Source organism: Rothia aerolata (assembly GCF_014635585.1).
GTDB classification, from domain to species: Bacteria; Actinomycetota; Actinomycetes; order Actinomycetales; family Micrococcaceae; genus Rothia; species Rothia aerolata.
In genome coordinates this window covers 534,139-649,481 of record NZ_BMDC01000001.1, presented here as the reverse complement: position 1 = coordinate 649,481, position 115,343 = coordinate 534,139, and the positions used below count along the sequence as shown (strand labels likewise).

Genomic DNA, 115,343 nt, shown 5'->3' with positions numbered 1-115,343 from the left:
GGCGATTGACGGCGACGGTTGCTTCCAGATGACCAACCAGGAGCTTGCGACCTGCGTCCAGAACAATATTCCGATTAAGGTTGCTGTGATCAATAACTCCTCCCTGGGCATGGTGCGCCAGTGGCAGAACCTCTTCTACGACGGCCGCTACTCCAACACCCACCTGAACACCGGCCACGGCACCGCCCGCATTCCCGACTTTGTGAAGCTGGCTGAGGCCTACGGCTGCGCGGCTCTGCGGTGCGAGAGCGATGACGACGTCGACGCCACGATTCAGCGGGCGCTAGAGATTAACGACCGCCCCGTCGTCATTGACTTCACCGTGAGCCCCGACGCTCTGGTGTGGCCCATGGTTCCCGCCGGTGTTTCCAACGACATGATTCAGATTGCTAAGAATATGACCCCCGACTTTGGAAATGAGGAGTAGACCATGAGCCGCCATACACTCTCCGTTCTGGTTGAAGATAAGCCAGGCGTGCTCGCTCGAGTCTCCGGTCTCTTTGCCCGCCGCATGTTCAACATTGATTCTCTGGCGGTTGGCTCCACCGAAGTCCCCGGAATTTCCCGCATTACCGTGGTGGTGGATGCGGATGGAATCCTGCTGGAGCAGGTGACCAAACAGCTCAACAAGCTGGTACACGTTTTGAAGATTGTAGAGCTGGCGCCGGAGACCTCGGTGCAGCGCGATCACATGATGATTAAGGTCAAGGCCGATGCCCAGGCCCGGTTGCAGGTAACCCAGGCAGCTGACCTTTTCCGAGCTTCAATCGTTGATGTCTCTACCGAGTCAGTGGTGATTGAAGCTACCGGTTCCGCCGAGAAGCTTGAAGCGCTACTCGATGTGCTGGAGCCTTTCGGTATTCGCGAGATTGTGCGGGCGGGAACGCTCGGCCTCTCCCGCGGCCCGCGATCCATGAGCGAAAAAGCTCTACGACACTAAAACTTATACCCGGCTGTGACCGTCCCGACGGTTAGGCTGAGTATGGAAGACCACATATAAAAAGAGAAGACTCCCTCCACGGGAGCTTCCCTGACTGATCTACCAAGGAGATCTCACCTAAAATGGCAAAGATTTACTACAATGACGACGCCGACCTGTCAGTTCTGTCAGACTCAACCGTTGCAATCATCGGCTACGGTTCTCAGGGTCACGCTCACGCACTGAACCTGCGTGATTCGGGTGTGGACGTTGTTGTTGGTCTCTCCGAAGGCTCCAAGTCCCGCGCCAAGGCAGAAGCTCAGGGCCTGCGCGTTGCCACTGTTGCTGAGGCAGCTGCTGAGGCAGACATCATCATGATTCTGACTCCCGACCAGGTTCAGGCTGAGATCTACAAGAACGACATCGAGCCCAACCTTTCCGAGGGTAACTCCCTCTTCTTCGCCCACGGCTTCAACATCCGTTTCGGCTACATCCAGGCACCCACCGGCGTGGACGTCGCTATGGTTGCTCCCAAGGGCCCCGGCCACACCGTGCGCCGCGAGTTTGAGGCGGGCCGTGCGGTTCCCGCTCTGGTGGCGGTAGAGGTTGATGCCTCCGGTAAGGCACTGGACAAGGCACTGGCCTACGCTAAGGGTCTGGGTGCTACCCGGGCCGGTGTCATCGAAACCACCTTCACCGAAGAAACCGAATCCGACCTCTTCGGCGAGCAGGCAGTTCTCTGCGGCGGAACCTCCCAGCTGGTTCAGTATGGCTTCGAGGTGCTGACCGAGGCTGGCTACCAGCCCGAGATTGCCTACTTTGAGGTGTTGCACGAGCTCAAGCTCATTGTTGACCTGATGATTGAGGGCGGCATCGCCAAGCAGCGCTGGTCTATCTCTGACACCGCTGAGTACGGCGACTACGTCTCCGGCCCCCGCGTGATTTCCCCCGAGGTCAAGGAGAACATGAAGGCTGTTCTGGCTGATATTCAGGACGGCACCTTTGCAAAGCGCTTCATGGAAGACCAGGCAGCTGGCGCTCCCGAGTTCAAGAAGCTGCGCGAGAAGGGTGAATCCCACCCCATCGAGGCAACCGGCCGCGAGCTGCGCAAGCTCTTCGCCTGGAACAAGGCTGACGACGACTACACCGAGGGTACTGCAGCCCGCTAAGGTAGGTCGCTAAGTTCACCTAGCTTGAATTTCGGGGCGCTGGCTCACATGCCAGCGCCCCGATTTTCTTTAAAACGAGGGGTTATAGGACAAATCTGTGTCCCACCCCGGGCGTGCCACCCGCGATAGTGGCATGAAAGCGTGGCTTCTAGCATGTTGGATATTCCTCGAGAATAGGTAAGCGCACCGAGTCGCCGTTTCGGTTACATATCGCCGGTAACGAAACGGCGATATGCAACTGAAGCGGCGACTCAATGAAACAGGGGTAACTGCACGGGCTGCCATGATCGCCGAGTGGCCATTTTTATACCGTTTTTCGCAGTTTTTCGGTATAAAAGTGGCCTCTCGGGAAAGCTCGGTGGTGGTAAGGTACAGGTTTCTTCTTGTCAGGCTGACGTCGGTACACCTGTCTTCCCTGGGTACACATCTAGATGTGTACCCAGGGAAGACAGGTGTACTTTTGGCCTTTCAGCCGGGTTTTGCTTGTACTTCTGGCACCTCGGCGGGAATCTATGTGTACCGGGAGCTTGTTTCCGCAGGTAATCCAGGTATGCCCCATATCGCAGGTGCTGGAATTTTAGACGATAGAAGGTTGAGGCTAAGTTGTGGGTTTGGTTTCCTTGTGGTTGTTGGGGACACGCTTTTCTGCCTATACCCCTAAAAGAGACTCGCCCCTGTAATAGTCAAGAAAACTATCTCAGCATTCAAAGCGCAAGTAGAAACTTCTCTCACCCCATCTATAAGATTGGGGATAGGGCACACCGGCCGTAAGGGTGAACCGGTGTCTGCTTCATGGAGAAAAACGGTAGCCCCGTATTCAATGGGTGCGAGCCCGCTAAGCCGCCTGAACGGGTGAACGGCTTGGCGTTCTCAGCTCGCACAATCAAACATCATGGTAAGGAAAACCAGCGTGACTGAAAAACCCGTAGTACTGATCGCAGAAGAGCTCTCACCCGCAACGATTGAGGCGCTCGGCCCGGATTTCGAGATCAGGACGACCAACGGAGCAGACCGTTCTCAGCTTCTTCCGGCAATTGCAGATGTCGATGCCATTCTGGTGCGCTCGGCAACCCAGGTAGATGAAGAAGCTATCGCGGCGGCGAAAAAGCTGAAGGTGATTGCCCGTGCCGGTGTGGGACTGGACAACGTTGATATTAAGGCAGCGACCGCCGCTGGCGTGATGGTGGTCAATGCGCCGACCTCCAACGTGATTTCTGCGGCTGAACTGACCGTGGGCCACATTTTGGGTCTGGCCCGAAACATTGCCCCGGCCGATGCCTCCATGAAGGCGGGGGAGTGGAAACGCTCTAAGTACTCCGGTGTGGAGCTCTACGAAAAGACCGTCGGTATTATCGGTCTGGGCCGAATCGGTGGCCTGGTGGCAGAGCGTCTCAAGGCCTTTGGCACCGAGCTGATCGCCTACGACCCCTTCGTGACTTCTGCCCGCGCGTCGTCTCTGGGCGTTGAACTCGTAGAGCTGGACGAACTGATCGAGCGCGCCGACTTTATCACCATTCACATGCCCCGCACCCCCGAAACCATGGGCATGCTCAACGCTGATTCTTTCAAGAAGATGAAGAAGACCGCCTTTGTGGTCAACGTGGCCCGCGGTGGTCTGATCGATGAAGCAGATCTCAACGATGCCCTGCGCGCGGGCGAGATTGCCGGTGCCGCGGTAGACGTTTTCGTCAAGGAACCCGCCAAGAACGTGCCCTTCGTTGAACTGCCCAACGTGGTGACCACCCCCCACCTGGGTGCATCCACCGCCGAGGCCCAGGAGAAGGCGGGTATCTCCGTGGCGAAATCCGTGCGCCTGGCGCTTGAGGGCGATTTGGTTCCCGACGCCGTCAATATCGCCGGCGGCGCTATCGATAACGCGGTGCGCCCCGGCGTGCCCCTCGCCGAGAACCTCGGTCGAATTCTCACCGCCCTGGGTACCGGCGAAGCCTTCACCCGGGTGGAGGTTAAGATTGCCGGTGAGATTGCTAGCAAGGACGTCACTTCGCTGAAGCTCTCGGCGCTCAAGGGAGTCTTTACCGACGTGGTCTCTGAGAAGGTCTCCTACGTCAATGCCCCCATGATTGCCGAACAGCGCGGGGTAACCGTAGATTTGGTCACCACCGAGGAATCCGAATACTTCCGCAACGAGACCATTCTGACAGCCGCCCTGGCATCGGGTGGCACCCTGCAGGTGGCAGGTACCGTCACCGGCCCCAAGCTCACCCAGAAGCTCACCCGCGTTAACGGCTACGACCTGGAAACCCCCATTACCGACCACCTGCTGGTGCTTGAATACGAGGATCGCCCCGGCATGATTGCGGCGATGGGTACCCTGCTGGGCTCATCGTCTATCAACATTGCCGGTATGCAGGTCTCCCGCGAAGAGAAGTCCAACCGGGCGGTTTCGGTGCTGGCCCTGGATTCTGCTCCCACCCCCGAGGTGGTGGAGTCCATCAAGAAGATCGTCTCGGCCCACCGCGGTGCGATTGTAGATCTTTCTAACTAGGTTCTCTAAGGACGACGCGGGTCGGGTTTTCGCCGAAAGAAGGGCGGAAAACCCGGCCCGCGCCGTCATGACCGTAAAATTCCCCTCCCCACTGAATCCGCGATAAAGTAAGAGTCATGACTTCTACCCCGTACTACATCACCACCGCAATCGCTTACCCCAACGGCACCCCGCATATCGGCCACGCCTATGAGGCTATCGCCGCAGACGTGATGGCCCGCTTCAAACGACTCGACGGTTTCGATGTGCGTTTTATGACCGGTACCGATGAGCACGGGCAGAAGATGCAGACCACCGCGGCCAAACTGAATAAGACCGCCAAGGAACTAGCCGATGAGAACTCGGCCCGTTTCCGCGAGATGGATGAGATGCTGGGCGTCTCCTTCGACCGTTTTATTCGAACCACCGATGAAGACCACTACCCGGCGTCGCAGGCTATCTGGAAGAAGATGGAAGAGGCCGGCGATATCTACCTGGATAAGTACGCCGGCTGGTACTCAATCCGCGATGAGGCCTATTACGCCGAAGACGAGACCGAGCTGCGCGATGGTCAGCGCTACGCCATTTCCACCGGTACCGAGGTGGAGTGGACCGAGGAGGAATCCTATTTCTTCCGCCTTTCCAAGTACCAGGACCGCCTGCTGGAACTCTACGAGACCGAGGGCTTTATCTTCCCCGAGACTCGCCGCAATGAGATTGCCTCTTTTGTGCGCGGTGGCCTCAACGACCTCTCAATTTCCCGCACCACCTTTGACTGGGGTGTGCCCGTTCCCGGCAACGACAAGCACGTGATGTACGTGTGGGTAGACGCTCTGACCAACTACATCACCGGTCTGGGCTACCCCGATACCGACACCGAGCTTTTCCAGAAGTTCTGGCCCGCCGACCTGCACCTGATCGGTAAGGATATTTCTCGCTTCCACTCCATCTACTGGCCCGCCTTCCTCTGGTCGGCCGGCCTTGAGCTACCCAAGCGCGTGTTTGCCCACGGCTTCCTGCTGGTGGACGGCGAGAAGATGTCTAAGTCGGTGGGTAACGTGGTAGACCCCGCCGATTTGGTTAGCTCCTTCGGCCTTGACCCGCTGCGCTTCTTCCTGTTGCGCGAGGTCTCCTTCGGCCAAGACGGCTCCTACTCTGCCGAGGGCATTAAGAACCGCATCAACTCCGATTTGGCTAACGACCTGGGCAACCTGGCCCAGCGCTCGCTGTCGATGATCGCTAAGAACTGCGGGAGAGCGGTTCCCTACCACGGCGACTTTACTGCCGAAGACCAGAAGATGCTGGACGACGCCGCCGCCCTCTACGAGCCGGTGCGGGAGGACTTCGACCACCAGGCTTTCCATAAGGCTCTGGAACGAATCTGGCACGTGGTGGCCGATGCCAACCGCTACTTCACCGCCCAGGAACCCTGGAAGCTAAAGAGGACCGATGAAGAGCGCATGAAGACGGTACTCTACGTGACCGCCGAGGTCATCCGCCAGGTTGCCCTGCTAGTGCAGCCCGTCATGCCCACCTCTATGGCTAAGATGCTGGATTTACTGGGCGTAGCCGAAGACCAGCGTATGTTCGCAGACCGGAACAAGGCCCTTGAACCCGGCACCGAGCTGCCCAAGCCCGCCCCGGTCTTCCCCCGCTACGAGGAGCCCAAAGAAGCATAACTTTTCGTCATATGAGCATATTTACTCATCCGGTGGGCCAACCAGCTAGGCTATAGACATGCAGTACATCTCAACCCGTGATTCTTCTAAGACTCCGAATTCTTTTAGCGATATCTTGCTGGCTGGTTTGGCCCCCGATGGTGGCCTTTTTCTGCCCGTGGAGTACCCGCAACTTGACGATTCCACGCTGACCCGCTGGCGCGACGTCCTAAAAAATGAGGGCTACGCCGCGCTGGCGGCCGAGGTGCTACAGCTCTTTATTGACGACATTCCTGCCGAGGACTTGAAGGCGATTACTGCCCGCGCCTACACCTACCCCAAGTTCGATTCAGAAGAAATCGTTCCGGTTAGCCACCTGGAGGGCGAGCTCTTTTTGGGTCACCTCTCGCAAGGGCCCACCGCCGCTTTCAAAGACATGGCTATGCAGCTACTGGGTGAGCTCTTTGAGTATGAGCTGGCCCGCCGTGGTGACAGCCTAACCATTGTGGGTGCGACCTCGGGCGATACCGGATCATCTGCCGAGTACGCTATGCGGGGTCGCGAGAACATTCGGGTATTCATGCTGACCCCTGCTGGCCGCATGACCGAGTTCCAGCAGGCGCAGATGTTTGGCCTGGACGACCCCAACATTTTCAACATCGCCCTCGACGGTACTTTTGACGACTGCCAGGACGTCGTGAAGGCAATTTCCGCCGACGCCGACTTCAAGCGGGAGAACCGCATCGGCGCGGTGAACTCTATCAACTGGGCCCGATTGCTAGCCCAGGTGGTGTACTACGTAAACTGCTGGATTCGCACCACCGAAAGCAACGATGAAAAGGTTTCTTTCTGCGTTCCCACCGGCAACTTTGGCGACATCTGCGCCGGCCACATCGCCCGCCAGATGGGCCTGCCCATCGACCGCCTAATTGTTGCCACCAACGAGAACGACGTGCTAGACGAATTCTTCCGGACCGGCACCTACCGCGTGCGCTCATCTGAAGACACCTTCGTGACTTCCAGCCCCTCTATGGATATCTCCCGCGCCTCCAACTTCGAGCGCTTCATCTTCGATGCCCTGGGTCGCGATGCGCAGCGGGTCGCCGACCTCTTCGGCACCCAGGTGAAGGCGGGAGGCTTCGACCTGTCTGAGGACGACGCTTTCGAGACCCTGAGCCGCGACTTCGGCTTTGTTTCGGGAAAGTCCACCCACGCTGACCGCGTTGCGACAATCCGAGATATTCACGAGCGCCTGGGGGTTCTCATCGACCCCCACACCGCAGACGGTGTGAAGGTCGCCCAGGAGTGGACCGCCCAGACCGAAACCCCCATTATCTGCCTGGAAACCGCCCTGCCGGTCAAGTTCGCCGAAACCATCAATGAAGCGATTGGTCGGGACCCTGAGGTGGCAGAGCGGTTCAAAGACATCTTGGCAGCCGAGCGTACCGTGGCAGACCTACCCAACGATGCCGAGGCAGTCAAGCAGTTTATTCTGGACCACCCGGTAGAAAATTAGCTAAACAGAGCAGGACTAGCTTTTGCGATAGAGCTGCGAAAGCAAGACGTCATGAGTCAACTGGCATCGGGGCTGGCGTTTAAGGGAGGTTGACTCATGACGTCTTGCTGTAGCGGTGCCTTGCTTTCTTATTTAGCTAATCGCCAGCGCAGTCACCGGCGAGACCCGGGACGCCTTCTTGGCGGGGAGCAAGCTCGCCAGGTAGGCCAGCCCGGTGCCGAATACTGCAACTACCAGAAGGGCGAAGGGGTTGACCGCATAGACGATATCAATGCCGTCTACCGCCAAGACCTGCACGCCCAGCATGGCCAGACCGATACCGGCGGCGATTCCACAGATGACCGATACCGCTGCAATAAGGAGAGATTCCAGGGCCACCAACCGGGCCAGCTTCTTGGCTGAGAGGCCAATGGAGCGTAGCATGGCGTTTTCCCTGCGCCGCTGGAAGGCCGAGAGCGAGAGGGTATTGGCAACCCCGATCAGGGCGATAATGGTTGCCAGCGACAGCAGCCCCAGCATCACTCCCACGATGATTTTCATCACCTGCTCGTTGCGCAACTTGTCGTTGATTCCGCCAAAGATCTTGCTTTCGTCAGCACCGGTGGCTGAGGCGACCTCTTCGAGAACCGTCTGGGCCTCCACCGAGGTCAGCCCGGGCTCGGTGTTGACCATGGCGGAGTAACCGGTGGTCTGAGTATCGGCTGACTCAAGCAGGGGCTGGGCTGTGTTCTTGCTAATCAGCGGCGCATAGAAGCCGACCTCACTCACACGCGCTGTGGCCTCAACCCTGTGCTGACCGGCAGAAATCACCACTGTTTTTCCGTCCAGACTGGAATCGAAGGCGACGGGCAGCAGCACGGTGTTCTCAGTAAGCTCCTGGTCAAGCCCGGCGATAGTTTGGCTGATTTTCTCGGGGTCCACCGCAAAGACCTCGGGGCCCTGCCCCTGGTCTTCGGGGAAACCTTCGGTGATAACACCCGCCGGAGCAGCCAGGCTGGCAGAACTCACGTGGTCAATGCCTTCCAGCTCTTCTTCTTTCTGCTGAATCTGACTCCACTCGAGGTGCTGGCCCTTTTCTGATTCCTCCTCGAACACGGGGCTGTTCAAGGCAACGGGGTAGGCGGTTTCTGACATCTTGGCGTTGGAGGCCACGCCCGTGGAGTGGCCCATGAGCACGCCGCTAATCAGGGTGGCGCTGAGGAAGACGATGACGCCGGTGGAGGCGGTTCGCTGCATCGAGTTCACCGCCTGGTTTAGCGCCAGAGTCACGGTCGAACCCCGCGCGATTCTTTGAAGTACCTTCAGCAGAAGCCAGAGAAGAAGCGGGAAGAGCAGTAGGGCTCCAATGGCCAGCACGAAGGTGGCGATGAGAACCAGGAAGGGCCGGTCAGCTACGACAGCAAAAACGTAGAGACCCGCTCCCGCGACGAGTAGCAGAGCCCCCGCCGTCATGGTGGGGCGGGAGACTGCCGGCTCGGATTCTGCCCGCTGGGCGGTGGAGAGGGCGGAGAGGGGAGAGACCTTCATGGCCTTGACCGCCGGCACCAGGGAGCTGGCAACGGTGACTAGGATACCCACCCCAATTCCCACCAGTGCTGCAATCGGAGAAAAGCCAATCACGATTCCCCGGGGTACAAAGAGCTGAGCGAGCGCGGCAAGAATGAAGGCAAGCACCACGCCCACCAGCGAGGAGAAAAAGCCAAGAGCCAGGGCCTCTCTCAGGAGCATGGTGGTCAGCTGCCGCCTTTGGGCGCCCAAGGTGCGCAGCATAGCCAGCTCTGAGACCCGCAGAGTGGTCAGCACCCGGAAGGTATTGGCAATCACGAAGGTGGCAACTACTAAAGCGATACCGGCGAAGGTCAGCAGAACGTAGGTGAGCACGTCAAGACCCATCGAAAGCTGCTTGACGTAGAGATCAACCTGTTCGCTGGAGCTGACGATGACCGGCTGGGTGTCGGCGGATCCTGAGGAGAGCTTATCTTTGAGGTCCTCGGGAAAACCGGCGGCGGCGTCCTTGAGCTTTACGCTGACCTCTTCATAGTTGCTGAGCTCTGCCGAATTGTTCTGGGCTGCCGGGATGAGTGAATCGAGCACCTGGGGCTCAAAATAGAAGGTCATGGAGTCGGGCGAGAGGGTGGTGTCTACGCTGTAGACGGCGCTTACGGTAAAGGCCTGGTTCTCGGTGTCTGCGGCCTGGCCGGCGGGGCCCTCTACAGAGATAGAATCACCCAGACTAAGCCCCAGCTTATCTGCCATGGTGGAGGGAATGGCGACCTGGTTTTTATTCGTGGGCAGGGCACCCTCAAAGTCATAGGTAAAAGAATCGGGGGAGTCTGGCAGAGCTTCAGCCCGCATGGACTCTGAAGAGGAGGTCTTATCCGTTGTGAAGCCCAGGTAGGTGAGGGAGCGGGTTCCCACAATGTCAACCTCAGAAGAATTCTTGAGGGCATCCACCTGTTGCTGGGTGAGCGTAGCGGACTGGTCAGCCGAACCCTGTTGGGCGCTGAGCATCAGACCGCTTCCCGGGGCATTGACCACATAGTCTGCCCTGGAATAGAGGGGCTCTGAAGCTGCCCGGAAAGAGGCGGTAAGGGTCTGCGTCAGAAGAAAAACTGCCGCCAGAAAGAAGGCGGCAACGCCAATAGAAATGGAGGTCAGCACAAACTTTTTACGCTGGGAGGTCACGTGGGAGTGGGCAACAGTCTTGAGGGTACTGGTCTTCATCACTTACGCACCCGCCTTAGCTAGGGCCGCCAGAACAGTCTCGCGGCTGGGCCTACGAATTTCTTCGACTATTTGACCGTCTTTGAGCACCAGCACCCGGTCGGCATAGGCGGCCGCCACTGGATCGTGGGTGACCATGAGAACGGTCTGGCCCAGCTGGTCGCAGGCCTCCCGAATGAGTTTGAGCACCTCGGTGCCAGAAGCCGTATCGAGGTTACCGGTGGGCTCGTCCGCAAAAATCACCGAGGGCCGGGCCAGCAGTGCCCGGGCAATGGCAACGCGCTGCTGCTGGCCGCCGGAGAGCTCACTCGGCTTATGGTTCAGACGCTCGGCTAGCCCCAGTTTGCGCACCAAATCCTGGTACCAGCGCTCGTCCGCCTGCTTACCCGCAATACCCAGGGGCAGCAGAATATTCTGCTCGGCGGTCAGCGTTGGAATCAGGTTGAAGGCCTGAAAGATAAAGCCCACGTGGTCCCTACGAAAATCAGTGACCTCAGCATCGGCGAGTCCATGTAGCTCCACCCCGTCGATGCGGATGGAGGTTTCGGGGTGGTCATCTGCTGTATCGAGTGTTGCCAAAACGTGCATGAGGGTCGATTTGCCCGAACCCGAGGGGCCCATAATGGCGGTGAATTCCCCGGCAGAAAAATCAACGTTGATACCAGCCAGTGCAGTCACGGCTGCATCTCCGGCGCCGTATGTCTTATAAACCTTGTGTGCGGAAACCGCTGTCTTAGTGTTTGTCATGCTTTAAAGCCTAGAAATTCAGAGAAAAAGATACATCGTGCCGCGGACTGAACTGTTTGAGTCGGGGCATCATACGCGGGTATGAGCCCTAGGAAATAAGGCCCGATTCATAGCCCATTACCACCAGCTGAATCCGGTCGCGTGCCTGAAGTTTTTGCAGAATGTGCGAGACATGCGTTTTAACGGTGGGCTCCGAAAGAAAGAGCTCATCGCAAATTTCCCGGTTGCTCTTACCCGAGGCAACCAGCAGAAAAATTTCGTGCTCTCGAGTGGTGAGAGTCTTGATACGCTCAAGGAACTCCCCGGCAGGCTTTCTTTCCCGTACAGGTGCAGCCGCCCCCGCGGCGTCCTGCAGAAGATCCCCCTGCAGAATGGGCGCAACTTTCTGCAAAAGGCGTTTGGTGGCGGACGGCGCGATGACAGCGTCGCCCGCGCAGACGGTGCGGATGCCGCCCAAAAGATCCTCCGGCGGAGCATCCTTCAACAAGAAGCCTGAGGCACCTGCTTGAATAGCCGCGTAGACATAATCGTCGATGTCGTAGGTGGTGAGCATCAGGATTTTCGGTGCTCGGGCGCTCGCTAGAATCTGCCGAGCGGCTTCGAGGCCGTCCATCACCGGCATACGAACGTCCATAAGCACCAGATCGGGGTAGTCAGCTGAGTCTCGCCGAAGAAAGTCAAGGGCCGCAGCGCCGTTGTCTGCCTGGCCGCAAACCCGCATATCGGGCTGAGAATCAACGAGCATGGCAAGGCCGCCTCGCACCAGCGTTTGGTCATCGACAATCAAAACATTAATCACGGTTCACCTTAGTTCTCTGAATAGGGGAAGAAAGCTTTAACCTGAAAGCCACCGGTAAAAAGGGGAGCGGCAAGTAACTCACCGTGGTAGAGAGCAACCCGCTCCTGCATACCCTGCAACCCTTTTCCCGCTCCGGGCAGGGGAGAGGCTGCAATCTCCGGGGCTTCATTGACCACCTCCACGGTGAGGCCCTGCTTGTTAAAGACACAGCTGACCTCCGTGGCAGCACCCGCCGCGTGCTTGCGCACGTTGGTCAGGGCCTCCTGAACAACCCTGTAGGCCGCTAGCTGCACGCCGGAGGCCAGGCCCAGGGCAGGGCTCCCCTCCACGCCGGAAAACCTGACCTCCAACCCCGAGGCCCGGGCGAGCTCAACCAGCGCCGGAAGGTCAGCAAGCGTGGGCAAGGGGGTAAGCTCAGTCTCAGACGAGGAACGCAGGAGGCCCAAGACCCCTCTGGTCTGCGCGAGGGCATCGCGGGAGACCCCGCTGATCTGTTCCAGCGCATCAGCCGCCTGTGCGGGATCTTGCCCGGCGGCAAGCGCGTACCGAGCGCCGTCCGCCTGCATCACAATCACCGAGAGCGAGTGGGCCACAATGTCGTGCATTTCGCGGGCAATACGGGAGCGCTCGTCTACGGCGGCCAGAGTTCGCTCCTGCTCGCGTTCAAATTCTAAGCGCTCAGCCCGTTCGATGAGTTCCTGGTGGCGTAGCTTCTGCAGGCGGGAGGTGGTACCCCAGGTCCAGGTCAGGGCTGTGAAAACCATGCAGAGGGCTGAGTTGAGCATCCACAGCTGAACCATATTGGAACGGGTGTAGTCGGAAGTTCCCAGCATGAGCAGAGCAAAGCCCCGGCCCATGCCGAAGGCAAGGAGTAGCCCGGCGCCCAAGACCACCGTGCGCGGCAGTTTCTGAAAGTGTTTGCCCGCGTGGTAGGTGAAGAGCGGAAGCGCCCACCAGGTCGAGGGCAGGGGAAAGGGTAGCAGGGAACAGGCGATGGCCAGGAAAGACACCGTCAGGGCGGTCACCGGAGACCGGTGGCGGAGCAGAACCAGCACCGGCACCAGCAGGGTCAGCAGCAGAGTCCACAGAAGATAGGCAATACCTGCGGATTTCGCATACCCCATACCGAACGTGAAGGATCCCCAGGCGAGAAGTCCACAGAGTAATCCCGCCAGGGCAACAAGACCGTTGAGCCAGCGGTGCAGCAGGGGCAAATTTTTCTGTAGGGATTCCACACTCTCACTGTAGTGGTAAGACCGGGCGTGCTCTTTGATATTGGCGGCCTCGGGGCCGAGGTTCATACCGGGGGATGAGGCCTGCCCCGATAGTTCACTGTGGTTGATTTTGTGCAAACTCATCTGCACAGAATCAACCACAGTGAACGGGGTCAAAGCAGATGAAGCTGTGTTTCCCCGGCAGGGTCACAATATGAGACAAACCCCTGCCCATGCCCGCCGCTGTGAGACGGCGTACTATTTTAGAACTATGACTGAAACTCGTTCTATCAATCTCGCCGTGATTGCAGGCGACGGTATTGGCCCCGAAATTGTTTCTCAGGCAGAGCGTGTGCTTGACCGCGTAGCGGAACTCGATGGCTTCTCCATTGAAAAGACCCCCTACTCTCTGGGTGCTGCTCACTGGTTGGAAACCGGAGAGACCCTTTCAGAAGAGACCCTGGCAGCGCTCGCCCAGCACGATGCCATTCTTTTTGGCGCTGTGGGCGCTGATCCCCGGTCTGCCGAGGTTCCCTCCGGCCTGATTGAACGAGAAGTTCTGCTGAAGCTGCGCTTCGCCTTTGACCACTTTATTAACCTGCGCCCCTCCCGCCTCTTTCCCGGCGCTGTCTCACCGCTGAGTAACCCCGGCGATATTGACTTTGTGGTCGTGCGCGAAGGTACCGAGGGCCCCTACGCCGGCAATGGCGGTGTTCTGCGCAAGGGAACTCCTGCTGAAATCGCCACTGAAGTTTCCCTGAACACAGCCCACGGTATTGAGCGCCTGGTGCGCTATGCCTTTGAACTGGCCAACTCCCGCCAGCGCAAGAAGCTCACCCTGGTGCATAAGACCAATGTTTTGGTTAACGCCGGCCAGCTCTACTCCCGCTACTTCAATGAAATTGCCGCCGAGTACCCCGAGGTCGAAACCGACTACTGCCATATTGACGCGGCGACCATCTATCTGACCACCGACCCCTCCCGCTTTGACGTGATCGTTACCGATAACCTCTTTGGCGACATTCTTACCGACCAGGCAGGAGCGGTCACCGGAGGTATCGGTTATGCCGCCTGCGGCAACATCAACGCCTCCCGAGAGTTTCCCTCAATGTTCGAACCGGTTCACGGGTCAGCCCCCGATATCGCCGGTCAAAACGTAGCAAACCCCACCGCTACTATCCTGGCAGCAGCCATGCTTTTGCGTCACCTGGGTCGAGAAGATTCAGCGGCGCGCATTGAGAGGGCAGTAGAAAAAGACCTCGCTGCCCATCCCGGCGCAACCCGGTCTACCGATCAGGTAGCCAGCGATATCCTGGAACGACTGGGAGAGTAGCCCCGGCCACTTCACTTTGCGAGCTGTTTTGCCCGCCCTACGAGAATGGTTATAAAAGATTTATGTCTATAGAATTCACCGTTGAGCCGAACCAAAACCCTGCTAGCGACGCGCGGATTGAGGAAATTTTTGCTGACCCCGGGTTTGGCAACTATTTCACCGACCACATGGCAACTGTTGACTGGGAGGGCACCTACCACGACGGCGGTCAGTGGAAGAACGCCCGCATCACCGCTTACGGCCCCCTTTCGCTAGACCCTGCCGCTGCCGTCTTCCACTACGGCCAGGAGGTCTTTGAGGGTATCAAGGCCTACCGCCACTCCGACGGTTCTATCTGGGCTTTCCGCCCCGAGGTCAACGCAGTTCGCTTGCAGAACTCGGCTCGCCGTTTGGCTCTGCCCGAACTGCCCGAAGAGATTTTCCTTGAGTCAGTCAAGCAGCTGGTGTCCATCGACCAGAAATGGATTCCTACCGGCGAGGGCGAGTCACTGTATATTCGCCCCTTTATGATTGCTACCGAAGCCTACCTGGGTGTACGCCCCTCCCACCAGGTTAAATACATGGTGATTGCCTCTCCCGTGGGCAACTACTTTGGCACTCCCAAGCCGGTTGATATCTGGCTCTCCACCAACTACGCCCGCGCCGGTGTGGGCGGCACGGGTGCGGCCAAGTGCGGCGGTAACTACGCGGCATCTATGATTGCTCAGCTTGAGGGCGAAGAGCAGGGTTGCCAGCAGGTGATTTTCAAGGATCCCAACCGCGACGACGCTATTGAAGAGCTCGGCGGCATGAACGTTTTCTACGTTTTCGGCAAAGAAAACAAGGTTGTGACCCCCGAGCTGACCGGCACCATTCTCGAGGGTGTCACCCGCAAGTCCCTGCTCCAGCTGGCTGAAGACCGCGGCATGACGGTTGAGGAACGCAAGTTCACCCTGACCGAGTGGCGCGAGGGCGTGGCAAACGGCGACATTACCGAGGTCTTTGCCTGCGGTACCGCCGCCGTGGTGTCGCCGGTGGGCAAGCTCAAGGCAGCAGACTTTGAGATTCCCTCGGCCACCGGCGAAGAACCCGGTGAGATTTCCATGGCCCTGCGTGAAGAGCTGGTGGGAATCCAGACCGGCAAGATTGAAGACCGCCACGGCTGGCTGACCCGTTTGGCATAAAGCAGCCAGTTTCAGAGCCGGTGTTTCTGCCAGACTTCTTTAAAAGCCAGTCAGCAGAAACACCGGCTCCAAAGCTCACCCCTGGGCCAGTTGGTTCCTCGCTTCTCACGCGGTAGCCTAGAACCATGCGTATTGCTCGATTCACTGTTGAAGATCAACTGCACTTTGGCCTGGTCGAAGGCGGCGAGGGGGAGGAAACCCTCACCGTACTGGCTGGCGACCCTTTCTACATGGGTGTTCAGCCCACTGAAAAGACCTTTCAGCTTGAAGACGTTCGCCTTCTCTCACCGATTATTCCCCGCTCCAAGGTGATCGGTGTTGCCCGCAACTGGCACGATCACGCCAAGGAACTGGGCAACGAAACTCCCACCAGCCCCCAGTTCTTCCTCAAGCCCAACACCGCGGTAGTTGGCCCCAATGACCCGATTTCCCTGCCCGAGTGGTCTGAGGAAGTTTCTTTTGAGGGCGAGCTGGCGGTGGTCATCGGTCGTATTGCCAAGTCTGTGCCGGCAGAGCGGGTTCCCGAGATAATCTTCGGCTACACCGTGGGCAACGACCTCACCGCCCGCGATGCCCAGAAAACCGATTTGCAGTGGGCCCGCGCCAAGGGCTTTGACGGCTCCTGCCCGCTGGGCCCCTGGATTGAGACAGACCTCGACACCGATGACCTCTCAATCAAAACCTGGGTTGACGGCGATGTTAAGCAAGACGGCACCACCGCCGATATGATCTTCTCCGTGAGCGAGCTGGTCTCCACTATCTCAGAGGCTTTCACCCTGCTGCCCGGCGACGTGATTCTCACCGGCACCCCCGCCGGTGTGGGCCTGCTCGAAGACGGCAACGAAGTTGAAATCGAGATTGAGGGTATCGGCTCGCTGGTCAATACCGTACGCCGCTAAATAGTTTTCAGGACGGCGCCCACCCCGCTTTTGCCCGCGCGCCCACCTGCGCGTGGGGTAGCCTGGCCGCCGCGGCGTCGTCCTACCGCACCATTTCACACCAACGAGAGAAAGAGTAGAGACTTCTTCTCATGTCAGATTTGACTGTTAAGCTCAAAGACCCCAGCGAAACCCGCGTGCGCTTCTGCCCGTCGCCCACCGGCACCCCGCACGTGGGAATGATTCGAACCGCGCTCTTCAACTGGGCTTACGCTAAGCACACCGGGGGCAAGCTGGTTTTCCGTATTGAGGATACCGACGCTGCGCGTGACTCCGAGGAGTCCTTCAACCAGGTGCTGGATTCCCTGCACTGGCTGGGTATCTACTGGGACGAAGGCGTTGGCGTGGGCGGCCCCCACGAACCCTACCGCCAGTCCCAGCGCGGCGACATCTACCAGGATGTTATTCAGAAGCTGATCGAGGGCGGCTACGTCTACGAAGATTTTTCCACTCCCGCCGAGGTTGAGGAGCGCCACCGCGCCAAGGGTGAAGACCCCAAGCTGGGCTACGACAACTTTGATCGCGACCTGACCGAAGAGCAGAAGGCTACCTACCGCGCCGAGGGCCGCGAGCCCGTGCTGCGCCTGCGCATGCCCGATGAAGACATCACCTTCACCGACCTGGTGCGCGGCGAGATTACCTTCAAGGCGGGCTCAACCCCCGACTTCGTGGTGGTTCGCGCCAACGGCAAGCCCCTCTACACCCTGGTTAACCCCGTGGACGACGCGCTGATGGGCATTACCCACGTGCTGCGCGGTGAGGATCTGCTGTCGTCAACTCCCCGCCAGATTGCCCTCTACCGGGCACTGATTGAGGTGGGCGTTGCCAAGTTCATTCCCGAGTTCGGCCACCTGCCCTACGTGATGGGCCAGGGCAACAAGAAGCTCTCCAAGCGCGACCCCGAATCCAACCTCTTCCTGTTGCAGGAACAGGGCTTTATCAAGGAGGGCCTCGATAACTACCTGGCTCTGCTGGGGTGGTCGCTGTCTCACGACCAAGACATCTTCACCCTGGACGAAATGGTGGAGCACTTCGATATCAAGGATGTTCTGGCCAACCCCGCCCGCTTTGACGTGAAGAAGGCAGAGGCTATCAACGGCACCCATATTCGTATGCTGGCCGCCGATGACTTCCGCGATCGCCTGGTCTGGTACCTACAGCGCGCCGGTGTGGTTACCGGCGGCTCCTTTGAAGAACTTTCTGCCCGCGAGCAGGAGATTCTCACCGAAGCCGCACCGCTGGTACAGGAGCGCATGCAGCTGCTGGGGGAGGTTCCGGCTCTGCTGGGCTTCCTCTTCAAGTCTGATTCTGAAATTGAAATTGCGGACGACGCCCGCAAGCAGCTCAAGGAGTCAGCACCGGCTGTACTGCAGGCGGCTATCGACGCTCTTGAACCCCTTGACAACTTCACCGCCGAGCCCATTCAGGTAGCACTGCGCTCTGCCATTGTCGAGGGCCTGGAAATCAAGCCCCGCCTGGCCTTTGGGCCCATCCGCACCGCCGTCTCCGGCGCTAAGGTTTCGCCCCCGCTCTTTGAATCCATGGAGATTCTGGGCAAGGAATCTTCCCTGAAGCGTCTGCGGGCGCTACTGGCGGATTTGCAGGGTTAACGAGTTTTCGCTGAGAAGCCAATAAATGCGGGGGAGTGCCCCTGCTCGTTTCGGCGCAAGCCCCAGGGGGCTTGTACCGAAATCGAGCAGACGGAGCCCCCGCATTTTATTGTCTTCACCGCGGAAAGCTGGTTTGGGTTTGATCTTGCTTTCGCTCTCGCCCTTGCTCAGGCGATGTAGCGCAGACCTCACCCGGGAAAATTTGCACAGTGCCAGCCCTGCCTGGTAGAGTATTTACTCGTTGCACGGCGCAGACAACTGCGTTTTGACATTGGGATATGGTGTAATTGGCAACACTACGGTTTCTGGTACCGTCATTCTAGGTTCGAGTCCTGGTATCCCAGCGAGCATTTTGTTTTTCAAAATGTTTTTTGGCCCCATCGTATAGCGGCCTAGTACTCCGCCCTCTCACGGCGGCAACACCGGTTCAAATCCGGTTGGGGTCACAGGCTAAGGAGGCTCACCTGAACAGGGTGGGCCTCTTTTTTGTGCTCGGCTGGAAACTGCGCCTGGGTTATAGGCAGATAAGTGTGTCCCGCCCGGGCGGGTTACCCGCGATAGTGGTAGAAAAGCGCGTCTTCTAGCATGCTGGGCGGCTTTTAAGAATTGGTTTAGTGTACCGAGTCGCCGCTTCGGCAGCATATCGCCGCTTCAACGACAGACGCCGTTGCTGTACCGGCGATATGCAACTGAAGCGGGACTCGATGAAACAGGGTCAACTGCACGGGCTGCCGTGATCGCTGAGCGGCCATTTTTAGACCGTTTTTTGCTGGTTTTCGGTCTAAAAATGGCCTCTCGGGAAAGCTCGGTGGTTGTAAGGTACAAGTTTCTTCTGGCTGGGCTATCTAGGGTACAAGCAGAGTCCCTGAGTACAAGTATTGTCTTGTACCTGGGGACTTCACGTGTACCTTTGGCCTCTTCACGGGAACTTGCGTGTACCTTAGGTCTGCTAACAGGAATCTACGTGTACGAGGGCTTGTTTCAGCTCAAAATCTATGAATGCTCCATGCCCTATATCGAAGGTTCTGTATTTTGGGTGGTAGAGGGGTGAGGTTAGCTTCGTGTGGAAGCCGACTCCTTCACATGTCTGTGTTACAGAACACCGAAATTCAGTTTGCTTTCTCAATAAATCTGAATGTATAGTATTTATCTGTTGCACGGCGCAGACAACTGCGTTTTTGACATTGGGATATGGTGTAATTGGCAACACTACGGTTTCTGGTACCGTCATTCTAGGTTCGAGTCCTGGTATCCCAGCGAGCATTTTGTTTTTCAAAATGTTTTTGGCCCCATCGTATAGCGGCCTAGTACTCCGCCCTCTCACGGCGGCAACACCGGTTCAAATCCGGTTGGGGTCACAGGCTAAGGAGGCTCACCTGAATAGGGTGGGCCTCTTTTTTGTGTCTGTGGTGTAAAGGAGCCGGCTCTTCAAGATAAGGCTGTTTGTCTAGTGGTTTTGTGCACAGAAGCCGTCTCCTTAACGGTGGGGTAGGGTGGCTCGTAGCCCTGCCCGGAAGAGGCCGATCCGCCCCTGCTGGAATGTAGTGCAGAACACCCCCTCACGATTTGCGGGTCACTCAAAAGCTGTGTAATCTTATATCTGTTGTCGAGAGCGGATAGCTCAAAAGCTAGCTCTCAAAGACAGTAACGGCCCCATCGTATAGCGGCCTAGTACTCCGCCCTCTCACGGCGGCAACACCGGTTCAAATCCGGTTGGGGTCACAGAGGAAAAGAGGCTCACCTGAACAGGGTGGGCCTCTTTTTTGTGTCTGTGGTGTGAAGGAGTCGGCTCATCAACGGTTAAACGCAGGGTTATAGGCAGATAAGTGTATCCCGCCCGGGCGTGTCACCCGCGATAGTGGTAGAAAAGTGTATCCACTAACATGCTGGGCGTTTATCGAGAATAGGCCAGTGTACTGAGTCGCCGCTTCGGTGACATATCGCCGTTTTAGTTGCATTTCGCCGGTACGGTACCGGCGATTTGTCGTTGAAGCGGCGACTCAATGAAACAGGGGCAACTGCACGGGGTGCCATGATCGCCGAGTGGCCATTTTTAAACCGTTTTTCGCAGGTTTTCGGTACAAAAATGGCCACTCGAGGAAGCTCGATAGGTAAAGTACAAGTTCTTCTTGCCGGGCTGACGTTAGTACACCTGTGTTCCCTGGGTACACATCTAGATGTGTACCCAGGGAACACAGGTGTACCTTTGGCCTTTCAACCGAGCTTTGCGTGTACTTTAGGTTCTACCTACAGGAATCTAGGTGTACCGGGAGCTTGTTTCCGCGGATAAACGCACGCCCAGGGGTCGGGTATATCCTCAATCATCAGCAGGCTTGTGGAAGAATGGTTCTGTGGATGAAAAGACCAAAAACTTGCACCTGACCTCCGAGGAAATCTCCGGGGAGAGCTCAGAAGAAAACAGCACCGTGCAACGCCGGGGGAGCGTTGCTAGCCGAGGCACACAGTCAGCTCAGGTAGATGCTGAGCTGGCCGCGGTTCGCACTGCCCGCGCTAGCATCGACGAGGTAACTCTCCCTCTGGAAAACGCCGGGGTCGAAGAAGACCGAACCACCGTTTCCCGCACTATCACCCAGCTCGATGACTACATTCTGCCCAGGCTGGCTACCCTGGATGCTCCGCTGACCGTGGTGGTGGGTGGCTCAACCGGTGCCGGTAAATCAACCCTGGTTAACACTCTGCTGGGGGAGCCAATCACCCGATCCGGAGCGATTCGGCCCACCACCCGCCAGCCGGTGCTGATCCACCGCCCCGAAGATGCTGAGGCTCTCACGCCCCAGAGAATTCTGCCCCACCTGGAACGTATAGAGGCAAAGAATTCCACCGAGCTGGTCGGCGCTGACCACTCTGAGAGAGACCAGATTTTCACCGTGGCCACAGAGTCTATTCCCGCCGGAATTGCTCTCATCGATGCCCCCGATATTGATTCTGTGAGCGAAGATAATCGCAGGCTTGCCAAGCAGTTGCTCTCGGCGGCTGATTTGTGGCTCTTCGTGACCACCGCTAACCGCTATGCCGATGCTGTGCCCTGGGAGGTTCTGCACGAGGCAGCCAAGCGGGATATTACGGTTGCTGTGGTGCTCAACCGGGTGCCCGAGGGTGCCGAAGATGAAATCGAAGAGGATTTACGTCGCATGCTCACCGGTGCCGGAATCACCCCGGCCCATCTGCTGACGGTGACCGAGCAGGAGCGTGATGAGCGGGGAATGCTGCCCGCCGTAGCGCTAACTCCGCTGGTTTTCTGGTTGAGGGAGTTGGGCTCTAACGCCGACGAGCGATCCCGCATCGCGCGCCAGACCCTCGAGGGCGCCGTCCGGTCTGTAGCAGACCGTATGGAAACTATTACAGCCGCGCAGACCGCTCAGTTCGAGACCGCCCAGCGGCTACAGAACATCGTGCTCACCAGCTATACGCAGGCGCAGAAGAACATTATTGCCTCGACCCAGGACGGCGCTTTGTTGCGCGGCGAGGTGCTCTCGCGGTGGCAGGATTTTGTGGGAACCGGCGAGTTCTTCCGTAGTCTTGAAACCGGAATTGGCCGCATGCGCGACCGCGTGGCGGGCTTCTTCAAGGGCCAGCCTTCGCAAGCGGTAGAGGTGGAGCAGGCGCTGGAAGTCGGGCTCCACTCGGTGATTGTGGAGCAGGCGGCGCAGGCTGCTGAGACCTCCCAGCGGCAGTGGCTGGAGGAGAGGGCAGGACGAGTGCTCATCGGCAACCGCGATGTGGCGAGGGTCAGCGAGGACTTTCCTGCCCGTGTTGCCGAGGGGATTCGTGCCTGGCAGAACGACGTGATGGAGATGATTCGTGCCGAGGGCGCGGGCAAACGACAGCGGGCACGCTTTATGTCTCTGGGTGTCAATGCTGCGGCTGTGATTCTCATGGTGGTGGTCTTCTCAATGACCGGTGGATTGACCGGCATCGAGGTGGGCATTGCCGGTGGCTCGGGTGTGGTGGGCACCAAACTGCTTGAGGCGGTTTTTGGTGAGGACGCCGTGCGCCGTATGGCCCAGGGCGCCCGCGAGAACCTTGAAATCCGCGTGCACGAACTGCTGGACGAACACTCCGAGGTACTGACCGAGCGGCTCGATAGCATCAGCCTGGGCCCTGAACCGGCTCTCTTGCAGCGCAGCACAGAAGAAATGCGGGCGACCGCCCGGGGCCTGAAGGAGGCGAAATAGTGGGGCAGAACCAGCCGGTAGTCTCGGTGCTCTCGCACCGGATTGAACACCTAGAAGACGCTGTGAACCTGGGGCAGGGCCGGGTTGATCCCGAGGTTTTGGAGAGCGTTCAGCAGACCCTCGACCGTTCCGCCTCTCGTCGTCAGCTCTCTGCCGAGCACACCGTAATCGGTTTCTTTGGCGCAACGGGCTCGGGTAAGTCCTCCCTCTTCAACGCCGTCATCGGGCAGAAGGTGGCGAAGTCGGCGGCGCGTCGTCCTACCACCTCCACCGCCCAGGCGGCGGTCTGGGGCAGAGCCGGCAGCGAGGAACTGTTGGACTGGTTGCAGGTGGAGAACCGGGTTTTTCTGGATTCGGACGGCGAGCAGGCGGCAGAGGCCCTCAACCAGGCGCAGGTTCCGGTAGAGGGCGGAATGATAAACCGCATGAAGCATCTACTGGGCCGCGGCGAGACCGAAACCAAATCGGGCGGCCTTATTCTGCTGGATCTCCCCGACTTTGACTCGGTGGAGAAGTCTAACCGCGAGATTGTTAGCCGCATGGCGGGCTTTGTCGATGTGCTGGTGTGGGTTTTTGATCCGCAGAAATACGCCGATGCCGTGATTCACCACGATTTTATTGTTCCCCTGGCCCAGCACGGCGCGGTAACCATGGCGGTGCTCAACCAGGCAGACCGGCTGGATTCCCGCGAGGTACCCGCGGTGCTAGACTCCCTGCAGCGGCTGCTGGCTGAAGACGGGCTGACCGGCTCCCTGCTGGCGGCCCCCATGGCGGTGTCGGCTGTCACCGGCGAGGGCCTTGATCGGCTCAGGACGGCGCTGGGGCGGGTTGCGGTGGAGAAGTCGGCTGCGGTGGCGCGTATTGAAGCCGATGTGAACACGGCGGTAGATCGCCTGAGTGAGCACGACGGTGCCGGGCTGCCCGACGGTGTAACGGGAACCGGTGTTCGCCAGCTGGACCAGGGGCTGTATGCGGCCTCAGGTGCTGAGGCAATCTGCAAGGCAGCGGGGCAGACTTACCAGCTCCACGCCAGGCAGAACACCGGCTGGATTGCAACCCGCTGGTTGCTTAAGTTCCGCAAAGATCCGCTCAAGCGACTCAACCTGCACCGCAGTGATGAGGGCTCCGATATTACCCGCTCGTCTCTGCCTCCGATGTCCACGGGGCAGGTCTCGGCGGCGTCCTCGGCGATTCGCAGGTTCTCCAACGGCGTGGCAGAGGGGGTCTCTGCCCCCTGGAGCTATGCGATTCGCGATGCCGCCCGGTCACACGAGAGCGAACTGCCCGAAGCCCTTGAACGCGCCATTGCCTCGGTAGATTTTGCCGCCACCAAGAAACGCTGGTGGTGGGTGCTGCTGAATATTGTGCAGTGGCTGGCTATCGTGCTGGCCTTGGCCGGGCTACTGTGGCTGACCGGCCTGGCCCTGGCCCAATATTTCCAAATTCCCTTGCCGGAGGCGCCCCGAGTTGAGGGCTACCCTGTTCCGGTGCCCACTCTTCTGGTGGCAACGGGACTTTTGTTGGGGATAGTCACAGCGATTCTTGGTAAGATATGCGCTGTCGCAGGTCGCAAAATGTACCAGAAAAAGGTTTCCCGCCGAATCTTCGAACAGGTGCATGAGGCGGGGCAAGACTATGTGGTGGCACCGGTTGAAGAGGAAATTAACCGGCTCTACGCCTACCGTGATGCATTAGAAAATGCTCGTTGATCACTATAAATTCAGAGGGAAATTAGTTGACCAGTCCTATTCAGAAGCTAGACGGAATTTCTGTTAGACCGTACAGGGATTCTGATGAAAAGAACTGGGTCAACTGCCGTGTTCAAGCCTTTTTGGACTCTAGCTACCGCGACGACGTTCAGCAGTACCGTGAGGAATACGAGAATCCCTCAGTTCGTATAGTCGCCGTTCGCGACCAAGACCAGCAAATTCTGGGTTTCCTCGACGTTGAATACTGCTCTGAGCAGGGCCCTGAAACCGTTGAGAAACACGGTGTGCTCTGGCACCTGGGAGTTCTTCCCGACTACCGCAGACTCAAGCTGGCCCACACCATGTGGGAGGTCGCAAAGCTCGAGCTGAAAGCCGCTGGGGTCAGCCGTGTTCAGGCATGGACCCAGGACGATACCGCCGCTAACCTCTGGTACCTGCGGCAGGGCTGGAAGGTCACCAAATCGTATTTGAACGTCTATGTGCGCGGGCTGATGGGGGAGTTCCCCCTCAAAGACCTGCTCCCGGGCATCGACCGGGTGTGGAAGTACGGGCACATTCGCAACTTCAACTTTGAGGCACCCCTGGAATATCGGAGTGAGCTTGAGAAGCTCAGCTACCGCATGCACGAGGTGAGGGTCTACGAGATAGAGCTGTAGGCTTAGTTAGCTTCGCAGGGCCTCGGTGAGCTGGGCAGCCGCCTTGCAGACCACCTCGGCGTGCAGGCGGCCGGGTTGGCGGGTCAGTCGCTCAATGGGGCCCGAGATAGACACAGCTGCAATCACCTTGCCCGAGGGGCTGCGCACCGGTGCTGAAACCGAGGCGGTACCGCGCTCGCGTTCACCGACAGACTGAGCCCAGCCGCGGCGTCGTACCGCAGCCAGCATAGTGGCAGTGAAGCGGGCGTTGCGCAGACCCTCCACCAGACGCGAGTGATCTTCCCAGGCAGTGAGCACCTGGGCGGCTGAGCCGGCCTTCATGGAGAGCTGGGTGCCCACCGGAATGGTGTCGCGCAGACCAATCGGGCGTTCTGCTGAGGCAACGCAAACCCGCCAGTCACCCTGACGGCGGTAGACCTGGGAGCTCTCGCCGGTAATGTTGCGGAGCTGGTTGAGTACGTTTCCGGACGCCGCGATGAGGCGGTCTTCGCCGGCAGCTGAGGAGAGCTCGCCCAGGCGGGGCCCCAGCATGAAGCGACCCTGAATGTCGCGGGCAACTAGCCGGTGGTGGGTCAGCGCTACAGCCAGGCGGTGCACGGTGGGGCGAGCCAGCCCGGTGGCTTCAACGAGCTGGGAGAGGGAAGCGGGGCCGGCTTCAAGGCAGTCCAGAATATAGGCGGCCTTATCGAGCACTCCCACACCCGATGATGTTCTTTCGTTGTGTTCAACCATGGCTGACTCCGTGTCTCAAAGGAAAATGTGTATATACAAACCCTTAGTTTTATACAGTTGGGCGTGTATTTATTCACTGCTTAGTATAATTTTGCCATTCTCAATATATGATATGCAAGCCCATTTAATGGAAAGTTAGCGGAAATCTAGCCAAAATAGGGGGAGCATCACTGAATCAACGGAGGAAAACATGGCAGGCGAACACACTGCAACTCCGCGTACCCTGGCAGAAAAGGTCTGGGACGCCCACACTGTAGTTCCCGGCGAAGACGGCAAACCCGATCTTCTCTACATCGACCTTCACCTGGTGCACGAGGTGACTTCACCTCAGGCGTTCGAGGGTCTGCGGCTTGAGAATCGACCGCTGCGTCGTCTTGATTTGACCATCGCTACCGAAGACCATAACACCCCCACCGAGAACATTTTCTCAACCATTGCCGACATCACCTCGCGTACCCAGATCGAGGCTCTGCGCAAGAACGCTGAGGAGTTCGGTGTACGTATTCACTCTCTGGGCGATTCAGAGCAGGGTATTGTGCATGTGATGGGCCCGCAGCTGGGTCTGACCCAGCCCGGTATGACCGTGGTCTGCGGTGACTCCCACACCTCAACCCACGGTGCCTTCGGTGCGCTTGCCTTTGGTATCGGTACCTCTGAAGTTGAGCACGTGATGGCCACTCAGACCCTGCCGCTGGCCCCTTTTAAAACCATGGCCATTAACGTGGAGGGCACCCTGAAGCCCGGTGTGACCGCCAAAGACATTATTCTCGCCGTGATTGCTGAGATCGGCACCGGTGGCGGCCAGGGCTACGTGCTGGAATACCGCGGCTCGGCCATTCGCAACCTGTCGATGGAAGGTCGCATGACCATCTGCAACATGTCCATTGAGGCGGGTGCCCGTGCTGGCATGGTTGCCCCCGATGAGACCACCTTCGAGTACGTGAAGGGCCGCCCCCACGCGCCCAAAGGCGAACTGTGGGATCAGGCGGTGGAATACTGGAAGAGCCTGCCCACCGACGAGGGCGCTACCTTTGACCGCGAGGTCTTCATTAACGCCGATGAGCTAGAACCCTTCGTTACCTGGGGCACCAACCCCGGCCAGGGTGTGCCGCTGTCGCAGAACGTGCCCCACCCCGAGGACTTTGAAGATGAGAACTCCCAGGCTGCAGCTCGAAAAGCTCTGGAATACATGGATTTGACCGCGGGCACCCCGCTGAAGGAGATTCCGGTTGACGTGGTCTTCTTGGGTTCCTGCACCAACTCCCGCATTGAGGATCTTCGCGCTGCGGCAGAAATCGTCAAAGGAAAGAAGGTTGCGGATAATGTGCGCATGATGGTGGTGCCTGGCTCCGCCAAGGTGCGCGCCCAGGCTGAGGAAGAGGGCCTGGATCGGGTTTTCAAGGACTTCGGTGCAGACTGGCGCTTTGCCGGTTGCTCCATGTGCCTGGGTATGAACCCAGACCAGCTGGCACCGGGGGAGCGTTGCGCTTCAACCTCAAACCGAAACTTTGAGGGCCGCCAGGGCAAGGGCGGTCGCACCCACCTGGTATCGCCGCTGGTGGCAGCCGCAACCGCAATTCGCGGAACCCTGAGCTCGCCCGCTGACCTCTAAGACGTTGACCTTCACGTTTGATAAGGATTTTTGATGGAACCGATTACTCGACACACCGGCGTTGGCGTGCCCCTGCGAGCATCCAATGTTGATACAGACCAGATTATTCCCGCCGTCTACCTCAAGCGCATTACCAAGACCGGTTTTGACGATGCTCTCTTTGCCAGCTGGCGCAAAGACGAAAACTTTGTACTGAACCAGGAGCCCTATAAGAATGGCTCGGTTCTGGTTGCCGGCCCCGATTTTGGCACCGGCTCCTCCCGTGAGCACGCGGTCTGGGCCCTGAAAGATTACGGCTTCCGCGTGGTAATTTCTGCCCGCTTTGCCGATATTTTCCGCGGTAACTCCGGTAAGCAGGGCCTGGTAGCAGCCCAGGTAGACCAGGGTGATATCGAGCTGATTTGGAAGACCCTGGAAAACGAACCCGGCACAGAAATCACCGTTGATTTGGAGAGCAAGACCGTCACCTGCGGCGGATTGACCGTGCCCTTCGAGATTGACGACTATGTGCGCTGGCGCCTGATGGAGGGCCTTGACGACATTAGCTTGACTCTGCAACAGGAAGAGGCAATTACCGCCTTTGAGAAGACCCGCCCTGCCTGGTTGCCGCGAACCCAGGAACTCTAAATAAGCAAAAGATGGAGCACCCCGGCGATGCACCTGAGAATCGTTCTCTGGTGTGGCTGCCGGGGTGTTTTACGCCCATTCTGCGGTGGGTGCTGCGCGGGTGTAAGCTTAGTAAGACTTGATGAACTATTCTTAAACTAAATGTATGAAGCGTGCTTATTCTTTTAAGCTCGTTAGTTTGTACTGAGTAAGAACTTCTACCTTGGTTAGGGCACTGAGCGCGGCCAAGATGACTTTGACAGGATTGGAAACATATGACCAGCGCACTGCGAATCGAGGGCGGTAATCCGCTAAACGGTGAAGTGAAAGTACGCGGAGCTAAGAACCTTGTTCCCAAGGCAATGGTGGCGGCACTTTTGGGTTCTACCCCCTCAACCCTGCGCAATGTTCCTGAGATTAAAGACGTTCAGGTAGTTACCGATTTGGTAGAACTGCACGGAGTTTCGGTGACCAACAACACCGAAACCGGCGAGCTGACCATGGACCCTTCGCAGGTCTCTCTGGCCAATCACGCAGATATTGATGCTCACGCGGGCGATTCTCGTATTCCGATTCTGCTGTGCGGCCCCCTGTTGCACACCATCGGTGAGGCTTTCATTCCCGATTTGGGTGGCTGCCGCATTGGCGACCGTCCCATCAACTACCACCTGCGCGTGCTGGAGGAATTCGGTGCCAAGGTGGAGAAGCTACCCACCGGTATCTCCATGAAGGCACCTGCTGGTGGTCTCAAGGGTGCCAGCATTGAGCTCGAATATCCCTCGGTAGGAGCCACCGAGCAGGTTCTGCTGGCGGCTACCCGGGCAGAGGGTAAGACCGAATTGCGCGGTGCCGCGGTGGAGCCTGAAATCCTCGATTTGATTGCCATCTTGCAGAAGATGGGCGCTATCATCACCGTTGAGACCGACCGCCAGATCATTATCGAGGGTGTTCCTTCTCTCAAGGGCTACCAGCACAACGCTATGCCCGACCGCAACGAGTCGGCCTCCTGGGCTTCTGCTGCGCTGGCAACCGGTGGCGATATCTTTGTTCGCGGTGCCAACCAGAAGGATATGACCACCTTCTTGAACGTCTACCGCAAGATGGGCGGCGGCTTGGATATTCAGGACGACGGCATTCGCTTCTACCACCCCGGCGGCGAGCTGAACCCCCTCTTTGTAGAGACCAACGTTCACCCCGGTTTCATGACCGACTGGCAACAGCCCCTGGTGGTTGCGATGACCCAGGCAACCGGCGTTTCGGTGGTGCACGAGACCGTTTATGAAAACCGCTTTGGCTTTACCGATGCCCTGGTGCGCATGGGCGCAACCGTGCAGCTGCACCGCGACTGCCTGGGCCCCACCGTCTGCCGCTTCGGCCACAAGAACTTCCAGCACTCGGCAATCATTACCGGCAAGACCCCGCTTAAGGGTGCCGATATTCACGTGCCCGATCTGCGCGGCGGTTTCTCCCACGTGATTGCAGCCCTGTCTGCTGAAGGTACTTCAAACGTGACCGGCGTTTCGGTGATTTCCCGCGGCTACGAGCACTTTGTTGAGAAGCTCAATGCTCTGGGCGCACAGTTCGAGGCGATGGACTAAGCAGATGGTGAAGAAGCAGGCTCAACAACCCCTACCGGAACTCGAACCCACCGCAAGCGGAGATGCCCTCTATAAGATTTTGGGCCACTCCGCCCGCCTGGTCTACCATCTGGTGATGTCGCCCAAGATTGAGGGAAAGGAAAAACTTCCCCGCAAACAGGGCTACATTGTGGTGGCAAACCACTGCACTGAAGTTGATCCGATTACGGTTGCTTACCCTGTTTTCCTCACCGGCACCCTGCCGCGTTTTCTCGCCAAGGAGTCCCTCTTCCGGGCTCCGGGCCTGGGCTTTATTCTGCGCAAGCTGGCCCACATTCCGGTGGCCCGCGGCTCGGTAGATGCCCGTAAGTCGCTGGAGACCGCAAAGAACGTGGTCAACGCGGGCGGCGCCGTCATTATCTACCCCGAGGGAACCCTCACCAAAGACCCCGAGCTGTGGCCCATGCAGGGCCGCACCGGTGCCGCCCGGTTGGCGCTTGCCACCGGTGCGCCGGTCTATCCCATTGCTCACTGGGGCGACCATGACTTTCTGCCGCCCAAGGGCAAGCCCCGGTTCTTCCCTCGTAAGAAGGTGCGGGTTAAGGTGGGAGATGCCCTCGATCTTTCCTCGGTGGTTCAGCCCCGGGAAGATAGCCGGTACACCCGCTCTGAACTGGGCGCGGTTACCGACTACTTCATGGATTCTGTGACCGACCTGCTGGAAGATTTGCGCGGGGAGAAGGCACCGCAGGGTCGCTATAATCCCGCAACCGGCCAGCGCGAGATCTAGAAAGGTTTTCATCGTGGCTCACTCTGTAGAAAAAGTAGCTGTTCTCGGCGCCGGTAGCTGGGGAACCGCTTTCGCGAAGATGGTTGCCGATACCGCGAAGGAGTCAGCCAGCGGTGTAAGCACCGTTCTGTGGGGGCGCAACGAGCAGCGAATTGCCGACTGCGTTGCCACCGGCAGAAACGAAGCCTATTTTCCCGGTGTTGCCCTGCCCGAATCCCTGAAGTTCACCGCGGATTTGAAAGAGGCTCTGACCGGCGCCGATATTGTGGTGCTGGCCGTTCCCGCCCAGTCGCTGCGCACCCAGCTTGAGGTCGCAAAGCAGTGGATTGAGCCCCACGCGGTGATGGTTTCGCTGGCCAAGGGCCTGGAACAGGGGAGCGGTCTGCGCATGTCTGAGGTGATTGCCGAGGTTTTGCAGGACGGCGCCGCTTCGGCTTCTGCGGTTGAGCAGCGGATTTGCGTGCTGTCGGGGCCCAACCTGGCTAAGGAGATTGTGGCGGAGCAGCCGACCGCCTCGGTGGTGGCGGCCTCTACCGAAGAGGTGGCGCGTCGGGTAGCCGAGATTTGCGCCTGCTCCTACTTCCGCCCCTACACCGGCACCGACATTATCGGGGTTGAAATCGGCGGTCTAGTGAAGAACGTGATTGCCCTGTGCGTGGGTATCTGCGAGGGCAAGAACTACGGCGATAATTCCAAGGCTTCTGTGATGACCCGCGGCCTGGCCGAAACCACCCGGCTAGCGCTTGCCCTGGGCGCCGAACCGGCTACGCTGAGTGGCCTGGCCGGTATGGGCGATTTGATTGCCACCTGTTCCTCGCCCCTGTCGCGCAACCATACCGCCGGCCGTCTTCTGGCCGAGGGCGTGCAGCCCGCTGACCTGCCCAAGGTGATGAGCCAAACCGCAGAATCGGTAAAGACCGCCCCGGTTGTTGCCGAACTCGCACGCAAACACGGGGTGGAAATGCCGATTACCGAAGCGGTGGTGGCGGTACTATCGCACAGGGTTAAGGTCGAAGACCTGGCACCCAAGCTGCTGGGGCGAAGCCTCAAGAACGAAAACGCGAGCAGGGCGTAAATCACCTGCCCCCGACCCCGGGTTAGTTACGACCAAAGAGAGTACATGACTGCACAAACTTCTGTTTCAACGTCAAAGACCACCGTTGCCCTGCTGACCGGTGGCCGCTCTTCGGAGCACTCCATTTCTCTGATTACCGCCTGCGGTGTTCTGGGTGCTATCGATACCGATAAGTACGATGTGGTGACTATCGGTATTACCGAGGACGGCCGCTGGTACCTGACCAACTTTGAGGAACTGACCCAGCTGACCTCAAGTGGTGCTACGGCCAAGTTCACCGGCGGTACCCAGCAGGTTTTCCTGCCCCTGGGCTCAGGAGATTCCCACCTGCGCTTTGTCGATGCCGACCACAACATTGAAATCGGCCCCGCCGTGGACGTCGTTTTCCCGCTTTTGCACGGGCCCTTTGGCGAGGACGGCACCGTGCAGGGCCTGCTGGAAATGGCAGATCTCAAGTACGTGGGCTGCGGTGTTGCCTCCTCTGCTATTGGCATGGACAAGCACTTTATGAAGGTTGCCTTTGAGGCAGCCGGGCTGAAGGTGGGCCCCTACGAGGTAGTCACCCAGCGCCAGTGGAACCGCGACCCCGCCGCCGCTAAGGCTCGGATTGAGCAGCTGGGCTTCCCCGTGTTTGTGAAGCCTGCCCGCGCCGGGTCCTCCTTCGGCATTACCAAGGTGGATTCAGCTGACCAGCTCGACGCCGCTATCGCTGAGGCCCACCTTTATGACCCCAAGCTGGTGGTCGAGGCGGGTATCGTGGGGCGAGAGATTGAGTGTGCGGTGCTGGACGTCGCTGACGGCGGCGAGCCCCGCGCGTCCTACCCCGGTGAAATCGTGGTGCACAACGAAGAGAACAACGGTTTCTACGACTTCGAAGCCAAGTACGTCTCTAAGACCGATGCCCACACTCAGTGCCCGGCAGACCTGCCTGAGGATGTTCAGGAGAAGATTCGCCAGCTGGCCGTTGAAGCCTTCTTGGCTTTGGACGGCGAGGGCCTTTCTCGGGCTGACTTCTTCTACACCGAAGCCGGTGAGATTATTATCAACGAGGTCAACACCATGCCCGGTTTTACCCCGATTAGCATGTACAAGACCATGTGGGAGAAGTCGGGTATTGACTACCATGAGTTGATCGATGAGCTGATTCAGCTCGCCCTGGCCCGCCCGCTGGGTCTGCGTTAGGTTCACAAACTGCTGCCCCGCCGAGTTTCTCGGCGGGATAGTAGTTTTTTAAGAATTGGTCAGTGTACCGAGTCGCCGCTTCGGTTGCATATCGCAGTTTCACAACATATCGTCGGTACGGCACCGGCGAAACGTAGCCGAAGCGGCGGCTCGATGAACTCGTTGAAACAGGGGTCCATCTGCATGGGCTACTTTGATTGGCGAGAGGCCATTTTTGACCGTTTTTTGCTGATTTTCGGTATAAAAATGGCCTTTCGAGAGATCTCAGCTGGGGAAGGTACAAGTTTCTTCTTGCCGGGCAACCAAGGGTACAAGTGTAGTCCCTGGGTACAAGTATTGTCTTGTACCCAGGGACTACACTTGTACCCTAAGGACTGCGCTTGTACCGTTGGGCTTTCAGTGGGAACTTACTTGTACTTTGGGGTATTGTTTGGAACCTACTTGTAGCGAGAGCCTGTTTCAGCTCAAAACTCGAGTACTCACCCCAGGTACTCTGGAAGTTTGGGCGGTAGAAAATTCAGATTAGCTTCTGGGCTAGTCTGTGAGGCTGATTGCCTTGCGTGCTTGAGGCGCGGGGTATGAGGGGCAGCAGCTTTTAATCTCTAGAGATTCAGGGTGTCATCAATATTGGCGCACTGCTTGACCTGCTCAAGCTGGGAAACCGCCGAATCAATTTCTACCAGCATGCTGGAACTGGAAATCTCATCGGCGTTGAAAGTCACCTGAACGTTGGGGGATCGCCCAAAAGAGGTGGCAGTCCAGGTGCCGGTTGCTTCTTGAACTGCCGAACCTTCAGCTGTGTTGCCTTCTGCGGGCTTAACAATCCAGTCCACCCCGTTGACGGAGACGCAGGGGTCAGACACCGGCTCGGGCACCTGCACCCCGCACTTGAGGATGACCGTGGCGGGATCACCCCAGGCGGTTGTTGCCTGGGCAGTAGTTTCGCGCTGTTTAAAACCGGCCAACTCCTCGGGCATCGCAACCATGGCGGCGGCACAGGCCGGGTTAGCGGCGTCCTCAGCAGGCTGAACGTGCACCGCACCGGGGCCGCAGGCGGTCAGCGTGAGCAGGCCACCGGCAAGGAGCACAGCCTTGCTCCGGCTACGAAAACGGGGTGATAGTGAAGGGTCAAAGAATCGCACCCCTCCATCTTAAACCACAGGCAAAGTTTCCAGCAGGTTTTCATGATTCTGCCCGGAAGATGACCGGCTACAGATGGTAGTGTGGAGCACTGACGTAAGAGAGGTCTACTGATAGGCTGTGGGTAAGGTCTACTCGACGGGTAGACACGCCAACTGACGTGGAGGATTTCACTTGGCTCAGGCTAGGAATATCGGCTCAGTATTAGCACTCGCTACAGTGCTAGGCACCGGTGTCTGCTCACCCGCCTGGGCCCAAGCACCGGTGGTTGAGATTTCTCCGGCTCCCACCGAGCTTTCCACAGAAGCTCCCGCAACGACTCCCACCGAACCAGCAACAGAGGAAAATTCGGTGCAGAAGCCAGCGGAAGCTACCCCGGCGCCGTCCTCTGAACCCACACCCCTCCCTACTTCTGACCCCGCTCCTGAACCCGACCCAGCGCCGTCCACCGGTGAGACTGCCCTGGCAGAAGAACCCTCACCGGAGGAACCTACCCGAACCACTTTTCTGCGCTATCTAACACCGACGGCTCCTGAACCGGCAACCGAAACGGGCGATCAGCCCGAGACTGAGACGGGTGCTGAGCCGGGCCCCGAGACTTCCGAAGAACCGGTGGAGTCTGCTGCGGCTTCAGCTACCGGCACGCGCTCGCCGGAACCGAGCCCTGACCCCACCACCGCCTCGGCGGCGCCAAGTGAAGTGGAAAGCAGCGAACCCGCTCCGAGCGAGCCCAGTACCCCGAGCCCTAGCCCCTCTGACGCTGCGGCTCCGCAGGATACCCCGCCGCAGCCCGAACCAAACCGCGCTCCTGCGGAAGCAGCCCGGCCTGAGGCCAATAACCAGCGACCGGCCGCTCCCCAGAACATAGCAGCTGAGGCCCAACCCAACGGTCAAGATAGCAACCCGGTGCCCGCCCCGCAGCGGCCCCAACAGTTGCCGGCACCAAATCCTCCCGCTCAGGCACCAGCTGAGCCCAATGCCGTGCAGCGGACCCGCGGAGAAAACGCTCCCCGGCAGATCGCAGACCAGAACAGCTCAACCGGTCGCCAGTCCAACTTCGCCCTCGGCAATTTCACTGGTCCCCTTGCGCCCCGAACCGGCGTTAGCTTTCGCGACGGCATCGACTTTGCCCGCAACGAGTTTATTGACCGAAGGAATCTAGCGCCCTCCTACGCGGTGGAGAGTGGTTTTCGCACCGAGGCAAACTCGTGGATTAGCGACTTTCTCAACCAGGAGCAGCAGAGTGCCGATGGTGCTGTGGACTCTTCGGGCGTGACCGGTGCTGATGCCCAGGGCAACGGAACCAGTGCCGCCGCCGGTAACAGCCTGCGCCAGTTGGGCCAGTCGATTGTTACCGGTAAGATTCCGCTGATTTTCTTTACCCTCGGAGGGCTGGGAGCGATTCTCTACCTCATTCGTCAGTTCGTGCGTGACTCAACCAAGAACGGCTAACCGTGAAGATTTCAGACCTTTCTGAGTCCCAGCTTTTGGCGCTTTTCCTCCCCATTATTGATGAGCACAACCAGAGGGTGGCTCAGAGGCAACAGGGGGAGAGCCCCGTGCTTACCCTTGGCCCCGGCGATGACTGCGCGGTGCTGAACCTGCTGCAGGGCAAAACCGTGATGACCATTGATACCCAGACCGAGAACCAGGATTTCCGCAGGGTCTGGGCAAGCGGTTATGAGTCTGGCGGGTATGACGTCGGCTGGAAGGCTTCGGTGCAGAATCTCGGCGATATTGCCGCGATGGGAGCTCAGCCCCAGACCCTGTTGGTGAGTTTGAGTCTGCCGGGCGATGTAGAGTCTGACTGGGTGAAAGATTTTGCTCGAGGCATCTGTGATTCTACCCTGGCACAGGGGGCAGATTTCTGCACCATTGCGGGGGGCGACCTGGGGCGGAGTTCAGAAATTTCCGTCACGGTCACCGCCGTAGGTTCTAGCAGCGGCGAACCCGTGCGGCGCGATTCAGCTACCCCGGGCGACGTCCTGGCAGTAGCGGGCAGTCTGGGTGCTGCCGCCTGTGGGCTGGATCTTCTTGAGACACCGCAGCAGCAGCTGGAAGAACTCGACGACTATCAGCGCTTCTTCACCGGTCAGACCCGGCCGGCTGGTGCCCTGTGCTATGGGCTGGTGGCTGCGCAGAGCGCCCACGCCATGATGGATATTTCAGACGGACTCCTAAGAGACGCGGGGCGGATTGCCCGCGCCAGCGGGATCGGTATCAATATTGACTCGCAGAAACTCGCCGCTTTCTTTGAGCCCCTACGCCCGGCAGCCGCCTGCGTTAGTGCCTGGGGTGGTAAGCAGGAGAGCCCCGAGCAGATTCTGCTGCGGTGGGTGGCAACCGGCGGCGAAGACCACGCTATGCTGGCGGCCTTTGCCCCAGACCGGGTGCCTACAGGCTTTACCGTGGTGGGGCGCTGCGGCAGCGAGTTCGCTCCCGAAGCCCCCGTAACAGTCGATGGTCGAGTCTTTGACCGTAGCGGTTGGGACCACTTTAGCGGCTAAGCTAGAAGGGTACCTGTCCGTTAGATTCTGAAGAGTTTGAATGCTAACTGAACCGACCCTGACTGAGATATGGCCCCTCTGGATGCAGCGTGCCCAGTCACTCTTAGACAAGCACGCCCAGCAGATTAATGCTCTCAACGTCTTTCCGGTGCCCGACTCTGATACGGGGTCAAATATGCTGGCTACCGTCTCTGCTGCTGCGGATGCTGACCCTCAAGCCGGGGCCTCTGCGGCCCTGCAGGGCGCACGCGGTAACTCGGGTTCTCTCTTGGCTGTGTGGTTGCGGGCGCTGGTGAAGTCTTTGGGTAAGGACGGCGTGCTGACCCCCGAGGCCCTGCACTTCGCTTTTTTCACCGCGGCGGCTAGCGCTCGCGAATCGCTGTCTTCCCCTGTGGAGGGAACGATTCTTCTGGGTATGGACGCCGTGGCGCGGGCTGAAATTGCCGGGGAGCTTGAGGAACACCTGGTCTTTCTGGCTGAGACCGCAGCCCTGGCGGCATTTGAGTCGCGGGAGAAACTACCCCAGGCAGCCGCCGCCGGGGTGGCAGATTCCGGTGCCGTGGGCTTTTTTCTGGTGGTCAATGCGCTGAGTCTGGCCCATTCTGAGCGGGGGCTGGCTGAAGAAAAATACGCCGAACTCTTGCGGTCGCCTGACCGGGCCCCTTTAGCTGACCGGGAAGTCGCCGAGGGAGTAGAAGTCATGTGCACTGTTGCCGTGGGCGCAGTCGGTATGGCCCAGCTCCGAGACCGCCTAGAAGCCCTGGGCGACTCTATTTCCATTGCCCGCCAGGATGAATCAGGGCAGCTTCCCCTCTGGGCAGTGCACGTGCACGCCAAAGAATCAGAAGCAGTGCTGGCTGCACTGGCTGAATTTGGCGAGGTGACCAACGTGCGGGTGACTTCTTTAGCAGACGGCGGGCACCTGCATGGCTAAGGCAAAAACCCCCGAGAACTCGGCTAAAGCCAAGGTCCAGAAAAAATACGCTACTGAAGACCGGCTAGAGAACGAGAAGCTCTCGGTCTATCTGGGTGCCCAGGGGGCCAAGGTCGCCAAGCAGCATTTGGGGCTAGAGACCCTCAGCGATGTGCTGGAATTCTACCCGCGCAAGTATCTGCCCCGCGGTGAGCTCAGCTCCTTTGCCGAGCTGGTTGAAGGCCAGGAGGCCACCCTGATTGCCCGGGTACTGAAAGTGACCACCCGCAATATGCGGGCCCGGCGGGGCTCGATTACCGAGGTGGTGATTACCGACCACCTCACCGATGAGCCTCGGCAACCAACCCCTCAGGCATATGCCCAGCCGGGCCGAGCTGACTATCGGTTCGCCCCCGGCGGCAACGGCAGACCCAACACCGCTAACCCCCGAATTTCCGGCAGTGCCTCGGGCTACTCTGATTCTTTTGGTGCCCAGTATTCCCAGGGTTTTGACATGGGCCAGGTCTTTGGCGACTACGGCCAGCCCTACCAAGCGCAGGCAGGGTTTGCCCCGCTGGGTAGCCCCTCGACCATGACCCTCTCCTTCTTCAATGCCTGGACAGCCGCACGCGAGATTCACGCTGGTGACCAGGTGATGTTCTCGGGCAAAGTGGGGAGCTACCGCGGCGAACTCACGCTGACCAACCCGCACTACGCCGTCCTCGCAGAAAATCAGGCACGGGTAGACGGCGCTACGGCGGAGACGATTGAGCGGGCGAAGTCGCGCGCGAACGCGCCGATTCCCGTCTATAAGGCAAGCGCTAAATTTCCCACCGACCGGGTGGCAAAGCTGGTGGAGAAGGTGCTAGATAAAGCACCCCTGAAAGACCTGGAAGATCCGATTCCGGCAGATATCCGCCGTAAGCGCAAGATCCCCAGCCTGGCGTGGACTTATCGGGCTGTTCATATGCCCGATTCGGAGGAAACCTGGCGGGCAGCCCTCTACTTTCTACGCTACCGCGAGGCCTTTGTACTACAGTCTGCGCTGGCCCGCATGGCGGCCTCCCGGGCTTCTCAGCAGACGGTAGCCCGCCCGGCCAAGACCGGCGGCCTGGCTGACCGGCTCTTGGAACTTCTGCCCTATGAACTCACCGAGGGACAGCGTAAGGTGGGGGAGGAAATTAGGGCTGATTTGGGCAGTTCCAGCCCCATGAACCGCCTACTACAGGGCGATGTTGGCTCGGGCAAAACCGTGGTGGCGCTGAGAGCGATGCTACAGGTGGTGGATAACGGTGCCCAGGCGGCGATGCTGGCTCCTACCGAGGTGCTGGCGGAACAGCACTATCGGTCGGTGCTGGAAATTCTTGGCGACCTGGTTGCTGAGGAGCCGGTGAACGAGGGATCACCTGCCGAAAAAACTTCTGTACACGTGGTGCTGTTGAAGTCTTCTATGCCGGCCGCCGCCAAACGCAAGGCCTTGCTGGATATTTCCTCGGGGGCAGCGGACATTGTGATTGGAACCCACGCCCTGCTTGCCGATGCCGTGCAGTTTGTTGATTTGGGCATGGTGGTGGTCGATGAGCAGCACCGCTTTGGCGTTGAGCAGCGCGATGCCCTGCGCGGGACCACGGGGGAGCTACCTCACCGGCTGGTGATGACCGCAACTCCCATTCCCCGCACCGTGGCGATGACAGTCTTTGGCGATCTGGATACCTCAGTGTTGGACCAGCTACCGGCTGGCCGTCAGAAGATTCAGACCGTGGTGGTGCCCCTGGCTGAACACCCCGCCTGGGAGAAGCGCCTGTGGCAGCGCGCCCGCGAAGAGGTAGACGCGGGGCATCAGGTGTATGTGGTGGTTCCGAAGATTGGGGAGGACGACGCCGCTGGGGCTGTTGCGGAGGCAGACGGCGCTCTCTTTGGTTCGGCTTTTTCTTCGCGGGCAGCGACGGGGGAGAGCGCTCGCGGTGGTGAGCTGAACTCTGTGCTGTCGATGAGCGAGCAGCTGGCGGATGTTCCTGCCCTGGCCGGGGTTCGGGTGGAGGCTCTGCATGGGCGTATGGATACCGCGCAGAAGTCTGACGTGATGACTCGTTTTGCTGCCGGGGAGATTGACGTGCTGGTGTGTACCACCGTGATTGAGGTGGGGGTGAACGTGCCGAATGCTACTTTGATGGTGATTATGGATGCCGATCGGTTTGGTATTTCGGGCTTGCACCAGTTGCGGGGGCGGATTGGCCGCGGTTCTTTGCCGGGTACCTGTTTGTTGGTGACGACCCAGCCTGAGGGCGGGGTATCTCGGGAGCGGTTGGCTGCGGTGGCGTCTACGACTGATGGTTTTGAGCTGTCTCGGGTGGATTTGGAGCAGCGGCGTGAGGGGGATATTTTGGGTGCTGCGCAGTCGGGTAAGAAGTCTACGCTGAAGCTGCTGCGGGCTTTAACCGATGCTAAGTTGATTGAGCGGGCCCGGGAGGATGCCCGCGGTGTGGTGGCAGATGATCCGACTTTGGCGGGGCATCCTGATTTGGCGAGGACGATTGACCGGGCACTAGATGCTGACCGCGAGGCGTTTTTAGGACGAGGCTGAGCGATTCCGAGCGTGCGAGGAAGTAAATCGCCAGCCGAGTCCGCGTAGCGGGCTGAGCGATTCCGAGCGTGCGAGGAAGTAAATCGCCAGCCGAGTCCGCGTAGCGGGCTGAGCGATTCCGAGCGTGCGAGATGGAGCGAAGATTTCCCGAGCGGGCGAGGGGGATGAAATCGAGCGGAATGGGCGGTAGCCCTTAGTGCCAGCCGAGTCCGCGTAGCGGGCTGAGCGATTCCGAGCGTGCGAGATGGAGCGAAGATTTCCCGAGCGTGCGAGGGGGATGAAATCGAGCGGAATGGGCGGTAGCCCTTAGTGCCAGCCGAGTCCGCGTAGCGGGCTGAGCGATTCCGAGTACCTCAACAGGATTGAATATAATCTGATGGGAGCGCCGTTGAAGGGCAGCTCCCATATCTTTGAGGTAGCAACAGTTGGGAAAGTACGATGAGCCGAATTATTGCTGGAGCCTGCGGAGGGCTTCGCCTGGCAAATGTGCCCGGTGATAACACCCGCCCCACGACTGACAGGGTCAAAGAGGCTCTCTTTTCCCGGCTAGAAACCTACGGCATGTTTGATTCCACCCGGGTATTGGATCTCTTCGGTGGCTCGGGTGCCCTGGGCTGTGAATCTCTGAGCCGAGGCGCGCTTCACGCCGACTTTACCGATACCTACCCTAAAGCGATTGCCACCATCGAGAAGAACGTGGCCGCGTTGCTCAAGGCACTTCCGGCAGCTAGCGCTCAGACTCACAAGATGAGCGCCCGTTCCTTTCTCTCTGCCTACCGGGGCTCCTCCTGGGATCTGGTGTTTATCGACCCTCCCTACGCTCTTGAAAATAGCGAGCTCGAAGACCTGCTCGCCCTGCTCACCCCGCACTTAGCCGAGGGCGCGGTGGTTGTGGTGGAGCGCTCGTCCAGAACACCGGAACCTGTCTGGCCCACCGGTATCGAGCTCTTTGCGCAAAAAAAGTACGGCGAGACCACCCTCTACTACGCAGAACCTGCTGAGCCCTAAATCTCTGCCGGTTAGAGCCAGCCTCTAAGCCTTTCCACAGCCTCTTCGAGAAGGGGCGGCTGCTTGCAGAAGGCAAAGCGAATCCAGGAGTTCATGGCAGGTTTCATTGCCTCGGTAACGAAAGCCGTCATGGGAATCGCCACCACCCCCGCTTCCTGTGCCAGCAGGCGGGTGAGCTCTACTCCGCCGGGCACCTTTCTCTGCTCTAAGAGCTGGCTAATATCTGCCACGGCAAAGAAGGTGCCCTGCGGCTGCACGAACCTAAAGGGGGTCTGCGCCAGCCCATCGAGCAGGACGTCGCGCTGGCGGGTATAGCGCTCACGGAAAGCCGTGTAGAAGTCGGCTCCCAGGTTGATGCCGGCCGCCGCACCCACCTGTAGGGGTGCCGCTGCCGAGTGGCTAAAGTATGCCTTGACCAGGCGAATCTGCTGAATTAGCTCGGCAGGGCCCACCATCCAGCCAATGCGCCAGCCGGTCAGCGAGTGGGTTTTTGAAATAGCCGAGACAAAAACAGTGCGGTCTTCAGCACCCGGCACCCGGAAGATAGGGGAGAAGCCCTCGCCTTCAAAAGTGAGGTGCTCGTAAACTGCGTCCTGCAAAATCACAGCACCGTGCCGTTCTGCTAGCTCCACAATCTTTTGCTTGACCTCTTCAGAAAACACCGCCCCGGTTGGATTGTGCGGATCGTTGACCACTACCAGGCGGGTGCGGGGAGTAAAAGCCGCCTCTATCTCGCGGAGGTCAGGCTGAAAAAGGTTCTCGGGTCTGAGCTGAACCGGCTTGAGCACCCCGCCTGCCTGGGCCACCGCCGCCGGGTAAAGGTCGTAGAAAGGTTCAAAAACCACCACCTCATCCCCGGGATTCACCAGTGCCGCGATAGTAGAAGAGAGGGCTTCTGAAGCTCCTGCTGTAACCGTAACCTGCCGATCGGCATCAATTCTCTGACCGTAAAACCGAAGCTGGTGCCCGGCTATCGCTTCACGCAAAACCGGCAGGCCAGCGATGGTGGCATACTGATTGATACCTTCTGCCATTGCAGTCTGAGCCACCTCAAAAATCTCAGCCGGACCATCGGTATCGGGAAAGCCCTGGCCCAGGTTAATGGCACCGAACTGCTGGGCGAGAGCGCTCATCTCTTCAAAAATCGTGGACGAGAAACCCCGCTCGCTCAACAGCCCTGCAGCAAGCCTCACCCGCTCCCAGGGTGCCTGCTGCTGCGCACCTGCCCCAGCCACGCCGTCCTCAAACATCAACCGCTCCTCTCACCGAACCCGACACGCCCAGACTACCCGCCCCCAACGGCTGCCGCGGCGTATTACGGGCGGGTGCAAACTGTTACTCTGGAAGGTATGCAAACGGTAATCTGCCCCGGGTCTTTTGACCCCATTCACAATGGTCACGTAGACGTTATCGCACGCGCAGCCAAGCTCTACGGCAACGTCATTGTGGCAATCGCCCACAACTCGGCCAAGAAGTACAGCTTTACCCTGGACGAGCGGCTGGCCATGGCGCAAGAGACCTTCGAGTATCTGGACGGCGTGCAGGTAGAACTCATGCCCAACGTGCTACTTGCCGACTACGCAAGGTCGCGCGGTGCGGTGGCCATTGTCAAGGGAGTGCGCAATGCGGCGGACTTTCAATACGAGGTGCAAATGGCGTCAATGAACCGGCACCTGACCGGCATTGAGACGGTCTTTCTGCCCTCCGACCCCAAATTTAGCCACCTTTCCTCCACGATTGTTCGCGATGTGACCCGCTACGGCGGCGACCTCACCCCCTACGTGCCGCGGCCGGTGCAGAAACGCCTGGAAGTTAAGGTCACAGAAACAGGGCTTGAAGATTAACTTTCTGCATGGAATAGTTGAAACGTAGCCAAACTGCAACTACAGTTTGTACTTGGTCAAAGCTTTTCATAAGGGAGTTCGTCATTTCACGAAAAGATTCATCGCCCCTGAAGATCTCCGTAAGGGATCTGAGTCATCGACCGGGGACCATGGAAACCCTCGATGAAGTAGTACCAGCGCCAGAAGATTTTGGCAACGCTCTCATCTCAGCAGAAGAGGGTTCGGATATTGAGCTCAATCTCCGACTCGAATCCGTTGTAGATGGTATTCTGGTTACCGGCACTGCCACTGTTGACGTTAACGGTGAATGTAGCTTGTGCCTTGATCCGGTTGAAGAAACCGTTTCAGCAGATATTCAAGAGCTCTTCGTATTTGAGAAGGTTGCTTCTAGCGATTCTGAAGACGAAGAAGACGAGCAGTACGCCGTGGAGAACGACACCATCGATCTCGAACCGGCTCTGCGGGACGCCGTAATTTTGAAATTGCCGTTCCAGCCCCTCTGCAAGGACTCTTGCCAGGGTTTGTGTTCCCAGTGTGGAATCCGCCTGGAAGAAGACCCGGGGCATCACCATGAGGTGCTTGATCCGCGCTGGGCTGCCCTAGAAGGCATGTTCAGTGAGGACAAATAAACTTAAATAATTGTTAATTCGAGAGAAGAGAGATAGCTGTGGCTGTTCCCAAGCGGAAAATGTCCCGTGCTAACACCCGCGCCCGCCGTTCCCAGTGGAAGGCTAAGGTTCCTCAGCTGGTTAAGACCGTTGAAAACGGCAAGGTAACCTACTCACTGCCTCACCAGGCAAAGCTGGTAACCGACTCAGCAGGCAACGCCCTGTTCTACGAGTACAAGGGCCGCAAGGTAGCTGACGCTTAATAGTTAGCATGAAAAACTCTGATTCATCAGATTTGTTGAAACGTCTCGGTGTCAATATTGACGCCGAGACGTTTCAGCATGCACTGACACATTCTTCCTACTCCTTTGAGAATCCCGGTGTGCCCAATAACGAGCGCCTGGAATTTTTGGGGGACTCCGTGCTGTCTCTAGCTATTGCTGAAGAGACCTACGTTCGTTTTCCTGACCTAGACGAGGGCGAGCTGGTGAAGCGCCATCACGTGGTGGTTTCTGCCTGGGCCCTTGCCAAGGTAGCCCGTAGCCTGGAACTTGGCCCCCATATTCGTATGGGTAAGGGCGAGGCTCGCTCAGGTGGTGCTGATAAAGACAATATTCTTGCCGATACGATGGAGGCAATCTTCGGTGCCTGCTATCTCTCCAACGGCCGTGAAGCGGCCCGCGAGCTGGTGCTACGCCTGATTGGCCCCATGCTCTTTGACGAAGAAATTTTGGAGGGCGGCCGCGACTGGAAGACCGATTTGCAGGTGCTGGTTCAGGGGCAGAAGCTGGGAGAGATCCGCTACCGGGTGACCGGTGAAGGCCCCGACCACGCCCGCACCTACTCGGCGGTAACCGTGGTGGGTGAGCGCGAGTTTGAGGCTGCCGTTGCCTCAGCCAAGAAAGAAGCTGAGCGCCTCTCTGCCCGCCTGGCTTTCAAGGCCCTGGGCGGGGTCTAATGCCTGAGCTACCCGAAGTTGAGGTGGTTCGCTCGGGCATAGTTTCCCACGCCCTGGGCAGGGTGATTGAGTCGGTTTCTGTGTTGGACGAGCGCTCCGTCCGACGCTCTGATGGCGGTTCGGCTCGTTTTGAGGCTCTTCTACCGGGGCTGAAGATTATGGACGTCGCCCGCCGCGGTAAGTACCTGTGGCTGCTTCTCGGCGACTCAGCTGGGCAGTTGCTGGACGAGGCCCTGGTAGTTCATCTGGGCATGAGCGGGCAGGTTCTTTTCAAAACCGCAGACTTTCCGCCCGAGAAGCACCTGAAAATTGTGCTGGAACTGGGGGCTGCTCAAGAGAGCGCCACCCAGCTTCGCTTTATCGACCAGCGCATTTTCGGTGGCATGTATATAGATACCCTGGTGGAAACTACAGACTCAGCCGGGGCGTCGGTTGCCGCCGCCTCACGCTCGGAGCTGGGCGCCGCCGTCCTGCCGTCCAGCGTTGCGCATATCGCCCGTGATCCGCTGGATCCGCACTTTGACGTTGCTGCTTTCCGCAAGAAGATGCTGCGTACCTCATCGGGGATTAAGCGGCTTCTGCTGGACCAGTCGGTGATTTCTGGGGTGGGAAATATTTATGCTGACGAGGCGCTGTGGCAGGCTAAACTGCACTACGCCAAGCCGGCTCGGTCTGTCTCGGCGGCTCCGACCAGAGACCTGATTCTGGCGGTGCAGCGGGTGATGGAGGCAGCACTTGAAGCCGGTGGCACCAGCTTTGATTACCTTTACGTGAACGTCAATGGGCAGTCGGGCTACTTTGATAGGTCGCTGAACGCCTACGGGCAGGCAGGTAAGCCCTGTAAGAGGTGCCTGGCTAACGGCATTTCATCTATTATGGTGAGGGAACCTTTTATGGGTAGAAGTTCTTACCGATGCCCCAGGTGCCAGAGAAAGCCGCGGGGATTATAAGGTCTGCTCTAACTCTTTGAGAGTAACATTTTAGAATTTTTCCAAGAAGTAAGCCCGTTAGAGCTCCGGCCTGATACGAACACTGCTGCGGTGGTGGGGCTTGAAAAAAGAATATCTTTGGTTGTTATAAAATTATCTAAGGCATCTTGATGGCTTTTAACTTTTTGTTCTCTACTAGGAGGGCAAGAAATTGTTTGGTCCTTACGAATTCTCGAACCTGACAGAACAACAAAACCGTCAGATGTTTGTCTACCTTTAGCAGAAAAATCGGAGCCAGAAAAACTTAAAATATTGTTATTGCTGACTGGGTTAGCTTTAGATTCTGAAGAAGAATCTTTTTTATCTATATTTTTAGCATCATCGATAGGTTCAAAAACCTTGTACCCTAAGGATCCTACTGCGATAGTCGTAAATTCGATGAACTCATCCAGCTCTGCCTGCTTCTCTTCAGTTACGTTGCCTCTGGAAGGGGAATTTCCGTTGGCAACAAGGTATCTTCCAGACTCTACTGCTAAACAATAAAATTTATGCTCTAAATAGCTAATTTCAGTGGGTCCGAAATAATCCTCGGACGTAGTTATGATGACCGCATGAGTGTAGTAGTCGAGTCGATCATTATCATGTTCAATAATTCTTCCAGCTGTACCATTGCCATTCAGACGTGATCGAGCTTGCCCTACATATACTGTTGTTCGGTCGTCCTGGTCTGAGGTTCCAAAAAGCAAGTACACGCCGTTGTGATTTAAATCTGGGCGTTCTTGCGCTAGCTCTTTTAGCTGTGTACGCGGTATGGGCCAGTCGTGGATCTTGAACTGAAACAGGCTCTCGATACAAGCGCAGTCCTTAGAGTACAAGTGAAGTCCCCAAGTACAAGGCAATACTTGTACTCGGGGACTCTGCTTGTACCTTCGGCTGCCCGGTAAGGATTAGCTTGAACCTTCGCCGGCTGAGCTTTCTCGAGAGTCCATTTTTATACCGTTTTTCTCCGATTTTCGGTATAAAAATGGCCACTCGGCGAGCTTACCCATAATAGACAGGCGCCCAGCATGTTAGGAGACACGCTTTTCTGTCACCTACAGCGCGAGGGGTCACATATCGTTCAGTTTTTGCCCCAAATCGGGCTATTTTTGAACGATATGTGACCCCTCGCGGAGAGAAGGGGACTACTTCTTCTTGTAGACCTGCACCACCGAGGGGCGGGGCAGGGCAAAGGTGCCGTGTTTGCGTTCCAGGCTGCGCAGGGTCTGCGACTGAGCCTTAGAAGAACGGGTCTTCACATAGTCGGGGAAGTAGGAGTGGGGCTCTTCATAGGTGCCGTCCTCACCCGGGTGCTGCACCGCAACGTAGACCATGTTCTCCTGGTCGGCAATCACGGGGCCGCAGGTCTCAGCTTCCTTGGGCACAGCCAGGAACTGCTCCACCTTGCCACGGTTAGCACCCTCAAGACCCACACGGAAGAGACCGTCATTGTTCTGGATGGTGCTGGGGGCGCCGTCAGTGGAAATCCACAGGTTACCCGCGGAATCAAAGGCAACGTTATCGGGGCAGGAAATCGGCGAGACCTTGGCGGGGTCGTAGCCCGAGAAGTAGCCGGGATCGTTATCCGCAGGGTCGCCGCAGACCAGCAGGAGGTTCCAGGTGAAGGTGGTGGAGCGCACGTCATTGCCGTCTTCAATCATCTCAATCACGTGGCCGGTGCGGTTGTTGGCACGGGGGTTGGGCTCGGTGGGGCCTTCCTTGCCCGGCTTACCGCGATCGGTATTGTTGGTCAGCGCCGCGTAAATCTTGCCGGTAAAGGGCGAGGGCTCAACGTCTTCGGGGCGGTCCATCTTGGTGGCGCCCATCTTATCGGCTGCAATGCGGGTGTAAATCAGCACCTCGTCAATGCTCATGCCCGGTACCTTCGACTTGTTGCCGTCGGTGAGCTGAATCCACTCGCCGCTACCGTCAAAGGTTCCGTCTGAGGGAACCTGACCGTCGGTGATGTAGGGGGAATTGCCGGTGTAGCGGGCAACGTAGAGGGAGCCGTTCTGAAGCAGGGTCATGTTGTGCTTCTTATCGCCCTCGATGTAGCGGTCGCGGGAAACGAACTTGTAGATGTACTCAAAGCGCGAGTCATCGCCCATGTAAGCAGCCACGTGGCCGGTAGCGGGATCAACGTGAATGTTGGCGCCCTCGTGCTTGAAGCGGCCCAGGGCGGTGTGCTTGCGCGGGGGAGCCTGGGGATCCTGCGGGTCAGCTCCACAATCCAGCCAAAACGGTTGGACTCGTTCTCGTAGCCGGGGTTATTAGCGTTCCAGCGGGGTTCAACAGATTCCCACTCATGAGGGGTGGGCTCGTTGCTGAGCGAGTAGCGGGCGAACTTCTCGTCGTCCTTACCCACAAAGTAGCTGTCGAAGTTCTCCTCACCGGAGAGCACGGTTCCCCAGGGGGTCAGGCCGCCGGAGCAGTTGTTGTTGGTGCCCGCCACCACGGTACCGGTGGAATCGGAGGCGGTCTTCATCAGGTCTGAGCCTGCTGCCGGGCCGTCAATCACGAAAGCGGTATCGGTGGTGATACGGCGGTTGCGCTTGCCACCGACGATGTAAGTCCAGGGAGAGCCAACCTTCTTCCGCTGTAGCTCAACCACCGAGAGGCCCTGAGCCATCATGGCGGTGCGAATCAGCTCGCGGCGGTTATCCCGGAACATAGCCTCAGAGAACATGGCCTGCTCGTTCACGTACTCGTGGTTGCAGACCAAAATGCCGTGCAGGGGATTATCGGCATCGGGAATGATGGTCAGGTAGTCATTGTTGTAACCGAACTGGCGCTCCTGATCCCGAGCAGTCTGATTCTCGGGGTCGAATTCGGGAGCAGATTTGAAGAGGGGATCACCCCAGCGAATGATGGGTTCCCACTCAAAACCGGCGGGCACCACCAGGTCATCAACATCGGCGGCTACGGGGGAGATAGCGTCGAAGCCAAAGGCGGAGGGCTTACCCTTGGTCCAGGAGTTGGGGTTACCCTTGCCCGCGCGACCGGGGGCCGCCTGAGCGGCGTCCTGAGTCTGGACGCCGGCACCGACTACCAGCGCTGCGCCGGCTGCCAGCCCCAGGGCTGCGCGACGGGTGAGAGCGGCGTCAACGATGTCGCGGAAGTAGTGGTTATCGGAGCAGTTGGCATCGGGAGCCAGGCAGGCGTTGTTGCACTTGAGCGCGCAGGTCACTGCCGAGCGCTTGCCGTTGACGTGGCCCAGCATGGGCAGGAACTTGCGGCGGCCTGCGGTGAGTTTCTCAGACATGAAAAAATCTTCCCCTTAGCTTGTCGAAGACAAAGTGTGTTGTGATGCTCAAAAATATGAACCTCACTGAGAGTCTCAGCTTTAGGTAAAGGAAGATTGTGCTGAAGGTTAACGGCAGGTGATGGTTGCGGAAAGCTTGCGAAGGCTTCGGTTTGCAGGGAAGGGGGCAGCGGAGGAAGTAAGGGGCATGCGGACTGTGTAGGGGAGGGGACGCTCGCGGTCAACACCCTTAAACGCCAGCCCCGAGCCAGTTGACCGCGAGCGCCCCCTCCCCTCAGCCAGCGGTGACCCGCTAGGGCTTCTAGCGGTGTGGTTTCACCCGACTGGCATCGGGGCTGGCGTTTAAGGGAGGTCGGGTGAAACCGCACCGCTGGGATGCACTACTACTTGCGGTAGTACCGCCCCAGCTTCTCGTAGCCCTCTTCGATGCTCACCGCAGGCTCCCAATCGAGCAGGCGGCGGGTGAGGCTCTGGTCAAACCAGTGGCTGGTGGAGAGCTGTTCTGCCAGAAAGCGGGTCATGGGCGGTTCGTCTTCACCGGGGCGGATTTCCCAGGCCTTCTCAATCAGCGAGCCTGCCCCACGCGCGAGAAAGGCGGGAACAGAGCGGCTCGGCGGGGTAATTCCGGCGGCCTCGCACATGCCCGCCAGCAGTTCGGCAACCTGGCGGGGCTGGCCGTTGGTAACCACCAGGGGAGTACCGTGAATGTGCTCCAGGCGGCGGTAGCCAGCCACAATGGCGTCCACCGCGTTATCAATGTAGGTGGTATCGATCAGAGCTGTGCCCTTATTCAGAAGGGGCAGGGTACCCTTGGCGGCGCGGTCGAGCACCCGCTCCACCAGCTGGGTATCGCCGGGGCCCCAGACGATATGAGGCCGAATTACGCCCACCCAGAAATCATCTGAGTCAGATTCTAAGGCCAGGAGCTCCGCCATTGCCTTGGACTTCGCGTAGTGGCCGCGCGCCTGCTCCGGGGTGGCGGGGCCGTTGCCCTCACCCATAAAGGAGACTCCGGTGTGGGCCACCGACGGGGAGGAGATGAAGAGGAACCTAGAAATACCGGCATCCTTGGCCTTCTCCACGAGCACGCGGGTACCGCGCACGTTGGTCTCCAAGAAATCCTCCCAGGCTCCCGCAAAAGAGACCTTGGCCGCCAGATGAATTACGCCGTCAGCATCGGAAAGGGCCTCTTCCACCGTTGCAATGTCGGTGATATTACCGCGCACCTGGCGGAAACGCTCCCTGATTTCCTCCGGCAGAAGAGCCGCCAAACCGGCGTCCGACCGTTGCAGGGCGGTGACCGAGTAGCCCTGGCGCAGCAGCTCAAAGACCACCTCGCGCCCCAGCATACCCGAGGCACCGGTGACCACCACCCGCTCGCCGTTTGAGGCCGCAAAATCAGTCAGCGGACGCTGCGAGAAAACTTTACCCATTTACTTCACCTTTGCTTTCTGACCGCTGAGAACCTTGTTAGCCCACTGCGCCAGGAGTGGGCGGTCAATCTTAGAGTTGTGGCGAATATCGGTGGGGTGCTCGCGCACCGCCAGCACCGCTGCCAGCTCAATGCCGGTCTGCTCCGCCACCTTCTGGCGCACCTTGCGGCTCAGTGAGGACGACGCCGGGCCCGCCTTCTTGGCCAGCGGGTCGGTCTCCACCACGGCAACCGGAACCGCCGAACCTACCGGGCCCACAGCTACCACGGCGGCGCGGCGAACATCGGGCACCAGCTCGGCGGCTTGCTCGGCTGCTACCGGGGTGAGCACGCCCTGGCCGGTGACCATCACGTGTGCCAGGCGGCCCTCAACCCAGAGACGTCCCGCCTCGTCAAAGTGGCCAACATCGCCGGTGTGGTGCCAGCCGGGGGTGGAGGTAGAGATTCGCTCGGTGGCCCAGAGAGTGTCGTAGCGATCCTTCACATGCGGTGCTGCCACCACAATTTCACCGGTGACGCCGGGCTCCTGACTAGTTTCGGCCACCGGCTGCCCGGTTTCATCCAGGGGCGCAATGCGCACCTGAGCCGCAAAAACAGGAAGACCCACGCACACGCCGTCGGCGGCCCCTACCATTCCCCGCTCACCGTCGGCGAGAGCCTGCTGAATTTCCTCAAAGGAAACATCGGTAACGGGGAGCGCCTCCGTCATACCGTAGGGGGTGTGAATCGAAGCGTTGGGCACCAGGGTCTGCACCGCCTTGAGCAGGGGAACCGCCAGCGGAGCGCCGGCAGAAAGCAGGGTCTGAACCTTGGCCAGGGCCAGCTTTTGTTCGTGGTTGAGCTCGCCGACGGTCTTGACGATGTTCATCATGGCCGCCGGTGAGGCAAAGACGGTGGTGGCGTCGATAGCCGCCGCAGCTGCACCCAGCGCCGAGGCGGTGAGGGTCTTGGGCTTGGTGACATCCATCTTGGGGGTCACCGAGGTGGCGCCCAGGGCAGGGCCCAGCAGGGCAAAGGGCGCAAAGCCTGCCACCAGGCCGCTCCCGGCGGCCAGCTTGTAGGTGTTCTTAATGGCATCGCGCATAGCGGCAATCTGGCGCTGGGTGTAGACCACGCCCTTGGCGGGGCCGGTGGAACCGGAGGTGTAGAGCACCGCGGCGTCGTCCTCGGGATTGACGGTGTAGCTGGTGTTCTCCGACGTATCGGTGAAATCAGCCAGGGTTGCAATGGCGCCCAACTTTTTCTGAGCCGCGGCCATGCTGGTTTCAGCACCGATGAGCTTACCCGGCCAGCCCATGCTTTTCGCCGCAACCAGGGCACCGCGAATACCCACGATGTAGTCGGGGCGGGCTCCCTTCAGCGCCCGAGTCAGACCCTTCAAGCCCAGGCCGGTATCTGCCACCACAATCACCGCGCCAATCTTCAGGCAGGCGTAAATCAGGGTGGTGAGCTTGGCACCGGGAGGAACCATCAGGTTCACGCGGTCGCCTGCCTTCACGCCCAGGGCAGTCAGACCGTTAGCTACCCGGTTGACGTCTGCCGCCAGCTCGGCCCAGGTGAGGGTAGCGGCAATCTTGGTTTCGTCTTTGGAGTCCATATCGACGACGGCGAGGCTCGAGTCATCGGCGCGGTCGGCGAGTTCGCTGACCATGGGGCGGAAAACGGAGCTGGCTGAGCCAGACAGCTCAAGGCGGGCCTTCTCGTGGGCTTGGCGGCCGGTCTGCTTCCAGAGGAAGCGCTCTTCGAGCCAGTCGAAGAGGGGAGTGGCAATATCCTCGTCTTCCATCACCAGGTGAGAGGCCTTTTCATAGCGGTGTACATCAGCCTGGGGCAGGCGCTTTTGAAGATCCGCCATGTAGCGGCGCTGGAAGACGGGATCTTTGGTGCCCCACTGGAAGAAAGCGGGAACATCAAGGTTCTTAATTCCCTCGGCGATACGCACCATATCCGCATAAGACTCGGTAGCCGGGCCAGCGGGAATATCGGCTACAAACTGGCGGATTCCCTCGCGCAGCTCGGTAGTTTTGTAGGGGGCAGAGTAGGTCTTGTAGACCTGCTTGCTGAGCCCACCCTTCTGCGCCAGGTGCAGGGTGACATCGAGGAAGGTAGAGGTTTTCTGGGTGCCCCAACCGTGAATAGCCGGGTTGAGTGCTAGCTGCAGGGCGGCAGGAATCTTCTCGGCGCCGTCATGAAAAACAGCGGTGTTGGTCAGGGTAACAGCCTTAACCAAATCGCGGTGGTCCAGCGCCCAGCCCAGGGAAATGAGACCGCCCCAGTCGTGCGCCAGAGTCACCACGGGCAGTTCGGTCTGATTGAGCCCCAGCGCGGCGGTGAAATCGCCCAGGTCTTTCACACGATCAGCCAGGCGGCGGTTGCTACCGGTGCGCTCGGAGTAGCCCATGTTGAGCTGGTCAACCGCCACCACCCGCCAGGGATTCTCGGCATTGATACCGGCTGAAAGCACCGAGCGCCACAGATAAGACCAGGTGGGGTTACCGTGCACGGCAAGAATAGTTCCTACCGGCTCAATACCCTGCTCTTGAAGCACCGAGAGATTATCCAGAAAGTGCCACGTATGGGTGGCGCCGGCATCAACGGCGGCGGTTGACGTTACCCGAAGAGTCTTCGACCAGCGGGCATCGACACCCGGCCAGCTTTCAGGGTGGGGTTTGAGGTTCACAAAATCACCTTTCCTAGCGCAGTGATGGGCTTTCAAAATATAGAAGAAGCCCACCCCATCACCGGGGTGGGCCAGCACAGACGGCTACCAGACAATCTCCATCAGTGCGGTGTTCAGGCCGGAGCCCACGCCCATGCAGAGAATACGGTTACCTTCAACATAACCGGGAGCCTCCTGGGCAAGGGTCATGGGCAAGGCCGCCGCCGCCACGTTGCCCCAGTAGGGGAAGGTCATGGGAATCTTCTTCTCATCGATACCCACCGCCTCGATAATGGCGTTGGTGTGGGCATTAGAAATCTGGTGGGTTACATAGGAATCCATAGTGTTCCACTCCCAGCCCTGCTGGTGGGCCTCTTCCCAGGCCTCAGCCACCAGCTCGAGGCCGTACTTGAGCAGACCTGCGGCGTCAGTATTCATACCCTGGTCTGCCTCACCACCGATGCAGAGTTTACGGTGCTCGGTACCGGCACGAGACACCGAACCGAGAATCTTATGCCCCTCGGGGTGGAGGTCTGACCGACCAATCACCGCAGCCGCAGCTCCCGAACCCAGGGTGAGGGTGGCAAACTGAGCCAGAACATCCTCACGGGTGGCGGTGGGCTGATCCAGAATCCGCAGGGCGGTCTTGTGCCAGGGGGAGGGATCCTCACCGGCAACAATCAGCGCATAGTCGATTGCACCGGCATCAATCATGGTGGCAGCCACGGTCATGGCGTTCACAAAGCCCAGGCAGGCATTGGTGATATCAAATTCCAGGGCGTGGCGGGGCAGGTTCAAACGGTCATGAATATTCACAGCCACCGCAGGCTCAAAATTATCGCGGGTCACCGAAGCATTGATCATCAGGCCAATCTGCTGCTTATTAATACCGGCAGAAGCAATTGCCTTCTCGGCAGCCGCCACAGCGCCGTCCTCAAAAGTCATCGACTCGCCCCAGGAGCGGCGCTCGCTGATACCGGCCAGGCGTTCCAGCAGACCCTTAGGCATCTTGAGCCGTTTATAGGTGACCGCCAGCTTTTCATCGAAGTAGCTCGATGAGACAGTCTCGGGAGGAAGCTCATTTTCGATGGAGAGCAACGAGACATTCTGGTGCCGGATATCGGAGTTTTTAGTCAATGAAGGTGCGCTTTCGCTAGCTATTGTTCTTGCAATCCAGGGAAGAAATAGTTTCGGTGCAAAACATCTCAACCTGCTTACTAAGTTTAGTTCTTGATTGCGCTTTAACGCTTTATTTCGCTCTCGGGGCATTATCACAGGGCCGCTAGTTCCACCGCGCGGTGCCCCTGCTGCCGGGCTGACGTGGAATAATAGACGCCTAGAGTTTTCTGTATTTCAACGCCCGAGAGGATTCCCGTGCACCTGAAATCCCTAACCCTGCGCGGATTCAAGTCGTTTGCCTCCACCACGGTCTTTGAGTTCGACCCCGCCATTAACGCTGTGGTGGGCCCCAATGGTTCGGGTAAGTCCAACGTGGTGGACGCCCTGAACTGGGTGCTGGGAGAGCAGGGGCCTAAGTCTTTGCGCGGCGGATCGATGAAGGACGTTATCTTTGCCGGAACCTCATCCCGTTCCTCCCTGGGCCGCGCCAAGGTAACCCTGGTGATTGATAACTCTGATTCCGCTCTGGATTTTCCCGCAACCGAGGTAGAAGTTTCCCGCACGATGTTCCGTTCGGGTGGCTCTGAGTACGAGATTAACGGTTCTGCGGTGCGCCTGGCCGACGTGCAGGATTTGCTCTCGGACGCCGGTGTGGGCAAGAGCCAGCACGCGGTGGTGGGTCAGGGGCACATTGAAAGGATTTTGCACGCTTCCTCCCTTGAGCGCCGCGGCTTCATTGAAGAGGCCGCCGGGGTGCTGAAGTACCGGCGCCGGGCTGAGAAGGCCGAGCGAAAACTGGCGAACCTGAAGGCTAACCTCGACCGTCTTGAGGATCTTGAGGCTGAACTTCTCTCTCAACTAGAACCTCTGGGCGAGCAGGCTGAGACTGCCCGGGAGGCCCGTGAGGTGCAGGCGCAGGCGCGGGCGCTGCGCTCAGACTTGCTGGCCGCCTCTGCCGCGGAGCTGGTGCGGCAGCAGAAGGAGCAGGACGACGCCGCGGCGGCTGTGCGCCAGCAGCAGCGGCGGGCGCAGGCGGAAGTAGAGTCATCCGAGAACAAGCAGGTTTCACTTAACCGGGAGTCTGAGAAACTGCGGAAACAGATTGAATCCCTTCGCCAGCGCATCGTCACCCTTGACCAGCTACTTGCCCGAGCGAGGGCCGTTGCGGCGGTGGCAGCTGAGCGCCTGCGGAGCCAGCCGGACAGCACCCTGGCTGGGCACCGGGAGCGGATTACCCGCGCTAAAACCGAAGAAAGTTCTCTGGCGCAGCAGGTGGAGACCTGGCAGAAGAAGCAGACTGAACTTGCCCGGGAGCTGGAGCAGCATAAAGCGAAGACGGAGGAGCTTTCTCACCTTCTAGTTCAGGGTGAAGCTGAACTGGAAAACCTTGAAAATCAGCGGCAAAACCACCGCACCAGCGTTGCTGAACTTACCTCGGCTCTGGCTGTTGCCCGCGCCCGGGCTGAAAAGGCAGAGGCTCTCAAGAGTGAACGTGAAGATGAACTTGAAGAAGCCCGCCGGGTGCTGAAGAATCTGCAGAGCGTGCTTGAAGAGGCAGGCAATGCTGAACTTGAGCGCACTTCTGAGCTCAAGGGTCTTGAAAAGTCTGTGGAGGAAGCCCGCACGGAAAGAAGCAACCTGGCCGAGAATTTAGAAAAGGCCCGGCAGCGAGTTACCGAGCTTCAGCTGAGCCACGAGGGGCTAAAAGCCCAGCACGCAACCCTGCGGCAGGCCCTCGATACTTCGGGTAGCGAGGGGAAAGAAACCGTCCCGAGCCACCTTCAGCGTGTTTATGAAGCCCTGACCGTTGAGAAGGGCTGGGAAAAGGCAGTCGCCCGCGCCCTGGGAGAACTTGCCGAGGCATGGCTGGTGGAAGAAGAAACCGACCAGGAATTTTCCCGGGTTTTTCTGCGGAGAAAGGGCAAGGGCAGCTCTGCGCAGACAGGGGAGACCTCGGTGAGCCTTCCCGCCAAATACACCCCCGCAACCAGCCTTATCAGCGGTGAAGCTACTGTGCTGACCAGCCTGGAACCCATACTTGCGGGCGTGGCGCTCTGCGAGAACCTGCCACCCCGCTCCAAGTATGAAAAGCAGCTGGCTAAGTACCCGGGCCTTGTGCTCATTGCAGCCAACGGCGCCATGCACACTCCGCAGGCAACCTTGCTCGGTCAGGGGATCCAGCGCTCTACCCTGGAAACCGCCGCCCAGATTGCTGCGGTGGAAGAAGAACGGGCCACCGTGCAGGGGGAGCTCACCGCAGCCCAAGAGGCGGTGAAAGGTGCAGAAGAAGAATTTGAGCAGTCTCGGCAGCGGGAAAAGACCCTGGCCAGGTCGGTGGGCTCTGCCCGCGCAGCACTGGCAAGCGCCAGCGCTGAATTGATGAGTCTGAAAAGCCGGGGAGAATCGGCCACAGCCGACCTCAAGCGACTGAGCAAGAAAGCTGAAACCGCAGCAGCCCTTGAGGCAGAAGCCCAGCAGGAGCTAGAAAAAGCCGTAAAGGAACTCGATCGGGCGGTTGCCACCCAGCCGGCAGCGGGGCTGACCGAACTCAAAGAGAAGAACCAAGAACTACGCGCCGAACTCAACAGTCTAAAAACAGAGCTGGCCACCCTTGAGGTACGGGAAGAAAACGCCCGCCAGCAGGCAGCTTCTTGTCAGCAGCAACTTCTCGCAAGCCGACAGGAGCTAGACCGGCTCACCGGTGAGCTTGCCCAGCAGGAAGAACTGGAAAACCTGCACCGGGTGCAGAGGGCCCAGGCGGGCTCGCTTCGAGGCCGGGCCGAAGAGCTAGAGACCGTTCTCAAGAAAGAGGCAGAAGCTGCTCGGGAGGATCTCTCCTCAATCCAGCGCAGCCGCAAAGAACTGGCTGAACAAGAGGAAGCTGCCCAGGATGTCAGAAAGCACCTGCGGGCAGAGCTAGACCAGCTGACCCGCCAGCTGGGGGATGTGGGTATCGAACGAGCAAAGCTAGAGGCCCAACGGGACAACCTTGAGAGACGGGCCGAAGAAGAACTCTCGGCAGACCTCGAAGACCTCCTCGAAAATTTTGCCCAGCGTCAAGAATCTTTTGACCGAAGCGAGGCAGAGCGAAAGCTGGCCGAAGCTCAAAAACAGCTGGAACAGCTGGGAACGGTCAACCCCCTGGCACTTGAGGAATACAGCGCGCTGGAACAGAGGCACAGCTACCTCAAAGAGCAGATTGACGACCTCAAGAAGTCCCGGTCAGATATGCGCTCGCTGATGAGGCAGCTCAACCAGCATATCCGCGATGAATTTACCCGCGCCTTTGAAGAAACCAGGGAGCAGTTTGAGCGAATCTTTGCCGAGATTTTTCCCGGCGGTGAGGGAACTCTGGTGCTGACCGACCCCGACGATACTCTCGAATCGGGAATAGACATTCAGGCCCGTCCGGCAGGCAAGAAGGTCAAGCGCCTCTCCCTGCTCTCCGGTGGCGAGCGCGCCCTGGTTTCCCTGGCCCTACTGACCGCTATTTTCGCGGCCCGGCCCGGCCCCTTCTATGTGCTGGACGAGGTGGAGGCCGCACTTGATGACAGGAACCTCTCCCGCATTCTGGAGGTCTTCAAAGAGCTGGCGGTCCACAGCCAGCTCATCATTGTTACCCATAAGCCCCGTACGGTTGAGATTGCCGAGGCTATCTACGGAATCAGCGTGGTAGACGGGGTTTCACAGGTCATGAGCCAGTCGGCCTCCGCCCTCAAGAAGGAGATTGAGGGCTAAAGACCCTACTTACCCGTGTAGCCGTCGTCCGCCAGCTCCCGCGGAAAGCGGGGGTTGCGCCAGGGTAGCCAGCCCAGGGTGCAGACGAGCATAAAGACGGCGGAGAGTGCGAAGGCGTGGCCGTAGCCAAACTGATCGGCGATAAAGCCGGCGAGAATGGGGCCGATGATTTGGCCCACGTCAGAGGCCATCTGGAAGTAGGCGAGCACCTGGCCGCCGTTGCGGGAGTTACCGATGATGTCGGCGACCGATGCCTGTAGGGACGGCGCCAGAAAGCCCGTGCCGATTCCGGTCAGAGCGCTGAAGACGGTAAAGAGCACCGGCGAGGGAGCGTAGCCCACCAGCAGAGTGGCGGTGCCCGCGATGAGCAGGCCGGTGAAGATGAGGCGGCGTCGTCCAAACCGGTCAGACAGTGCCCCCGAAATGTTCTGGCTCAGCGCGTTTCCGGCGGCGTAGAGGGCCAGTGCCAGACCGGCGAGCACGGTGCCACCGGCGTTGGCGTCGTAGTTTTCACCGGCGTGGTAGGAAGTGAGCAGGGCAACAGCTGCCAGGGGCATGAGCGAAACCCGCAGACCCAGGGCAACCCAGCCCATCGCAAAGTTGGTGGTCAGGGCAGAACGATAATTGGTAAAGCGCCAGGCTTCGCGGAACTGAAGCTGGGGCCTGCTAGCGGCGGTGGACGTAGAGCCCTCCGAGGAATCCTTGAGGAAGATAAAGACCACGGCCGCGGCGATAAAGAGCGCAATACCGTAGATGATAAAGGGCAGACGCATGCCCAAACCCGCCATGGCTGAACCGGCCACCGGGCCCAGAATATTTCCCAGTAGGAAGGAGGTGGCGTAGTAGCCTGAGATTCTGCCGCGAATCGACGGGGGAGAGTGCCGCACCAAAAGGCCCATAGCTGAGACCGTGAACATCACCGAGCCAATGCCGCCGATAGCGCGCGCCACCAAGAGGGTGGGGTAGCTGACGGCGAAGGCGGTGGCCAGCGAGGAAAGGGCAACGATAATCAGCCCCACGATGTAGGTGGGACGTTCACCGAATTTGCCCACCAGTTTTCCCGAGGACGGCGCGAAGGCAAGTCGCGCCACCGCGAACATAGAAACCACCGCTGAGGCCGCCATAGCGCCGACGTCAAAACTCGCGGCATAGCGGGGGAGCACCGGGGCGATGAGGCCAAAGCCCAGAGCAATCACGAAAGCGGCAACAATGAGCACCTTTAGCTGGGCGGGAACCTTTACCTTCTCCTGCCGAACAGAAGCCGGTTCCGAAGAAGACATCTCTTGCTGTTGGGCGGCTACCGTGGGCAGGGCAGCGGTGATGGGACCTTCACCGTGGTCGGCGCTGGTGCGGGGATTTTGTTCAGCCATAAAGCATAACTTTACCTCTAAAAACTGCGCCCGTAGTGAGTGTGTGAGAAGCTAGAACCATGAACGATACCCTGACTCTTCTTTTGTATATTTTGTTGGGTGTAGTGGTTCTGGGCGCTCTTCTGGCTTTCTTTTTGCGCAAGCCGAAGGCGCCCAAGGGCGGCTATGACTCAACGCGCGATGCTAATGATCAGGCCGAGGCACCGGGGTCAGACCTTGACCGGCCAGCACCGGTTGCTGGCCGTCTGGTTCGCCTGCGTGAGCGCCTGGCCCGCTCGAATAACCTGCTGGGTAAGGGACTGCTGGCCCTGCTTTCCCGCGACAAGATCGACCAGGATGTCTGGGACGAAGTCGAGGAAACCCTGCTGATGGCGGATTTGGGCTCTGGCCCCTCAGAGCGCCTGGTTTCTGCCCTGCAACAGCGGGTGCGCGTGGAGGGTACCGAAGACCCTGCCAAGGTCAAGCAGATGCTCAACGAGGAACTGCTGAAAATTGTTGGCCCCGATATGGATCGTTCTCTGAAGCTGGACGGCGAGGGGGAGAACCCCGGCGTGGTGCTGGTTGTGGGTGTAAATGGCGTGGGTAAGACCACCACCGTGGGTAAGCTGGCCCGCGTGATGGTGGCTGAGGATAAGAAACTTCTGCTCGGAGCCGCCGACACCTTCCGTGCCGCCGCCGCCGACCAGCTGGAGACCTGGGGCTCCCGCGTGGGCGTGGAGACCGTGCGTTCTGATAAGGACGGCGCTGACCCGGCTTCGGTTGCCTTTGAGGCGATTAAGCAGGGCAAGGCGCGCGGCGATATTGACACCGTGATGATTGATACCGCTGGCCGCCTACAGAACAAGGCGGGTCTGATGGACCAGCTGGGCAAGATCAAGCGTGTGGTTGAAAAGGAAGCACCGGTGACCGAGGTGCTTCTGGTGATTGATGCGACCACCGGCCAGAACGGCATGATTCAGGCCAAGGTTTTTGCCGAGGTGGTTAACATCACCGGTATTGTGCTGACCAAGCTCGATGGCTCTGCCAAGGGTGGCATTGTGGTGGCTATCCAGGAGGAACTGGGCGTTCCTGTGAAGCTCGTGGGTCTGGGGGAAGGCCCTGACGACCTGGCCCCCTTCGATGCTCAGGGCTTTGTGGATGCCCTGCTGGACTAGCTAGCCCCTCCCGCTAAGGAGCCGGCTTCTGTGCAAAGAACCGTTTGATCAAACGGTTCTTTGCACAGAAGCCGGCTCCTTTTCTTTTGTGTTCCCTCTGTCACGATGCTAGCTCCTTAACTCCATCACTTTTGGGGACAAAATATTCTGCCCCCAACCTTTATTTCGCGCCTGTATCTCTTATGTTTCAGGCAGAAATACAGTTGGTAAAAACCAGGTGCCACCAGCCCAAACAAATTTGTTCCGTGGTCTAACAGGTGTATAACAGAATCTGTGTTGCTTACATAAATGCAACCCCTATCAACAACATTTAGGGCAAGGATTTTAGATGCACCTACAACCTAAAGATCAAGAAAAACTGATGGTCGTTGTCGCGGCAGATTTGGCCCGGCGCCGTCAGGCCCGGGGGCTCAAGCTCAACTACCCCGAAGCAATCGCGATTATCACCTATGAACTACTCGAGGGTGCCCGCGACGGGCGCACTGTTTCAGACCTGATGAACTGGGGAAGCACCATTCTCACCCGTGAGGATGTTATGGAGGGTGTTCCCGAGATGATTCCAGACGTTCAGGTTGAAGCGACCTTCCCCGACGGCACCAAGCTGGTGACCGTCCATAACCCCATTCGTTAGGAGCTTCTGTGATTCCCGGAGAATACATTCTTGCCCAAAACCCGGTAACCTGCAACGCCGGGCGTGAATCTATCACCCTCGAGGTGCTCAACCGCGGCGACCGCCCCGTTCAGGTGGGCTCCCACTTCCACTTCGCCGAGGCCAATCGAGCCCTAGAATTTGACCGCCAGGCAGCGCTGGGCCACCGCCTCGATATTCCCGCTGGCACCGCTGTTCGCCTGGAGCCCGGCGATAAGACCACCGTCAAGCTCATTCCCCTGGGCGGAGACCGCATTGTCTACGGTTTCCGTGACCTGGTAGACGGCCTCCTTGACCCGCACGAAGCAACCACTTTCACCGAAGACGCCGGTGAATACAAGCGTCCTCGTCGTTCACCGGTTGGTGGCGATGCCCCTCAGCCGCTCCAAGAGCGCGAAGGCTATTCGAACGAAACCAACGACTAGGCGCGAAAGGTAAACCAAAGATGAGTTTTGAACTGAGCCGCGAACGGTACACCAGCCTCTACGGCCCCACCACCGGCGATGCCGTTCGCCTGGCAGACACCGAGCTGTTTGCTGAAATTGAATACGACCTCACCACCCCCGGCGAAGAAGCAGTTTTCGGCGGCGGTAAGGTGGTTCGCGACGGCATGGGCCAGAACAGCCACATGGTACGCGACATGGGTATTCCTGACCTCGTGATTACCAACGTGGTGGTTATTGACTGGAGCGGAATCTATAAGGCAGACGTGGCAATCCGCGACGGCCACATTATGGCAATTGGCAAGGCGGGTAACCCCCACACCATGGAGGGTGTCAACATCACCATCGGCGTTGCCACCGACGTGGTGGCCGGTGAGGGCAAGATTCTTACCGCGGGCGGTATTGATACCCACATCCACTTCATCAGCCCCGACCAGATTGAGACAGCCCTGGTCTCCGGCATCACCACCATGTTCGGTGGCGGTACCGGCCCCAGCGAGTCCACCAAGGCAACCACCATCACCCCCGGTGAGCGCAACATCCACAACATGTTGCAGTCCTTTGAAGAGTTCCCCATGAACTTCGGCCTGCTGGGTAAGGGCCACGGTTCATCGTTATCACCCATGGCAGAGCAGATCCGAGCCGGCGCGGTGGGGCTAAAGATTCACGAGGACTGGGGCGCAACGCCGTCCTCCATCAACACCGCCCTGCAGGTTGCCGACGAGTACGACGTGCAGGTGGCAATCCACACCGACACCCTCAACGAGGCAGGCTTCGTTGAAGATACCCGCGCAGCTATTGCCGGCCGTGTCATCCACACCTTCCACACCGAGGGCGCAGGCGGTGGCCACGCCCCCGATATTATCGAACTGGCCGGCGACGAGAACATTCTTCCCGCCTCCACCAACCCGACCCTGCCCTACACCAAGAACACCCTCGAAGAGCACCTCGATATGCTCATGGTCTGCCACCACCTCAACCCCTCGATTCCCGAGGACGTCGCGTTTGCAGACTCCCGCATTCGTAAGGAGACCATCGCGGCGGAGGACGTTCTGCAGGACATGGGCGTGTTCTCCATGACCTCCTCGGACTCTCAGGCGATGGGTCGCGTGGGCGAGGTTATTATGCGCACCTGGCAGGTGGCCGACTCCATGAAGAAGCAGCGCGGTAAGCTCGCTGAAGATGAGGGAAAGACCGGCGATAACTTCCGTATTAAGCGCTTTATCGCCAAGTACACCATCAACCCCGCGATTGCCCACGGCATCTCGCACGTGGTGGGCTCGGTGGAGCCCGGCAAGTTTGCTGACCTGGTGCTGTGGGAGCCGCAGTTCTTCGGCGTGAAGCCCGATCTGATTATCAAGGGCGGCCAGATGGTCAACAGCATTATGGGCGACCCCAACGCATCGATTCCCACCCCGCAGCCCCGCTGGTACCGTAAGGCTTTCGGTGCCTACGGTAGCGCTGTGTCCAGCACCTCCATCACCTTCATGTCGCATGCCTCCGTCCTCAACGGAGTCTCGCGCCAGCTGGGTCTCAAGAAGCATATTCGGGCGGTCAAGGGCATTCGTGATCTGAAGAAGTCAGACCTGAAGCTCAACGGCGAAATGCCCCGCCTCAGCGTTGACCCCGAGACCTACGAGGTGCGGGTGAACGGAGAGCCCATTACCGCCAAGCCCCAGGATGAACTTCCCATGGCCCAGCGCTACTTCATGTTCTAAGAAGGGACGCTCTTGATAGTTACTGAAATTCTAGGAAACACCCACGAGGAAGCCGGTGCTGCCCTGGTTGAGGGCCGCCACCTGGAGAAGGTGGTGCTTCCCAGCGCTGACCTGGTCAAGCGAATTCAGCGGGTGAGCACCGACCACCAGAAAGAAATCGGTCTGCGCCTGCCCGCCAACTCGCCCGACCTCAAGGACGGCGATATTCTCGCCCTGGAAGACACCGGCGAGCACGGTAACGCCATTGTGGTGTCTGTGCTTCCCACCGATGTGCTGGTGATTGCGGCCTCCTCCATCGTTGAGATGGCCTTTGTGGCTCATTCCCTGGGCAACCGCCACCTGCAGGCTCAGTTCTTTGATCGCAGTAGCGAGTACGAGGCCGAGGTGATGGTGGTGCAGTATGACCACACGGTAGAGGATTTCCTCAAGCACCACGGTGTCTCCTACTCCCGCCAGGAAAGGATCATACCCGTGCCCTTCCGCCACGCAGAACACACCCATTAGCAGATGGTAGGTTCACCGCTGGCACCCCTGCTGGGAATGATGCAGCTGACTGACTCTGCGCTACCGACCGGTGCATTTAGCCATTCTTTGGGTTTTGAAACCTATATGCACCGCGAGGAGCTCGAGGATGAAGCATCATTCTCAGCATGGATACGCATGTTTATTGAACAGCAGCTCACCTTCACCGATGCGCTGGCGATTCGGCTGGTGTATGCGGCGGCTTCTTTTGAGGACGTCGCCGCCCTGGACGAGCTGGTGACCGCCCAGGCTCTGCCGCAGCAGATTCGAGAGGGCGGTATCACCATGGGTAAGCGGCTTCTTTCGCTGGCTACCGCGTCTTACCCCAGTGCCTGGGTTGAGGCCTATGCCGCCGGGGTAGCCGAGGGCCGTCTCAGCTCCCACCAGGCTGTGGTGTGGGGCGTGATTGCCCGCAACCTTGAGGTTCCGGTGGAAGAGGCGGTGGCATCGCACCTCTACGCCACCGTGATTTCGCTGACCCAGAATGCTGTGCGCGCCATTCCACTGGGCCAAAATACCGGTCAGCGGGTGATTCGGGCAGCCCAGGACTGGGTGGGCCGGGCAGTCGAGGAATCGGCAACCCTGACCGAAGAAGATTTAGGGGCTATCGCTCCCGGGCTAGAAATCGCGCAAATGCAGCACGAGCGTCAGCGCGCTCGACTCTTTATGAGCTAGCCCCACTATAGGAAGAAAAGGTTTGATGATGGATCCGATTATTATTGGCATTGGCGGCCCCGTGGGCGCCGGTAAGACCCAGCTGATTGAGCGTATCTCTCGTTCCATGAGCGATGAGATTTCAATGGCTGCTATTACCAACGATATTTACACGATTGAAGACGCTAAGATTCTGGCGCGGAACTCCGTGCTTCCCGAATCTCGGATTATCGGTATTGAGACCGGCGGTTGCCCCCACACAGCTATCCGCGAGGATACCTCTATGAACGAGGCGGCTATCGAGGATCTCAAGAAGCGTTTTGATGACCTACAGATTATCTTTGTTGAATCTGGTGGCGATAACCTTTCGGCAACCTTCAGCCCCGAACTGGTGGACTTCTCCATCTACGTGATTGACGTGGCGCAGGGGGAGAAGATTCCCCGCAAGGCGGGCCAGGGCATGATTAAGTCAGACCTGTTCGTTATCAACAAGACCGACCTTGCCCCCTACGTGGGTGCGGACCTCAAGGTGATGGAGGAAGACTCTAAGGTTTTCCGCAAAGATAAGCCCTACGCCTTCACCAACCTTAAGACAGACGAGGGTCTTGAGACCGTGGAGAACTGGATTCGCCACGATGTGCTGATGCTGGATCTTGCCTCCTAGAATCTATGGCTACTGAACACGAAACCCAGAAGTGGGCGGGTGTGCTCAAACTCGGTGTCACCGACCGCGGTGGGCGGTCGGTGGCAACGAGCCAGTACCACGAGGGGGCACTGCGCGTGCTGCGCCCGCACTATCTCGATGGCTCTTCGCAGGTGACTTACACCGCCGTCAACCCCGGTGGGGCCTATTTTGGGGCTGACCGCTACCTGCTGGATATTGCGGTGGATGACGGCGCTTCGCTGCTACTCACCACCCAGTCTGCCACCAAGGTTTATAAGACCCCGCAGGGCCCGGCCTCGCAGCAGATGAGGGTAGAGCTTGGCCCCGGCGCCGTCTTTGACTACCTGCCCGATCAGCTGATTGTTTACCGCGAGGGAGCCTACCGGCAGGCTACCACCGTGACGATGGACCCCACCGCCTCGCTGACCATGTCAGAGATTATCACCCCGGGCTGGGCGCCGGACGGTGCCCCCTTCAAATACCGCCAGCTGCGTATGCGCACCGAGATTCGGGTAGCGACTGAGCAGGGGAGCAAGCTCCTGGCGGTGGACCAGCTGCGGCTCAACCCCGATGAGCTGGGGGACGTTCAGGGCGTGGGGCTCTTGGAGGGCTTTAGCCACACCGGCCAGCTTCTTTTAGCTGATGCCCGTATTGACGACGCTCTCTATGCCCGGCTGGCAGAGCTGGTCGATGAATCCGCAACCCGCTCCGGCATCACCCGCGCTGGTTTGGAGACCCTCGGGGTCAGGTGCGTGGTGGTGCGGTCTTTGGCACACTCCACCGAGGAGATTGCTGCCCTGCACCACAGCATCGTCAACCTCACCCGCAGGCTGTGGCGCGGCCAGCCAGACCTTGATTTACGCAAGCACTAAAGAAGGGGAACCATGAAGATTCAGGATGTTCTGAGGGGAATCTCCCAAATTTATTTTGTACGAAGCACTGCCACCGGCATCCTGATTCTTGTCGGGGTTGCTCTCTTTGACCTGCGCACCGCGGTGCTGATGCTCTTTGGCTCCCTGGTGCAGAGCCTCACCGGTCTTGCGGTGAAGCGTCGGGCTGCGGTGGCTGATGGATTATTCGGTTTCAACGGCGCGCTGGTGGGGGCGGCTGCCGGGGTTCAGCTTCAGAACTGGTGGCTGGGCCTGGCAGTCACCCTGGTGGGCGCTACCCTCTGCACCCCCGTTCATTTTCTCTTTGAGAAGCTCTTTGCTCTGGGGGCCCTGCGTAAAGCCGCCCTTCCCGTTTCCACCGCCCCCTTCTGCACGGTCACCGGTGTGCTGATGACCCTGCTTACCCCCTGGCTTGCCCAGGGTGGCGCACTCAGCTCGGGGCAGGGACTGATGGGCGTTTACGTGGGACTGGCCAATAACCTGGCTGAGGTGGTGCTTGCGGACGGCGCTCTCACGGGTGTGCTGATTGCGTTGGGTCTCTTCGCCGGCGGTGGCGCTGTTCTGGGTGCTTTTGCCCTCTGGGGAAGTGCCTTGAGTTTGCTTCTGGCTGCCCTGATCCACGGAGGACTCCTGCCCGTTTCCACCGGCCTCTTCGGCTATAGTGCCGTGCTGGTTTCCATCGTGCTGGGAGCTACCTTCTGGAACAACCGCCCACTGGCCACCCGTATCATAGCCGCCACGATCGGCGTCCTGCTGACCCTGGGCATCCAGCCCCTACTGGCCCTCACTCCCATTCCGGTCTACACCTGGCCCTTCCTGCTCTCCATGTGGATTGTGATGCTGGTTGGTGCCCGGTTCACCCCGGCTTCTCCCAAAAAGCCTTAGTATAGCCAGAAGTGATAGTGCAGAAAGAAGAAAATCATAGCGACCCTCTGGGCACCCAGCGGCTGCGCTCGCGTGCCCTGCTGTGGCTGATCCTGCTACTGGTGGGTCTTGCCGTCTCAGTTTTTCTCGGCATCACGGTGGGGGCGGTGCCGCTGACCCTGGGCGAAACCATGCAGGTGATTGCCCACCACACGGTAGCTCCGCAAAGCCAGGTCACCTGGCCCGCCTCGGTTGATGCCATTATCTGGCAGGTGCGCCTACCTCGGGTGATTCTTGCCGTGGTGGTCGGTGCCAGCCTTGCCGTGAGCGGTATGGTACTTCAGGCTATGGTGCGCAATGTTCTCGCCGAACCCTACCTGCTGGGTATCAACTCCGGTGCCTCGGCGGGAGCCGCCCTCGCCATTCTCTTTGGGGCGGGAGTGGGAGCTTTCGGCGCCTATGCCCTACAGACCACGGCCTTTCTCGGTGCCCTAGCATCCTCGATTCTCGTCTACTTTCTAGCGAGAACGGGCGGCCGTATTACCTCCCTGCGGCTGCTTCTCTCGGGTGTAGCGGTGGGCTATGCGCTGAACGCCCTCACCAGTTTTCTCATCTTCGCCAGCGGAGATGCAGAAGGCACCCGGTCGGTCATGTTTTGGCTGCTGGGTTCGCTAGCTTTGGCGGTGTGGGGAACCCCGCTGGCGGTGATGATTCTGGTCGCCGGTCTGACCCTCTGCCTGCTGTGGGCTATGAGCAAGTACCTGGATGTTCTCTCGGTGGGGGATGAATCGGCCCTCACACTGGGTATTTCTCCCGAAAAGATCCGCCTGATTCTGCTGGTGATAGTCTCACTCAACGTGGGAGTGGTGGTGGCCATGGCAGGTAGTATCGGCTTTGTGGGGCTGATTATTCCCCACCTGGCCCGGCGCTGCGTGGGTGCCACCCACCGGGTTGCGCTTCCGGTGGCGGCTTTGATGGGGGCTATTCTTCTGACGCTGGCCGACCTCGTGGCTCGTACAGTCCTGGCACCCCAGGAAATCCCTATCGGTATTCTCACCGCTATGGTTGGTACCCCCTTCTTGCTCGTTCTCATCAAGAAAATGCGTTCATATTCTTAGGAAGGCTAGTTTTCCCTTGAACAACTCACTCAAGATTTTTAGCGCTGTCGCGGCCTCAGGCCTGCTTCTGCTGACCGGCTGCGCGCAGGGGCAGACCTCAGCGGCGTCGTCCGAAAACTCCATTACCGTGCAGAACTGCGGGGTAGACGTGACCTTTAACAAGACCCCCGAACGCATGGTGATCCTTAAATCAGCGGCGGTACCGGCCCTGCACGACCTCGGGGTGATGGATAAGGTGGCCGCCCGCGCGGGTGCTTACCCCGATGAATACTATGACCAAGCGACCCGCGATGAACTCAGCAAAATTCCGATGCTCTCTGACGATTTGGATGCCAGCGGCCACCTGAACATATCTAAAGACGCCGTGATTTCCCAGCAGCCAGACCTGGTGCTGGGCGAGGTGGATAACCTGGATCGAGCCTCCCTCTCCCAGCTGGGCATTCCCCTGATCGAGGAGCCCGCCATGTGTAAGAGCGGCGCCCCCGAGCACCAGAGCTTTGAGTCTATCTACGACCAGCTAGAAACCTACGGCACTATTTTTGATAGGGAGGATCGCGCCGAGACCGCAATCAGCGACCTCAAGAACCGGGTGGAGGCGGTCAAGGAGCGCGTGGGAGACGGGGACGGGCGCACGGCGGCCGTTCTCTACCCAACGGTGGGCGGCGGCACCACCTACGCCTACGGAACCAAGTCAATGGCAGAGCCCCAGCTCGAAGCTGCCGGTTTTAAAAATGTGTTTGACAACGTCGATCAGCGGGTGTTCGAGGTAACCAGCGAAGACCTCATCAACCGGAACCCCGACGTGCTGATTCTGCTCTATTCGGAGGGGGATCCGCAGGCGGTGGCCGATGCGGTGAAGAACCTTCCCGGCGCTGACTCCATGACGGCGGTGCGGGACGACCAGGTGATGGTGCAGCTGATGAACTTCACCGAGCCCGCCACCCCGCTGGCGGTCGATGGCCTGGAGAAGATTGCTGAGAGGTTCTATCAATGATTCGGGCGAGCAACCTGAGCTTTTCCTACGGGCCGCATCGGGTGCTGCACGAGATTAATCTGGTTCAGAACCCCGGAAGGGTTCTGGGGCTGGTGGGGCCCAACGGCAGCGGTAAGTCAACGCTGATTCGCAACCTGGGCGGCAGTCTGAAACCTGAGGCGGGGCAGGTGAGCCTGGGGGAGAAAGACCTGGCAGACTACAGTTCCCAGGAGCTTGCCCGCACCGTCTCAATGGTGGTTCAGGAGCGCGATAGCGAGCCGGGGCTGACCGTTGCGCAGATGGTGATGCTGGGGCGCACACCCCATCTGGGGCTCTTTGCCCGCCCCGGTGCCCAAGACCAAGAGATTGTGCTTGCCAGCTTAGAGTCGGTGGGCGCTGTGCACCTGGCGCAGAGGTTCTTTGCGGAGCTCTCCGGCGGCGAGAAACAGCGGGTGCTCATCGCGCGTGCCCTGGCCCAGAGCACCCCCTATATTCTGCTGGATGAACCCACCAACCACCTCGATATCAGGCACCAGCACGAGCTGCTGAGACTGGTGCGAGCCAGCGGGCGGGAGACGGTGATTGTGCTCCACGACCTCAACCTCGCCGCCCGCTACTGCGACGACGTCGCTCTGCTCGATCGCGGGCGCCTGGTGGCGCAGGGGAGCGCCGATGAAATTTTGAGCCCAGACTATTTAGAACCCGTCTACTCCATCGGGGTTCACCGGCTGGCCTTTCAGGGGACAACCCACCTTATTTTTGAACCGCGTGATGAAGAAAGCACCGCATGAACGCACAGGAATCTATTAACGCCTACTGGAACCAGCGGGCGCACACCTACCACCGCCTTCAGCAAAGGGATAGCCGCAGGCAGGTGGATTTTGAATTTTGGTCAGGGCTGCTGGCTGAGACCCTGCCTGCCGGGAAACAAAAAGTTTTGGACATCGGAACCGGCTCGGGTTTTCTCGCCCTGGTGCAGGCGCGGCTGGGCAAGCAGGTGACCGGTATTGACCTCTCTGAGCAGATGCTTGAGCTGGCCCGCCACGAGGCAGCCCAGCTAGAAGATGCAAACCGCCCCGACTTTCTTCTGGCCGATGCCGTTGACCCGCAGCAGAGTCTGGGTAACCAGACCTTCGAGGTGATTACCAGCCGCTACCTCATGTGGACCCTGCGTAGCCCAGTGCAGGCGCTAGAGAACTGGAAGCACCTGCTGGTGCCCGGCGGTCGGCTGGTGGTGGTCGATGCTCCCTGGTTCCCGCAGGGCCTGGGCGAAAATAAGACTGAAAATTTTGCCACTCTCTACGATGAAAGCGTGCGGGCAGAATTACCTCTCTCTGAAGCCGCCAGCATCAGCGGGGTGGTAGAAGCGATTTCAAGTGCCGGTTTTGAAGATGTAACGGTTCGAGAACTCAGCGAGCTTCACGCCCTGGACCTTGCCCTGGGCGCAACCCCGGGCCACGAGCCCACCCTGCAATACACGGTCACTGCCCGGGCTCCCGAAACAGAGCTGAAACAGAATTAACCTGCCGGCTACACGGCGTCACCGAAGCGAAACAAAAATCCACTGACGGTAACCCAACCGTTACTGTTCCCCACGAAAAATCGAAACACGCTGGGCGTTCAATAGTCATATCGAACCACACGCACAGCGTTAACGATTGAAGGGAACGGGTATGGAACTCGATGCAGCAAGCGTATGGACCATCGTCGCTGCGGCCTTGGTGCTTTTTATGACGCCGGGGCTCAGCCTCTTCTACGGAGGTATGACCCGCGCTAAGGCGGCGCTGAACATGATGATGATGTCCATCATTTCCATGGGGCTAGTCGGTGTGGTGTGGGTGCTCTGGGGCTACTCAATGAGTACCGAGCCTGCCCTGATTAAAGAGGTGGTGGGTTCTCCTATCACCAACTTTGGTCTGATCGATATGGTCAATCAGTCGCCGGAAGACCTGCTGGGTGTGGGCTTTTCTGCAACCTTCGCTATTATCGCCGTGGCGATTATTTCGGGATCGGTGGCCGACCGGGCCAAGTTCTCTGCCTGGATTGCTTTTGTTCCCCTGTGGATTACCCTGGTTTACTGCCCGCTGGCCTTTATGGTGTGGGGTGGCGGCCTCTTTGGTGAGGACGGCGCGATCGGTTCGGTTCTCGGCGAAGCAATCGACTTTGCCGGTGGCTTGGTGATTCACATTAACGCCGGTGTGGCCGGTCTGATTCTTGCCCTGGTGCTGGGTGCTCGTCAGGGCTTCGGTAAGGATCCTAACCAGCGCCCCCACAACCTCCCCTTCGTGATGCTCGGTGCTGCTATTCTCTGGTTCGGCTGGTTTGGCTTCAACGCCGGTGCCGCTTCTGACCCCGCCCAGGCAGGTTTGATTTGGGTCAATACCCTGGCAGCTCCCGCGGCTGCTATGCTCGGCTGGACTGTTCTTGAGCGTATTCGCGATGGCCACGCTACCTCGCTCGGCGGAGCCTCCGGTATTGTGGCAGGCCTGGTTGCTATTACTCCCGCCTGCGCCAACATTGACCCGGTCTGGGCAATCGTGCTGGGCTTTATCTCCGGTATCGTCTCAGCCTACGCGGTGGGTCTGAAATACACCTGGGGCTATGACGACTCCCTGGACGTGGTGGGTGTTCACCTGGTTTCTGGAATCATCGGCACCGTGGCTCTTGGCTTCATCGCCACCCCTGAAACCGGTACCGCCGGTCTCTTCTACGGCGGCGGAGTCGGCCTGCTCATTACCCAGGTAGTCGCTACCATCATCTCGGTGGTCTACTGTGCAGTGGTTACCCTGGTGATCGCCCTGGTGATCCACAAGACCCTCGGTTTCCGGGTGAGCGAAAAGCAGGAGGTTCAGGGCATCGACCTGGCCCAGCACGCCGAGACCGCCTACTCCTTTGCATCAGGCACCTCGGGTACCTTCTCCCACTCCGAACAGAAACCCTCTTTCTAAGGACCGACGATGAAACTAGTGACAGCAATTCTTCAGCCCGAAAAGTTCCAGGATATCCGCCAGGCCCTCGAAGAGTTCGGCATCAAGGGCATGACAGTCTCCGAGGCCCAGGGCTACGGCCAGCAGGGCGGGCACGTAGAGGTCTACCGCGGCAAGGAATATCAGGTTAATCTTCTGCCCAAGGTTCGGCTTGAAATTCTCACCGATGACTCGCAGGCGCTCGACATGGTGGATCTCATTATTGCCACCGCCAATACGGGGTCTGCCGGGGACGGCAAAATCTGGGTAACCACCGTCGATGAGGCGATTCGAGTTCGCACCGGCGAACGGGGCGAAGCCGCCCTGTAGGAGGCGGTTGTAAAAGAGGGGCCGGGTACAGCTTGTACCCGGCCCCTTTCTGTTCGGCGGAACACCGCTCCAATACTTCATGGTTCAAGTGTTATGGTGGAGACAGTTTTACTCTCAGCGTTTCAAAGGGGAGACATGTTCAGTATTGATGAATCAAGCTTTGAAGATTTTACTACCCGGCTCGCCACCGCCGATGACGCCTCGGCTATATGGTCGCTTCTGCAGGTTGCCGCGCGCCCCGATGCCAGCGAAGAAGAACGGGCCCGGAAAGGTTTTGTGCAGGGGCAGATGGGTCAGGACGGCGCCGCCGCCTGGGCCGGGGCAGAAGCAGCGGATCGCGGGGCGGTAGTGGTGGAAGATAGCTCGACCGGTTCTATAGTGGGAGCTCTCTTCTTCACCGGGGTTCCTCCGGTCAAAGAGGGGCTGCCGCCGATGGTGCTGGGCATCGCCACGGTGGTTGCCGAGAAGCTGAACCCCGCCACAACTCTCGCCTACGGGCCCCTTGCAGTCTCCGACGACTTTGCCGGTAGGGGACTCGCCTCGCTTTTGATCCACCGGGTTGCTGAGATTGCCGCCCGGCTGGGCCGCACCCACCTTGCCGCGGGCGTAGAAGACGCCAACCGCGCGTCCTTGGGCCTGCACCAGCACTTAGGAGCCGAAGTATTCGGGAACTTCAAACGGCAGGAGAGGGGCTATCACGTGGTGGGTTTTGCCTTGGTAGACTAAAACCCATGAAACTTATCTCCTGGAATATTGACTCCCTCAATGCTGCCCTGACCTCTGATTCTGCCCGCGCGCTGCTCTCTCGGGCAACGCTGAAAACCGTGGCTGACCTCAAGCCCGATGTGCTGGCTATCCAGGAGACCAAGCTCTCGGCCAAGGGCCCCACCAAGAAGCACGAAGAAGTTCTGGGGGAGTACTTTCCCGGCTACCAGATTGTCTGGGTTTCCTCGGTGGAGCCCGCCCGCAAGGGCTATGCGGGTACCATGTTCCTCTATAAGGAGGAGCACCAGCCGCAGGTGACCTTCCCCAAGATTGAAAGCCCCACCACCATGGACCACGAGGGGCGCATGATTACCCTGGAATTTGACCACTGTTTCGTCACCCAGGTCTACACCCCTAACGCCTCAGACGGCCTCAAGCGCCTGGCAGACCGCCAAATCTGGGATCAGAAGTACGCCGCCTACCTTTCAAAGCTCGATCAGATTAAGCCCGTGCTTGCCACCGGCGACTTCAACGTGGCCCACACCGAGATTGACCTGGCAAACCCCAAGTCCAACACCCGCTCACCGGGCTTCACGATTGAGGAGCGAGACGGCTTCACCAACCTGCTCAACGCCGGCTTTACCGATACCTTCCGCCACCTGCACGGTAACGTGACCGGAGCTTACACCTGGTGGGCCCAGCGCTCGCGCACCTCAAAGATTAACAACACCGGCTGGCGCATTGACTACTGGCTGGTTTCAAACCGGGTGGCTGACCAGGTGAGGGTCTCAGAAATGATTGACTCGGGGGAGCGGCAAGACCACACCCCGATTCTGATGGAGATTGACCTCTAAGACCGCTGGTTTCTACCGGATAGGTTTTTCGCTCGCCCCACCCAATGCGTTATCCTTAGAGATTGATGGAAATCTTGAGGATAGCCTCAGCAATCAACCGAAAGTAGTTCACGGCTCGTGTTTAATTCACTCTCTGACCGCCTAGCGAATACCTTTAAGAACCTGCGTGGCAAGGGGCGTTTGACTGAGGCGGATATTGACGCCACAGTACGCGAAATTCGCCGCGCCCTGCTGGATGCTGACGTTGCGGTACCGGTGGTGCGCGAGTTTGCCGCCCATATTAAGGAGCGCGCGCTCGGTGCTGAGGTTTCTGAGGCGCTGAACCCCTCGCAGCAGATCGTCAAGATTGTCAATGAGGAGCTACAGCAGATTCTCGGTGGCGAGACTCGCCGTATTAACATGGCTAAGTCCGGCCCCACCATCATTATGCTGGCCGGTTTGCAGGGTGCGGGTAAAACCACCCTGGCCGGTAAGCTGGCCAAGTGGCTCAAGGGCAAGGGTCACACCCCCATGCTGGTGGCCTCTGACCTTCAGCGCCCCAACGCGGTGAACCAGCTCAAGGTGATCGGTGAGCGCGCGGGCGTGCCCGTTTTCGCCCCGCACCCCGGTGTGACCTCTGAGTTTGAAGAGGCAACCGGCAACCCCGTGCAGGTGGCCCGCGACGGCGTGGCTGAGGCGCGCGCCAAGCTGCACGACGTCGTCATTGTCGATACCGCTGGCCGCCTGGGTGTGGACGCTGAACTCATGGCCCAGGCCCGCGACATTCGCGATGCTATTGAGCCCAACGAAGTTCTCTTCGTGATTGACGCGATGATTGGTCAGGATGCGGTGAACACCGCCCTGGCCTTCAACGAGGGTGTGGACTTTACCGGCGTGGTTCTCTCCAAGCTGGACGGCGACGCCCGCGGTGGTGCGGCGCTCTCCGTTGCTTCGGTGACCGGCAAGCCGATTATGTTTGCCTCCACCGGTGAGAACGTTGACGACTTTGAGCAGTTCCACCCCGACCGTATGGCATCGCGCATTCTGGATATGGGCGATGTGCTGACCCTGATCGAGCAGGCTGAGGCTAGCTGGGATAAGGCTGAGGCCGACCGCATGGCCCAGAAGTTTGTGGATCAGGAAGACTTCACCTTTGATGACTTCCTGGCCCAGATGCAGCAGATTCGCAAGATGGGCTCCATGAAGAAGATGCTGATGATGATGCCCGGTGCGGCCCAGATCCGTCAGCAGCTGGAGCAGTTTGACGAGAAAGAGATTGACCGCGTTGAGGCAATCGTTCGCTCCATGACCCCGCACGAGCGCGTGGCCCCTAAGATTATTAACGGTTCCCGCCGCGCCCGTATTGCTAAGGGTTCGGGCGTGACTGTCTCTGAGGTCAACCAGCTCATGGAACGCTTTGCCCAGGCACAGAAGATGATGAAGAAGCTGGCTTCGGGCAACATGGCGGGCCTGCCCGGCGGTATGCAGATGCCCGGTATGGCAGCGGCTGCCGGCCAGATGCGCAAGAACAACAAGAAAAACAAGGGCAAGAACAAGAAGGGCCGTTCGGGTAACCCGGCTAAGCGCGAGCAGCAGGCACTGGCCGCCCAGCAGAAGAAGCAGGCACCCGCAGGTTCTTCCTTCGGCCAGCAGGCTAACCAGGACTTCAATATGGAAGACATGAACCTGCCCAAGGGCTTTGAGAAGTTCCTGGGCGGAGATAAGTAACCGCCGGGGAGCTTTTCCGGGCGCGAGTTTTCGCTAGGAGGACGAAGGAGGACGCCGCTGACCGGCCCCGCCGCGCGCGGGTGGGTGAGCGGCGTCCTCCTGTATCTTTCTCCCCGCAAGATTCCGCTATGAGAGTTTTCTGCTGTGTTGCGCCCGCTTTTTCGATACTGTGGTGATGACTAGGTAAGTGGCGCCCGCTACGAGCGGGTGCGTGTTCACGAAGTGAGGTAGTCATGGCTGATACGTATCTTTCGCACGATGAACTGGTGGCCTTTATTGCGACCCTACCGACCCGCCGCCTGGCATCGGCGGCCCTAATTCGTGACCCGCAGAACCGTATTCTGGCGGTCAAGCCCAATTACCGCGATGGCTGGTCTCTACCCGGCGGAACGGTCGAGGCGGGCGAGGCCCCTAAAGAGGGCTGCTTCCGCGAGGTGGAAGAAGAGGTGGGCCTGAGCCTTGAGCCCGGTCGGGTGCTGACCATCTTCCACGGCCTGCAGCAGGGTGTGTGGGGAGACTCCACCTACTACATCTACGACGGCGGTGTGATCGATGCCGATACGAAGATTACCCTGCAGGAAGAAGAGCTGGTTACCTACGAGTGGCTGGCCCAGGACCAGTTCGATGAATATTTTGGGCCCCATTTTGCCACGAGGCTCCGTGATTGTTTCAGGGCGCTTGAAACCGGTGAGGTTATTGAAACTTCATCGGGGGAGAACCTGCACCAGAAGTAAAGATTTTCGGCCTCGGTTGCCGTTTCGATAAGAAGTCAAAGGACACTTGAAAAGACTATGTCTGATTCATTCCCACAGCATTCGGGTGAGCCGCTCAGCGATGATCAGTTTCTGACCTCCTGGGCTCGTATCAGCCTGGATTTTGGCCATTCTGGGATTGAGGTTGCTCACGATACCGAACCTGTTGCAGATGATCCCACCGAGCGTCTGCGCCGGGAGATTGAGCAGATGATCGGCGCTATTCGCCAGTCGGCCAAGGGGGATTCTTCGTCTACCGACCCGGTGGTTCAGCGGCTAGAGGGCATGAACGTGACCCCGGAGTTGCTGGAAGAGATGCTCTCTGCCGAGGCAGAGGCCGACTCTATTCCCGATTCTGAGCGCGCCGCAGACGAACCCGAGGAACCCCGGGGCCTGCGGCCGAGAGCCAATAATGACATGGTGGTGGTTGACCTTACCATTCCGCCGACCACCCCGGATGCTGAGGATAACGCTGAGAACGACTCCGCCGAGAACGGCGATACCCTCGAACCTTCCGAAGACTTTGACCCGGAGTTTGACCGCCGGGTGAGCGAAGCCAGCAGCGAAGACGTGGTGCAGGCCCTGGTGCTTGCCAGCGTTGACCTGCCCGAGGTGATGGTCTATGAAGCAGATGAAGACCACGTTGATGTGTTTGTGCTCTGCCTTCAGCTCGACGACGAAGCGATGGTAACAGCTCACCTGGGAGAAGATGGCAAACTCACCAAGGGTAGCGACTTTGAGGAGTTCGCCGAGAACCTGCTCGAGCACCTGCCCGCCCGCGGCGGCCTCTGCGCCACCGAAGACTCCTATTCGGTTCAGGCTCCGGTGACCGTGCTGGGGGAGGAACTGCGCTTGGACGCCGACTCACTGGTGGCTGCCCTCATCGAGCTTGAAGCCCCTGAGGTTCCCACGCTGGTAGCCGATACCTTCGTGGCATCGCCGGTCAGCGCCGTCCCCGCAGATAACGGCTGGACCATGATTTCCACCGACCCGGTTTCCATGCTCAACCTTTTGCGCAGCCTGGCTAAGCCCGCTATCGTGGCGGAGTCCAACGGCACCAACCACCACCTTTCTTTTGTGGTGCCGGGTGGCCACGGCCGTGCCTCGGGCTTTGAAAAAGGTACCTGGGGCGAGTGGATGAACAGGGTGGTGGGCGATCCCGTGCCCGACGATACCGATTCCGGTGCCGTGATCGACCTGCACTGGGGCGCGCCCAAGACGCTGACCCGCTACGTTCCGCAGAACTCTTTTGCCCTGGATACCCTCTGGACTCTGCCGGGTAACCTGCCGGAGCCGCTGAACTTTGTGCGAACCAATGATGAGGTGGAGAACCTCAGCTGGATTTACGGCCTGGACGAAACCGCCACCAAGCGCCTGCGCAACTATGTGGAGGATTCTGCCTCGGAGCTGGGCATGGAGTCTGTGCTTCAGCTGCTGGACCTTCCTGATGAGCTCTCTAAGATAGTGCTGGGCCAGTTCGATATCGAGACCCTGGCCGGGCACAAAATCTACTTCCCCGATATGGGCGTGGGTGAGGTGGTGAAAGAGTCGCTGACCGCCTACCCCAACGGGGATGACCGCCTCTCCAGCGTCTCGCGCCAGCTGATGGACCGCCCCTGGATTTTTGCGGTGGACGGCGCTGTGCAGCTTTCCGCCTCGGCTCTGCTGGCGGGTATGGCGGCTCGGCGCAGGGCCCGCGGCCAGTCAGCACGCACTGCTGCCCTGGGGGCGCTCGCCCTGTTTGGCACCGGCCTGGCAGAGTTCGCGGTTTCCCGAAGCTACCAGAAGATGAAAGACCTCAACGCCGATGGTAAAACCCGGCTGGGCAAGGGCCAGAAGGAGCTCTCGCTGATGGAAGAGCTACAAAACTCTGCGGAGGAAACTTCTCACCCGGTGCAGGAGCCGGGCGTCTCTCTCCAGCAGATGAGAGAAAAGGCGGAATCTTTTGCTAAGAAAGTCCGCAAGAGGTTTAAGAAATAGGTGAGACAGCGTGCGCTGGAGTGTTCCCCAGCGCACGTTCGTTTATCCACTGTTCAGGGGGCATTAGCGGTAAACTCTCAGTGTCAGATTTATTTCACACGGAAAGAATTTTTATCATGGTACTCAATGAAACTGCTGAAGCAGGCCTGGGTAAAAAACTCGAACTCATGAATCACGACTTCGGTCGCTTCGCTGTTCGAGCTGTTCTCGCAGGCATCTACCTCACCATCGCTACCGCCTTCTCCGGTGTGGCAGGCTACGCCGTTGAACAGCTGGCACCCGGCCTGGGCGGCATCGTTTTTGCCTTCCTCTTCGGCTTCGGTCTCTACGCAATTATTATTCTGGGCGCCGAACTGGCAACCGGAAACATGATGTTCAGCTCCTACGGGGCAACCACCGGCCAAACCACCTGGGGTAAGGCAATCTGGCTGGTAATTGTTACCACCATCTTTAACCTGGTGGGCGCTATTTTGGTTGCTCTGTTGCTGAGCCAGTCCGCTAAATTCGCTGGAATGGACCAGACCCACCTGATTTCCACCCTCACCGAGGGCAAGCTAGAAAAGTCAGCCTGGGGCGCCTTCCTCGAAGGTATCGGTGCTAACTTCGTGGTCAACATGGCAATCGTTGGCGCTTCCTTCTCCAAGGATTTGGTCTCCAAGTTCTTCACCATCATCGCCTTCCTGGCCATCTTCGTTGGCCTGGGCCTGGAACACGTGATCGCCAACTTCTCGCTGATGACCATCACCTTCTTCTCAGCAGACCCCCTGCCCGCCTCCATGACCTTGGGCTCGGTGCTGCTGAACTGGCTGATGGTCTGGCTGGGCAACTTCGTGGGCGGCGGCCTGCTCATTGGCGCGGTCTACGCCTGGCTGAACAAGACCAAGACCGTCTACAAGGACTAACTTTTCGCCTTACGGGGTAAGGCTCCTGCGGGGTGCCGGTCAGCCGACACCCTTAACGCCAGCCCCGAGCCAGTCGGCTGACCGGCACCCCGCAGTCGCTGTTCCGAAAGACAGCCTGCTAAGTTCAGTAATGCGCTCCTTGACTCATCCACGAGTGAGGGAGCGCATTTCTATGCCACAATAGTGCCTGTGAATCTCCTCATTCAGAAGGCCGCCGCCCTGGTCAGCAACCCCGACATCGACTGGGAACGCCCCAGACCGCACGGGTATCTGGCGCGCGACATCATCGGCTGGTTAATCACCCTGCTTCTCATCGTGATCCATCTTTTGAGTCTGCAGGGGCTCGGCATGGAAATGTTCCAGGACATCAACGAGTTTTCTCTTTACTCAACCACCGCGGCAATGACCCTTCCGCTCATTATCCGCCGGGCCTTTCCCCTCACCGCCATGATTGTGGGAACCGTGCTCTTCTTCGTGCTGGGGAGCATCGATGTTCTCGCCGGAGTGCAGCTTGGTTTTCAGGCCTGCTATTTTGCCCTGATTTACTCAGCAATTGCCTGGGCCACAGACCGTAAGATTTTGGGCGTTGTTACCTGGCTGATGATTCTGGTTGTGATGCTCTGGATTATCACGGGCTGGGTTATCACCGGCTCAGCCTACTTCATGACGGTCGATCCCAACGCCGATACCGCAGGCCCCTTCTCTCCCAGCACCGCCAGCCTTATCGCGGGCGTCCTTATCAACACGGTGTACTTTGGCGGCGCTATTGCTTTTGGCCGTTCTTCCTACCACCGGGCCTACCAGCAGGCAGTTCTTGAACGCCAGGCTCTTCAGCTTGAACAGAATGCTGAACAGATGGCGGCAGACGCGGCGACCAAAGACCGTCTGCGCATAGCCCGCGAGCTTCATGATTCGATTGGGCATCACGTTTCTGCTATCGGTATTCAGGCCTCAGCCGCGCGCCGACTCCTGGACAAGAGCCCCGAAGCTGCCGGCCTACCCCTTGAAAACATTTCTTCCAGCGCCCGGTCAGCTGTTGATGAGATGCGCTCAGTTCTGGGCGTGCTCCGCGCTGAGGAAGCCGATGGTACCGGGGAGACCACCCGCGATGAGCCCCAGCTCGCCGAGATCGAGACCCTGGCGGCCAAGTTAGAACCTGCCAACCTGAGGGTGGACGTAAGCCGGGTGGAGCACCAGCCCGGCGCGCTCGACCAGCTCAGCCGCGGCGTCCAGCTTTCCTTCTACCGCATAGCGCAGGAGGCGCTCAACAACACGGTCAAGCACTCCGGCGCCCGCAACGCCTGGCTGAGCTTGCGTACCGGTGAGTCCGGCGGTGGTTGGGTTGAAATAGAGGTGGTGGACGACGGCGTCTCGGCTGGCTCCTGTGACGGCAGCGGCCTCGGCCTGAGGGGCTTACGGGAGCGCGCCACAGCACTGGGAGGAACCTGCCAAGCGGGGCCGCGCAAGGGGAGTGCAGGCTGGCGTGTTCGGGTGAGAATTCCGTATTCATTTTCAGCAGAGACAGCCAGTGGGCGGGGAACAGACCAATGAGCGCCATTCAGGTTTTATTAGCAGATGACCAAGACCTTATTAGGTCTGGTCTGAGCATGATTCTTTCGGTGGAAGAAGACATCGAGGTGGTGGGACAGGCCTCTAACGGCCAGCAGGCGCTTGAGCTGGTGGAAGAACACCGCCCGGATATTGTGCTCATGGACGTGCAGATGCCGGTGATGGACGGCATTGAAGCAACAGCGCAGCTCACCCAAAGATTTGCCGACACCAGGGTGATTATGCTGACCACCTTTGATCGAGAAGATTACCTTTTCGATGCTCTGAGGGCCGGGGCAGCTGGCTTTTTGCTCAAAACCGCAGCTGCTGACGAGCTGGTAGATGCTATCCACGAGGTGCAGGCTGGCCACGCTCTTCTGGCGCCGAAAATGACTCTTCCCCTGATTCGGCGCCTGGTGGAGCATGAGGGCGATGCACCGCAGCAGAAGGCTGAATTGTCGCTGACCCCCGAACAAGTGTTGATTCTCAATTCGCTTACTGCCCGCGAGAAAGAAACCTTGCATTTGCTGGCTCAGGGGCTGACCAACGCTGAAATTGCGGAGGAACTCTTTGTGGGGGCTCAGACCGTCAAAACCCACGTCTCCTCAATCCTTGCAAAGACCCACTCTAGAGATCGGGTTAATGCCGCTATCTTTGCCCATCGGGTGGGGCTGGCTCGCTAGCATTTTTGCAAATCCCCCGGTGATATCCCCCGTGCGGGGGAGTACCTGCTCGGTTCGGTTCTCTACTCTGTTAGGTAACAGATACACACCATATTTGGGAGAACCATGTTAGTTGAACAGGGCAGTATCGAGGTCTGTAACCTCACCAAGACCTACGGGAGTAAAACCGCGGTCTCCAACGCCAGCTTCACCGTTGAACCCGGAGCGATGACAGGCTTTCTCGGCGCAAACGGAGCGGGGAAGACCACCACCATGCGGATGATGATGGGCTTGCTTGAACCAACCAGCGGGGAGGTGCTCTATGGAGGGCGACCGCTCAACCTAGCAGATCGTGTCTCTTTTGGCTACATGCCGGAGGAACGGGGACTTTACCCCAAACAGCCCATTCTCAACCAGCTGATCTATCTGGGGCAGTTGCGGGGAATGACCGCTACAACCGCTAAATCCCGTGCCAGTGACCTACTGGCAGAGCTGGGCCTGGGGGACCGTCTCAAAGACAAGCTCGAATCCCTTTCTCTGGGCAACCAGCAGCGGGTACAGATTGTCGCTTCGATTCTGCACCGGCCTCAGGCGCTTATTCTTGATGAACCCTTTTCCGGTCTTGACCCTCGGGCAGTAGACACCATGGTTGATATGCTGCACTCGCTGATGCGTGAGGGCGTTCCGGTTCTCTTCTCCTCCCACCAGCTCGATTTGGTAGACCGGCTCTGCGACCGGGTGGTGATTCTTCACCGAGGCGAAGTTAAGGCAACCGGCGGCGCTGAGGAGCTGCGCGAGTCGGGGCCGGTACGGTTCCGCTATCGGTCAGAGCAGGACGCCGCCTGGTTGAGGGAGGTGCCGGGGACCGAGGTGGTAGACCTCGCCGGCCCCAACGCCCTACTTGAAATAAGCGACCGAACCCAAACCGCCGCCGTCCGCCAGCAGATTCTAACCCGCGGTCTTGAGCACGGCATGACTGAATTTTTCCGCGAGCTACCCACTCTGGGCGATATCTACCGAGGAGCCACCCAGCAATGAACCAGAAAAATGCATGGCGCACCGTAGCGGTGCGCGAAATCATGGTTAAGCTAACCGACAAGTCCTTTATCTTCAGCACCCTCTTTTCGCTGGCAATCATTGTGGTGAGTATCGGCGCCGGAGCCTACTTTGGTAATAAAACCACCGACTACACGGTGGGCTATACCAACCAGTCTGCCCAAGCAATCATCGATTCGGCCAATCATTCCCTGGAATCCTCAGGTTCAGATGACAGCCTGGTAGCAGAAAACTTCGCTTCAGAAGATGAGGCCCGGGCGGCTCTCGAAGCAGAGGATGTAGACGCCCTGCTCTCACCCGCTGATTCCGGCTGGGAACTGGCCTATGCTGAAAGTTCAGATTCCTCGCTGACAAACCTGATTGAGCAGAGCGTTGTCTCCACCACTACAGCCGCGAATGCGGCTGAACAGGGTATTTCTATGGACCAGCTCACCGCAGGATCTAGCCTAAAAGTTGAGACTCTCAAGGGTGAAGATAACTCTTTTGCCGCCATGATGGTGGGCCTCGCCTTCGCCATGATTTTCTATATGGCAATTATTGGTTTTGGAGTGATGATTGCCCAGTCTGTGGTTGAAGAGAAACAGAATCGCATTGTTGAAATCATCGCTACCGCTATTCCCATTCGCCAGCTGCTCATCGGCAAAATCGTGGGAAACATTGTTCTTGCGGTGGGCCAGATTGCCCTCTACCTGATAGTGGGGCTAACCGGAGCAAACCTCATGGGTGCCCTGGACGAGTTTGGCTGGGTACTCTCCTCAGCCGGTTGGTTCGTGGCCTTCTACATCGTAGGTTTCTCGACCATCGCCACGACCTGGGCTGCCGTGGGGGCTATGTCGTCTCGCAATGAAGACATTGCCAGCTTGTCAACACCGATTATGATGCTCTCGATGGGAGCCCTCTTCGGAGGCATCTATGCCTCGGGCACCATGCTTCAGGTGCTCTCCTTCATCCCGATTGTTTCTTCGATTGCCATGCCCATGCGCTTGCTGACCGAAAACGTAGCCTTCTGGGAGCCACTACTGGCCCTGATGCTGTGCGCGGTGGCGGCAGCGCTACTCACCCTGCTCGGTGCCCGCATCTACCAGAACAACATCATGCGGGCGGGCTCGGCAGTAACGTGGAGACAGGCCCTGAAAAAGTAAGCCCCTCAGACCCTGTGCAGAGATAGCACAAAACACACCGCTTAATCCGGGGAAACCCCTGGATTAAGCGGTTTCTCTTTGGCATAATTTTGCAGGTACTCGATGCGCGCGATCCCTCTCACTCGCGCGACATTGCGTTCAACAGAAACTCTAGGAACGGCTCGCCCCACGAGCGCTGAACTTTAGTTTCGCACAAACATAGAAACAGGAGAGTCCACAAAAGTGGCTGTTAAAATTCGTCTGAAGCGTATGGGTAAGATCCGCGATCCTCGCTACCGTGTTGTAGTGATGGACTCACGCAAGAAGCGTGACGGTCGTGCGATCGAGGAAATCGGCATCTACCAGCCGACCGAAAACCCCTCACTCATCCAGATCGATTCTGAGCGTGCTCAGTACTGGCTGTCCGTAGGCGCTCAGCCTACTGACCAGGTTCGTGCACTGCTCAAGCTGACCGGTGACCTGGCAGCAGCTAAGGGTGAAAAGGCTGAATCAGCTGTTAAGCCCGTTGAAGCTAAGCCCGAGTTCGTAACCCCCGAAAAGGGTTCGGTCATTCTTCCCGAGGCTATCACCCCCAAGGGCGAAGAGAAGGCTGAGGAAGAAGTAGCAGAGGCTCCCGCAGAAGAGGCAGCTGAAGAAGCAGCTTCTGAGGAAGCAGCTGAGTAATCATGTTGGCAGATGCACTCGAGCACCTCGTTCGAGGAATCGTCAGCAACCCCGACGATGTTCAGGTGCGCTCGCGTAGCGGGCGTCGCGGTGAAACACTAGAGGTTCGGGTTAACCCCGATGACCTTGGCCGTGTGATTGGCCGTTCTGGCCGTACCGCCAACAGCATTCGTACGGTGGTTGACGCGCTAGGTATTGATGACCACGTTCGCGTGGACGTTGTAGATACCGACCGCAAACGCTAACTGAATAGCTTTGAAATCCCCGGGTGGCTAGTCCGCCCGGGGAGTTTCTTTTATGGGCAGGTTCTGGGCTATTGGACGAATCTGTATCCTCAAGGGCTGCTATGATTGCCGAGTGTCCATTTTTGTACCGTTTTTGGCTGGTTTTCGGTATAAAAGTGGCCTCTCGGGAAAACACGTTGGGGACAAGGTACAAGTTTCTTCTTGCCGGGCTGACGTAGGTACACCTGTGTTCCCTGGGTACACATCTAGATGTGTACCCAGGGAACACAGGTGTACTTTTGGCTTCTTAACAGGAACTTGTGTGTACCTGAGGTCTATCTACAGAAATCTAGGTGTACCGAGAGCTTGTTTCCGCAGGTAATCCAGGCTGGCCTATGTCGCAGGTGCTGGTTTTGGGTGGTAGAGGGTTGAGGTGAGCTTCTGGGGCTAAGTTGTGGGGTCGGTTGTCGTGTGTTTGTTGGGGTATTGTAGACACAGATTTGTCCTATAAGCCCGAGTCTGTTTCCTCAAGGGCTACCCTGGCTCCCGAGTGAACATTTTTAAGACCGTTTTATCCGCCAACTAGATAACTGCTCCACCGGCGACAAAATAGTTATCTGGGCACACTTTGGTTCTAGCACTCCTTGGTAGACTGACAACAGATTGATTTGCCCCAACTTCAAAGGACGATTGTGCAAGTACAGGTAGCACGCATTGGCAAGCCCCACGGTATTCGCGGTGAGGTCACGGTTGAGCTTTTCACCGATAACCCCGAGGCACGTTTTGCCAAGGGCGAGACCCTAGAGATTGAAAACTTCAGGGCTGGGTCAGAGGTTGCCCGCATTGCACCGGCTGGCCAGCTCACCGTGGCTGGCTCCCGCTGGAACAAGAAAATCCTGGTCGTCCGCTTTGAAGAGGTCACCAGCCGCAACGATGCCGAGGTGCTACGCAACACCCGCCTGGTCTTTGACTCCTCCGAGGTAGACGAAGACGAAGGTATCTATGAGCACGATGTTCTGGGCCTGCCCGTTTTTCTGCTCAGTGAGGTTCCCGAGGGCGAGCTTCCTCAGGGAGAGGGCATTGGTAAGGTCTCAGGTCTACAGACCATGCCCACCCAGGACCTTCTGCTCATTGAGCTGAATAACGGCCGAGAAGCCATGATTCCTTTTGTTGAGGAACTGGTGCCCGAGCTCGATCTCGATGAAAAGTTTGTGCTGATTGACCCTCCCGCTGGCCTGCTCAATCTCGGCGAAGAAGAGAACGAAGAGGGCGAGGAATCCTAGCCCGTGCGTATTGACGTTATCTCGATTTTTCCCGACTACCTTGCCCCTCTTGAACTTTCCCTGCTGGGTAAAGCCCGCCAAGAAGGCCTGGTAGACGTGCAGATTCATAACCTGCGCGATTTTGCTTTTGACCGCCATAAAACGGTAGACGATACCCCCTATGGCGGCGGCGCGGGAATGGTCATGAAAGCCGAGCCCTGGGGTCTTGCCCTTGACCGCGTACTGGCCCAATCGCCCGTCCTACAGTCTTCTGCCGGGGCAGATCAGCCGCAGGACGACGCCGCCGCGGCGTCTGCCCGCGCGGAAGGGGAGAAGCCCCTGCTGATCGTCCCTTCGCCGGCGGGAACTGTTTTCAACCAGCAACTCGCCTACGAACTGGCACAGGAGGAACACATTGCCTTTGCCCCCGCCCGCTATGAGGGCATAGACGAGCGGGTGCTGGACTGGTCAGAGGAGTCTTTCCGCGTGATGCCCGTTTCCATCGGCGATTATGTGCTCTACGGTGGGGAAGTAGCGGTGATGGTCATGCTCGAGGCAATTATTCGCCTGATTCCCGGCGCTATGGGTAACCCCGAGTCCCTGGCAGAGGAATCCCACACCGGCGGTTTACTAGAGTACCCGGTCTATACCAAGCCGGCGCAGTGGCGGGGGAGAGAGGTGCCCGAGATACTTCTTTCGGGCAACCACGGTGCCATTGCCCGCTGGCGGCGCGATGAGCAGATTAAGCGCACCTTTTCCAGGCGCTACGACATGATTGCCTCAGCCAGCGATGAGATGTGGGACAAAAAAGACCGCAAACTGCTGATTGAGTTGCGAACCGAGCGGAAGAAACAGCTGAGGGCGGCCAAGCAGGCCCAACAGCTCCAGCAGGAAGAAGAAAATCAGCAAGAGCAAGCTAGATAACAGCGCTAAGTCTTTGCAGCTGGCGCTTTCAGTGTCATAATTAATGCTTGTGTTCACTCTGGGTACGCCCCTGCCGCAGGGGGATGAGCGGCCTCAACAGTGTGAACCGTAGCCACCGCAACCGGTGACTATGTAGAAACGTTTCTTCGCGGCAGCAATAGTCTGCCGGTACCAACCGGCCAAGACACTGTGCGCGAAAGTAGAACGAGAGTATTAGACCTGCGGCTGATACCTTGTGGAGAAATCAATGCAGAAGCTTGACTTCATCGATAACAAGTCCCTCCGCGACGACATTCCCGAGTTCGCACCCGGCGACACCCTGAATGTACACGTCAACATTGTTGAAGGTAACCGTTCACGTGTTCAGGTCTTCAAGGGCTTTGTTGTGGGCCGCCAGGGCGCAGGCATTCGCGAAACCTTCACCATTCGTAAGGTTTCCTTCGGTGTTGGCGTTGAGCGTACCTTCCCCGTACACTCCCCGATCATCGACAAGATCGAGGTTGTAACCCGCGGTGACGTACGCCGTGCGAAGCTCTACTACATGCGCGACCGCCACGGTAAGGCTGCTCGTATCCGCGAGAAGCGCGAAAACAACGCCTAAGGTCGAGGGCTTATCAGAGTATGACCGCAAGGTCTGATTCTGCTTTAGGGCGCCAGTCCCGGTTTCGGGGGTGGCGCCTGTTTGTGCCCGCGGCTTTGCTCGCCTTCGTGCTCCTGCTGATTATTCGGCATTTTTTCTTAGAGGTCTATATGATTCCCTCTGAGTCAATGGAGCCCTACCTGGAACCGGGCGACCGCATTATCGTCAACCGGCTGGCCGGCGAGGTGCACCGCGGCGACGTGGTGGTTTTTGACGGCGAGGGTTCCTTTTCTCCCTATGTTTCAGCTTCTCCCTGGCTCACCGATCCGGTGGGAACCGGCGCCCAGTGGTTGGGGATTGAAGGCTCAGATACCATCTACGTCAAACGTGTGATTGGTGTAGCTGGGGATAGGGTGGAGTGCTGCTCTGACGGCCACCTCAAAGTTAATGGCCAGGTGCTTGAAGAACCCTATCTCTACCCCGGCAACACTGCCTCTGAGACGGAGTTTTCGGTGGAGGTTCCTGCTGGCCGCATGTGGGTGATGGGCGATCACCGGTCAGTTTCCCGCGATTCGCGGGCGCTTCTAGGTGCCCCCGGTGGCGGCATGATCCGCACCGAAAAAGTGATTGGAAAGCCAATTTTTATTGCCCTACCCGCAGACCGCGCCGGTCGGTTGGGCCACTAGATTCAGTTGTGAAGCTACAGACGGTTTTGCCAGGTAAGGTGGATAGACTGTCTGTAGCTTTTTCTCGTTCAGGAAGGTTTCTGCTATGGCTGACCCTAATACTCCCGTCAATTCTTCTGGGGCAACCCCTGCACCCGGCGAGCCCGAAACTCGTCGCAGCCGCCGCGAGCGGGAAAGAAGCGGCGTGGGCGCTCAAATCAAGGAATTCCTGCTGGTTATTCTTTATGCGCTACTAATTGCTTTCCTTCTGAAGACCTTTGTTCTGCGCGGTTTCTTTATTCCCTCGGGTTCGATGGAGAACACCCTGCAAATCAATGACCGGGTGTTTGTCAACGTTGCGGGCTCTGCCTTTGGCGATGCCAAGCGCGGCGACATTATTGTGTTCAAAGACAGCCAGGGCTGGATCGATAGCTCTACCCAGGAGACCAACCCGATTCGTTCTGCCCTCTCTTTTGTGGGCATCTTGCCCGATTCCTCGAACAACTACCTGGTCAAGCGCGTAATTGGTGTGGGCGGCGACCACGTTGCCTCCACCTCAGACGGCAAGATTTCCGTCAACGGCGAGGTCATTGACGAGCCCTATATCTATCCCGGAGCGAACCCCACCGATATTCCCTTTGACGTGATTGTTCCCGAAGACTCCTATTTCGTGATGGGTGACCACCGCAATAACTCCGCAGATTCCCGCTACCACATCGAGAGCAACACTGCCTTTGTCAGCGACTCAGATGTTGAGGGTGAGGTCTTTGTGGTTGCCTGGCCGTTGAGCCACTTCACCTGGGTCTCTGGCGCAGAAGACGTCTTTGCCAATGTTCCCGACGCCGCCAACTAAGAGGCTAAGGAGTAGAGAGTGAAGGTTGCCGCCGCAACGCTTGAGACTGAGGAGCAGATTTTTGCCCGGGGTGTGGGCACCATCGCGGGTATGGACGAGGTGGGGCGCGGCTCCCTGGCCGGGCCGGTCTGCGTGGGGGTTGCACTGGTGGACGCCGCCACCCGGCTCAGCGTCGAGGGGCTGGTGGACTCAAAGGCACTGAGCGAGAAAAAGCGAGAGGCCATGGTGCCGGCGATTCGAGACTGGTGCGTGGTGGAGGTGGGCTATACCCAGCCCGCTGAAATTGATGCCCTGGGTATGACCAGGGCACTGCGGCTGGCAGGGCAGCGGGCCCTGGCGCGAGTGGCCGCCCGAGCGACGTCCTCCGTAGACTTCGTGCTCCTTGACGGTAAGCACGACTGGCTCACTGCCCCGGCCCCTGACCTCCTGGCCGGTTTGGATGAGGCAGAACTGCTCTATCAGTCTCTGGTGGCTGAGGCCTGGGGGAGTAGCGCTGCCTGGGAGGGCCCGGTCGAGACAGTCATCAAGGGTGACTTTAAGTGCGCTTCGATCGCGGCGGCATCGGTGGTGGCCAAGGTAGAACGAGACCATCTGATGAACGAGCTGGCGCAGCTTTACCCCAACTTTGGGTGGAAGAAAAACAAGGGCTACGGTTCGGCTACCCACCGGCAGGCGCTGGCAGAGCAGGGCCCCAGCATGGAGCACCGGCTGACCTGGAACCTGGGAGTAGACGAGGAGCAGATTAAGGCTGCCTACCTCCAACGAGCACAACAAAACCTGTAAGAAATCCTGGAGAGGAGAAGCCATGAGCGCAGAAGACCTAGATGGGTTTGAAGCCGAATCGCAGATGGCGCTGTACCGGGAGTACCAGAATGTCTCGGAGCTTTTTACCTACGTGGTAGAGACTGACCGGCGGTTCTACCTGGCCAACGAGGTGCAGGTTACCCCGCACACGGAGAAGGGAAGCCTCTACTTTGAAGTTGATCTAACCGATGTGTGGGTATGGGATGTTTTCAGGCCCACCCGTTTTGTGAAAAAGGTGCATATCTACTCGGTGAAGGACGTGAACGTGGAGGAGAAAGCCCAGCGAACCGATTTGACCGTTCCTGATTTCTCGGGCCCGCTAGAGCGAGATTAAACTGGGCTGAGCAAAAACCGGAGACCCCTCGGGCTCCGGTTTTTCTTTATCCACAGACAGCAACTTTTGGTAGCGATGTGAGCAAGTCGTCCACCGCGTGTCTGTGGAAACCGCGGAAAATCAGGGGCGATTTTTACGATTTTATCCACATGTTGGAGCCCCGCTTGATCTGTGCCGAAACTGGTGTCAATCGCACTGGCTAGGAAAGGCACCACCGTGAAAGTTGACACTGTATTTGAATCTCGCCAAGCTACGAACCACAACAGGAGCTTAGGCGCCTGGGGCGAAAACCTGGCGGTCTCCCTCCTTGAGGCTCAGGGGTATCGGCTCATTGAAAGGAACTGGCGACCCTCAGCCGAGGCACTGGCGGCCAGCGGCAGGCCCAACCCTCGGGGAGAAATTGACGCCGTGATGTTAGCCCCTGAAGGGGAACTTGTTTTTCTTGAGGTTAAAACGAGGTCATCGGCGTCCAGTGGCCACCCTCTCGAAGCTATTGTTGCGCGCAAGGCCCAGAAGCTACGCCAGCTGGCCTACTCCTGGCTGGACTCTCCCTCGCCCGTGCACTTTACAGCCCTGCGCATCGACGCCGTGGCCATTACCGGCAGCCCCCAGACATTCTGCTTTGAGCACCTCAAGGCGGTGGCCTAGATGGCCTTTGCAAAAACCTATTCGGTAGCACTGGTGGGAATTCAGGGACACATGGTAGAGGTTGAGGCCGATATTTCCCAGGCCCTTCCCGGTTTTGTACTACTGGGCTTACCCGATACCGCCCTCAACGAGGCGAAAGACCGGGTTCGCTCTGCCGCTAAAAATGCCGGAATTCCCCTGCCCCCGCGCAAAATTACGATCAACCTGACCCCGGCGACCCTACCCAAGCGGGGCTCTGCCTTTGATCTTGCCCTGCTGGTGGCAGCCCTCCAAGCGGCTGGGGAACTCAAGCCCTCCGGGGCTACCGTCTTTTTGGGAGAGGTTGGCCTTGACGGTTCCATCCGGCCCGTTCCGGGTATTTTGCCGGCGGTTCGCTCGGCTGTTGAAGCGGGCTTTAGCACGGTGGTGGTTCCCGAAGCCAACGCATCAGAGGCTGCCCTGGTGCCAGGTGCTGAGGTGCACAGCTATGCTGCGGTGGCCGAGGTCTTTCTTGCTTTAGGGGCGGACGCCGCCGGCCTCCGCTATCCCGAGACCTCCCCGGCGCGGGAGAGTGCTGTCTCTGCCGGGCAGCCCCTGGTCAAGGTTGACATGGCAGATGTTTCGGGGCAAACCGAGGGGCGCCTAGCCTTAGAGGTTGCTGCCGCCGGAGGCCACCATATTCTTTTCAAAGGCCCGCCGGGTTCTGGCAAAACCATGCTGGCTGAAAGGATGCCGGGCATCTTACCCGAGCTAGATGATGACTCCGCCATGCAGGTCACCGCTATTCATTCGCTGACCGACGGGAGCAGGCAGCGAGATGAGCTGGTGCGTAGACCGCCCTTTGAAGCACCCCATCACACAGCAACAGCGCCCTCGATTCTAGGTGGAGGGTCGGGGCTGCCAAGGCCCGGCGCTGTTTCCCGGGCTCACCGAGGCGTTCTCTTTTTAGACGAGGCTCCGGAGTTCAAGCGGCACGTGCTGGATTCTCTGCGCCAACCTTTGGAGACCGGGGAAATCATCATCGACCGGGCGGCGGCTTCGGCCCGCTATCCCGCCCGTTTTCAGCTGGTCTTGGCAGCTAACCCCTGCCCCTGCGGAAACAACACCGGGCGAGGGCTACAGTGCACCTGCAGTTCGCGGGAGCGGCGCTCGTATTTTGGAAAGATTTCAGGTCCCCTACTCGACAGAATCGACCTGCACATTACCGTTCCCAAGGTCTCTTCAGCTGACCTTGCACTGACCACGGAAAATGAAGCTAGCGCGGCGATCCGTGCCAGGGTAGAGCAGGCTCGGGCAGCTCAAAAGGAGAGACTGAGACCCTTTGGGCTGAAAACCAATGCAGAGACCAATGGCAAGATTCTGCGTGGGCCACTCAATCTTTCTCCGGAACTCACCGGAGACCTCAAAAGCGCTGTGGACCGGGGAACGCTGACCGCCCGGGGCTTTGACAGGGTACTGAGAACTGCCTGGACTCTGGCTGACCTCGACGGAGCAACCAGCCCTCGTAAGGAACATCTGGACCTTGCCCTGTATTTTCGAAACATGGGTCAGGAGACCCCCTAGAGAAAGTAGAACCATGACCTATCGGATAGACGAAGACCCCCTGGCAGAAGTAAGGAGCGCTCGGGCAGAGATTCTTCACCTGGCAGAGCCACAGGATCCCTGTGTTCAGCTCTCACTTTCTCTCCTGGGCGCCCCAACCACCGCCGATTTGCTCAGCCAGCGGAAGCCGCTGGACGACGTCCTGACAGAGCGGGCAGAAGACCTCGCAGAGCTTGCCGCCCACACCTGGCAGGAGTGGGCACAGCAGATGCAAACGCGCATTAAAAACTGGGCCGGGCGGAAGAGGCCCTATACCTTTGAACGGGAGATGGAAATCGCGGGTCGGTTGGGTGCCTGGGTGATGATTCCAGAAGACCCTGACTGGCCAGAGCAACTTCATGACCTGGGAGCTGATGAGCCCTTTGCCCTGTGGGGCAGGGGAGACAGAACTCTGCTACAACATTTGAGTTTGCAGGGGAGCGTGGCGGTGGTGGGCTCGCGCGATACGACCTCCTACGGGAACTCAGCCACCACCCACCTGGCGGGCGACCTTGCCGCGCAGGGCTATACCATCGTTTCCGGCGGTGCCTTTGGAATTGACGCGGTGGCCCACCGGTCTGCTCTTGTCACCGCTGCGGGGCCTCTTTCCACGGTGGCTCTGATGGCGGGCGGGGTAGACCGGCCCTATCCCAAGCACAACGAACAGCTACTCAGCGAGGTGATTCAGCGCGGCCTGCTTCTCTCCGAGGTGCCCCTGAGCTATCAGCCTACCCGCTGGCGGTTTCTCCAGCGCAATCGGCTCATCGCGGCGCTGGCATCTGTGACCGTGGTGGTCGAAGCCCGCTGGCGGTCAGGCGCGCTTAACACCGCCCACCACGCCCTAGAAATTGGCAGGGAGGTTCGGGTGGTACCCGGTCAGATTTTCTCACCCAACTCAGAAGGCTGCCACAGGTTGCTGCGAGACGGGCTAGCCCAAATTACTACCTCGGCCAGCGACATCACGGAGTCGCTCAACCAGCACCTGCAACCGGAACAAGAACACCTGTTTGAGAGCCCCGAAACATCCGAGATAGGCCAGCTGAGCGAGGCCGAACAGCGAATTTGGGATGCCCTGCCCCTGAGAAACTTTGCCGCAACCGAGCACCTGGGAGTCATGGCGGGGGTTGAGGGAAGAAACCTTCTACTGGGGCTGTCGCAATTGGCGCAGAAAGGTCTGGCTGAACAAACAGCTCAGGGATGGCGAAAGTCTAAGGCCTATAAGAAAGCCACATGAACCGCCGGCCAGAGGGGATTGATAGAATGGGGCAATGATGAGCCAGCAGAGTAGAACAGCACCGGAGTCAAACCTTGCTGCCACCCTGCCGCTGGGAGCCGAGGCTTTAGACCGCGACCGGGTCTTTACCCGGGCGCTGGAGAGCTACAGCCGCTACCTGCACTACGAAAAATTTAGGTCCCAGCAGACCATCACCGCCTACCTCTCCGATCTTGGCTCCTTCTTCGCCTTCGCCCTTCGGCACGGGGCTGAGAACCTCAACGAAATTAACTTACAGACTGCCCGCTCCTGGCTGGCCAGTCTCCACAGCGCCAAGTCATCGACCGCCCGCCGCACCTCATCGCTGAAAACCTTTTTTGCCTGGGCTGAGGATGAAGGGCTGGTGGATGCCAACCCGGTTCTAGTTCTTACCAGCCCCAAAAAAGATCAATTCCTACCCGAGGTGCTGAGTAAGAAGCAGATGAGCGCGCTCATCACCAGGCTTGAAGAACTCATCGCCCAGAACCCCTCTGACCCTCACCCCCAGCGGACCCTCGCCGTCATTGAACTTCTCTACTCCAGTGGTATTCGTATTTCTGAGCTGTGCAGCCTGAACCTCTCCAACATTGACCGAGAACAGCACACGCTGAGAGTCATCGGCAAGGGCAACAAAGAAAGAATCGTGCCCTTTGGTCTTCCAGCCCTTAAAGCTCTCAACCGCTGGGTATCTTCCGGGCGCAGAACCTGGTTTAAGCAGAACCAAGGCACAGTCCAAGACGCCCTCTTCATCGGCCCCCGCGGCGGCAGGGCCAACCCGCGCCAAATCAGAAAAGACCTCAACGATCTTCTGGCAGCCCTTCCAGACACCGAAGCAAGCGGGGCACACGTTTTCCGCCATACCGCAGCCACCCACATGGTAGACGGCGGTGCTGACATCAGAGCAGTCCAAGAGCTCCTGGGCCACAGCACCCTGGCCACCACCCAGATTTATACCCACGTCTCAGTGGAGAGACTAGCCAACACCTACCAGCAAGCCCACCCCAGGGCATAGGAGGTCTCCGATGCACACCGGGGGAACAGTCTATATCCTCGCCGCGCAGCGCTCGCTGATACCCCATATCCAGTGGGTTCTCGAATCCGTGCTGGCCGAGAAGCCAACTTACCGCTGGCAACAGCAGAAAGCCATGACCGGTTTTAGCACCTGCAGCCTTGTCTGGCGGGATGAAAGCGGCACCGGCTCCCTGCTGGCTTCAGCGCTTCGGGAGGTGCCCAACCTCTGGTTTGAAATCAGTGAAGAAGGAACCGCAGAAACCTTACCCGGCTGGTTCATGCATACCCCTGATCTGGGCGTTTTCTACACGGTTACCGACCACGCCGGTAACTTTATGGTCAGCGAAGACAGAATCCGCTCCGCCTACGAGAAGTCCCATGGGCGGCCAGACCAGCTACTCAGCCAGCTTTCTGCTGCGCTGGGTGAGCCTTGGAACGATGAGCTTGAGCCGCTACGCGCCGACCTCGACCGCGGCCAGCCTCAGCCGCTCACGCGCTCGTCCTAAGAATTACCCATAAAGGCAAAGAAAGGGGCTCTCCACTCGGATGAGTGGAGAGCCCTTTCTACAGTCTTTCCTGCTTTAGACGCTACGGAAGACCGCAACCGCGTTGTGGCCGCCGAAACCGAAGGAGTTGGAGACAGCTGCAATCTCGCCCTCGGGCAAATCGCGGGCCTCGGTTACAACATCCAGATCAATCTCGGGGTCCTGGTTTTCCAGGTTGATGGTGCAGGGAGCCTTGCGGTCAGCAACAGCCTTGACGGTCAGAACCGCCTCTAGCGCACCGGCACCGCCGAGCAGGTGGCCGGTCATCGACTTGGTCGCAGAAACCGCAATCTTCTTGGTGTGCTCACCGAAGGCCGCGTGCAGGGCGTTGGACTCGGGAACGTCACCGGCCGGAGTCGAGGTAGCGTGGGCATTAACGTGTACCACGCTGGTGGGGTCTACCTGGCCGTCTTCCAGAGCCTCCTTGAGAGCCCGGGTAGCGCCAAGAGCAGAGGGATCGGGAGCGGTGATGTGGTAGGAGTCTGCCGAGACTCCGGTGCCTGCCAGCTCAGCGTAAATACGGGCGCCACGGGCCTTGGCGTGCTCTTCTGACTCGAGCACGAGCACAGCAGCGCCTTCACCCATCACAAAGCCGTCGCGGTCGGTGTCGTAGGGGCGCGACGCTGCGGCGGGGTCGTCATTACGGCGGGAGAGAGCCTGCATCTTGGCAAAAGCAGCCAGCGGCATGGGGTGAATAGCGGCCTCTGAGCCGCCAGCAATTACAACGTCCGCCTTGCCAGAACGAATCATGGCCAGACCCAAAGAAAGAGACTCGGTGGAGGACGCGCAGGCAGAAACTACGGTCTGTGCGGCAGCGCGGGCCTTGAAAGTCATTGACACAGCAGCGGCATTGCTGTTGGGCATGAGCATGGGCACGGTCATGGGCATCACGCGGCGGGGGCCCTTATCGCGCAGGGTATCCCAGGCATCCAGCAGGGTCCACACGCCACCAATGCCGGTACCGAAAGCTACGCCGATGCGCTCGGGGTCAAGTTCTTCAGCATCCTCTGCGTTTTCAGCGGAGAATCCGGCATCTTCCCATGCCTCGCGTGCAGCAACCAGAGCGTACTGCCCCGAAGGATCATGGCGCTTGGCTTCAACCTTGCTTAGACGGCCGGATTCAAGGGGGTCAACAGCCAGGCGACCAGCGATGCTCACCGGCAGGTCGTGTTCTTCAACCCAGCTGTCTTCGAGCTTGATAATTCCAGAGACACCCTTGAGGGCGTTCTCCCAGGTAGTCGCAACGTCGCCGCCCAGGGGTGAAGTAGCACCCAGACCGGTCACCACAACTTTATGAGACATCTTCACGCTTTCTAGAGATATGGAAAGGAAAGGCTAAAAGTTGGGCGCAGCCACCAGATTTGGCCGCGCCCCACAAGCTAATTACTTAGCGTTTTCGATGAAGTTCACTGCATCGCCAACGGTCTTGAGGTTCTTGACCTCTTCGTCGGGAATGGTAACTCCGAACTTCTCTTCAGCGTTGACAACGATGGTCATCATTGAGATGGAGTCGATGTCGAGGTCTTCGGTGAAGGACTTGTCCATCTGAACGTCTTCTACGTTGACGCCGGTCTCTTCGTTAACGATTTCTGCCAGACCTGCGCGGATCTCTTCAGTGTTAGCCATGTTTGGCTCCTTTGCTTTGAGTGAGCGAAGTTCTTTCGCTGTTTTTAGCCTTAAAAGGGGCTACCTTTTCCGTCTTGATTCTACTCAATCGAAAAAGACTTCCGTTAGAGTTTATCGTTATTTTTGCCTTAGCTGTCGCTCATTAGCGCTGCCAGTGGCAAAAATTGGGGATTGTTCACACCCTATTTGAACTAGCCGGTTGGTTTAGGGGAGCACAACCACCTGGGCCGCAAAGGCCAGGCCAGCACCAAAACCAATCTGCAGGGCGAACTTGCCCGAGAGCTCGGGGTTCTCCTCGAGCAGGCGGTGGGCAGCCAGCGGAATGGAGGCGGCTGAGGTGTTACCGGCGTCTACAATGTCGCGGCCTACCTTGACGCTCTCCGGTAGCTTGAGGGTCTTGACCATCTGGTCAATAATGCGCTCGTTAGCCTGGTGGGGAATTAGGGCGCCGAGTTCATCGGGGGTGATGCCGGCGTCTTCCAGCGCCTGCTTGGCCACCTTGGCCATCTCCCACACTGCCCAGCGGAAGACCGAGGGGCCGTCCTGGCGCAGGGTGGGCCAAATCTTCTCGCCCTCTTGCACGGGGTTGGCAACGAAGTCGCGGTTACGGATTTCCAGCAGAGAGTGGGTCATACCCACGGTATCCCAGCGGGAGCCGTCGGAGCCCCAGACGGTGGGGGCGATTCCGGGAGTATCTGATACACCAACAACCGCCGCACCGGCGCCGTCACCGAGCAGGAAGGAGATAGTGCGCTCGGTGTTGTCGATGAAGTCGGTCAGCTTCTCCACGCCGACCACTACCACGTTGCGAGCAAGGCCGGAGCGAACCATGGAATCAGCCTGGGCGATTCCGTAGCAGAAGCCCGCGCAGGCGGCAGAAATATCGTAGGCGGCGCACTTTGAACCCAGCGAATCTGCCACCAGGGTTGCCATGGAGGGGGTGGCGTAGGGGTGGGAGACGGTGGCGATAATGACGCCGTCGATTTCGTCGCCGGTGATACCCGCCTTCTTGACCGCCTCGGCGGCTGCCTCTTTGGCCATGTCAACGGCAGAGATATTTTCTGAGGCGCGCTGGCGGGTGACGATACCGGTGCGCTGGCGAATCCACTCGTCGGAGGAATTGATGGGGCCGGCAATCTCATCGTTGGTCACCGAAAGGTCTGGGCGGGATGCGCCGTAGGCCAGAATACGGGAGAACTGGTGGGGCACTGTCTGCTTGAGTGTAGTCATGATTTTCCTAGAACCTGTTTCAGTGAAATCTCTTAGTTGGTGAAGGCGGCTGCTGCCTGGTCAAGGTCTGCGGGGGTGTTCACCGCAATGCCGGGGGTGCCGCGCATGCCGCGCTTGGCCAGGCCCACCAGAGTGCCGGCGGGAGCGAGCTCAACCACCGCGGTGACCTCGCGGGCAGAGAGGGCCTCCATGCAGAGATCCCAGCGCACCGGGCGGGTAACCTGAGCTACCAGAGAATCCACCACGGCCTTGCCATCGGCTACCGCCTGACCGTCGTAGTTAGAGAGAAGCTCAGCCTGGGGGGCAGCGAGCGAGAGAGTCTCGGCAAACTCCTGCAGGGGTGCCACAGCTGACTCCATGAAAGAGGTGTGGAAAGCGCCCGCAACCTTCAGCGGAATCACGCGGGTCTTAGCCGGAGGATTCTCGGCAAAGTTCTTGAGATCTTCTAGAGCACCGGCGGCTACAATCTGACCTCCGCCGTTGGAGTTCGCCGCGGTGAGATTGGCTGCGGAAATCGCCTCGCGTACGTCCTCCTCCTTACCCCCGAGGACGGCGCTCATGCCGCTGGGAGCCGCCGCGGCGGCGTCCGCCATACCGGTGGCGCGTACCTTAATGAAGCGCATGGCGTCTTCCTCACTCAGTACTCCCGAAAGCGCTGCGGCAGTTACCTCACCCACCGAATGGCCGGCAAAGATTACCTGGGAGGCATCAAAGGCAGGGTTTTTCTTCAGCTGGCTACCGGCGATAATACCAGCTGCCACAATGAGGGGCTGGGCCACAGAGGTGTCTTTGATGGTCTCTTCGTCAGCCTCGGTGCCGTAGTGAATCAGGTCAAGGTCAACCGCAGCCGAGAGCTTCTCAAGATGCTCCCGCACTCCGTCAATTTCTAGCCAGGGAGCCAGAAAACCGGGCTTCTGCGAGCCCTGACCCGGGCATACTACAGCAATCATGGTGATGAATCCTTACTCTATGGAAGATCGGGTAGCCGAAGGGTACCCTCGGCGCTATCTGTATGAAATCCTACCCCAGCCCTACCTGCCGAGAGCGGGAGTTAATCTCAGAACTTACAAAACTGTACGGTCGGTACAAATAAGAGTCCGGACAAAAAATTGAGGTGGACCCCTCAGGAATCCACCTCAATTTTGGCCTAGATTTTACTCTTCGCCATTGGGCTCGGTAGCCGGCTTGTTCTCATCGATTTTGTACTTAGCAAAGGCCTTTGCAGGTACATCTGCATCAACCTCGCCGCGCTGAGCAAGCATCTGCAGAGCACGAACAGCGATTGATTCAGCATCGATGTTGAAGAAGCGGCGGGCACCGGCACGGGTGTCAGAGAAGCCCCAGCCGTCGGTACCCAGAGTTGCAAACTCGTTGGGCACGTACTGGCGAATGCCATCCATCAAATCAGAGTTGAAGTCAGAGACAGCAACGATGGGGCCGGTTGCGCCTTCCAGCTGAGAAGTCACGAAGGGAACCCGGGTCTTCTCGCCACCGGAGAGGAAAGCCTCACGCTCGGCGTCACGACCGTCACGGCGCAGCTTGGTCCATGAAGTAACAGACCAAACATCAGCGGAAACACCCCAGTCATCAGCCAGCAACTCAGCGGCACGGCGGGCCCAGGGCACACCAACGCCGGAGGCCAGCAACTGGGTGCGGGGGCCGTCCAGCTGGGATTCCTGAACACGGTAGATACCACCGATGATGCCCTCTACGTCAACATCCTCAGGTTCAGCAGGCTGAATAATGGGCTCGTTGTAGACGGTCAGGTAGTACATCACATTGTGGTCTTCATCCTTGGTACCGTACATGTGCTCGATACCGCGCTCCACGATGTGGGCAATTTCGTAACCGTAGGCAGGGTCGTAGTGAATCACAGCGGGGTTGGTTGAAGCCAGAACGGGGGAGTGACCGTCCATGTGCTGTAGACCCTCACCGGTCAGGGTGGTGCGGCCCGCGGTACCGCCCACAATGAAGCCGCGGGTCAGCTGGTCGCCAGCTGCCCAGAAAGCATCGCCGGTGCGCTGGAAACCGAACATCGAGTAGTAGATGTAAATCGGAACCATGGGCACACCGTGGGTGTCATAGGAGGTACCGGCAGCGGTAAAGGCAGCAGCACCGCCCGCCTCGTTAATGCCCACGTGCTGAATAACGCCCTGAGGAGATTCCTTGTAGGAGAGCATCAGCTCGCGGTCAACCGCCAGGTAGTTCTGACCCTTGGGGTTGTAAATCTTCGAGGTGGGGAAGAAGGAGTCCATACCGAAGGTACGGGCCTCATCGGGAACAATTGGCACCACGCGCTCGCCGAAGTCCTTCTCACGCATGAGGTCCTTCATCAGGCGCACAAAGGCCATGGTGGAAGCAGCCATCTGCTTACCGGAGCCCTTCTTAGAAGCCTTGAAAGCCTTCTCGGTGGGCAGGGTAATCTCGGGCTGGGTGTTCTTGCGGGCGGGCAAGAAACCACCGAGCTTGGCGCGGCGCTCCAGAACGTACTTCATCTCGGGAGCATCGAAACCGGGGTGGTAGTAGGGAGGATTGTAAAGATCCTTCTCCAGCTCCTCATCGGAAATCGGAATACGCAGTGAGTCACGGAAGGTCTTGAGATCATCCATGGTCAGCTTCTTCATCTGGTGGGTAGCGTTACGAGCCTCGAAGTGGCTACCCAGGCCGTAGCCCTTAATACCCTGAGCCAGAATAACGGTGGGCTGACCCTTGTGTTCCAGAGCTGCCTTGTAGGCGGCGTAGACCTTGTGGTAATCGTGGGCACCACGCTTGAGTGACCAAATCTCGTCGTCGGTCATATCTGCAACCAGTTCCTTGGTGGCAGGGGAGCGGCCGAAGAAGTGTTCGCGGATGAAGCCGCCGTCCTCAGCCTTATAGGTCTGGTAGTCGCCGTCCAGGGTCTCGTTCATAATGCGAACCAGATCGCCGCTCTTATCTTTCTCCAGCAGGCTATCCCACTCGCGGCCCCACAGAACCTTAATAACGTTCCAGCCGGCACCGCGGAAGAAGGCCTCAAGCTCCTGAACAATCTTGCCGTTACCGCGTACCGGGCCGTCAAGACGCTGCAGGTTACAGGAAACAACGAAAGTCAGGTTATCGAGGTTGTAGTTGGCAGCAATCTGCAGAGCACCGCGTGACTCGACCTCATCAAGCTCGCCGTCGCCCAGGAAAGCCCAGACGTGCTGATCCGAAGTGTCTTTGATGCCGCGGTCATGCAGGTAGCGGTTGAACTGAGCCTGCCAAATCGCGTTGATGGGACCAATGCCCAAAGACACGGTGGGGAACTGCCAGAACTCGGGCATGTTGCGGGGGTGCGGGTACGAAGGCATACCCTGCTCCGCCTTGGTCTTCTCCTGGCGGAAACCATCGAGCTGCTCTTCGGTGAGCCGGCCCTCAAGATAAGCACGAGCATAGTTACCGGGGGAGGAGTGACCCTGCCAGAAAATCTGGTCGCCGCCACCGGGGTGTTCGGGGCCGCGGAAGAAGTTATTCAGACCAACTTCGTAGAGGGTAGCGATACCCGCGTAGGAAGAAATGTGACCACCCACGCCAATGGTTGCCTTCTGCGCTCGCTGAACCATAATGGCAGCATTCCAGCGCAGGTAGTTGCGGAAGCGGCGTTCCAGCTTCTCATCGCCAGGGTACTCGGGCTCCTGGTCAACGGGAATGGTGTTCACGTAGTCGGTGGTGGTCACCATGGGAACGGAAACGCTACGGCTTCCGGCACGCTGAAGAAGCGAACGCACAATAAACTGAGCGCGCTCGGTACCCTGAGCATCAATGAGCTCGTCGAAGGAATCAATCCATTCCTGGGTTTCTTCAGTGTCGGTATCGGAAAAACTATTGGTCAGTGCACTCAGCACGTGATCGTTAGTATCTGAGGGTCCCACTAGCTAACCTCTCTCGGTAGTTATTGTGTGCGTAAGGGCCGCCTGCTACCTCGCAGTCAACCCCTACAGGTTTTGGGTACTAAAGACCCAAAACGGTATCACCATCTATGTTGTCACAAAAAGGTAAATAACGGTTGAGAGATTCTTGCCCTGAGGGCTGAACTTGAGGGTCATTTCAGTCACAGACACCAAACTTGCAAGAAAGTTGCCCACAAATGGTCGTGTTTAGTTGCGTGAGCGGGGTGCACCGTGTTCAGTAGTTCTATAGGGGATTTTTAGAATCCATTTTCAGCCGCACCCGAGACTTCTCGGGTGCGGATAAGACGATACTTTCAGGAGGACATCAGTGAGCGAGACCAAGACCGCTGCAGATCAAGCGGCAGTCCAGTTTGGTTTCAAGGATGGGGATCTCATCCAGGAATTTGGGTATGACGACGACGTCGATTTCGACTTGCGTGACTCCCTGGAAGCTCTGGTGGGCTCCGAACTTCTGGACGAAGATGACCAGGAGGTAGTGGACGCCGTTCTGCTCTGGTGGCGCGAAGAGGACGGCGATCTCATCGACGGCCTCATGGATGTGCTGGGCAGCCTTGACGAGGGTGGCGTGATTTGGCTTCTGACCCCCAAGTCGGGTAGGGAAGGCTACGTTTCGCCCCTGGATATTCAGGAGGCAGCTCCCGTTGCCGGTCTGCACGTGACCACCACCGAGACTGCTGGCCCAGAGTGGGCGGCTACCCGCCTGGTGACCAAGCAGGTTCGCTAAGACTTTTGATTCTCCGCCCCCGGGGCGGAGAATTTTTTTAAAAAATTTTTGCTCCGCTTTCCCCTTGATTTTCCGGGGATTTTGGCGCACTATGTGAAGTGGAACAACCTGTTTTCTGCTTGATGGGCTGTTTCTGACTTGCGCCCAAAAAATCATGTGCGTATAGTATTTCTTGTCGCCGCGATGAAGGAAACGAAATCGCAGAGACGGTATGGGTCTTTAGCTCAGCTGGTAGAGCGCCACGTTTACACCGTGGATGTCATCGGTTCGATCCCGGTAGGACCCACCAACCAAAAGCCCCGCTTCGGCGGGGCTTTTTTGTATGCTCAGGGTTTTGTTGGGATATAGGGCAACTCTGTGTCCCACCCGGTCAGGAGCCGGCTTCTGAACAAGAGCCGTTTATTAAGCGGCTCTTTGCAGAAAAGCCGGCTCCTCATCAAACCAGTGCTCGGTCACTTTGCCAGAATGGGGCAGTGCACCGAGTCGCCGCTTCGATTGCATATCGCCGCTTCGACGACGTTTCGCCGGTTCTTGACCGGCGAAACGTCGCTGAAACGGCGACTCGATGAATTCGTTGAAACAGGATAACTGCACTGGTTGCCAGAATCACCGAGTGGCCATTTTTATACCGTTTTTGGCTGATTTTCGGTATAAAAATGGCCTTTCGAGAGATCTCAGCTGGGGAAGGGTACAAGTTTCTTCTTACTGGGCAGCCAAAGGGACAAGCAGGGTCCCCGAGTACAAGTATTGTCTTGTACCCGGGGACTTTGCTTGTACCCTAAGGACTGCGCTTGTACTGTTGGGCTTTCAGTGGGAACTTACTTGTACTTTGGGGTATCGCTTGGAACCTGCTTGTAGCGAGAGAGCCTGTTTCAGCTCAAGACTCAAGTACCCTACCGCAGTTGCTGGAATTTTGGGCGGTGTGTAGCTGAGGTTAGCTTATGGGGCTAACCTGTGGGGTTGGTTCTCGTGTGTTTGCTGGGGACACAGATTTGCCCTAATAACCTGGCAGTTTGTACAGGGTTGTCTCGGGTGTACAGCGGTATCTCTGTACATAAGAGACAACCCTGTACAAACCGGGAGTAGGAGTAGCCCGAGGTAGGGTACACTTTTCTACCTGTTAGCCCAGTTTTGAATCATCAATCGTAAGAGGTAGCCCTTGAATAACTTTCGCCCCAGACACCTCACCGCAGTAGGCCTGTCTCTGGCCTGGTTGCTGATTTCCCTCTTCTTCATCAGCCAGGGAACTTTTGTGACGATGTGGTCAATCTTCGCCCTGATTGCCCTGGCGATTGGAGCCGCCGCCCTCTGGGTTCTCTTCAACGACCGCCCTTAGGGGAAGTGGACTGTGCCCCTGAACATGCGTTCACCCTCTGGAAAAAATTCATAAAAACGGCTTTCCGCTGGCGCAGACAACGTACGATTGAGTCATGACTGAAAATAATTCAAAAAAGGCACAGATTGGCGTTACCGGTTTGGCAGTGATGGGTGCAAACCTCGCTCGTAACCTGGCGCGTAATGGATACACAGTCGCCCTGCACAACCGCTCGGTAGAGAAGACTGACGCTCTGCTTGAGGCTCATGGTTCTGAGGGCGACTTTATCCGTACTGAGACCTTGCAGGAACTGGTGGACTCTCTGGAGTCTCCCCGCCGTATCTTGGTGATGGTTAAGGCTGGTCAGCCCGTAGACGCCGTCATTGAGCAGCTGGCGCCCCTGCTGGATAAAGACGACATCATTATCGACGGCGGTAACTCCCACTTCCCCGATACCATCCGCCGCGAACGAGAACTGGCTGAGAAGGGCCTGCACTTTGTGGGTGTGGGTGTCTCCGGTGGTGAAGAGGGCGCCCTGTGGGGCCCCGCCATCATGCCCGGCGGTTCCGCTAAGTCCTACGAGTCTGTGGGCCCCATGCTCGAGAAGATCGCGGCTAAGGCTCCCCAGGACGGCGCTCCCTGCTGTGCCTGGCTCTCCACCGACGGCGCGGGCCACTTTGTGAAGATGGTTCACAACGGTATTGAGTATGCCGACATGCAGGTGATCGGCGAGGCCTACGATATTCTTCGCTCGGTTGCCGGTATTAAGCCGGCAGATCAGGCTAAGATTTTCCGCTCCTGGAACGAGACCGAACTGAACTCCTACCTGATTGAGATTACCTCTCAGGTGCTGGAGCAGGTTGATGCTCAGACCGGCAAGCCCCTGGTAGACGTTATCGTTGACCAGGCAGGCCAGAAGGGCACCGGTGGCTGGACCGTTCAGGCAGCCATTGACCTGGGCACCCCGATTACCGGTATTGCCGAGTCGGTTTTTGCACGCGGTCTTTCTTCTTCTAACACCGCAGCCCGCGAGGAAGCTCAGAAGGAGCTTCCCGCCGGCCTCATCGCAACCACCGGCGTAGCCAATGCCGATGAAGAATTTGTAGAAGACGTGCGTAAGGCTCTCTTCGCCTCCAAGCTCGTTGCCTACGCTCAGGGCCTGGATATGCTCCAGGAAGCTGCCGACCAGTACGGCTGGACCTACAAGCTCGACGTCGTGGCCTCCCTGTGGCGGGCAGGCTGCATTATCCGTGCAGAACTGCTGGGTGAAATCATGGAGGCTTACTCGGGCGAGAACATTCCCAGCAACATGTTGCTGGCACCGGGCTTCAAGTCCCTGATGGAAGACCTGCTTCCTTCCTGGCGCCGCGTGGTGGCTAAGGCAACCGCTCTGGGTATTCCGGTGCCCGTCTTCTCATCCTCCCTTTCCTACTACGACGGTCTGCGCCGCGACCGTCTGCCCGCTGCCCTAATTCAGGGCCAGCGCGATTACTTCGGTGCGCACACCTACAAGCGCATTGACGCAGAGGGCGACTACCACGTGATGTGGACCGAGGACGACCGCCGCGAGGTCAACGCCGCAGACGTGCACGTGCACTAAACGGGCGCCGTCCTGAAACCACAAAGAGCCGCCGGGAAACCTCCCGGCGGCTCTTACTTATACCCAAAAACTAAATCCACATGGCGGGGTCGATGTACTCGACGGCGTCCACCAGCGGCTCCTTCTTCTCGGGGGTGCGGGGCTTGGACTTGGCGGGAATGCCGGTGATAATCGAATCAGCCGGGTGGTCGTGCACCACTACCGCGTTACCGCCGATGGCCGAGTCTGCGCCGATGGTGACGGGGCCGAGCACCTTGGCACCGGTACCGATGGTTACGCGGTCGCCAATGGTGGGGTGGCGCTTGACCTTCTCGAGGGAGCGGCCGCCCAGGGTGACCTGGTGATAGAGCATGACGTCGTCGCCCACCTCGGCGGTTTCGCCGATCACGATGCCCATGCCGTGGTCGATGAAGAAGCGGCGGCCAATGGTGGCTCCGGGGTGGATTTCAACACCGGTGAGAAAGCGGGAGAACTGAGAGAGGGTGCGGGCTGCCAGCTTGGTGGAGTCTTTCTGCCAGAGTTTATGAGCCAGCCGGTGCATCCAGATAGCGTGCATGCCTGAGTAGTTGATGATGATTTCTAGGTTGCTACGGGCAGCCGGATCATGAGACTTAACCGTTGCTAGGTCTTCGCTGAGACGCTCAAAGAATGCCATTTTCTCTCTCCGTGTGCTGAGGGGCCTAAAACTGTTAGATACAACCCACAGTCTCACATAACTATTCCCATTTTAGGCAGAAAAATACTGTAATCGGAAAATAAAAAGTGTGCCCCCTCACCGGGAAGGGGCACACTTTTGAGCTAGTCAGCTCAAAGATTGGCTACTGTTAGCCGCGGATGTCTTCGTAGAGAATGGTAGAGATGTAGCGCTCACCGAAGTCGGGAACGATAGCCACAATCAGCTTGTCTTTGCTCTCTGACTTCTTTGCTTCTTCCAGGGCTGCATAGATTGCTGCACCGGCGGAGATACCGCCCAGAATGCCTTCCTTGGTACCCAGGGAGCGAGCTGCTTCCACGGCGTCCTCAGCGGAGACGGCGGTGACGGCGTCGTACACCTCGCGGTCCAGAGTGTCAGGAATGAAGTTAGCACCCAGACCCTGAATCTTGTGGGGGCCAGCCTTACCGCCGGAGAGCAGCGGGGAGTCCTTGGGCTCAACAGCAACAACCTTGACGTTGGAGTTCTGCTCCTTGAGGTACTTGCCCGCACCTGAGACGGTGCCACCGGTACCAACACCGGCAACCAGAACATCTACCTTGCCGTCGGTGGCATCCCAAATCTCGGGGCCGGTGGTCTTGTAGTGAATCTCGGGGTTAGCCTTGTTGGAGAACTGGGAGGCGAGAATGGCGTTGTCGGTAGAATCGACGATTTCCTGGGCCTTTTCAACAGCACCGCGCATGCCGTCTGCACCGGGGGTCAGCACGATTTCTGCACCGTAGGCGCGCAGCATGACTCGGCGCTCGGTAGACATGGTTTCGGGCATGGTCAGAATAACCTTGTAGCCGCGGGCAGCACCAACCATGGCCAGGGCGATACCGGTGTTGCCCGAGGTACCCTCAACGATGGTGCCGCCGGGCTTGAGCTGGCCCGATGCCTCAGCGGCGTCGATAATAGCCTTACCGATACGGTCTTTAACCGAGTTTGCGGGGTTGTAGAATTCCAGCTTCACGGCAACGTTGCCGGGCAGGTCTGCATCGAGACGGTTCAGGCGAACCAGGGGAGTGCCGCCGATAACCTCGGTGACGTCGCTATACATTTTTGCCATGAGAGTCTTCCTTTCTATGACTTCTTCATTACGCTTCTTTGTCATACTTTATTAGAAAAAGGTACGTCACCCCAGGACGCAAGCAACGTAGCGTAATTTTTGCTTGTTTCCGCTACTCAGCCACGCAGATATTCAGAGTAGTTCTGGCGAGCCTTGGAAATTTTCGGGTTGATAATTGCCTGGCAGTAACCGGCAAACGGATTGTTAGCGTAGTAGTTCTGGTGGTAATCCTCGGCCTCCCAGAACTTTTCCAGGGGCTCGATTACGGTCACGATTTCCTTACCCCAGAGCTTCTCTGCCCGCTCCTTGGCGGCTTCAAAGAGTTGCTTTTGCTCTTCGTTCTCGTAGTAGAGCGCCGAGCGGTACTGGCTACCAACATCTGCCCCCTGGCGGTCCCAGCTGGTGGGGTCGTGGGAGGTAAAGAAAATATCGAGCACGGTCTCGGCAGGAATAACCGATTCGTCAAAGACCACCCGGTCTACCTCAACGTGGCCTGTGGTTCCGCTACAGACACTGCGGTAGTCGGGGTTTTCGGTGTGCCCGCCGGTGTAGCCGCAGGTGCTCTCCTGGATTCCCTGAAAGTTGCGATAGACGGCGTCGATACACCAGAAGCATCCACCGCCAAGTACAAAGGACTGCACTGTTTTTATGCCTTTCTGCCGATTGCTTTTCACTGGTTCAAACGTGCGTGCCGCCCTGTTTATTCCGTGAAAGAATAGAGCCATGACTACTCTGAAGACTCCCACTCTGGGCGATGTTGTTGATGCTTTTCACGAGCTTTACCCTGCCCACCTGGCTGAGAGCTGGGATGCCAGCGGCCTGGTGGCTGGCCGCCGCAGCACCCCGGTAGAGCGGGTGAATTTCGCCGTTGATGCTACGGTGGCCACCGCCGAAGAAGCCGCGGCGGATTCTGCCGGTTTGCTGATTACCCACCACCCGCTACTGTTGCGCGGTGCCAATTTTCTTCCCGATACCGACTACAAGGGCGCGGTGCTACACACCCTGATTGAGAACCGCTGCGGTCTGCTGGGCGCCCACACCAACGCCGATGCTGCGGTGGACGGCGTCAACGAGGCTTTGGCTGCGGCCCTCGACTTGCGCGATGTTGAGGTTCTCGCTGAGGCCAAGGAGCAGGAGCTGGACGGCGCTGTACGGCAGGTTGGTCTGGGACGGGTGGGCCGCCTGGCCCAGCCTCTGACTCTGAAAGAGCTGGCAGAGAAACTGGCGGAAATTCTGCCCGCCACCGCAGGCGGCTTAAGAATTGCAGGCGACCCCCGCCTGAGCGTAGAGCGGGTGGCGCTGTGCGGCGGCGCTGGCGATTCCCTCTTTGACGCGGTACGTGCCGCCGGGGCCGACGTGTATATAACCGCTGATCTGCGGCATCACCCCGCATCAGAACTGCGAGAAAGAGCCCTGATTGAGGGCAGTGGAAAGCCCGCGCTCATTGACTGCTCTCACGCGGCCAGCGAGTGGGTATGGCTGGCGGGAGCCGCCCAGAAGCTCAAAGATCTTCTTGCTCAGCGCGGCTTTGCCATTGACTATAAGGTATCGGAGCTCAACACCGACCCCTGGGACTTCCGCGTCTCAACCGGCGAGGTAGAGGGCTCGGCTTCAACCCGCTACTAGTCTTCGGCTATCACCAGGGTCAGCTGACCGGGCTTCTTACCGCTGGGATAGTCCACCTCAAGATCCCAGTCTTGAGAGGCCTGCGCCAGCACTTCTTCAATATCGGTCAGCTGACTCAGACCCTGTGTCACCAGATAGCGGGCAAACTCGCCTCGAAAGTGCTTGGCCATGTGCGAGACAACCTTGCGGGCGCCGTCGGCGGCTTCTTTCTCCACCCGCACCGCAAAGGTGCGTTCGGGGTGGGGGAGCCAGGCCTTAGCGTAGGCGGAGGAGCGGCAGTCAATCACCAGGTCATCCTGGGCGAGAGAGTCGAGAGCCTGGGTCAGCTCGGGCTTCCAAAAGGTAGCCAGGTTTCCGCAGTCCCCGAGTTTGACCCCCATGGAGAGACGGTAGGCGGGAATCCGGTCGGTCAGCTTCACCACACCCCACAGCGCCGAGACCACCAGAACCGACTCATCGGCAGCCGCGGCGGCGTCGTCGTCCAAAGAAGAATAGTCGAAAGCCTCAAAGAGCACCCCGGTGTAGACCGAGGACGCCGGGTGGGCGGGTTCATCGAGGATGCGCCGGTTGCGCTCGACCTCAGCCGCCAAAGAGGCACCCACCTTGAGCTGTTGCAGGGCATCTTCCTCAGCCGATACCCTGATAAGCTCCTCGGCAATTCGCTCGCGTGCCTCGGTGAGTTCAGGAAAAGACAGATCGCCCAAATCTACCGGGGCACCCGTTTCAGCTGCGGTCTTGCCCTCAGACGGCGGAAGCAAAATCAACAATGCAAACTCCTTGGTGTACAGTAGAAAGCTGAACAGGGCACCCAGGCAATCGCGAGGGAAACCTTGAGGAAAGTCCGGGCTCCACAGCACAGGATGGTAGATAACATCTACCCACGGCAACGTGCGGGCCAGTGCCACAGAAAACAAACCGCCTGCCAGCAGGTAAGGGTGAAAAGGTGGGGTAAGAGCCCACCAGTACCCCGGGTAACCGGGGTAGCTCGGTAAACCCCATTCGGAGCAAGGCCAAATATGAACACGCCAGACGGTTGTGCGCCGAAGTGTTCGGGTAGGCTGCTTGAGCACCCCGCGAGGGAGTGCCTAGATGGATGATTGCCACCCGCCCCGTTTCAGAGGCGGGCACAGAACCCGGCTTATCGGGTGCCCTGTTCTACCAGCCTAGTTTTCATCGTCTAGCTGGTCGTGGCCAAAGGGGTCGGGGTCGGTACCGGGCAACCAGGAGTTACCCTCGACAGTCCAGCCCTCCCGCTTAATCACCTTCTTGGACTTGGCGGTCCACTTCTTGTTGAGGCGGTTCACGTAGAGCTTTCCATCCAGGTGGTCGGTCTCATGCTGCATCACCCGGGCAAACCAGCCGGTTGCCTCAAAGGAAATAGGTTCGCCCTTCTCATTCAGTGCTGAGACAGTTACCCAGTCAGCGCGCTTTAGCGGAAAACCGTAGCCGGGGAAGGAGAGGCAACCCTCTTCTTCGGTATTCGGATCAGGGTCGGCGCTAGAAATCTTTCCCAGGGTGAGCACCGGGTTAAGAATGAAGCCCCGCTCGGGCACGCCGTCGTCATTGGGGTACTTGTAGTTGAACATGCGAAGACCCACGCCCACCTGCGGCGCTGCCAGGCCAACGCCGTGGGAAGCATCGAGGGTTTCATCCATGTCAGCCATGAGCTTGCGCAGATTGTCATCAATGGTGGTCACCGGCGCAGCTGGCCGGTGCAAGACGGGATTGCCGTGAATGACGATCGGAAGAATAGCCACCTTTACTCCTTCAGGTTCAGAGAATCTAGTCTTATTGTAGAAAAACAAAAGGGTCGTTACGGCGATTACCGTAACGACCCTTTTCATTCGGGGTGATCGACGGGGGTTGAACCCGCGACCTCCTGGACCACAACCAGGCGCTCTGCCAACTGAGCTACGACCACCATGTGCTCCGCTTGATTTTTCAACCTCGCGTTTGCAACAGGAAATACTCTATAGGAGTTTTCAAGAAATGCAAAATCGACAGCTCGGTTTTTCGGGTGATGGCGCTCACCGACAGTTCGCTGGTGCGTTTGCCTTAAATTTCTTGGCGGGTTTCCTGAATTCTGCGGGCAATTTTCTGGGCTTCATCAGAGTCGGGGCCGGGCGCTTCAACAAAGACAGCCTCGCGGTAGTAGCGTAGCTCATCAATGGAATCCCGAATATCGCCCAGGGCGCGGTGGTTACCCGTTTTTTCGGGGGCGTTGTAGTGGGCCTTGGGGAACCAGCGGCGGGAGAGCTCTTTAATGGTGGAAACATCAATCACCCGGTAGTGCAGGTAGTCAATCAGCTCGGGCATATCGCGCACCAAAAAGGTCTTGTCGGTGCCGATCGAGTTGCCGCCCAGCTGAGCCTTACCGGCTTCGGGCACGTGGGCCTTGATGTAATCCAGAACCTGCTTCTGAGCTTTTTCCATCGTCATACCCTGGTCGAGTTCTTCAAGCAGGCCGGAGTTTTTGTGCATGGTGGTCACAAAATCGTTCATCTGCTCAAGGGCTTCCGGGCTGGGCTTGATAACAACATCTACACCCTCTCCCAGAATATTCAGCTCAGCATCGGTCACCAACGCAGCAACCTCAATCAGAGCGTCGTCCTCAAGCGAGAGACCGGTCATCTCGCAGTCAATCCATACAATTCGTTCATTTGAAATAGACACGCTTAAAATCTACTCGCTGCCAATAGAGTTTTCTAATCTTTCGGAGCAAACCGGTAAACTCAAGACAGCGCGACTTGTTTAAATGTTTACTCTGGCTTTGCGCACCACCTTTTGAATCAGCCTTAGTTTTTAGACTTACCAGGAAGTTCAAGCAGGAGCCTCATGAGCAGTATTGATCCGGAGCGGTTACCCGCCACGTCAGCCCCCGTACGGCAAGGCCGCTACATCTACGGTAGCCCGTTGCGCACCGTCGTCGTCGGTACCATCGGTTCCCTGCTGATGATGCTGGGTTCATTCGGCGTGGGGTGGCTGGCAGATGCCTCGCCCCTGAATCGTCTGGATTTCATCATCTCTCTGCGTTATAACGCCGGTGCGATTATTTTCTGCATCGCCCTGCTCGCCATTGGTGGCATGATGATGTGTCGAGAGTGGTTGCGCCTCTCGCAGAAACTGGTGGTCTGGCGGGGCAGCGCCAAATTCTGGACCTGGCTAGCGATTATTCTTTGGACTGCCCCTCAGCTGCTTGCGTTTCCGCTCTTTAGTCGCGACATCTTCTCTTACTTTGCCCAGGGGCGAGTGATGCAGGCAGGGCTCAACCCCTATGAAGTTGGGGTCTCGTCCATTAACAACTTCTTCCAGTACGGCGCCGATCCGCTCTGGGCACAGTCACCTCCGCCCTACGGCCCGGTCTTTCTATGGATTGAGCAGTTCATCGCCTGGGTGGCGGGAAACAATATTGACGCAGGCATCTACCTCTTTCGCGGGGTAGCTCTGATTGGTGTGGGACTGATTGCCTACTTTGTTCCCAAGCTGGCGGCCCTGCACGATATTAACGAGACGCGGGCACTGTGGCTCATCGTCGCCAACCCGCTTTTTATTGCCCAGTTTGTTACCGCCGGGCACAACGACTCCCTGATGACCGGCCTGATGCTGGCCGCTGTCTACTACGCCGCGGCGCACCGCAACTGGAAGGGAGGTCTGCTAGGCACCACCCTGATGACCATGGCGGTGGCGGTCAAGCCCATCGCCCTGGTAGCTCTACCCTTTATTGGTTTGCTCTGGGCAGGACGACGCGCCACCTGGCTCCGAAAGTTCTTGTTCTGGGCTCTGACCCTGGCCATTTTTGTGCTGGAAATGGCTGTGATGGGCTTTATCAACGGCTTCGGTTTCGGCTGGGTAGGCGCTCTATCCACCACCGGTGGCCAGTGGATTTGGTACGCTCCCATTGGCTTTATCACCATGTGCCTGGGGCTGGTAGCCTCTGCCCTGTTTGACAGCAATATGGTCAGCGAATTCCGAGACACTATCGGTTCGGTGGGCAAGCTGATTGGCATGCTGGGTGCGGTTGTGGTGATGTTCGTGGGCCGTGACGAGAAGCTGATTCGCCGGGTCGGAATTGCCCTGGCTTTCGTGGTGGTTTTCTCGCCTATGATTCAGTCCTGGTACCTCCTCTGGTTCATTCCCTTCTTTGCTGTGTCTGGCATTCGCACCGACTGGCAGCTCGACTTCTACTTCATTACCACCCTCTTCTTCATGATTTACGCGATTTCCGACCAACTGGACGTTTCGCCCTACCTGCAGGATTTCGATATGAACATGGGCCGGTTGCTGGCTGTGGTGATTTCCCTGGCCTACGCCTGCTACCTGGTCTTCCTCGACCCTGCAACCCGCCGAGTGCTCCGTCGCGGCCGCCGCTCAACGATTTATCAGATGGTGATTTAACCAGGGGCTATTTAGAGAGAATCTAATCGTGCAGGGCGGGCAACCGGCATCTTGGGGCATTTGTACCGGGTAGGCTAGTTGCCCGCCCTGTTAGCTTCTTTCGTCTCAGCCTGAGACCGTTTTTAGTAGGGGGCCTTTTCTTCTAGGGCTTCTTTCGTTTCTCCGCTCTCAAAGCCAGTTGATTCTGAGGTATAGACCGCGGTATTGGTGGTCTCAGCGACTGCGGCTTCAAAATCCTCATGTGAGCCTGAATTCGCGTGATTTTCAATCTTTAGTATCTCACCGGTGTCGGTATTTACGGGAGCGCTGGCTGCCATGGGGGAGTGCTGGGTTCTTCCCTCGGCGTCCTGCTGAACCTGCTTTCGCTCCGGCTTGATGTAGCTCGAAGGTCCCATATTGAGATCATGCCCCACCGCCGTGGCGTCAATCTCTGCGCTCACCCGAGGGCGGCCCTCCTTGTCCGTCCACTCCCGAATATTGAGGCGGCCGGTCACGATGACTGGTTGGCCCTGGTATAGGCAGCGGCCACAGTTCTCAGCTAGCGACCGGTAGGTTCTCACCTGGTACCAGCTGGTGGTTCCCTCCCGCCACATTCCCTGGTTGTAGTCATACCAGCGGGGAGTGGTGGCCACACTGAAGTTGGTGACCGGCGTGCCCGAGGGCAACGTATTTGTGCTGGGTGTTTTACCTACATTGCCTCGAATGGTTACCAGATCGGTCATGATGTTCTCCTTTGGTTGTCTAATTGACCGGGCACCTTCAGACTGCACGGAAAAATTCTTGTGGAGAAGAGAAAATTAAAATCTGTGGATAAGTCGGGCAAAAAATACCCAAAAAGGGCGCCTGTGTACAGAGGTTTGGGTTATCCACAGACTTCTGTGTCCACAATTTCCTCAAAGCTGGACAAAAATTACCTCAGCTTTTTAGCGTGAGGGCATGACAACACAGCAAGAAACCACAGCTACCTATCCCGGCTGGGTGAGGGACTCATCCACCCGTGACTACTTTGAAAAGGAGTGGGGAAAGGTACCACTGAGCGAAGAAACTATCTTCGAGCAGCTATGCCTGATGACCTTCCAGCTGGGGCTGACCTTCACTACCGTACTAAGCCGCCGCCAGGCCCTGTATAACCTGCTGGGCGGCTATAATTTAGAGAAGGTGGCAGCTCTGGAAGACGAGGTTCTTGAGCAAGCCACCCAGAACCCCGCTATCATCCGAAACTTCTATAAGCTCAAGGCCTGTAGGGATAACGCAAGAGCTCTCATTGAACACGATATAGACCTGGCAGACCTCTTTCTCAATGCTTTTTGCCGGCCGATAACGGTAGATACAGTGGGAGATTTGCCCCGCACCCACGAAGCCAGCGATGACATTTGCCGGTCGCTGAGACTGGCGGGACTACGCTATATCGGGCCGGTCGGGGTGTGTTCTGTTGCGCAGGCACTGGGGCTAATTCAGGTTAGATTGGCTACAGTTGGAGCCAACAGTTGAGCAGGTCTCAGCCAGACCGGTAGGCTTTCTAGGGTGAAAAGCCCCGTAACTGATTATCTTGAAGATCTGCTGACCTCAACTCGCGATGAAAACAGCGGTGAACTTGCAGCCTACATTCCAGAGCTGGCCAAAGCAGACCCCAATAAATTTGCTATCGCTTTGACCACCGTTGATGGTCGCTCCTACGCGGTGGGCGACGTTGACCACGAGTTCAGTTTGCAGTCTATTTCTAAGCCTTTCGCCTACGCCCTCGCTCTGGCAGATCGCGGACTTTCCCATGTGATTTCAAAGGTGGGGGTTGAACCCTCGGGCGAGGCCTTCAATGAACTTTCAGTCGAAGAGGGAACCCAGCGCCCCGATAATCCCATGATTAACGTTGGCGCAATTGCCATCCATTCCATGCTGGTCAGCGATTCTGCCGGTCAGCAAGAACGAATTGACCACCTGCTAGATTTTCTTTCTCGCCTGGCTGGCCGTCAGCTTCATATTGATCAGTCGGTCTTTGAGTCTGAGAAAGAAACAGCCCAGCGAAATCTGGCCATGGCCCACATGCTCAAAAGCTTTGGCCTCTTTGAAGCTGAAGCCCACGAAGTGGTCGAGGGCTACATTGCCCAGTGCGCCATCAAGGTTAATGTGCAGGATCTATCGATAATGGGCGCTACCTTTGCCAACGGCGGTGTACAGCCGATTACCGGCGAACAAACCGTGGATTCGATTGTGGCGCGCCAGGTGCTATCAGTGATGGTTTCGGCGGGTATGTACGACGGATCGGGCACCTGGTTTGCGCAAGTGGGTATTCCGGCAAAATCCGGTGTCTCCGGCGGTGTGCTGGGTGTGCTACCCAGCCAGCTCGGTATCGGTGTTTTCTCACCCCGCCTCGATGAGAAGGGCAACAGCGTTCGTTCCATTGAGGTATTCAAGCAGCTTTCAGCTCAGATGGGTCTGCACATGATGAATGCAGAGGCCTATAGCTATGAGGCAGTTCGCCTGGTGCGGCAGGTCGGTTCGGAGACAGTGATAGAGCTTCAGGGCCGTCTTGAATTTACTAACGCCGAAGAGACCCTGCACCGGCTAGAGAACATGAAGTTAGAATGCGCCGATCTGGTGGTTGACCTAACTCGGGTCTCCGAGGCCAACCGCGTGGGTAGGGCCATGCTGTTGGACGGTCTGAACGCTATTCAAGACGAAGGCATTCAGGTTTCCTTGCTTGACCCCGACAACGTGCTCAAAATGCGGGGCGAGTGTGAGGACGACGGTATTCAGGTTCTCAGCGCAAGCAGCGAGTAAGTAACGTGGCGAGTAGCTGGTGACTTTGCCCTGGAGCTGGGTGGGGGAGTAAGATAGCTCAGGATTGTTTGCTCACCCAGCAAATATCTCAGCCTCAGTAGCTCAGTGGATAGAGCAGGAGCCTTCTAATCTCTTGGTCGGGGGTTCGACTCCCTCCTGGGGCGCAAGCTGGAAACCCGTTTTTACCCTAGTCAGAATAGGGAAGCACGGGTTTTCTATACCCAAAAATACCCCCTGTGCCCACATTTTGCACGGCAACCCC

Annotated in this window: 100 protein-coding genes, 8 tRNA genes, 1 other RNA gene and 1 pseudogene (1 of these 110 running past the window's edge); 84 read left to right on the top strand and 26 right to left on the bottom strand. The window is 58.4% G+C overall.

Features of this window, described 5'->3' with window-relative positions:
• From IEV00_RS02875 to thrC, 6 genes are all read left to right on the top strand, one after another.
• On the top strand, positions 1 to 427 hold the 3' end of the coding sequence (locus tag IEV00_RS02875) for an acetolactate synthase large subunit (RefSeq protein WP_188358805.1). 1,412 nt of this gene lie to the left of the window's left edge; 427 of the gene's 1,839 nt are visible here — the last part of the coding sequence; the start codon falls outside the window, past its left edge; its stop codon occupies positions 425 to 427.
• Positions 428 to 430: 3 nt separating this feature from the next.
• On the top strand, positions 431 to 940 hold the full coding sequence (gene ilvN / locus IEV00_RS02870; protein WP_188358804.1) for an acetolactate synthase small subunit: 510 nt from the start codon (positions 431 to 433) through the stop codon (positions 938 to 940).
• Between the two features lie 122 nt (positions 941 to 1,062).
• Entirely contained in the window at positions 1,063 to 2,088 is a 1,026-nt protein-coding gene (ilvC, locus tag IEV00_RS02865; RefSeq protein WP_188358803.1) for a ketol-acid reductoisomerase, read from the top strand.
• Positions 2,089 to 2,980: 892 nt separating this feature from the next.
• Positions 2,981 to 4,594: a phosphoglycerate dehydrogenase gene (serA, locus tag IEV00_RS02860; protein ID WP_188358802.1), complete on the top strand. Its 1,614-nt coding sequence runs from the start codon at positions 2,981 to 2,983 to the stop codon at positions 4,592 to 4,594.
• Positions 4,595 to 4,710: 116 nt separating this feature from the next.
• Entirely contained in the window at positions 4,711 to 6,252 is a 1,542-nt protein-coding gene (metG, locus tag IEV00_RS02855; RefSeq protein WP_188358801.1) for a methionine--tRNA ligase, read from the top strand.
• Positions 6,253 to 6,310: 58 nt separating this feature from the next.
• Positions 6,311 to 7,747: a threonine synthase gene (gene thrC, locus IEV00_RS02850; protein ID WP_188358800.1), complete on the top strand. Its 1,437-nt coding sequence runs from the start codon at positions 6,311 to 6,313 to the stop codon at positions 7,745 to 7,747.
• A 132-nt stretch (positions 7,748 to 7,879) separates the two neighbouring features.
• Here thrC and IEV00_RS02845 read toward each other — a convergent pair whose 3' ends face one another.
• From IEV00_RS02845 to IEV00_RS02830, 4 genes are all read right to left on the bottom strand, one after another.
• Complete coding sequence (locus tag IEV00_RS02845; RefSeq protein ID WP_188358799.1) at positions 7,880 to 10,471, bottom strand: FtsX-like permease family protein; 2,592 nt, start codon at positions 10,469 to 10,471, stop codon at positions 7,880 to 7,882.
• Between the two features lie 3 nt (positions 10,472 to 10,474).
• Positions 10,475 to 11,218, bottom strand: a complete 744-nt coding sequence (locus tag IEV00_RS02840; protein WP_188358798.1) for an ABC transporter ATP-binding protein — start codon at positions 11,216 to 11,218, stop codon at positions 10,475 to 10,477.
• A gap of 88 nt (positions 11,219 to 11,306) precedes the next feature.
• A complete protein-coding gene (locus IEV00_RS02835; RefSeq protein WP_268234163.1) occupies positions 11,307 to 12,017 on the bottom strand; it encodes a response regulator in 711 nt (236 codons plus the stop codon).
• 8 nt (positions 12,018 to 12,025) lie between these two features.
• Positions 12,026 to 13,375 (bottom strand): sensor histidine kinase, encoded by a 1,350-nt coding sequence (locus tag IEV00_RS02830; protein ID WP_188358797.1) that lies wholly within the window; start codon positions 13,373 to 13,375, stop codon positions 12,026 to 12,028.
• A 127-nt stretch (positions 13,376 to 13,502) separates the two neighbouring features.
• On the opposite strand from IEV00_RS02830, the gene IEV00_RS02825 reads away from it, so the two are divergent.
• The 12 genes from IEV00_RS02825 to IEV00_RS02770 all read left to right on the top strand — a co-directional run bounded on the left by IEV00_RS02825 (position 13,503) and on the right by IEV00_RS02770 (position 24,836).
• Positions 13,503 to 14,564 (top strand): 3-isopropylmalate dehydrogenase, encoded by a 1,062-nt coding sequence (locus IEV00_RS02825; protein WP_188358796.1) that lies wholly within the window; start codon positions 13,503 to 13,505, stop codon positions 14,562 to 14,564.
• Positions 14,565 to 14,626: 62 nt separating this feature from the next.
• Positions 14,627 to 15,727, top strand: coding sequence for a branched-chain amino acid aminotransferase (locus IEV00_RS02820; RefSeq protein WP_188358795.1), 1,101 nt, complete (start codon positions 14,627 to 14,629; stop codon positions 15,725 to 15,727).
• Positions 15,728 to 15,852: 125 nt separating this feature from the next.
• On the top strand, positions 15,853 to 16,626 hold the full coding sequence (locus IEV00_RS02815; RefSeq protein ID WP_188358794.1) for a fumarylacetoacetate hydrolase family protein: 774 nt from the start codon (positions 15,853 to 15,855) through the stop codon (positions 16,624 to 16,626).
• 131 nt (positions 16,627 to 16,757) lie between these two features.
• A complete protein-coding gene (gltX, locus tag IEV00_RS02810) occupies positions 16,758 to 18,275 on the top strand; it encodes a glutamate--tRNA ligase (protein ID WP_188358793.1) in 1,518 nt (505 codons plus the stop codon).
• 272 nt (positions 18,276 to 18,547) lie between these two features.
• A tRNA-Gln gene (locus IEV00_RS02805) sits at positions 18,548 to 18,619 on the top strand.
• Positions 18,620 to 18,648: 29 nt separating this feature from the next.
• A tRNA-Glu gene (locus IEV00_RS02800) sits at positions 18,649 to 18,721 on the top strand.
• Positions 18,722 to 19,460: 739 nt separating this feature from the next.
• Positions 19,461 to 19,532, top strand: a tRNA-Gln gene (locus tag IEV00_RS02795).
• Positions 19,533 to 19,560: 28 nt separating this feature from the next.
• Positions 19,561 to 19,633: transfer RNA gene (locus IEV00_RS02790), tRNA-Glu, on the top strand.
• Positions 19,634 to 19,924: 291 nt separating this feature from the next.
• Positions 19,925 to 19,997: transfer RNA gene (locus IEV00_RS02785), tRNA-Glu, on the top strand.
• Positions 19,998 to 20,626: 629 nt separating this feature from the next.
• Positions 20,627 to 22,471 (top strand): dynamin family protein, encoded by a 1,845-nt coding sequence (locus IEV00_RS02780; protein WP_229723029.1) that lies wholly within the window; start codon positions 20,627 to 20,629, stop codon positions 22,469 to 22,471.
• Positions 22,471 to 24,180 (top strand): dynamin family protein, encoded by a 1,710-nt coding sequence (locus IEV00_RS02775; protein ID WP_188358792.1) that lies wholly within the window; start codon positions 22,471 to 22,473, stop codon positions 24,178 to 24,180. The genes IEV00_RS02780 and IEV00_RS02775 overlap by 1 nt, the downstream gene beginning before the upstream one ends.
• A 26-nt stretch (positions 24,181 to 24,206) precedes the next feature.
• Positions 24,207 to 24,836, top strand: coding sequence for a GNAT family N-acetyltransferase (locus IEV00_RS02770; RefSeq protein ID WP_188358791.1), 630 nt, complete (start codon positions 24,207 to 24,209; stop codon positions 24,834 to 24,836).
• 6 nt (positions 24,837 to 24,842) lie between these two features.
• Here IEV00_RS02770 and IEV00_RS02765 read toward each other — a convergent pair whose 3' ends face one another.
• Positions 24,843 to 25,568 (bottom strand): IclR family transcriptional regulator, encoded by a 726-nt coding sequence (locus IEV00_RS02765; protein WP_188358790.1) that lies wholly within the window; start codon positions 25,566 to 25,568, stop codon positions 24,843 to 24,845.
• 190 nt (positions 25,569 to 25,758) lie between these two features.
• Here IEV00_RS02765 and leuC point away from each other — a divergent pair, with 190 nt between their 5' ends.
• From leuC to IEV00_RS02735, 6 genes are all read left to right on the top strand, one after another.
• On the top strand, positions 25,759 to 27,180 hold the full coding sequence (leuC, locus tag IEV00_RS02760) for a 3-isopropylmalate dehydratase large subunit (protein WP_188358789.1): 1,422 nt from the start codon (positions 25,759 to 25,761) through the stop codon (positions 27,178 to 27,180).
• Between the two features lie 33 nt (positions 27,181 to 27,213).
• Positions 27,214 to 27,807 (top strand): 3-isopropylmalate dehydratase small subunit, encoded by a 594-nt coding sequence (gene leuD / locus IEV00_RS02755; protein WP_188358788.1) that lies wholly within the window; start codon positions 27,214 to 27,216, stop codon positions 27,805 to 27,807.
• Positions 27,808 to 28,061: 254 nt separating this feature from the next.
• Positions 28,062 to 29,384 (top strand): UDP-N-acetylglucosamine 1-carboxyvinyltransferase, encoded by a 1,323-nt coding sequence (gene murA / locus IEV00_RS02750; RefSeq protein WP_188358787.1) that lies wholly within the window; start codon positions 28,062 to 28,064, stop codon positions 29,382 to 29,384.
• Between the two features lie 4 nt (positions 29,385 to 29,388).
• Positions 29,389 to 30,153, top strand: a complete 765-nt coding sequence (locus IEV00_RS02745) for a lysophospholipid acyltransferase family protein (RefSeq protein WP_188358786.1) — start codon at positions 29,389 to 29,391, stop codon at positions 30,151 to 30,153.
• Between the two features lie 13 nt (positions 30,154 to 30,166).
• Complete coding sequence (locus tag IEV00_RS02740; RefSeq protein ID WP_229723028.1) at positions 30,167 to 31,228, top strand: NAD(P)H-dependent glycerol-3-phosphate dehydrogenase; 1,062 nt, start codon at positions 30,167 to 30,169, stop codon at positions 31,226 to 31,228.
• Between the two features lie 45 nt (positions 31,229 to 31,273).
• Positions 31,274 to 32,410: a D-alanine--D-alanine ligase family protein gene (locus IEV00_RS02735; RefSeq protein ID WP_188358785.1), complete on the top strand. Its 1,137-nt coding sequence runs from the start codon at positions 31,274 to 31,276 to the stop codon at positions 32,408 to 32,410.
• Positions 32,411 to 33,012: 602 nt separating this feature from the next.
• Here the strand turns inward: IEV00_RS02735 and IEV00_RS02730 are convergent.
• A complete protein-coding gene (locus IEV00_RS02730; protein WP_229723027.1) occupies positions 33,013 to 33,552 on the bottom strand; it encodes a DUF3515 family protein in 540 nt (179 codons plus the stop codon).
• Between the two features lie 172 nt (positions 33,553 to 33,724).
• On the opposite strand from IEV00_RS02730, the gene IEV00_RS02725 reads away from it, so the two are divergent.
• From IEV00_RS02725 to rsmD, 5 genes are all read left to right on the top strand, one after another.
• Positions 33,725 to 35,002 (top strand): hypothetical protein, encoded by a 1,278-nt coding sequence (locus IEV00_RS02725; protein ID WP_188358784.1) that lies wholly within the window; start codon positions 33,725 to 33,727, stop codon positions 35,000 to 35,002.
• Between the two features lie 2 nt (positions 35,003 to 35,004).
• Positions 35,005 to 36,057: a thiamine-phosphate kinase gene (gene thiL / locus IEV00_RS02720; protein WP_188358783.1), complete on the top strand. Its 1,053-nt coding sequence runs from the start codon at positions 35,005 to 35,007 to the stop codon at positions 36,055 to 36,057.
• Positions 36,058 to 36,097: 40 nt separating this feature from the next.
• Positions 36,098 to 36,991, top strand: a complete 894-nt coding sequence (locus IEV00_RS02715) for a DAK2 domain-containing protein (protein WP_188358782.1) — start codon at positions 36,098 to 36,100, stop codon at positions 36,989 to 36,991.
• A complete protein-coding gene (locus IEV00_RS02710) occupies positions 36,984 to 39,554 on the top strand; it encodes an ATP-dependent DNA helicase RecG (RefSeq protein ID WP_188358781.1) in 2,571 nt (856 codons plus the stop codon). The genes IEV00_RS02715 and IEV00_RS02710 overlap by 8 nt, the downstream gene beginning before the upstream one ends.
• Before the next feature lie 438 nt (positions 39,555 to 39,992).
• Entirely contained in the window at positions 39,993 to 40,562 is a 570-nt protein-coding gene (gene rsmD, locus IEV00_RS02705) for a 16S rRNA (guanine(966)-N(2))-methyltransferase RsmD (protein WP_188358780.1), read from the top strand.
• Between the two features lie 11 nt (positions 40,563 to 40,573).
• Here rsmD and IEV00_RS02700 read toward each other — a convergent pair whose 3' ends face one another.
• A complete protein-coding gene (locus IEV00_RS02700) occupies positions 40,574 to 41,812 on the bottom strand; it encodes an aminotransferase class I/II-fold pyridoxal phosphate-dependent enzyme (RefSeq protein ID WP_188358779.1) in 1,239 nt (412 codons plus the stop codon).
• A 99-nt stretch (positions 41,813 to 41,911) separates the two neighbouring features.
• On the opposite strand from IEV00_RS02700, the gene coaD reads away from it, so the two are divergent.
• From coaD to mutM, 5 genes are all read left to right on the top strand, one after another.
• Complete coding sequence (gene coaD / locus IEV00_RS02695) at positions 41,912 to 42,406, top strand: pantetheine-phosphate adenylyltransferase (protein ID WP_188358778.1); 495 nt, start codon at positions 41,912 to 41,914, stop codon at positions 42,404 to 42,406.
• 149 nt (positions 42,407 to 42,555) lie between these two features.
• Positions 42,556 to 43,035: a YceD family protein gene (locus tag IEV00_RS02690; protein ID WP_188358777.1), complete on the top strand. Its 480-nt coding sequence runs from the start codon at positions 42,556 to 42,558 to the stop codon at positions 43,033 to 43,035.
• Between the two features lie 38 nt (positions 43,036 to 43,073).
• Positions 43,074 to 43,277 (top strand): 50S ribosomal protein L32, encoded by a 204-nt coding sequence (rpmF, locus tag IEV00_RS02685; protein ID WP_188358776.1) that lies wholly within the window; start codon positions 43,074 to 43,076, stop codon positions 43,275 to 43,277.
• Between the two features lie 8 nt (positions 43,278 to 43,285).
• On the top strand, positions 43,286 to 43,972 hold the full coding sequence (gene rnc / locus IEV00_RS02680; protein WP_188358775.1) for a ribonuclease III: 687 nt from the start codon (positions 43,286 to 43,288) through the stop codon (positions 43,970 to 43,972).
• On the top strand, positions 43,972 to 44,922 hold the full coding sequence (gene mutM, locus IEV00_RS02675) for a bifunctional DNA-formamidopyrimidine glycosylase/DNA-(apurinic or apyrimidinic site) lyase (RefSeq protein ID WP_188358774.1): 951 nt from the start codon (positions 43,972 to 43,974) through the stop codon (positions 44,920 to 44,922). The genes rnc and mutM overlap by 1 nt, the downstream gene beginning before the upstream one ends.
• A gap of 8 nt (positions 44,923 to 44,930) precedes the next feature.
• On the opposite strand, the gene IEV00_RS02670 is transcribed toward mutM, so the two are convergent.
• The 5 genes and pseudogenes from IEV00_RS02670 to IEV00_RS02650 form a co-directional block, all read right to left on the bottom strand.
• Positions 44,931 to 45,776, bottom strand: a complete 846-nt coding sequence (locus tag IEV00_RS02670; RefSeq protein ID WP_188358773.1) for a GIY-YIG nuclease family protein — start codon at positions 45,774 to 45,776, stop codon at positions 44,931 to 44,933.
• Positions 45,777 to 46,085: 309 nt separating this feature from the next.
• Positions 46,086 to 48,202, bottom strand: a pseudogene (locus tag IEV00_RS02665) (PhoX family protein).
• Between the two features lie 383 nt (positions 48,203 to 48,585).
• On the bottom strand, positions 48,586 to 49,635 hold the full coding sequence (locus IEV00_RS02660; RefSeq protein ID WP_188358772.1) for an NAD-dependent epimerase/dehydratase family protein: 1,050 nt from the start codon (positions 49,633 to 49,635) through the stop codon (positions 48,586 to 48,588).
• On the bottom strand, positions 49,636 to 52,314 hold the full coding sequence (locus tag IEV00_RS02655; RefSeq protein WP_188358771.1) for an alpha/beta fold hydrolase: 2,679 nt from the start codon (positions 52,312 to 52,314) through the stop codon (positions 49,636 to 49,638).
• Positions 52,315 to 52,398: 84 nt separating this feature from the next.
• Positions 52,399 to 53,430: a 3-oxoacyl-ACP synthase III gene (locus tag IEV00_RS02650; RefSeq protein WP_229723026.1), complete on the bottom strand. Its 1,032-nt coding sequence runs from the start codon at positions 53,428 to 53,430 to the stop codon at positions 52,399 to 52,401.
• A 237-nt stretch (positions 53,431 to 53,667) separates the two neighbouring features.
• On the opposite strand from IEV00_RS02650, the gene smc reads away from it, so the two are divergent.
• Positions 53,668 to 57,150: a chromosome segregation protein SMC gene (smc, locus tag IEV00_RS02645; protein WP_188358769.1), complete on the top strand. Its 3,483-nt coding sequence runs from the start codon at positions 53,668 to 53,670 to the stop codon at positions 57,148 to 57,150.
• 5 nt (positions 57,151 to 57,155) lie between these two features.
• Here the strand turns inward: smc and IEV00_RS02640 are convergent, their stop codons facing one another.
• On the bottom strand, positions 57,156 to 58,520 hold the full coding sequence (locus IEV00_RS02640) for an MFS transporter (RefSeq protein ID WP_229723025.1): 1,365 nt from the start codon (positions 58,518 to 58,520) through the stop codon (positions 57,156 to 57,158).
• Positions 58,521 to 58,579: 59 nt separating this feature from the next.
• On the opposite strand from IEV00_RS02640, the gene ftsY reads away from it, so the two are divergent.
• From ftsY to IEV00_RS02445, 39 genes are all read left to right on the top strand, one after another.
• The gene (gene ftsY / locus IEV00_RS02635) at positions 58,580 to 59,674 is read left to right on the top strand and encodes a signal recognition particle-docking protein FtsY (RefSeq protein WP_188358768.1); all 1,095 of its coding nucleotides are present in this window, start codon (positions 58,580 to 58,582) and stop codon (positions 59,672 to 59,674) included.
• Between the two features lie 328 nt (positions 59,675 to 60,002).
• The gene (locus tag IEV00_RS02630) at positions 60,003 to 60,305 is read left to right on the top strand and encodes an urease subunit gamma (protein WP_188358767.1); all 303 of its coding nucleotides are present in this window, start codon (positions 60,003 to 60,005) and stop codon (positions 60,303 to 60,305) included.
• Between the two features lie 8 nt (positions 60,306 to 60,313).
• Positions 60,314 to 60,748: an urease subunit beta gene (locus IEV00_RS02625; protein ID WP_188358766.1), complete on the top strand. Its 435-nt coding sequence runs from the start codon at positions 60,314 to 60,316 to the stop codon at positions 60,746 to 60,748.
• Positions 60,749 to 60,768: 20 nt separating this feature from the next.
• Positions 60,769 to 62,484, top strand: a complete 1,716-nt coding sequence (gene ureC, locus IEV00_RS02620) for an urease subunit alpha (protein ID WP_188358765.1) — start codon at positions 60,769 to 60,771, stop codon at positions 62,482 to 62,484.
• A 12-nt stretch (positions 62,485 to 62,496) separates the two neighbouring features.
• Positions 62,497 to 62,988 carry an urease accessory protein UreE gene (gene ureE, locus IEV00_RS02615; protein ID WP_188358764.1) on the top strand — a complete coding sequence of 164 codons (492 nt, stop codon included), beginning with the start codon at positions 62,497 to 62,499 and terminating at the stop codon, positions 62,986 to 62,988.
• A 3-nt stretch (positions 62,989 to 62,991) separates the two neighbouring features.
• Positions 62,992 to 63,681: an urease accessory protein UreF gene (locus IEV00_RS02610; RefSeq protein ID WP_188358763.1), complete on the top strand. Its 690-nt coding sequence runs from the start codon at positions 62,992 to 62,994 to the stop codon at positions 63,679 to 63,681.
• Positions 63,682 to 63,709: 28 nt separating this feature from the next.
• The gene (ureG, locus tag IEV00_RS02605) at positions 63,710 to 64,324 is read left to right on the top strand and encodes an urease accessory protein UreG (RefSeq protein ID WP_188359426.1); all 615 of its coding nucleotides are present in this window, start codon (positions 63,710 to 63,712) and stop codon (positions 64,322 to 64,324) included.
• 5 nt (positions 64,325 to 64,329) lie between these two features.
• Positions 64,330 to 65,196: an urease accessory protein UreD gene (locus tag IEV00_RS02600; protein ID WP_188358762.1), complete on the top strand. Its 867-nt coding sequence runs from the start codon at positions 64,330 to 64,332 to the stop codon at positions 65,194 to 65,196.
• A gap of 12 nt (positions 65,197 to 65,208) precedes the next feature.
• Positions 65,209 to 66,099, top strand: a complete 891-nt coding sequence (locus IEV00_RS02595; protein WP_188358761.1) for an urea transporter — start codon at positions 65,209 to 65,211, stop codon at positions 66,097 to 66,099.
• Between the two features lie 17 nt (positions 66,100 to 66,116).
• Positions 66,117 to 67,196: a FecCD family ABC transporter permease gene (locus IEV00_RS02590; RefSeq protein WP_229723024.1), complete on the top strand. Its 1,080-nt coding sequence runs from the start codon at positions 66,117 to 66,119 to the stop codon at positions 67,194 to 67,196.
• Between the two features lie 16 nt (positions 67,197 to 67,212).
• A complete protein-coding gene (locus IEV00_RS02585; RefSeq protein WP_188358760.1) occupies positions 67,213 to 68,190 on the top strand; it encodes an ABC transporter substrate-binding protein in 978 nt (325 codons plus the stop codon).
• Positions 68,187 to 68,960: an ABC transporter ATP-binding protein gene (locus IEV00_RS02580; protein ID WP_188358759.1), complete on the top strand. Its 774-nt coding sequence runs from the start codon at positions 68,187 to 68,189 to the stop codon at positions 68,958 to 68,960. Before IEV00_RS02585 ends, IEV00_RS02580 begins: the two co-directional genes overlap by 4 nt.
• Positions 68,957 to 69,691, top strand: coding sequence for a class I SAM-dependent methyltransferase (locus IEV00_RS02575; RefSeq protein WP_188358758.1), 735 nt, complete (start codon positions 68,957 to 68,959; stop codon positions 69,689 to 69,691). Before IEV00_RS02580 ends, IEV00_RS02575 begins: the two co-directional genes overlap by 4 nt.
• 151 nt (positions 69,692 to 69,842) lie before the next feature.
• Entirely contained in the window at positions 69,843 to 71,117 is a 1,275-nt protein-coding gene (locus IEV00_RS02570; protein WP_188358757.1) for an ammonium transporter, read from the top strand.
• Positions 71,118 to 71,126: 9 nt separating this feature from the next.
• Entirely contained in the window at positions 71,127 to 71,465 is a 339-nt protein-coding gene (locus IEV00_RS02565) for a P-II family nitrogen regulator (RefSeq protein ID WP_188358756.1), read from the top strand.
• Between the two features lie 135 nt (positions 71,466 to 71,600).
• The gene (locus IEV00_RS02560) at positions 71,601 to 72,191 is read left to right on the top strand and encodes a GNAT family N-acetyltransferase (RefSeq protein WP_188358755.1); all 591 of its coding nucleotides are present in this window, start codon (positions 71,601 to 71,603) and stop codon (positions 72,189 to 72,191) included.
• Positions 72,192 to 72,196: 5 nt separating this feature from the next.
• Complete coding sequence (locus tag IEV00_RS02555) at positions 72,197 to 73,024, top strand: exodeoxyribonuclease III (RefSeq protein WP_188358754.1); 828 nt, start codon at positions 72,197 to 72,199, stop codon at positions 73,022 to 73,024.
• A 117-nt stretch (positions 73,025 to 73,141) separates the two neighbouring features.
• A complete protein-coding gene (gene ffh, locus IEV00_RS02550; protein ID WP_188358753.1) occupies positions 73,142 to 74,731 on the top strand; it encodes a signal recognition particle protein in 1,590 nt (529 codons plus the stop codon).
• Positions 74,732 to 74,964: 233 nt separating this feature from the next.
• Positions 74,965 to 75,465: an NUDIX domain-containing protein gene (locus IEV00_RS02545; RefSeq protein WP_188358752.1), complete on the top strand. Its 501-nt coding sequence runs from the start codon at positions 74,965 to 74,967 to the stop codon at positions 75,463 to 75,465.
• Positions 75,466 to 75,522: 57 nt separating this feature from the next.
• Positions 75,523 to 77,463 (top strand): hypothetical protein, encoded by a 1,941-nt coding sequence (locus IEV00_RS02540; protein WP_188358751.1) that lies wholly within the window; start codon positions 75,523 to 75,525, stop codon positions 77,461 to 77,463.
• Between the two features lie 116 nt (positions 77,464 to 77,579).
• Complete coding sequence (locus IEV00_RS02535; protein WP_188358750.1) at positions 77,580 to 78,365, top strand: formate/nitrite transporter family protein; 786 nt, start codon at positions 77,580 to 77,582, stop codon at positions 78,363 to 78,365.
• Positions 78,366 to 78,554: 189 nt separating this feature from the next.
• A complete protein-coding gene (locus IEV00_RS02530; protein ID WP_188358749.1) occupies positions 78,555 to 79,916 on the top strand; it encodes a sensor histidine kinase in 1,362 nt (453 codons plus the stop codon).
• Positions 79,913 to 80,596 carry a response regulator transcription factor gene (locus IEV00_RS02525; protein WP_188358748.1) on the top strand — a complete coding sequence of 228 codons (684 nt, stop codon included), beginning with the start codon at positions 79,913 to 79,915 and terminating at the stop codon, positions 80,594 to 80,596. Before IEV00_RS02530 ends, IEV00_RS02525 begins: the two co-directional genes overlap by 4 nt.
• Before the next feature lie 105 nt (positions 80,597 to 80,701).
• Positions 80,702 to 81,613 (top strand): ABC transporter ATP-binding protein, encoded by a 912-nt coding sequence (locus tag IEV00_RS02520; RefSeq protein ID WP_188358747.1) that lies wholly within the window; start codon positions 80,702 to 80,704, stop codon positions 81,611 to 81,613.
• Positions 81,610 to 82,773, top strand: a complete 1,164-nt coding sequence (locus IEV00_RS02515) for an ABC transporter permease (protein WP_188358746.1) — start codon at positions 81,610 to 81,612, stop codon at positions 82,771 to 82,773. The genes IEV00_RS02520 and IEV00_RS02515 overlap by 4 nt, the downstream gene beginning before the upstream one ends.
• Positions 82,774 to 82,995: 222 nt before the next feature.
• Positions 82,996 to 83,436: a 30S ribosomal protein S16 gene (gene rpsP / locus IEV00_RS02510; RefSeq protein ID WP_188358745.1), complete on the top strand. Its 441-nt coding sequence runs from the start codon at positions 82,996 to 82,998 to the stop codon at positions 83,434 to 83,436.
• Positions 83,437 to 83,438: 2 nt separating this feature from the next.
• Positions 83,439 to 83,681: an RNA-binding protein gene (locus IEV00_RS02505; RefSeq protein ID WP_188358744.1), complete on the top strand. Its 243-nt coding sequence runs from the start codon at positions 83,439 to 83,441 to the stop codon at positions 83,679 to 83,681.
• A gap of 671 nt (positions 83,682 to 84,352) precedes the next feature.
• Positions 84,353 to 84,943: a ribosome maturation factor RimM gene (gene rimM / locus IEV00_RS02500; protein ID WP_188358743.1), complete on the top strand. Its 591-nt coding sequence runs from the start codon at positions 84,353 to 84,355 to the stop codon at positions 84,941 to 84,943.
• A gap of 3 nt (positions 84,944 to 84,946) precedes the next feature.
• A complete protein-coding gene (gene trmD / locus IEV00_RS02495) occupies positions 84,947 to 85,846 on the top strand; it encodes a tRNA (guanosine(37)-N1)-methyltransferase TrmD (RefSeq protein WP_188358742.1) in 900 nt (299 codons plus the stop codon).
• Positions 85,847 to 86,093: 247 nt separating this feature from the next.
• Positions 86,094 to 86,447 (top strand): 50S ribosomal protein L19, encoded by a 354-nt coding sequence (gene rplS, locus IEV00_RS02490; RefSeq protein ID WP_188358741.1) that lies wholly within the window; start codon positions 86,094 to 86,096, stop codon positions 86,445 to 86,447.
• 20 nt (positions 86,448 to 86,467) lie between these two features.
• Positions 86,468 to 87,112, top strand: a complete 645-nt coding sequence (gene lepB / locus IEV00_RS02485; RefSeq protein WP_188358740.1) for a signal peptidase I — start codon at positions 86,468 to 86,470, stop codon at positions 87,110 to 87,112.
• Between the two features lie 85 nt (positions 87,113 to 87,197).
• A complete protein-coding gene (lepB, locus tag IEV00_RS02480; RefSeq protein ID WP_188358739.1) occupies positions 87,198 to 87,944 on the top strand; it encodes a signal peptidase I in 747 nt (248 codons plus the stop codon).
• A gap of 18 nt (positions 87,945 to 87,962) precedes the next feature.
• A complete protein-coding gene (gene rnhB, locus IEV00_RS02475; protein ID WP_229723022.1) occupies positions 87,963 to 88,727 on the top strand; it encodes a ribonuclease HII in 765 nt (254 codons plus the stop codon).
• A gap of 22 nt (positions 88,728 to 88,749) precedes the next feature.
• On the top strand, positions 88,750 to 89,082 hold the full coding sequence (locus IEV00_RS02470; protein ID WP_188358738.1) for a DUF2469 family protein: 333 nt from the start codon (positions 88,750 to 88,752) through the stop codon (positions 89,080 to 89,082).
• A 216-nt stretch (positions 89,083 to 89,298) separates the two neighbouring features.
• Positions 89,299 to 89,730: a YraN family protein gene (locus tag IEV00_RS02465; protein WP_188358737.1), complete on the top strand. Its 432-nt coding sequence runs from the start codon at positions 89,299 to 89,301 to the stop codon at positions 89,728 to 89,730.
• Positions 89,731 to 91,272, top strand: a complete 1,542-nt coding sequence (locus IEV00_RS02460; RefSeq protein WP_188358736.1) for a YifB family Mg chelatase-like AAA ATPase — start codon at positions 89,731 to 89,733, stop codon at positions 91,270 to 91,272.
• Positions 91,273 to 91,285: 13 nt separating this feature from the next.
• The gene (dprA, locus tag IEV00_RS02455) at positions 91,286 to 92,524 is read left to right on the top strand and encodes a DNA-processing protein DprA (RefSeq protein WP_188358735.1); all 1,239 of its coding nucleotides are present in this window, start codon (positions 91,286 to 91,288) and stop codon (positions 92,522 to 92,524) included.
• 34 nt (positions 92,525 to 92,558) lie between these two features.
• On the top strand, positions 92,559 to 93,554 hold the full coding sequence (locus tag IEV00_RS02450; RefSeq protein WP_229723021.1) for a tyrosine recombinase XerC: 996 nt from the start codon (positions 92,559 to 92,561) through the stop codon (positions 93,552 to 93,554).
• 10 nt (positions 93,555 to 93,564) lie between these two features.
• Positions 93,565 to 94,059 carry a DUF3145 family protein gene (locus IEV00_RS02445; protein WP_188358734.1) on the top strand — a complete coding sequence of 165 codons (495 nt, stop codon included), beginning with the start codon at positions 93,565 to 93,567 and terminating at the stop codon, positions 94,057 to 94,059.
• Positions 94,060 to 94,134: 75 nt separating this feature from the next.
• Here the strand turns inward: IEV00_RS02445 and fabF are convergent, their stop codons facing one another.
• From fabF to aceE, 5 genes are all read right to left on the bottom strand, one after another.
• Positions 94,135 to 95,400: a beta-ketoacyl-ACP synthase II gene (gene fabF / locus IEV00_RS02440; RefSeq protein ID WP_188358733.1), complete on the bottom strand. Its 1,266-nt coding sequence runs from the start codon at positions 95,398 to 95,400 to the stop codon at positions 94,135 to 94,137.
• A gap of 81 nt (positions 95,401 to 95,481) precedes the next feature.
• Positions 95,482 to 95,724 carry an acyl carrier protein gene (locus tag IEV00_RS02435; protein ID WP_188358732.1) on the bottom strand — a complete coding sequence of 81 codons (243 nt, stop codon included), beginning with the start codon at positions 95,722 to 95,724 and terminating at the stop codon, positions 95,482 to 95,484.
• 204 nt (positions 95,725 to 95,928) lie between these two features.
• Positions 95,929 to 96,954 carry a beta-ketoacyl-ACP synthase III gene (locus IEV00_RS02430; protein ID WP_188358731.1) on the bottom strand — a complete coding sequence of 342 codons (1,026 nt, stop codon included), beginning with the start codon at positions 96,952 to 96,954 and terminating at the stop codon, positions 95,929 to 95,931.
• A gap of 32 nt (positions 96,955 to 96,986) precedes the next feature.
• Complete coding sequence (locus IEV00_RS02425; RefSeq protein ID WP_188358730.1) at positions 96,987 to 97,904, bottom strand: ACP S-malonyltransferase; 918 nt, start codon at positions 97,902 to 97,904, stop codon at positions 96,987 to 96,989.
• Positions 97,905 to 98,108: 204 nt separating this feature from the next.
• A complete protein-coding gene (gene aceE, locus IEV00_RS02420; protein ID WP_229723020.1) occupies positions 98,109 to 100,844 on the bottom strand; it encodes a pyruvate dehydrogenase (acetyl-transferring), homodimeric type in 2,736 nt (911 codons plus the stop codon).
• A gap of 346 nt (positions 100,845 to 101,190) precedes the next feature.
• Between aceE and IEV00_RS02415 the strand changes: the two genes are divergently transcribed.
• The 4 genes from IEV00_RS02415 to gnd all read left to right on the top strand — a co-directional run bounded on the left by IEV00_RS02415 (position 101,191) and on the right by gnd (position 104,522).
• The gene (locus IEV00_RS02415; RefSeq protein ID WP_188358729.1) at positions 101,191 to 101,607 is read left to right on the top strand and encodes a DUF3052 domain-containing protein; all 417 of its coding nucleotides are present in this window, start codon (positions 101,191 to 101,193) and stop codon (positions 101,605 to 101,607) included.
• A 213-nt stretch (positions 101,608 to 101,820) separates the two neighbouring features.
• Positions 101,821 to 101,896, top strand: a tRNA-Val gene (locus tag IEV00_RS02410).
• 870 nt (positions 101,897 to 102,766) lie between these two features.
• Positions 102,767 to 102,943: a hypothetical protein gene (locus tag IEV00_RS02405; protein WP_188358728.1), complete on the top strand. Its 177-nt coding sequence runs from the start codon at positions 102,767 to 102,769 to the stop codon at positions 102,941 to 102,943.
• 94 nt (positions 102,944 to 103,037) lie between these two features.
• Entirely contained in the window at positions 103,038 to 104,522 is a 1,485-nt protein-coding gene (gnd, locus tag IEV00_RS02400; protein ID WP_188358727.1) for an NADP-dependent phosphogluconate dehydrogenase, read from the top strand.
• Between the two features lie 70 nt (positions 104,523 to 104,592).
• Here the strand turns inward: gnd and epsC are convergent, their stop codons facing one another.
• From epsC to msrA, 3 genes are all read right to left on the bottom strand, one after another.
• On the bottom strand, positions 104,593 to 105,177 hold the full coding sequence (gene epsC, locus IEV00_RS02395; RefSeq protein ID WP_188358726.1) for a serine O-acetyltransferase EpsC: 585 nt from the start codon (positions 105,175 to 105,177) through the stop codon (positions 104,593 to 104,595).
• A gap of 169 nt (positions 105,178 to 105,346) precedes the next feature.
• The gene (cysK, locus tag IEV00_RS02390; protein WP_188358725.1) at positions 105,347 to 106,282 is read right to left on the bottom strand and encodes a cysteine synthase A; all 936 of its coding nucleotides are present in this window, start codon (positions 106,280 to 106,282) and stop codon (positions 105,347 to 105,349) included.
• A 116-nt stretch (positions 106,283 to 106,398) separates the two neighbouring features.
• Positions 106,399 to 106,923 carry a peptide-methionine (S)-S-oxide reductase MsrA gene (msrA, locus tag IEV00_RS02385; RefSeq protein WP_188358724.1) on the bottom strand — a complete coding sequence of 175 codons (525 nt, stop codon included), beginning with the start codon at positions 106,921 to 106,923 and terminating at the stop codon, positions 106,399 to 106,401.
• Positions 106,924 to 107,005: 82 nt separating this feature from the next.
• Here msrA and IEV00_RS02380 point away from each other — a divergent pair, with 82 nt between their 5' ends.
• Positions 107,006 to 107,908: a Nif3-like dinuclear metal center hexameric protein gene (locus IEV00_RS02380; protein ID WP_188358723.1), complete on the top strand. Its 903-nt coding sequence runs from the start codon at positions 107,006 to 107,008 to the stop codon at positions 107,906 to 107,908.
• Here the strand turns inward: IEV00_RS02380 and IEV00_RS02375 are convergent.
• The gene (locus tag IEV00_RS02375) at positions 107,905 to 108,675 is read right to left on the bottom strand and encodes a YaaA family protein (protein ID WP_188358722.1); all 771 of its coding nucleotides are present in this window, start codon (positions 108,673 to 108,675) and stop codon (positions 107,905 to 107,907) included. The genes IEV00_RS02380 and IEV00_RS02375 overlap by 4 nt on opposite strands.
• Before the next feature lie 33 nt (positions 108,676 to 108,708).
• Between IEV00_RS02375 and rnpB the strand changes: the two genes are divergently transcribed.
• An RNA gene (gene rnpB, locus IEV00_RS02370) (RNase P RNA component class A) lies at positions 108,709 to 109,065 on the top strand.
• 6 nt (positions 109,066 to 109,071) lie between these two features.
• Here the strand turns inward: rnpB and def are convergent.
• From def to orn, 3 genes are all read right to left on the bottom strand, one after another.
• Positions 109,072 to 109,665, bottom strand: a complete 594-nt coding sequence (gene def / locus IEV00_RS02365; RefSeq protein ID WP_188358721.1) for a peptide deformylase — start codon at positions 109,663 to 109,665, stop codon at positions 109,072 to 109,074.
• Between the two features lie 91 nt (positions 109,666 to 109,756).
• Positions 109,757 to 109,829: transfer RNA gene (locus IEV00_RS02360), tRNA-His, on the bottom strand.
• Positions 109,830 to 109,963: 134 nt separating this feature from the next.
• A complete protein-coding gene (gene orn, locus IEV00_RS02355) occupies positions 109,964 to 110,581 on the bottom strand; it encodes an oligoribonuclease (RefSeq protein WP_188358720.1) in 618 nt (205 codons plus the stop codon).
• A gap of 162 nt (positions 110,582 to 110,743) precedes the next feature.
• On the opposite strand from orn, the gene mptB reads away from it, so the two are divergent.
• Positions 110,744 to 112,303 carry a polyprenol phosphomannose-dependent alpha 1,6 mannosyltransferase MptB gene (gene mptB / locus IEV00_RS02350; protein WP_188358719.1) on the top strand — a complete coding sequence of 520 codons (1,560 nt, stop codon included), beginning with the start codon at positions 110,744 to 110,746 and terminating at the stop codon, positions 112,301 to 112,303.
• Positions 112,304 to 112,425: 122 nt separating this feature from the next.
• Here mptB and IEV00_RS02345 read toward each other — a convergent pair whose 3' ends face one another.
• Positions 112,426 to 113,025 (bottom strand): single-stranded DNA-binding protein, encoded by a 600-nt coding sequence (locus IEV00_RS02345; RefSeq protein WP_188358718.1) that lies wholly within the window; start codon positions 113,023 to 113,025, stop codon positions 112,426 to 112,428.
• Between the two features lie 214 nt (positions 113,026 to 113,239).
• Between IEV00_RS02345 and IEV00_RS02340 the strand changes: the two genes are divergently transcribed.
• The 3 genes from IEV00_RS02340 to IEV00_RS02330 all read left to right on the top strand — a co-directional run bounded on the left by IEV00_RS02340 (position 113,240) and on the right by IEV00_RS02330 (position 115,245).
• The gene (locus tag IEV00_RS02340; protein ID WP_188358717.1) at positions 113,240 to 113,794 is read left to right on the top strand and encodes a DNA-3-methyladenine glycosylase I; all 555 of its coding nucleotides are present in this window, start codon (positions 113,240 to 113,242) and stop codon (positions 113,792 to 113,794) included.
• A gap of 33 nt (positions 113,795 to 113,827) precedes the next feature.
• Positions 113,828 to 115,081 carry a glutaminase gene (locus tag IEV00_RS02335; RefSeq protein ID WP_188358716.1) on the top strand — a complete coding sequence of 418 codons (1,254 nt, stop codon included), beginning with the start codon at positions 113,828 to 113,830 and terminating at the stop codon, positions 115,079 to 115,081.
• Between the two features lie 91 nt (positions 115,082 to 115,172).
• Positions 115,173 to 115,245 (top strand) — tRNA-Arg (locus IEV00_RS02330).
• The last annotated feature ends 98 nt before the right edge of the window (positions 115,246 to 115,343 follow it).

Coding starts and splice junctions, on each gene's coding strand:
- ilvN (WP_188358804.1), top strand. CDS start 431: ATGAGCCGCCATACACTCTCCGTTCTGGTTGAAGATAAGCCAGGCGTG.
- ilvC (WP_188358803.1), top strand. CDS start 1,063: ATGGCAAAGATTTACTACAATGACGACGCCGACCTGTCAGTTCTGTCA.
- serA (WP_188358802.1), top strand. CDS start 2,981: ATGGTAAGGAAAACCAGCGTGACTGAAAAACCCGTAGTACTGATCGCA.
- metG (WP_188358801.1), top strand. CDS start 4,711: ATGACTTCTACCCCGTACTACATCACCACCGCAATCGCTTACCCCAAC.
- thrC (WP_188358800.1), top strand. CDS start 6,311: ATGCAGTACATCTCAACCCGTGATTCTTCTAAGACTCCGAATTCTTTT.
- IEV00_RS02845 (WP_188358799.1), bottom strand. CDS start 10,471: ATGAAGACCAGTACCCTCAAGACTGTTGCCCACTCCCACGTGACCTCC.
- IEV00_RS02840 (WP_188358798.1), bottom strand. CDS start 11,218: ATGACAAACACTAAGACAGCGGTTTCCGCACACAAGGTTTATAAGACA.
- IEV00_RS02830 (WP_188358797.1), bottom strand. CDS start 13,375: ATGAGTTTGCACAAAATCAACCACAGTGAACTATCGGGGCAGGCCTCA.
- IEV00_RS02825 (WP_188358796.1), top strand. CDS start 13,503: ATGACTGAAACTCGTTCTATCAATCTCGCCGTGATTGCAGGCGACGGT.
- IEV00_RS02820 (WP_188358795.1), top strand. CDS start 14,627: ATGTCTATAGAATTCACCGTTGAGCCGAACCAAAACCCTGCTAGCGAC.
- IEV00_RS02815 (WP_188358794.1), top strand. CDS start 15,853: ATGCGTATTGCTCGATTCACTGTTGAAGATCAACTGCACTTTGGCCTG.
- gltX (WP_188358793.1), top strand. CDS start 16,758: ATGTCAGATTTGACTGTTAAGCTCAAAGACCCCAGCGAAACCCGCGTG.
- IEV00_RS02765 (WP_188358790.1), bottom strand. CDS start 25,568: ATGGTTGAACACAACGAAAGAACATCATCGGGTGTGGGAGTGCTCGAT.
- leuC (WP_188358789.1), top strand. CDS start 25,759: ATGGCAGGCGAACACACTGCAACTCCGCGTACCCTGGCAGAAAAGGTC.
- leuD (WP_188358788.1), top strand. CDS start 27,214: ATGGAACCGATTACTCGACACACCGGCGTTGGCGTGCCCCTGCGAGCA.
- murA (WP_188358787.1), top strand. CDS start 28,062: ATGACCAGCGCACTGCGAATCGAGGGCGGTAATCCGCTAAACGGTGAA.
- IEV00_RS02745 (WP_188358786.1), top strand. CDS start 29,389: ATGGTGAAGAAGCAGGCTCAACAACCCCTACCGGAACTCGAACCCACC.
- IEV00_RS02735 (WP_188358785.1), top strand. CDS start 31,274: ATGACTGCACAAACTTCTGTTTCAACGTCAAAGACCACCGTTGCCCTG.
- IEV00_RS02715 (WP_188358782.1), top strand. CDS start 36,098: ATGCTAACTGAACCGACCCTGACTGAGATATGGCCCCTCTGGATGCAG.
- IEV00_RS02710 (WP_188358781.1), top strand. CDS start 36,984: ATGGCTAAGGCAAAAACCCCCGAGAACTCGGCTAAAGCCAAGGTCCAG.
- rsmD (WP_188358780.1), top strand. CDS start 39,993: ATGAGCCGAATTATTGCTGGAGCCTGCGGAGGGCTTCGCCTGGCAAAT.
- IEV00_RS02700 (WP_188358779.1), bottom strand. CDS start 41,812: ATGTTTGAGGACGGCGTGGCTGGGGCAGGTGCGCAGCAGCAGGCACCC.
- coaD (WP_188358778.1), top strand. CDS start 41,912: ATGCAAACGGTAATCTGCCCCGGGTCTTTTGACCCCATTCACAATGGT.
- IEV00_RS02690 (WP_188358777.1), top strand. CDS start 42,556: ATGGAAACCCTCGATGAAGTAGTACCAGCGCCAGAAGATTTTGGCAAC.
- rnc (WP_188358775.1), top strand. CDS start 43,286: ATGAAAAACTCTGATTCATCAGATTTGTTGAAACGTCTCGGTGTCAAT.
- mutM (WP_188358774.1), top strand. CDS start 43,972: ATGCCTGAGCTACCCGAAGTTGAGGTGGTTCGCTCGGGCATAGTTTCC.
- IEV00_RS02660 (WP_188358772.1), bottom strand. CDS start 49,635: ATGGGTAAAGTTTTCTCGCAGCGTCCGCTGACTGATTTTGCGGCCTCA.
- IEV00_RS02640 (WP_229723025.1), bottom strand. CDS start 58,520: ATGGCTGAACAAAATCCCCGCACCAGCGCCGACCACGGTGAAGGTCCC.
- ftsY (WP_188358768.1), top strand. CDS start 58,580: ATGAACGATACCCTGACTCTTCTTTTGTATATTTTGTTGGGTGTAGTG.
- IEV00_RS02630 (WP_188358767.1), top strand. CDS start 60,003: ATGCACCTACAACCTAAAGATCAAGAAAAACTGATGGTCGTTGTCGCG.
- ureC (WP_188358765.1), top strand. CDS start 60,769: ATGAGTTTTGAACTGAGCCGCGAACGGTACACCAGCCTCTACGGCCCC.
- IEV00_RS02610 (WP_188358763.1), top strand. CDS start 62,992: ATGGTAGGTTCACCGCTGGCACCCCTGCTGGGAATGATGCAGCTGACT.
- ureG (WP_188359426.1), top strand. CDS start 63,710: ATGGATCCGATTATTATTGGCATTGGCGGCCCCGTGGGCGCCGGTAAG.
- IEV00_RS02600 (WP_188358762.1), top strand. CDS start 64,330: ATGGCTACTGAACACGAAACCCAGAAGTGGGCGGGTGTGCTCAAACTC.
- IEV00_RS02595 (WP_188358761.1), top strand. CDS start 65,209: ATGAAGATTCAGGATGTTCTGAGGGGAATCTCCCAAATTTATTTTGTA.
- IEV00_RS02580 (WP_188358759.1), top strand. CDS start 68,187: ATGATTCGGGCGAGCAACCTGAGCTTTTCCTACGGGCCGCATCGGGTG.
- IEV00_RS02575 (WP_188358758.1), top strand. CDS start 68,957: ATGAACGCACAGGAATCTATTAACGCCTACTGGAACCAGCGGGCGCAC.
- IEV00_RS02570 (WP_188358757.1), top strand. CDS start 69,843: ATGGAACTCGATGCAGCAAGCGTATGGACCATCGTCGCTGCGGCCTTG.
- IEV00_RS02565 (WP_188358756.1), top strand. CDS start 71,127: ATGAAACTAGTGACAGCAATTCTTCAGCCCGAAAAGTTCCAGGATATC.
- IEV00_RS02560 (WP_188358755.1), top strand. CDS start 71,601: ATGTTCAGTATTGATGAATCAAGCTTTGAAGATTTTACTACCCGGCTC.
- IEV00_RS02555 (WP_188358754.1), top strand. CDS start 72,197: ATGAAACTTATCTCCTGGAATATTGACTCCCTCAATGCTGCCCTGACC.
- IEV00_RS02545 (WP_188358752.1), top strand. CDS start 74,965: ATGGCTGATACGTATCTTTCGCACGATGAACTGGTGGCCTTTATTGCG.
- IEV00_RS02540 (WP_188358751.1), top strand. CDS start 75,523: ATGTCTGATTCATTCCCACAGCATTCGGGTGAGCCGCTCAGCGATGAT.
- IEV00_RS02535 (WP_188358750.1), top strand. CDS start 77,580: ATGGTACTCAATGAAACTGCTGAAGCAGGCCTGGGTAAAAAACTCGAA.
- IEV00_RS02525 (WP_188358748.1), top strand. CDS start 79,913: ATGAGCGCCATTCAGGTTTTATTAGCAGATGACCAAGACCTTATTAGG.
- IEV00_RS02520 (WP_188358747.1), top strand. CDS start 80,702: ATGTTAGTTGAACAGGGCAGTATCGAGGTCTGTAACCTCACCAAGACC.
- IEV00_RS02515 (WP_188358746.1), top strand. CDS start 81,610: ATGAACCAGAAAAATGCATGGCGCACCGTAGCGGTGCGCGAAATCATG.
- IEV00_RS02505 (WP_188358744.1), top strand. CDS start 83,439: ATGTTGGCAGATGCACTCGAGCACCTCGTTCGAGGAATCGTCAGCAAC.
- rplS (WP_188358741.1), top strand. CDS start 86,094: ATGCAGAAGCTTGACTTCATCGATAACAAGTCCCTCCGCGACGACATT.
- lepB (WP_188358740.1), top strand. CDS start 86,468: ATGACCGCAAGGTCTGATTCTGCTTTAGGGCGCCAGTCCCGGTTTCGG.
- lepB (WP_188358739.1), top strand. CDS start 87,198: ATGGCTGACCCTAATACTCCCGTCAATTCTTCTGGGGCAACCCCTGCA.
- IEV00_RS02470 (WP_188358738.1), top strand. CDS start 88,750: ATGAGCGCAGAAGACCTAGATGGGTTTGAAGCCGAATCGCAGATGGCG.
- IEV00_RS02460 (WP_188358736.1), top strand. CDS start 89,731: ATGGCCTTTGCAAAAACCTATTCGGTAGCACTGGTGGGAATTCAGGGA.
- dprA (WP_188358735.1), top strand. CDS start 91,286: ATGACCTATCGGATAGACGAAGACCCCCTGGCAGAAGTAAGGAGCGCT.
- IEV00_RS02450 (WP_229723021.1), top strand. CDS start 92,559: ATGATGAGCCAGCAGAGTAGAACAGCACCGGAGTCAAACCTTGCTGCC.
- IEV00_RS02445 (WP_188358734.1), top strand. CDS start 93,565: ATGCACACCGGGGGAACAGTCTATATCCTCGCCGCGCAGCGCTCGCTG.
- fabF (WP_188358733.1), bottom strand. CDS start 95,400: ATGTCTCATAAAGTTGTGGTGACCGGTCTGGGTGCTACTTCACCCCTG.
- IEV00_RS02435 (WP_188358732.1), bottom strand. CDS start 95,724: ATGGCTAACACTGAAGAGATCCGCGCAGGTCTGGCAGAAATCGTTAAC.
- IEV00_RS02430 (WP_188358731.1), bottom strand. CDS start 96,954: ATGACTACACTCAAGCAGACAGTGCCCCACCAGTTCTCCCGTATTCTG.
- IEV00_RS02425 (WP_188358730.1), bottom strand. CDS start 97,904: ATGATTGCTGTAGTATGCCCGGGTCAGGGCTCGCAGAAGCCCGGTTTT.
- gnd (WP_188358727.1), top strand. CDS start 103,038: ATGACTGAAAATAATTCAAAAAAGGCACAGATTGGCGTTACCGGTTTG.
- epsC (WP_188358726.1), bottom strand. CDS start 105,177: ATGGCATTCTTTGAGCGTCTCAGCGAAGACCTAGCAACGGTTAAGTCT.
- cysK (WP_188358725.1), bottom strand. CDS start 106,282: ATGGCAAAAATGTATAGCGACGTCACCGAGGTTATCGGCGGCACTCCC.
- IEV00_RS02380 (WP_188358723.1), top strand. CDS start 107,006: ATGACTACTCTGAAGACTCCCACTCTGGGCGATGTTGTTGATGCTTTT.
- mptB (WP_188358719.1), top strand. CDS start 110,744: ATGAGCAGTATTGATCCGGAGCGGTTACCCGCCACGTCAGCCCCCGTA.
- IEV00_RS02345 (WP_188358718.1), bottom strand. CDS start 113,025: ATGACCGATCTGGTAACCATTCGAGGCAATGTAGGTAAAACACCCAGC.
- IEV00_RS02340 (WP_188358717.1), top strand. CDS start 113,240: ATGACAACACAGCAAGAAACCACAGCTACCTATCCCGGCTGGGTGAGG.